Below are 113515 nucleotides of genomic sequence, written 5' to 3'. Positions count from 1 at the left end.
GCCAACGCACGGCGGTTCGATCCGGTTGTGGGCACGGCCGTTCGAGGTCGCGGGCGAGCCGAGCAGCCGGATGGTCGACGTGCTGGCGCGGGAAAAGGCCGCGGGGCTGCACGAGCTGAGCGGCTACACGGCGTTCGCGGCCGAGGTCGACCGCGTGCGGCTGGACCTGCTGCGGTTTCTCACCGACGCGGCGGCCAGCGGCAAGACCGTGGTGGGCTACGGAGCGCCCGGCAAGGGCAACACGCTGCTGAACCACTGCGGCATCCGGCCGGACCTGCTCGCCTACACGGTGGATCGCAACCCCTACAAGCACGGCCGGTACACGCCGGGCACGCGGATTCCCATCGTGGCCCCCGAGCAGATCGCGCTCGACCGGCCCGACTACGTGCTCGTGCTCCCGTGGAACCTCAGGGCCGAGCTCACCGAGCAGTTGTCCTATGTAGACGAGTGGGGCGGGCGGCTGGTGTTCCCGATCCCACGGCTGGAAATCGTCGAGGTGGCGTCGTGAAGGTCGTTCTGTTCTGTGGCGGTTACGGAATGCGGATGCGCAACGGCACGGCCTCGGACGTGCCCAAGCCCATGCAGATGGTCGGACCGCGCCCGCTGATCTGGCACGTGATGCGCTATTACGCGCATTTCGGGCACACCGAGTTCATTCTCTGCCTCGGCTACGGCGCTCACCACATCAAGGACTTCTTCCTGAACTACGCCGAGACGACGTCCAACGACTTCGTGCTGAAAGGTGGCAGGGCCGAGCTGCTCTCCACCGACATCTCGGACTGGTCGATCACGTTCGTGCAGACGGGCATCGAGTCGCCGATCGGCGAGCGGCTGCGCAGAGTGCGCCCCCACCTCGACGGCGACGAGATGTTCCTCGCCAACTACGCCGACGTGCTCACCGACGCCCCGCTGCCCGACATCATCGAGCGCTTCTCGGCCTCCGAGGCGGGCGCGTCGATGATGGTGGTGCCGCCGCAGTCGTCGTTCCACTGCGTGGAGCTGGACGAGGTCGGGATGGTCGGCTCCATCACGGCGGTGAGCGAGATGCCGCTGTGGGAGAACGGCGGCTACTTCGTGCTGCGGCAGGAGGTCTTCGACCACATCCCCGAGAACGGCGACCTCGTGGCCGACGGCTGCGGTGAGCTCGCCAAGCGCGGCAGGCTGCTGGCCTACCCGTACCGCGGGTTCTGGAAGCCGACCGACACGGTGAAGGAACGCGCGGCGCTGGACGAGGCCTACGCGCACGGTCAACGGCCGTGGGCGCTGTGGGAGAACGAGCGAGAGGCCGCGTGGACCGCGTGATCCGACTGCTCGCCGACGGGCTCACCAGTGTCGTCGCGCTCGGCGCACACTGCGACGACATCGCGATCGGTGCCGGGGGAACGCTGCTGACCCTGGCCTCGGCGTGGCCGGGTCTGCGCGTGGACGCGCTCGTGCTCTCCGGTGGCGGCACCGAGCGCGAGGACGAGGAGCGGGCCGCGCTCGAGGCGTTCTGTCCCGGCGCGGACGTGCGGCTGACGGTGCTGAAGCTGCCGGACGGCAGGTTTCCCGCGCACTGGGACGAGGCGAAGTGCGCGCTCGAGGACCTGCGCGGGCGCGCGGACCCCGAGCTGGTGCTCGCGCCGAGGACCGGCGACGCGCACCAGGACCACCGTGGGCTCGCGCGGCTGGTGCCCACCGTGTTCCGCGACCATCTCGCGCTGGGCTACGAGATCGTGAAGTCCGACGGAGACCTCGGCACGCCCTCGGCCTACCAGCCGCTGTCGCGCGGTCTCGCCGAGGAGAAAGTGCGGCTTCTGCAACAGCACTACCCCTCGCAGCGACATCGTCCTTGGTACGACCGGGAGGCCTTCCTCGGGCTCGCCCGGATCCGCGGCATCGAGTGCGGCCAGCACTACGCGGAGGGCTTCTACGCCCACAAGTTCACTCTTGCCCTGGAGGGCTGAGCAATGCGCGTGCTGCTGACCGGGCACAAGGGCTACCTGGGCACCGTGATGGCCCCCGTGCTCGAATCCGAGGGCCACGAGGTGGTCGGCCTCGACTCGGGTCTGTTCGAGGGGTGCGTGCTGGGCCCGGTGCCCGACGACCCGCCCGGCCACGTCGTGGACCTGCGCGACGTGCGGCTCGAGCACCTGTTCGGAGTGGACGCCGTGATCCACCTGGCTGCGTTGTCGAACGACCCGCTGGGCGCGCTGGCCCCCGCGCTGACCTACGACATCAACCACCACGCCGCCGTGCGGCTCGCGGAGCTCGCGAAGGCCGCCGGGGTGCGGCGGTTCCTCTACGCCTCGACGTGCTCGGTCTACGGCGCCTCCGGCGGGTCGGGGCTGGTCGACGAGGACGCGCCGCTGCGGCCCGCGACGCCCTACGCCGAGTCGAAGGTCAAGGTGGAGGCCGACGTCGCCGCGCTGGCCGACGACGACTTCAGCCCCGTGTACCTGCGCAACGCCACCGCGTTCGGCTACTCGCCGCGGCTGCGCGCCGACATCGTGCTCAACAACCTCGTCGGCCACGCCGTGCTGACCCGCGAGGTGCTGGTGCTCTCCGACGGCACGCCGTGGCGGCCGCTGGTGCACGCCGCCGACATCGCCCGCGCGTTCGCGGGCGCGCTCGTGGCGCCGCAGGCGGCCGTGCACAACCAGGCCTTCAACATCGGCACCGAGCGCAACAACGTGACCGTCGCGGAGATCGCCGAGCAGGTGGTGGAGGCCGTGCCCGGCGCGACGCTGCGCATCACCGGCGAGGCGGGGGCCGACCCGCGTTCCTACCGCGTCGACTTCTCCCGCTTCCGCGAGGCGGTTCCCGGCTTCGACTGCGCGTGGAGCCTCAAGGACGGAGCGGTGGAGCTGGTGGAGGCCTACCAGCGGCACCGGCTGAGCACGGCCGACTTCGAGCGGCGGTTCACGCGCCTGGCGTGGCTGCGCGACCGGATGGACGACGGCACCGTCGACGGCACCTTGCGCGCGCAGAACGGGCAGAGCGAGCAGAACGGGAACTGATGAGCACGGGCGAGGACATGCACGCGCTGGTGGAGCGGCTGTACCCGCTCTGCCGCAGCATCACGGGCGACGGCGTGCGCCGCACGCTCGGGATCGTCGCCGAGTACCTGCCGCTGCGGGTGCACGAGGTGCCCACGGGTTCCAAGGTTCTCGACTGGACCGTGCCTCGGGAGTGGAACATCTCCGAGGCCTACGTGGCCGACGCCGAGGGCAAGCGCGTGGTGGACTTCGCCGAGTCGAGCCTGCACGTGGTGAGCTACAGCGTCCCGGTCTCGGCCACGATGAGCCTCGCCGAGCTGCGCGAACACCTGCACACGCTGCCAGAGCAGCCCTCGCTCGTGCCGTACCGCACCAGCTACTACGCGCCGGACTGGGGATTCTGCCTCTCGCAGGACACCCTCGACGCGCTGCCAGAAGGCGACTACGAGGTCCGCATCGACTCGACGCTGACCGACGGGCACCTGACCTACGCCGAGCACGTGGTGGCGGGCGAGGTCACCGACGAGGTGATCGTGTCGTGCCACGTGTGCCACCCGTCGCTGGCCAACGACAACCTCGCAGGCATCGCGGTGGCGACGTTCCTGGCGAGGGAGCTGGCCGCGCGCGACCCGTACTACACGTACCGGTTCCTGTTCGTGCCGGGAACGATCGGCTCCATCACGTGGCTTGCCCGCAACGCCGAGCGCATCGGCAAGGTCGCCCACGGGCTGGTGCTCGCGTGTGCGGGTGATCCGGGATCGTTGACGTACAAGAAGAGCAGGCGCGGCGACGCCGGGATCGACCGCGCCGCGCAGCACGTGCTGGCCGGGCGCGAGCACACGGTCCTGGACTTCTCGCCCTACGGCTACGACGAGCGCCAGTACTGCTCGCCGGGCTTCGACCTGGGAGTCGGCTCGCTCACCAGGACGCCCTACGCGGGCTACCCGGAGTACCACACCTCGGCCGACAACCCGGACTTCGTCACGGCGGAGGCGATGGCCGACACCCTGGCCGTGTGCCGGGAGATCTTCTCGGTGCTCGACCGCGACCGCCGCTACGTCAACCTCAGCCCCTACGGCGAGCCGCAGCTCGGCAGGCGCGGGCTCTACGACTCGCTCGGCGGGCGCAGCGACGCCAAGCAGGCCCAGCTGGCGATGCTGTGGGTGCTCAACCTCTCCGACGGCGAGCACACGCTGCTCGACATCGCGCGGCGCTCCGGCATCGGCTTCGGCGCGGTGGTGGCCGCCGCCGACGCTCTGAGCGCGGTGGGCCTGCTGGCCCCGGCAACGGGGGCGTGAGCATGTCTCGCCGGTACCAGCCTCGCCACGCGATGCCCCCGAAGGGCCTGCGCGCGATGGTGGGACGGCTCAGCTGGGGCCTCGGTGACCAGGCGATCTCGAGCCTCACCAACTTCGCCGTCGGCATCGTGGTGGCCCGCTCGCTCGGTGCCTCCGGGTTCGGTGTGTTCACGCTCGCGTGGGTCACCTACGGCGTGCTGCTCAACGTCTCGCGCGGGCTGGCCACCGATCCGCTGATGGTGCGGTTCAGCGGCGCGGCCGACGAACGCTGGCGGGCCGCCGTGGCGCGCTCGTCGGGCACGGCGCTGATGATCGGCGTCGTCTCCGGCGCGCTCAGCATCGTCGCGGGACTGGCGGTGGGCGGGGTGATCGGTGGCGCGTTCGTCGGGCTCGGGCTCGTGCTGCCGGGGCTGCTCGTGCAGGACAGCTGGCGGTTCGCATTCTTCGCCGCGGGCTGGGGCCAGAAGGCCGTGGCCAACGACCTCGTCTGGGCCGCCGCGATGGTGCCCACGCTGTGGTTCGCCGCGCAGGCGGACAGCGTCTTCGTGTTCGTGCTCGCCTGGGGCCTTCCCGTCGCACTCGCCGCCGGGTTCGGCGTCGTGCAGGCCGGGGTGCTGCCGAGCGCGGCCGGGGTGCGGGACTGGGTGGACCGGCATCGCGATCTCGGCGTGCGCTACCTCGTCGAGAACGTCAGCAACAGCGGCTCCTCCCAGCTGCGGATGTACGGCCTCGGTGCCATCGGCGGGCTCGCCGACGTCGGCGCGATCCGCGGTGGTGAACTGCTGCTCGCGCCGTTCTTGGCCCTGCTCATGGGTGTGAGCCTGGTGTCGGTGCCCGAGGCCGCACGTGTGCTGAACCGGGCTCCGGGCAAGCTGTTCGCGTTCTGCGCGGTTCTCGGCGGGGGACAGGCCGCGGCGGCGCTGCTGTGGGGCCTCGCGATCCTGCTGTTCCTGCCCGCGTCACTTGGCGTGCTCGTGCTCGGCCCGGTCTGGGAGCCGGCCTCGGAGCTGATCCTGCCCATCACGCTGTCGGTCACCGGGGCCGGCGTGGTCGCGGGGGCCACGGCCGGGCTGCGGGCGCTCGGGGCCGCCCGGCGGAGCCTGCACGCGCAGCTGTTCGCTGCGGCGGGCTACCTCGGCGGAGGACTCGTGGGAGCCGTGCTCGCCGGCGCGCTGGGCGCGAGCTGGGGTTCGACCATCGCCGTGTGGTGCGGCGCGGTGGTGTGGTGGTGGCAGCTGCGTGCGGGTCTTGCCGAACGCTTCGTGCCCGAACCGCTCCGTAAGGAGGAGGTGAGGACGGCATGGCAAGGACCACGGCACCGCGCGTCGGTCTCTTCGGACTACTCGGGTCCGGCAACGTCGGCAACGACGGCTCGCTCGAGGTGATCCTCGACTACCTGCGGCGCGAACAACCCGGCGCGGTGCTCGACGGCTTCTGTAGCGGCACGACGACGGTGCGACGGCGCTACGGCCTTCCCGCCAGGGCACTGCACTGGTGCGACACGCTGCCCCGGCCACGCACGCGGGCGGGCCTGATGACGGCCAAGGCGTTCGGCAAGCTGCTCGACCCCGTCCGGATCCTGCTCTGGGTCCGCGCGCACGACGTGGTGATCGTGCCGGGCGCGGGAGTGCTCGAGACGACGCTTCCGTTGCACGCGTGGGGTTTTCCGCTGTCGCTGTTCCTGCTCACCCTCACCGGCAGGCTCACGGGCACGCAGGTGGCACTGGTCAACGTCGGCGGCAACGTGATCAAACAGCGCACCACCCGGCTGCTCATCAGCTGGGCCGCGCGGCTGGCCCACTACCGCTCGTTTCGCGACATCCGCTCCCGCGACGCGCTGCGGAAGATGGGCGTGGACACGGCGGGCGACGACATCTACCCGGACCTGGTGTTCGCCCACCCCGAGCCGGAGTCCTCGGCCGGAACCGGGACGCCCGTGGTCGGGCTGGGCCTGATGGACTTCTCCGGCTCGAACGACGAGCGGCGCCACGCCGACGCGATCCGCGACACCTACGTCGCCGCGATGAAGGACTTCGCCGTCCGGCTCGTCGACAAGGGCTACCGGCTGCGGCTGCTGACCGGCGACGAGCTCGACCGGGTGGTGGTGGACGAGGTGCGGGCCCACCTGCGCGAGCAGCGTCCCGCGCTGCCCGAGGATGCCGTGGTCGCCGAGGCCAGCGCCACGCTCGGCGAGCTGATGCAGCAGATCGCGAGCGTCGACGTCGTGGTGGGCACGCGCTACCACAACGTGCTGTGCGGGCTGAAGCTCGCGAAACCGACGATCTCGGTCAGCTACTCCACCAAGAGCGACGACCTGATGGCCGAACTGGGCATGGCGGAGTTCTGCCAGTCGGCGAGGGCCGTCGACGTCGACCGGCTCCTCGCCCAGCTCGCCGACCTGGAACGGCGCGCCGGAGAGCTTCGGCCCGTGCTCGCCGAGCGCAGCCGTTCGCGTCGCGAGCGGATCGAGCAGCAGTACGCGGTGTTGTCCAAGATGCTCTTTCCCGATGGAGGGCCACGATGAAGGCCATCCCCGTGCCCGCCATCGCGGGCGCCTACCTGTTCGAACCCGCCCCGCACCGCGACGCGCGCGGCTTCTTCTCCCGCACCTTCGACCGCGACGTCGTGCGTTCGGTGGGCATCGACCCCGACGGCTTCGCCCAGGACAGCCTGTCGCGCTCGGCGAGGGGCGTGGTCAGAGGACTGCACCTGCGTTCGGGCCGCGGCGAGGCGAAGCTCGTGCGCTGTTCGTACGGGGAGGTGTTCGACGTCGTGGTGGACCTGCGGCCGGACTCGCCGACGTTTCGCAACACCGAGTTCTTCGCGCTCTCCGGTGAGTCGCAGGTGAGCGTGTACGTGCCCGCGGGGTGCGCGCACGGGTTCCAGGCGCTCACCGAACCCGCGGACGTGGCCTACCGCATCGACCGACCCCACGATCCGGCCGAGGACGTCGCGATCGCCCACGACGACCCGGAACTGGCCATCCCGTGGCCGCTGCCGCCCGCCCTGCTCTCGGAACGGGACCTGCGGGCGCCCTCACTCGCCGACGCGCTCAGGAGGCCGAGGTGACCGTCATGGACTCCCGGGCCCGTTCCCAGTCCGCCAACGAACGCCTGCACGCGCTGATCCCCGGCGGTGCGCACACCTACGCCAAGGGCGACGACCAGTACCCCGAGGGGCTCGCGCCGGTGATCTCGCACGGGCTCGGCGCCCACGTCTGGGACGTCGACGGCAACCGCTACGTCGAGTACGGCTCCGGCCTGCGCGCGGTGAGCCTCGGGCACGCCCACCCTCGGGTCACCGAGGCGGCACGGCGCGAGCTCGATCGCGGCGCCAACTTCGTGCGGCCCGGCATTGTCGAGCTCGAGGCCGCGGAGCGGTTCCTCGCCACCGTGCCGACCGCGGACATGGTGAAGTTCGCCAAGAACGGCTCCGACGTCACCACCGCCGCGGTGCGCCTGGCGCGCGCCGCCACCGGTCGCCCGCTGGTCGCGATCTGTGGTGACCAGCCGTTCTTCTCGACCGACGACTGGTTCATCGGCACCACCGCGATGGACGCGGGCATCCCGGACAGCACTACGGATCTGACCGTGACGTTCCCGTACGGCGACCTCGCCGCCACCGAGGAGATGCTGCGTGTGCACGACGGCCAGGTCGCGTGCCTGATGCTCGAGGCCGCGTCCGGGCAGCTCGAACCGCCGCCCGGTTACCTAAAGGGACTGCGCGCGCTCGCCGACCGGCACGGCTGCGTGTTGATCTTCGACGAGATGATCACGGGGCTGCGCTGGTCCGAGGCGGGCGCGCAGGGTCTCTACGGCGTCGCTCCCGACCTGTCGACCTTCGGCAAGGCGCTGGGCAACGGCTTCGCCGTGTCGGCGCTGGCGGGCAGGCGCGAGCTGATGGAGCTCGGCGGGCTGCGCGGTGGGCGCGACCGCGTCTTCCTGCTCTCCACCACCCACGGCGCGGAGACGCACTCGCTCGCCGCGGCGATGGCGGTGCTCGAGACCTACACCGAGGAGGGCATCACCGCGCGGCTGCACGAGCTCGGCGACCGGCTGGCCGCCGGGGTGCGCCAGGTCGCCGAGGGCATGGGCGTCGGCGAGCACGTGGTGGTGCGCGGCAGGGCGAGCAACCTGGTGTTCGCCACGCTCGACGAGAACCTCAGGCCCTCGCAGCGGTACCGGACGCTGTTCCTGCGCCAGCTCGTCGGCGGTGGAGTGCTCGGGCCGTCGTTCGTGGTGTCGAGCGCGCTGACCGACGACGACATCGACCGCACCGTCGAGGTCGTCGCGCAGGCGTGCGCGGTGTACCGCAAGGCACTCGACGCGCAGGACCCGTCCGCGTGGATGGGCGGGCGTCCGGTCAAACCGGTGTTCCGCCGCCGCGCCTGAGCCCGTCCGCCGCGGTGTCGATCACCAGCGCCAGCGCGGGCACCAGTGCGATGGCCGTGGCGAAGCCGCCGAGCGTGTCGGTGGCGTAGTGGGTGTCGAGCGTGAGCTGCGCCCACGCCATCTCCGCTCCGCAGGCCAGCGCCAGGCCGGTGATCACGAGCAACGCGGTGGCGCGGCGCAGGGCGAACAGGTCGGCCACCAGCAGCCCGAGCACCACCGCGATAGCCGTCGCGAACGCGGTGTGCCCGCTGGGATACGACAGGTACCCGCCGTTGATCGTGCGGCCGAAGAAGTCCTTGAGCACCATCGTGGCGAACGCGGGCACCAGGCACGCGACGGTGAGCACCGCGAGCCGGACTCTCCCGAGCGCCCAGCACAGACCGCTCACCAACGCCACGACGATCGCGGCTCCGACGGGCTCGGCCGCGAAGTCGACCAGCACCGCCATCTCGAAGCGTCCTGCGTCGGGAAAGGCGGCCGCTCGCTCGGCCCACGCGTCGAACCCGCTCGCCGCCGACTCGCCCGCATGCGCCAGTCCCACGAGGAGCACCACGAGCGCGCCGAGTACCGACGCGACCACGAACGGCCGCTGGAATCCGGCGGGCACGGCGGGCCGCGCCCGCGCGAGGTCATAGGTCCGCTGGGCGCTCACACTGGTGAGTCGGCGCGCGGGCGGACTTCGTTTCGGCTCCACAGTGGAACGGTGCGCGCCACGCCCGGTCAGCGGTACGCGGCCGACTGGAGTTTGAACAGTTCCGCGTACTGGCCGGCGCGCGCCATCAGCTCGTCGTGGGTGCCGCACTCCACCACCCGGCCCGCGTCGAGCACGTAGATGCGGTCGGCGAGGCGGGTGCTGGAGAACCGGTGCGAGATCAGCAGCGCGGCGCGGCCCCCGAGCATCGCCCGCACGTCGGCGAACAGCTCGTACTCGGAGCGCGGATCGAGTGACGCGGCCGGTTCGTCCAGCACCAGCAGTCCGGTGTCCCGGTACAGCGCCCTCGCCAGCACCACCCGCTGCCACTGGCCCGCGGAGAGGTCGACGCCCTCGCGCCCGAGCTGGCCGTCGAGCATCGTCTCGAGTCCCTCCGGCAGCTCCCGCGTGACGCCCGACAGGCCCGCGCGTTTGGCCGCCTCCTCCACGTCGTGGTCCTCGTCCGCGCCGCGATGTCCGTCGCTGATCACGATGTTGTCGCGCAACGTCAGCCGGTACCGGACGAAGTCCTGGAAGATCACGGTCACCGAGGCGCGCACGTCCGCCGCCGGCACCACGCTGCCGTCCCAGCGCCGCGATCCCGTGTCCGGCGCGTAGAGCCCGGCCGCGATCTTGGCCAGCGTGGTCTTGCCCGCGCCGTTCTCGCCGACCAGCGCCACCACCTCACCCGCGCCGACGCGGATGTCGACGCCGTCCACCGCGGGCCGGTCCTGGCCGGGATAGCTGAAGGTGACGTCGCTGAGTGCGATGCCCTCGGTGAGCGTGCGTTTGCGCCCGGTCGGCGTCGTGGCGGGCACCGAGGCCACGAACCGGTCCAGCTCGGCGAACAACGGCGCCGACTCGACGAGTCCGCCGATTCCGGTGACCAGCGTGTCGAGCCTGCCCACGAGCAGCCGCGCCGCGATCACCGCCGCACCGGCCTCAGGCAGCCCGATCCGGCCGCGCCGCAGGAGCTCCACGATCGACAGCAGTGCGCCGCCGAGCGCCACGGTGACGCCGACGGTGGTGATTGCCGCGACGAGCCTGCGGTGCCGGAACTCGCCGAACAGGCCGGTGTTGATGTCGTCGTTGAGGTCCTCCTGCTTGTCGCCGAGCCTGCCGGTGGAGTCGAACGCGCGCAGCTCTGCGGCGTAGGGCCGCTCGGTGAGCAGCTGCCGCAGGTAGTCGCGCCGCCGGGCGAGCGGGGTGAGCCGGTGGGTGAACGGGAACTCCTGTCGGCCAGCCCAGCGCGACAGCAGGACGGCGGGCAGCCCCGCCGCGAGCACGATCGGCAGCAGCAGTGGCTCGACGCTCACGAGCACGGCCGACAGCGTGGCGACACCGAGCAGCCCGCCGGTGAGCCCGAGCAGCGAGGCGGTGGCGGTGAACGGCATCCTCAGCGCGTGCTGCCGCACCCGCTCGAGCGAGCTCGCGAACCCCGTCGACTCGAAGGTCACCAGATCGGCCCTCGCGGCGGTGTCGAGCAGCCGGTCCCACACCCGCTGGGAGACGCGTTCGCCGAGCAGCCGGTCCTGCTGCGTCTGGAGTGGACCCAGCGCGCAGCACACCGCGATCGTCAGCGCGAGCAGCAGCAGCGAGAGGGTGCTGCCGAACGTCGCCCGCTCGGGCCGCAGCAGGGCGTCGAGGGTCAGCTTGCCCGTCGCCACCACGCCGAGCGTGGCGGTGGCACCGACGAGCAGGTAGACCCAGGCGATCACCGTCCCCAGTGGATCGGCGCGCCGCACCTCCCGCGCGGCCGCGGCGATGAGTCGGGGCGTGCTCGCCGAGGCCTTGGCCTTCCTGAGCAGACGCACCCATGAATTTTATCCGCCGACCAGCGGAAATTCGAGGCTCCTGAAATACCTCGCCGGTGTCGATCGCGTTGCCGGCCGGACACATTGTTCGGCTGCTCGTAACACATGCCGGGAATGGTGAATCTCCTGCTGGAAGCCGTCCTCGGCCCTCGTCATCGGTGTCGAAGGCCTGGTCGATTCGTCCCGGTCCGGCGATTATCGCCCGCGATTTCCGCCTGAATTGCGCACGCGTGGTCCGTTGCCCTATCACCACGGTTCGGAATTGACCGAAACAAAACTTCGTCGCGGGCAGCCTGGACACAATGGACGAGTCGCGGACCGTCCTCCTCAGGGCGCCAGCGAGTACGTACTGCCCTCGTCCTGGCCGAACGTGGCAGGCCGGTTGTCGTCGGTGTAGGTCCGGGGCACGTCGGGCGCGGGCGAGGTCCACTCCTCCCACGTCACGCGGTCGCCGTCCGGCTTGCTGGGCTGGAAGCCCGCGAACTGCCAGTCGCCGTAGTACTGGTTGTTCCGGAAGACGTTGCCCTGCTCGAACGTCACGCGCCACGGCACCTCGTAGCCGGGGAAGGCGGGGTAGGTGCCGTACCCGCCGAAGACCCCGCTGATCCCGCAGAAGTCGCCGTTCGCGCAGCCCTGGCCGATGGCCTGCTTGTCGATGCGGAAGACGTTGTTCTCCACCACGTTGTTCTCCGTCGACCACCGGCAGCGGTACTTGTCGCCGATGCTGCGCGGGATCACGTCCTCGGCCCCGGCCTCGCATTTCGCGTCGTCGTAGAGGTCCACCTTGACGGTGCAGTACGGCGGATGCGTGTGCGCTGTGGATCCGCAGTAGCGGTCGGGGTTCTCCCACATCGCGACGCCGCCCCAGTTGTTCTCGAAGTTGTTGTCGCTGATCACCGTGGGCGTGTTCTCGAGCCCGAAGCCGCGCGGGCTGCCGTTCTCGGAGATGTAGATCGCCGGGACCGGGAACGCGTCGCCGCGGCGCTGGAACTCCTTGCCGGCGACGATCGCGTTGCGCTGGATGTTGTTGTAGCGCACCCGCGCGTCGTAGCCCGCCTCGAGGAAGACGGCGTTCCCGTCGTTGTCGGCGATCACGTTGTGCTCGATCACGACGCCGGTGTTGTTGTTGTCGAACCACAGTCCGGTGCCGCGGTTGCGGTGCACCCAGTTGTTGGTGACCTGGACGTCGTCGTTGATCCAGAACTTCACCCCGCCGGTGCAGCCGCAGCCCTCGACCCGGTTCTCCCAGTCGCCGGTGTTGTTGCCGGTGATCTCGTTGTGGTCGAGCACGAGTCCGGTGACGGGTTCGGCGTCGGTGCCGCAGCACGCGTTGATGCCGTACTGGCCGTTGTCCTTGATGCAGTTGTAGCGGTAGGTGTTGCCGGGAGCACCGGCCATCAGCCCGGCGCCCTCGTTGCCGGTGATCGTGCTGTACTCGACGACCCAGTTGGAACCGTCGTTCTGGTTCACCACGCCCTCGTTCATGGGGGCCACGAAGTTGCGCACGGTCAGGTACCGGATCGTCACGCCGTCGGCCTCGCCGGTGAAGGCGTAGCGGTTGATCCGCTTGCCGTCCAGGATCGCGCCGGGCGCGCCGACGAACGTGCTGCCGTCGCCGGGGATGATCTGGCCGAACTCGTCGGGCGAGAGCGTGTGCACGCCTGGTGCGAACCAGAACGTGGTGTCCTCGGCCCGCAGGTCGAGCTCGATCGCGCTGTTGTCACCCTCGGGCACCACGACGGCGCCGTCGGGCGGTTCGGCAGGTCCCTTGCCCAGCACGTCCTGGTTGCCGCAGATCCGGGCCGGTGGTTCGGCTGGCCAGCCGCCCGCGGATCCCTCGGAGCCGGTCGCCTTGCCGCCGGAGCCGTTCTCGCTCTCGCCGGCGTCGCGGCCGACGACCACGAGCACGCCGACGGTGACGAGAACGAGGACGCTGAGCACCGCGAGCGCCGCGTGTCTGCGAGGGATGGCGCTGAGCCGCCGCATGACCATGTGCCTGCCTCCTCGGGGGCCGGTGCCGTTCATGCTCGGTCGAAGCTGTGCAGTGACCGTTGTTCACTCGCCGCGGGGACGAGCAGTGCCGCGGCCAGGACGAAGTGCAGCAGGTAGCCGGTCACATCGCCGAGCGCGACCTGGGTGTAGGACGCGATGACGCCGTAGACGACGAGGAAGACCGCGCACGCGCGGGCGGGCGACGGGGGCCGGGCCGCCATCGCGAACACGAGCGCCAGCAGCATCAGCGCCACGATGCTGACGCCGAGGATGCCCTGCTCGTGGAAGACGGCGAGCCAGGTGCTGTCGATGGGGTCGCCGCCGAAGGACTTGTCCGTGAGCCCCACGCCGAAGAGCTGTTCGCGCACGGTCCGTTCCTGCGCGAGCAAGGCGTCCCACACGTACTGCCTGCCGGTGAGGTTGGAGAACAGCTCGGCGTCCTGACCGCGCTGGAACCATGCCGTCAGCGCCGTGGAGAACGCGATCGCGAGCACGGCCGCGCCCACGGTGATCGTCGCGATCGTCTTGCGGGCCCTGGCGTTGGTGAGCGCGAGCGTCAGCCCGGCGACCGGGATGGCCGCGAGCATGGCGATGGTGGCGGTGCGGGTGTGGGTGAGCAGCAGCATCACCAGCGCGGGCCCGGCGATCAGCACCACGCTCCTGGTGGTGGTGGCGCGCGCCAGCCACAGCACCAGAGTGAGCCCGGCGACCACAGCGGCGTAGTCGGCCACCTGGGTCGCCGTGATCGGCCAGATGATGCCGACGAGCCTGCTGTCGAAGTCGGCGGGCATCGCCATGCTCGGGGAGATCACGAGTCCGATCGCCACGGTCGCCAGCACGGCGCTCAGCGCTCGGATGTGGTGGCGCACGAACGAGATCCCGCCGTCCCACCATCGCGTCAGCAGCCACAGGGTCGCGACGAACACGGCGAGCCGGGCGCACCGCAGCAGCGCACCGAACCCGGATTCCATGAACGAGCTCGACAGGATGCTGGCCACCACGAGCAGGCTCAGCAGCAACAGGAACGCGTTGGGCCGGATCCGCAGTCGGCGATTCAGCAACAGTGCGAGTACGAACGCGACGGCCAGCGAGCCCATGGTGATGACCTGCAGGACCCGGCGGGGGATCGGGACGATCGTGTCCACCGCCAGCGAGCCGAGGGTGTTGACCACCAGCAGGCCCCAGATCAGCCCGACGATCCACGAAACGCCGCGCTGCCCGTGGATTTCGGGCTCGGCCAGCGGGCGGGCGGTGCGGGAAGTGACTGTCACGGCCGGCCTTCTTCTGTGACGCTGTCGAGGCTTGTCCTAGGGAAAGTCGTGTGTTCGCGGCGCCCGTTACAGGGCGCGTAACGGTGTGCGAACCCCTTCCGACTGTGCCTATGACACCCCGTCAGGGAATCTCTCCCCGGTGCCAAGGGAAGGATCTGAGGACTCGTGAGTGCTGTTCCGCGGTTGAGCATCGGCCTACCTGTCTACAACGGCGAGCGTTACCTCGCCGAGTCCCTCGACGCGTTGCTGGGACAGACTTTCGGGGACTTCGAGCTCGTCATCTCCGACAACGACTCCACCGACCGCACCGCCGAGATCTGCCGTGCCTACGCGCAGCGCGACGAGCGGATCCGGTACTTCCGTCAGCCCCGCAACATCGGCGCCTGCCCGAACCACAACTTCACCGTTCACCAGGCGCGGGGCGAGCTGTTCAAGTGGGCCTCCTACGACGATCTCTACGGCAGGCAACTGCTGGAGCGGTGCGTCGAGGCGCTCGACGAACACCCGGAACTGGTGCTGGCCCACGCCCACGAGGCGTTCATCGACGGCAGTGGCGCGGTGACGCTGCCGGTCGACTACACCCTCGCCACGGACTCGCCCAGCGCGCCCGAACGGTTCCGGAGTGTCCTCTTCGGAGTCGGCGGGGACGACTTCTACGGCGTGATCCGCACCGACGTGCTGCGCAGGACCCCGCTCAACGGCAGCTACCACCACTCCGACCGCACGATCATGGCCGAGCTCGCGTTGCTCGGCCCGTTCCACCAGGTGCCGGAGCTGTTGTTCTTCCGGCGCGACCACCCCGAGCGCGCCGAACGCGCCAAGCCGACCATCCGGTCGCGCTGCGCCAACATGGACCCGATCCGCGCCGACAAGCTGCGGCACCCGACCGTGCGGCTGCTCGGCGAGTACGTGTGGGGCTTCGTGGACGCGATCCGCCGGACTCCGTTGTCGCAGAACGACCGGTGGAAGTGCTACGCGTATCTCGCGCAGTGGGCCGCGAGCCGGGCGCGGGTCGGCAGCGGGCAGCGCGTGGAGGACAGTGAGCCCGTCGAGCTGGACGTGCCGATCTCGGTCGAGACCATCGTCGCCGGCCAGCGGTCTCGCAGGGCGCAGCCCGAGCCGCTGGGCTGAGCCAGGCGGCGGCCTCATGCCGGCTCGCGCGATCGCGCCGCGATCGCCGCCCGGTAGCCCTCGAGCAGGCCCGAGAGCCCGGCCGCGGGGGAGAAGTCCTGTTCGTAGCGGCGGCGCGCGGCCTCGCCCATGCTCGCGCTGTGCGTGACGATGCGGCGCAGGCCCTCGGCCAGCGACTCCGCATCGCCGGGCCGGTGCAGCAGGCCGCTCACGCCGTCGTCGACCAGCTCGGGGAACGCGCCGTGGCCCGCGGCCACCGACGGCACACCGGCCGCCATCGCCTCCACGACCACGAGCCCGAAGCCCTCCAGCCACTGCGACGGCGCCACGAGCGCGGCCGCCCTCGCCGTCAGCTCCGCGCACTCCTCGCGGGTGCGCAGGCCGAGGAAGCGCACGTCGTCGCGCTCGCGTGCCCACTCGGCCACCTCGGGCTCGAGCGGTCCCGAGCCCGCCACCACAAGCGGCAGGCCGAGGCCGCCTCTCGCGCGGAGCAGGTCCCACGCCGCCAGCAGCAGCGGCACGCCCTTCTCCTCGGTGAGCCGCCCGAGGTAGAGCACGTACTCGCCCTCACCGGTGCGGCGCAGGGCGGGCTCTTCGACGAAGTTGTACTTCACGGCCAGCCGCTCGCCCGGCATCCCGGCGTCGGCGAGCACGCGGCGCAGTGCCCAGGAGATGCAGAAGAACCGCGACACCCCCGACCACCAGCGACGCCGGTTGAGCGCGAGGCTCAGCGCGAGCGGTGCCGTCGCCAGCGGCGAGCCGCGGTAGCAGCCGTGCCGCACGGCGGGCAGCGGACTGCCGCCCACGCAGTCGGTGCAGACGCGGCCCTCGCGGTACAGCGTTCCCGGCGCGCACACCTGCTGGTAGTTGTGCAGCGTCGCCACACATGGCACCCCGGCGTCGGTGCACGCGGCCACCACCGAGGGGCTCAGCAACGGGAACGTGCTGTGGATGTGCACGACGTCGGGCCGGACCTCGCGCAGCCGGTCCGCCAGCTCCGTGCGCGCAGCCGGGTTCCACGGCACCAGCAGTGGCACGGACGCCTTGCGGGGCAACGACATCCCGGCGATGTCGTCGCTGCGGCGTTCGTGCACCAGTACCTCGTGGCCCGCCGAGGTGAGCAGCTCGGTCTCCTGGTCCACCACGCGGTCCTCGCCGCTCGGGTGCTCCGAGCGGTACCTGTTGTGCACCACGACGACTCTCATCGCGGCTCCCCGTCGAAGCGCAGGATCGTGGCCAGTCCGGTGGCGGGTTCGGTGGTGCCCGTGCCGAGCAGCGTGACCGCGGGCTCGCGCACGCCGAAGCCCGGTGAGTACCAGCCCAGCGGCGGGTTCGTCTCGCCGCGGTGGGCGGTCCACGTCAGCTCGGGTGGCAGCTCCAGCTCCGCCGTGCGCTCGCCGGAGTGGCCGTCCCAGTTCAGCCAGGCCGTGCTGCCGTCGAGTTCGACGGCGACGGCGGGTCCGAGGTGGAACGCGAGGTGGCACGGATGCCGCTCGGAGCCGAGCACCTCGTCGAACACCCGCAGCTCGTGGGCGTCGAGCTCGACGGAGCGCCGGTGCGTCGCCGGACTGTTGCCGCGCGTGTAGCCGTCGTGCTCGCCGCACCACCTGGCCACGCCCGTGCGCGGGGTGTGCACCACGAGCACCTGGCTGCTCGCGTGCCTGGTCCACAGGAACGGCCCGCCCGAGGTGGACTGGTCCCTGCCGTCGAGTTCGAGGGTGTTGTGGGCGAGCGTGGAGCGGAAATACGTTCGCCACTCTCCTTCGCCGTGGTAGCAGTACGTTCCGGGGTCGGCGAGGATGTCCACACCGTCGTGGCGGACCTCCAGCGACAGCGCGTCGGCGTGTGCGTGCGCGGCGATGGAGAGGAACCCGTGCGGGCCCCCGTCGCAGCGGCACCAGATCTCACCGTCGGGGCTCTCGCCGGGTGTGCGCAGGATCGTCATTCCCGCGTCGGCGAAGTGCGCGGGACGGCGGGCGGGGCGCTCGCCGGTCAGCTCCGGTGCGGCAGCGAGCGTGCCGACCAGCGCGGTGAAGACGTCGGCGTCGGCGATCTTGGGCCACCAGTCGAGCCTGCCGAACAGCACCTCGCCGGTGGTGAGCAGCGATGCCCAGCGGTCGCGGCCCTCGCCGTCGAGCACCAGGCCGTAGCCGTCGTCGGCGTCGCCCTGCCTCGGGGGCCGGAGCCTGCTGTCCACAATGGCCGCGAGCGCGTCGGTCATGCTTCGCAGCGTCCGCCACGTCGAGGGCGGCACGGCCAGCCCGGCGAGGCTGGCCTCCGTGGCGCCCGCGAGGCCCAGCTCCAGCACCAGCCCGTGGTACTCGGTGGCCAGTTCCCGGTTGAGTCCTGAGCCGAACGTGTTGCGCCGCAGCTGCTCGTCGAGCGAGCGCAGCGAGTCGGCCCGCCAGCGCGCCGACTCGGGGAACCAGCCGAACGCGCACGCGGCCGCCAGCCTGCCCGCGTCCTCGGCGAGCACGTGGTTGTTAGCCGACGAGCCCCTGCTGCGAAACGTCGCGAGCCAGCGCTGGTGCCAGTAGATCTGGTGCAGCGCGACGGGGTTGTGCTCGAACAACTCCGCCGCGCCCTGCCACCCGTCGAGCAGCCTGCGCACCCACACCCACGACAACAGGCGGATGCCGAGCTCGATGCCACTGACCCAGTGCACGCCGTACATCGGCGGATTCGCGGCCCACCACGACTTGAGGTGGTCGGCGACGCGCTCGGCGTAGCGGTCCCTGCCCGTGCACGCGTAGGCCGCGGCGAGCACGGTGAGGTGCTGGTGGCGCGACGGTTCCCAGAGCTGTTTGACGTCCCCGATCGCCTCCTCGTCGCGGTAGGGCACGTCGAAGGCGTAGGCGTCGGCCGGCGCGCGGCGGCCCGTCTTCGGGTCGAGCGACCAGTCGGGACACACCAGGTCGTCGCGGGTGAGGCCGAAGTAGTCCGCGTAACCGTCCATGATCCGCTCGGCGCTGTCGGCGAGCCGCCGGGCCGCCGGGACGGGCACCGAGGCCGTCGCCGCGGCGGGCAGGGTGGCGCTGAACCGGCGCTGTGGCAGCCACACGGTGGTGACCTGCGCCTGGAGCACCCGTCGCCAGCGACGCCTGCGCGCGGTGTCACCGACCCGGCTCACCAGCTCGGCCGGTCCCATCCGCGAGAGCCTGCGCAGGTACCAGCCCGCGCCCGTCATCCGCGTGGCTCGATCCGTACCGGGGCGCCCGTGGCCAGGCTCGTGTGCACGGCCAGCGTCGCGAGCGTCGTCGACACGAGCGAGCTCAGCGGCACCGGCATCGGCCCCGCCGTGCGCACGGCGTCGACGAACGCGGCCAGCTCCGCCTCCTGACCCTTGTCCCTGCCCTGCGGCAGTTTCGGGCTCGTCGAGCGTTTGCGGCCGAACAGCGACGCGCGCTGGAAGTCGTCGAAGCTCAGCACCTTGCCGTCGGCGGTGAGGTCGAGAGTCTCCTTCGGAAAGCTCGACGCACCCGAGGTGGTGTAGCCGATGGTGGCCGTCGAGCCGTCGGGGTAGCGCAGCAGGATCTGCAGGTCGGCCTGCCCCGGCGTGGCGCACGCGTAGACCGAGGCCGGGTCGGCGCCGAGCAGCCAGCTCACCGTGTCGATGAAGTGCCCGCCCTCGCCCGCGAAGCGCGAGCCCTCGGTGTCCTGCCGGGCGTACCAGCTGCCCTGGTCGAGCCTGCCCGCGTTGACGAGGTAGCGCACCGAGGCCGGTCCCACGCGGGTGCCGAAGCGGTTGCGCGCCTGGCGCAGCAGCGGCGCGAAGCGGCGGTTGAAGCCGACCTGCAAGCGGTCGTTGCCCGACTCGGCCACGGCCGCGAGCACCTTCTCCAGCTCGGCCTCGCTCAGTGCCAGTGGTTTCTCGACGAACACGGCCTTGCCCGCGAGCAGCGCGCGCCGCGTCAGCTCGGCGTGGGAGCTGTGCCGGGTCACCACGAACACGGCGTCGATCGACGGGTCGGCCAGCAGTGTCTCGATGTCGGTGCCCGCGTGCTCGAAGCCGAACCTGCGCTGCGCGTTGGCTCCCGACAGCGCCGAGGTGGTGGCCACGCGGTGCAGCTCCACGTCGGCGCGCTCGGCCAGGTGCGGCAGCAGCATCGACGACGCGTAGTTGCCCGCCCCGACGAATCCGGCGCGGATGCGGTTCTTCGGCGCCACGCGCGCGGGGGAGACGCGCGGGAGTGTCACCGACGTGACGGACTCGGGCGCGGGGTTGGCCGCGCCGGGGTAGCGGAACAACACGGCGACGGCGTCGAGCGCTCCTTCGGAGAGCCTGCGGTAGGTCTGCACGGCCACCGAGAAGTCGGCGACGTGCGACACCAGCGGTTCCACGTCGATCCGGCGGCGGGCGAGCAGGTCGACGAAGCACTCCAGGTTGCGGCGCTCGGTCCAGCGCACGTAGCCGATGGGGTAGTCGCGGCCCTCCAGCTCGTAGCCGGGGTCGTAGCGGCCCGGTCCGTACGAGCGCGAGAAGCGGACGTCGAGTTCCTTCTCGTAGTAGGCGTTCCACGGCAGGTTGAGACTGCACTTGCCGATGTCCACCACCGTGGCGCGGTCGCGCGCGAGCCTGGCCGCCAGCTCCACCGGCTCGTTGCTGCTGCCGCCCGCGGCCAGGTACACCTGGTCGACACCGTGGCCCGAGGTCAGCTCGGCGATGGCGTTCTCCACCACGTCCGAACCCGGCTCACCGCACACGAGCGCGCCCAGCCGTTCGGCGAGCCCGCAGCGGGCGGGTGCGGGATCGACTCCCACCACGCGCACGCCCGAGGCGGTCAGCAGCTGCACCACGAGCTGCCCGATGAGCCCGAGTCCGATCACCAGCGCGACGTCGCCGAGCCGCGGCTCGCCCCTGCGCACGCCCTGCAGCGCGATGGAGCCGACGGTGCCGAACGCGGCGTGCCGGGGCTCGACTCCCTCCGGCACGCGGCTGTAGAGGTTCTTCGGTACCCAGTTCAGCTCCGAGTGCAGCGCGTGCTCGTTGCCGGCGCACGCGACGACGTCGCCCACCGCCACGTCGTCGACCCCGGCGCCGACCTCCTCGACCACGCCGCAGAGCGAGTAGCCCAGCGGCGTGTAGGAGTCGAGCTTGGTCGTCACCTTGCGGTAGGTCGCCGAGACGCCGTTGGCGGCGACGCTCTGCATCACCTTGGCCACCTGGTCCGGTCGTGCCTTCGCCTTGCCCAGCAACGACATCCCTGCCTCGGAGACCTTCATCAGCTCGGTGCCGGTGGAGATCAGCGAGTACGCCGTGCGCACGAGGACGCCGCCCGGTTTGCAGGCGGGGGCTGGCACGTCCAGCAGTGCCAGTTCCCCGCTCTTGTAGTTCTGCACGACCTGCTTCACGAAGACGCTCCTTCTGTGGCTCCGCGATACCAGTACTCGAGGGTCAAGATGTGCCAGAGGTGCTTCGCGCGGTCCTGCGCTCCCGCGGCGTCCTCGGCGACGAGCCGCCGCAGCGCGTCCCGGTTCAGCAGCCCGGAGCGCACGAGCACGCCGTCGTTCACGACCTCCCGCACCAGCGGCGCGAGGTCGCGGCTCATCCACGCGCGCAGCGGTGCGCTGAACAGGCCCTTGGGCCGGTACACGATCTCGGGCGGCAGGATCGACTCCGCGGCCTCCTTCAGCGCGACCTTGCCCTGGCGGCCCCGGATCTTGTCGCGGCCCGCGACGGCGAACGCGGCCTCCACCACCTCGACGTCCACGAACGGCGTGCGGACCTCGGTGGAGGCGGCCATGCTCGACCGGTCGGTGTAGGTGAGGTTGAGTCCCGGCAGGAACAGCCGCGCGTCGGCGAGGCACATGCGGTTGACGAAGTCGCCGAGCGCGTTGTCGCGGTAGGTGTCGGCGTGCTCGGTGAGCACCTCGTCCACGGCGGGAGCCAGGTCGGGGTTGACCAGGTCGAGCAGCTCGGCGCGGTCGTACATCGTGTAGCTGCGCCGAAACGCCGTCTCCTCGTCCAGTTCGGCGAAGGACAGGAACCGCTTGGCGAAGCGCACCGAGCGCAGTCCGCGCTTCGCCGTCGCCACCGGCAGCCGGTCCACAACGGACCGGATCGGCGCGCGCACCGCGCCGGGGACGCGCTGGTAGCGCAGGGCGAGCAGGTTGGCGAGGTGCTTGCGGTAGCCGGCGAACAGCTCGTCGGCGCCCATCCCGGACAGCAGCACCTTCACGCCGGCGTCGCGCGCGGCCGTGCAGATCAGGTAGGTGTTGATGGCCGCGGGATCGCCGATCGGCTCGTCGAGGTGGTAGGTCATGCGCGGCAGCAGTTCCAGCACGCGGGGCGCGATCTCGATCTCGTGCAGGTCCACGCCGAAGCGCCGCGCCACCTGCCGTGCGTAGCGCAGGTCGTCGGGCATGGCCTCGAACTTCGCGTCCTCGGCGCGGAAACCGATGGTGTAGGCCGAGATCCCCGGCCGTTGTCTCGCCGCGAGCGCGGTCAGGTAGCTGGAGTCGAGCCCGCCGGAGAGGAACGTCGCGACCGGAACGTCGGAGAGCAGGTGCTTGCGGGTGGAGTCCGCCACCACGTCGGCCAGGTCGGGCTCGGGCGCGTGCTGGGCGCGTTCGGCGACCTCGCGGATCGAGTAGTAGCGCCCCCGCGCCACGCTGCCGTCGGGCCCGCACCGCAGCCAGGTGCCGGGCGGCAGCTTCTCGGCCTCGCGGTAGGCGCACCTGCCGTCGGGCACCCAGTAGTAGAGCAGCGACGCCACGAGCGAGGTCTCGTCCACCTCCAGCGAGCCGCCCAGCTCCGTCGCCAGCGCCTTGAGCTCGGAGGAGAACACCACGCCGCCGCCCCTGCGCACCAGGAACAGCGGCTTGATGCCCAGCTGGTCGCGCACCAGCACCAGCTCGCCGGTCCGCTCGTCGAACACGCCGAACGCGAACATGCCGCGCAGGCGGGGCAGGCAGTCGACGCCCCAGCGCCGCCACGCCTGCAGCACCACCTCGGTGTCGGACGTGCCGCGGAAACCCACGCCCGCACGTCGCAGCTCGGCCCGCAGCTCGGGCGCGTTGTAGAGCTCGCCGTTGTAGGTCAGCGCGAGACCGTCGAGCACCATCGGCTGCGCACCGGTCTCGGAGAGGTCCACGATCGAGAGCCTGCGGTGGCCCAGCTGTACCTCGCCGTCGCCCGCCGCGCCCGTGTACCGGCCGGAGCCGTCGGGGCCGCGGTGCGCGAGCCGCTTGGTGAGGCGGTCGGTGAGCGGGCCGCCGTCCGGCCAGTGGTAGGTCCCCGCGATGCCGCACATGGCTACCGAACCTCCACGTCGGTCTGGCGCACCGGGGCGAACCGCGTGGTCGGCAGGTCCTCGGTGTGGTTCAGGCCGTTCTCGGGCCGTACCGGGGCGAACACCTCGGTCGCCTGGTCGCTCGCGGGCTGTTCCTCGCGCGCTGAGGGCAGTTGCCTGCCCGCGCGGCCGCGCAGTGCGGTGTGCAGGCCGTCCCACAGCGTGCCGTCGGAGCGGTCCTTCGGGTCCGGCTCGACGAGCACCACTCCGATGATCGGGATCCCCGCGTCGGCGAGCTGCCTGGCCACGGTGTGCAGCCAGAGCGTGCTGGCGTGGCCTGCCCGCACCACGAGCACGGTCTCCGTGCCGAGCCTGCCGAGGTCGGTCCAGGCCGTGCCCGGCGAGACGGAGCCGACACCGATGTGCTGCTCCTCCGGCCACACGGGCAGCGGGAGGCTGTCCGCCTCGACGATCCGGATGGGCCGCTCCGCCGCATCGGCGAGCCTGCCGAGGCGTCTGCCGGGCAGATCGTCGACCAGCACCACCTTGCCGTCGATGGCCAGTTCCTCGGCCAGGTTCAGCGCCAGTTCGGCCGCGGCCTCGGGACAGCCGAGCTCCAGCACCGACACCGCCGTGCCGTCCTCCCGAACGAGCCGCGCGAGCGTGACGGCCACGCGCCTGCGCTCCCGCAGCGTGCGCGAGCGCCGCCACAGCCTCGCCACACCCCGGCCGGGCAGCGGCAGCTGCGCGATCACCGACGCGCCGAGGTCGGCGGAGATCTCCCTGCGCAGCACCGGCCGGTCGCGCACGACGCTGAACACCGCCGTCAGGCCGAGGCCGACCGCGAGCCCGAGCGCGAGACCGATCACCGCGTTGGTGCCCGCCGTGGTGAGCAGTGAGCCGGGCACCGGCTGGGCGGCGTCCACGACCTGCGTGCCCGCGACGACGCCGGGCGTGCCCAGCCTGGCCTGCTCGGCCTGGTCGTTGAGGTCGGAGATCTTCGACTCCAGCTCCGCGCGCCGTGCGTAGAGGTTCTCCAGCTGCGGCGCCGAGGCCGACGCGCCGCCGAGCGAGAGGTCGGTGATCGTGCCGTTCACCGCGTCGAGGTCGCTCTGCGCGCGGTCGCGCTGGTCGACCAGGCCCTGCGCCTCGGCGTCGGCCGCGGTCTGCAGCCTGGCGCGGTAATCGGCGATGAACGTGTCGGCCAGCGCCTGTGCCTTCGCCACCGCCTCGCCGTCGCTGGGCGCGCCGACGCTGATCTCCATGATGTTGTTGGTGAGCGGCGTGCCCTGGTAGGTCTTCAGGAACTCCTCCGGCGACTCGTCGGAGCCGAGCCGCTGCAGCGTCGCCGTCGCGACCCGCGTGGTCTGCAGCAGCGCCACATCGGTCGCCACGAGCGTGCCGCTGTCCGAGGGCGTGTCGCCCTCGTGCACCACCAGCACCCTGGTCACCGCCGTGGGCGGCGAGGGCATGAGCACCGCAAGCAGTGCGCCGCACACCAGGCCGAGCAGTCCCAGCGACAGCCACAGCCGCTTGCGTCTGCGGATCGTCATCCCCAGCCGCTGCAGGTCGAGCAGCGGCTGGGCCGGTTCGGTGTTCTCGGTCGCGGTCACGCTGAACCTGCCATCGCGTCGTCGGTGGTGGCCTCGCGCTGAGCCCGGGCGCGGTAGGTGACCACCGCGCCCACCACGCGGTGGCCCGCGTCGGCGCACGCCTCGGCGATGCCGACCAGCTCCCAGCCCGTCCTGCTGCCCGCGGTGAGCATCACGAGCACGCCGTCGGCCTCGCTCGGGTCCGGCACCGTCGGCCTGCCCGCAGAGACGTCGACGACGCGCACCGTCGCGCGCGGGCCGCCCGGCCCCCGCTCGGCGGTGGTGACGAGCCGCGCGGCGGCCGCCTGCGCGCCGGCGTCGTCGTCGGCGGCGAGCACCAGCACACGCTCGTGCTCCGGCAGCTTCGCGAGGATGCGCCTGACCCGGAGGTTGCGGCTCTGTTCGTCGCCGGTGAGCAGCACGGGCGCGAGGTCGAGCGGCTGGTCGTCCCACACCAGCCCGCGCAGCCGCGTCCAGCCCGTGGCGTCCCGGTGGGTCGCGGTGCCAACGGGCTCGTCGAGCATGCCCAGCACCGGTGCGCCGAGCGCGCCCGCGATGTCGTCCTCGGTGCGCAGGCGCTTGTCGGAGCGGATCGCGAGCAGCTGCCCGAAGACCCCGAGCAGCAGGAACACGAGCACACCACCGCCGATGAACTGCGGCATCGTGGGGCTCGCCAGGCTGACCGGCACGGGCGCGGGTCCCATCACCACCATGTTCGAGCGGCTCGTGGTCTGCTCGGACTCGTTGAGCGAGGTGACGGCCTCGGCGAGCGAGGTCCGCAGCGCCTCGAGGTTCGTGCGCATCTGCACGCTCTCGACGGTGAGATCGGCCGCGGCGGCGTGCAGTTCGGTGATGCTCCGGTTGGTCTCGTCCACCTGCCTGCGCAGCGCCTCCTGCTGCTCGCGCATGGCCCTGCCCGCCGCGTCGGGCGAGTTGCTCGCCAACTGGCTGGAGTAGCGGACGAACTCCTCGGCGACGGTGTCGGCGAGGCGTGCCGCGTACGCGGGATCCTCGCTGCTGCCGGTGATCCGGATGACGCCGCCATCCACCACCTCGGCCGAGACCGAGTCGCGCAGCTCGCTCGCCTGGCCCTCCCTGCCGAGCGCGACGGCGGAGCGGTCGAGCACCGCCGAGCTCATCGCCACCTGTTCCTGGGTCAGCAGCTCGTTCTCCTCGCGCGGGCCCTGCAGCAGCACGCTCGTGGTGGTCTCGTAGCCGGGGGAGAACACGAGTGACGCGCCGGCCCCGACGAGCCCGCCGAGCACGGCGAGCACCGCCAGCTGCCGCCAGCGCCTGCGCAGCACCTGACCGACCATCGACAACCGCACCGGTTCGTCACTCAATTCCGGAGCCTCCCCTCTCGCCAGTCGAGTGTCGTTTCGGACTGGTATTCACCCACCGAGTCGCCGCGATTAGGTCATTGGTTACAACCGGCACTCCAGTCTTGTTCAAAACGCGACCTCGGAATTCGCTCGAAAATGATCTATTCCATCGCGGCGGCATAGGCGGCGAGCAGAGCCTCGGCCGAGTTCCGCCACGAGAGCGGACCGTTGACGCGCGTGCGACCGAGTTCGCCCATGCGCTTGCGCTCGGCGGGATCGTCGAGCAGCCTCGCGGTGAGCTTCGCGAACTCGCGGACGTCGTTGGCGGGCGCGTACACCGCGGCATCGCCTGCCGAGACCCGGGCTTCGGTGAGGTCGAACGAGACGATGGGCTTGCCCACGGCCATGTACTCCATGACCTTGTTCATGGTGGACACGTCGTTGAGCGGGTTCAGCGGGTCCGGCGAGAGGCACACCTCGGCGGTGGAGAGATAACGAACAAGGTCGGCATCCGGAATGCGGCCCGTGAACTGCACCTGTTCGGCGAGGCCGAGTTCGTGCGAGAGCGCCACCATCGCGTCGAACGTGTCGCCCGCGCCGACGAACACCGCGTGCCAGTCGGTGCGGCCCAGGTCGTCGCGCAGCGAGGCCAGCGCCCGCAACGCGTAGTCGACGCCGTCCTGCGGGCCCATCACACCGAGGTAGCAGAGCAGGTGCGGCTTGCCGCGCTTGAGCTCCGGCTCGGCCGGCACCTGCTGGAACCGCTCGACCGCGGGCGCGCTGCGCACCACGAACACGTCCGATTGAGACTTGCGGCCCCTGGTGAGCGCCACGTCGCGGTAGCTCTCGTTGGTGGCCAGCACGACGTCGGCGGCGCGGTAGGTCGCCCGCTCCAGCGCGCACACGCCGCGGTAGAGCAGGTCCTCGCCCCGGTCGAACCGGGACAGGTACAGCTCGGGCACCAGGTCGTGCTGGTCGAACACGAACCGCGCGCCGCGCAGCTTGAGCAGGCGCGCCACGAGGAACAGCAGGTCCGGCGGGTTGCACGCGTGCACGACGTCGATCCGGCCGCCCCTGGCGACGCGCCGGGCGAGCCGGAGCGTGTGCCACAGTGCCGATCCGTACTCCAGCACGTAGCCGGCAGGCCCGCCGGTGGCCGCCCGCAGCGGGTAGCGGTGGACGTGCACGTCGTCGACGACCGTTTCGCGCTCGGTGTCGCGTTTCATCCCTTGTGGACAGATGACGTGCACCTCCCAGCCCGCGTCGCGCAGCGTGGTGCACTCCTGCCACACCCGCCGGTCGAACGGAACGGAGAGGTTCTCGACGAGGATCAGCGCTCTACCAGGCAAGACCGACATACCCCTCTTCGGCTCGTCGCGTATCGGCATCGGGCACGCGGACCAGATCGATGAGCACGTGCCGCTCGTCGTGCGGCAACGCGGCCACCACCGCCGCGTCGGTGCTGCCGACCAGGTACACCTCGGCGTGCTCGAGTACTTCGTCGACGGACGCGGCGAGCAGCTGCCCCAGGTGCGGCAGCCTGCTCTCGATGTACTCGCGGTTGGCGCCGAGCAGCCGGGACAGGCTCACGTTGGCGTCGTAGATCTTGAGGTCGTAGCCCTTGCCGAGCAGCCGCTCCGCGAGCTCGACCAGCGGGCTCTCGCGCAGGTCGTCGGTGCCGGGTTTGAACGAGAGTCCGAACAGGCCGACCCGGCGCTTTCCCGTGCGCACCACCAGTTCCACCGCACGGCGCAGGTGCTCCTCGTTGGAGGGCAGCACGTGCGACAGGATCGGCACCGACACGTCGGCGCGGTGCGCTGCGTGGACCAGACCGCGCAGGTCCTTGGGCAGGCACGAGCCGCCGAACGCGAACCCGGGCCGCAGGTAGGCGGGGCTGACGTTGAGCTTGCGGTCGGCCAGGAAGACGTCCATCACGCGGTGCGAGTCGAGCCCGAGCGCCCTGCAGATCGCGCCGAGCTCGTTGGCGAAGCCGATCTTGAGCCCGTGGAAGGCGTTGTCGGCGTACTTCGTCATCTCGGCGACCGGCACCGGGACGCGGAACACGTCGCCGGGCAGGCCTTCGTAGAGCTCGGCCACGGCGTCGCCGCTGGCGGTGTCGATCTCGCCGATCACGGTCTTCGGCGGGTCGAAGAAGTCCTTGACGCTGCTGCCTTCGCGCAGGAACTCGGGGTTCACGGCCACGCCGAAGTCGACACCGGCCGTGCGGCCCGATGCCTTCTCGAGGATGGGCACCAGCAGTTCGAGGCACGTGCCAGGCAGCATCGTGCTGCGAAAGACCACGGTGTGCCGCGTGCCCTTGCGGGCCAGTGCCTCGCCGATCTCCTCGGTGACGCGCTCGAGGAACGCGGTCGAGAGGCTGCCGTTCGAGGCGGACGGCGTGCCCACGCAGATCAGGGAGATCTCGCTGTTCGCGATCGCGTCGGCGACGTCGGTGGTGGCGCGCAGCGCGCCGGAGGCCACGACCTCCGCGGTCAGCTCACCGATCCGGTCCTCGACTACCGGCGCCTTTCCGTTGCGGACGAGCTCGATCTTGGTCGGGTTCACATCGACGCCGATGACCTGGTTTCCGCGGCCTGCGAGGCACGCGGCGGACACACAGCCCACGTAGCCGAGCCCGAAGACACTGATCTTCATGTGGCTCTCCTCCCGCGACCGCCCCGGCGGTCACGACTCTCCTGCTGATTCGCTGGGAGAGTGGAGGTCGTTACGCGCTTTTACCGACTGGTGACATCTGCGGGGCCAGGTAAAAAAGAATCGGGCGAGTGCGCTTGTCGGTGAACAACGCACTCGCCCGATCAATGGTGATCAGTCCGTAGTGGACTGACAGTTCTACAATTCCGCGACGGCGGGAATGATCTCCTTGCGGAAAACGTCGATCAACGCCGGGTCCGGGACACCGGGAACCATGCCGATGACGTCGTCGATGCCCTGCGCCGCCAGCCCGCGCAGCTGGCCGATCAGCTCGCCGGCCTTCTCGCCCTGCTTGCCCGCGTCGAGCACCAGGTACGACGTCTTGGTGATGTCGTCGTAGTCGCGGCCCTCGGCCTCGCAGTGCTCGCGCAGCACCTTGAGCTTGCGCTCCAGCTCGGGCCCGGCGAAGAGGTTGCACAGCTGGGCGTAGCGGGCCACCAGCCGCAGGGTCTTCTTCTCCCCGCCACCGCCGATCATGATGGGCGGGTGCGGCGACGACAGCGCCTGCGGCACGTTGAGCAGCCGCTCGGCGCTCACGTGCGTGCCCTCGAACGGGCCGTCGCCGGGCGCCCACATGTCGAGGCAGTACCGCAGGTTGTCCTCGAGCTGTTCGAAGCGTTCCTTGAGCGGCGGGAAGCGGAAGCCGAGCCCGCGTGACTCCTCCTCGTTCCAGCCCGCGCCGATTCCGAGGATCGCGCGCCCGCCCGAGAGCACGTCGAGCGTGGTCACGCTCTTCGCGAGCAGCCCGGGATGGCGGTAGAAGGCGCCCGTGACCACGGTGAGCAGCTTGGCGTTGCTGGTGTGCGCGGCGAGGTAGCCGAGCGTCGTGTAGGCCTCGAGCATGTCGTTCTCGCTGGGCCCGACGCCGTCGATCTGGAAGAAGTGGTCCATCACGGCGAGGTAGGCGAAGCCCGCCTCGTCGGCCGCGTGGGCGAGTTCGCCGAGTTCGGAGCCGAGCTTCGTCGGTCCGTTCGGCCACGTGAAGTCGGGAATTTGCAGTCCGAGTCGCATGTCTTCGACGGTAGCCCCGGACCAACTCCAGGTCGGTACTCAGAAATCGCGCACCAGGTGGACGGCGTCGTGCACCGGGTCTGCCGCGTAGACCACACGCGTGCGCTGGTCCACGGCCACCGCGCCGGGGTTGATGCCGAGGCCCAGCTCGCCCGACGGCTCGCCGCGCGCGCCGTCGATGCGCAGCAGCCCGTTGGCGCCGCCGTTGACGTAGACGGTCCTGGTGCCCTGGTGCACGGCCACCGACGAGGCCGCGCTGCCCAGCAGAATCGTCGCGGTCTCCTTCCTCGTCGCGCCGTCGATGACCGAGAGGTGGTGGATGCCCGCGTTGGCGGTGTAGATCGTGTCGCTCGCGCCGTGCACGGCCACGCCCTTCGGCGACTTGCCGACCGCGATCGAGCCGACGAACTCCTGCGTGGCCAGGTCGAGCACCTCGACTCGCGTGGCGCCGATGCTCGTGCAGTAGGCCAGCCGCCGCCCGCTGTCCACTGCCACGCCCGCGAGCGCGTCCGACTCACCCGGCACGAGCCCGGCGAAGGACCCGGAGGCTCCGTCGAGCACGGCGACGGAGCCGGTGGCGTCACTGCCCACGTACACGGTGTCGGTCTCGGAGTCCACGTCGATCGGCCCCGAGCCGGGCCCCGCCGCGATCGTGGACGACACGGTGCCGGTGGCCTCCTCCAGCACGGCGACCGTGCCTGCCAGGCTGCTGCTGACGTAGGCGCGCCCGGTCACCGGGTTCACGGCGATGCCGGTGACGGTCCCGCCGACCTCCACCACGGTTCGCACGGAGCCGGACCGGTCGAGCAGCCACACCGTGCCGTCGTCCTCGCAGCCGACGTAGACAGTGCCGGTGAGGGAGTTCACAGCGAGGCTCGAGGGCGAGGAACCCACGCCGATCCGGGTGACCTGTGTCGCTCTCGCGCTGCCGGTGGGGAGCGCGACCGCCAGCGCGGCGGCTGCGGCTGTCCCGAGCGCCGTCCGGCGCGTCCACCTCGGATCGGCCACGATGACCTCCTGTTTTTCCTCCACATTTCTGCGCTGTTGTTGGTGGGACCGTAGCCTGGGATCGGGTGCCGTGTCGGGCGAATCGGTATTCCGCCTGGTGCTTCGCCCCTGCCGAGTGACGTTCACCAGGAACTTCGGGGCTATCGACCGCGTTCGATCTAGTGAGCCGGCGCGCCAGCGGCCGGCACTCGAGAGGAGGCGTGAGCACGTGCACAAGCACCGCAACGGGCTGAAGACGGCGCTGCTGCTCGGCCTGCTGAGTGCCATCATCATCGGGATCAGCGGGATCTTCGGCCGCGGAGCTCTGTTCATCGGGCTCGCGATCGCCCTCGGCATGAACGCCTACGCGTACTTCCAGTCCGACAAGCTCGCGCTGCGCGCCATGCGCGCGCGGCCGGTGTCGGAGGCCGAGCAGCCCGCGATGTACCGGATCGTGCGCGAGCTAGCCACGCAGGCGCGCCAGCCCATGCCCAGGCTCTACATCAGTCCCACCCAGGCGCCCAACGCCTTCGCGACGGGCCGCAACCCGCGCAACGCGGCGGTGTGCTGCACCACCGGAATCCTGGAACTGCTCGACGAGCGCGAGCTGCGCGCCGTGCTCGGCCACGAGCTGTCGCACGTCTACAACCGCGACATCCTCATCTCCTGCGTCGCCGGCGCGCTGGCCAGCGTGGTGAGCGTCCTGGCCAACCTGGCGATGTTCGCCGGCATGTTCGGCGGCAACAACCGCGGCGGGGTCAACCCGCTGGTGTCGCTGCTGCTGATCTTCCTCGGCCCCATCGCCGCCGGCATCATCAAGATGAGCGTCAGCCGCTCCCGCGAGTACCAGGCCGACGCCTCGGGTGCGGAGCTCACCGGCGACCCGCTCGCGCTCGCCTCGGCGCTGCGCAAGCTGCAGCGCGGCACCGCCTCGCTCCCGCTCGCTCCCGAGCCCAAGGTCGTCTCGCAGTCGCACCTGATGATCGCCAACCCGTTCCGGTCGGGCGAGAAGCTCTCGAACCTGTTCTCGACCCACCCACCGATCGAGGACCGGGTGCGCAGGCTCGAGGAGATGGCCCGCAGGCAGCAGTACTGAGGCGCGGTACTGAGGCTCAGCCGGTCGCGCCCGCCAACCTCGCCACGTCCATCACGTAGTCGCCGTAGCCGCTCTTGGCGAGCTTGGCGCCCAGCCGGAAGCACTCGTCCGGGCTGATGAAACCCATGCGCAGCGCGATCTCCTCGAGACACGCGATGCGTACACCGGTGCGGTGTTCGAGCACCTGCACGAACTGGGCGGCCTCCAGCAGCGAGTCGTGGGTGCCGGTGTCGAGCCACGCGAACCCGCGGCTGAGCTCGACCAGCCGGGCGCGATGCTGGTGCAGGTAGGTCATGTTCACGTCGGTGATCTCGAGCTCGCCCCGCTTCGACGGCTTGAGGTTCCTCGCGATGTCCACGACGTGGTTGTCGTAGAGGTACAGACCGGTGATGGCCCGGTTGGAGCGCGGGTGCTCGGGCTTCTCCTCGATGGAGAGCAGCCTGCCGGTGCCGTCGGTCTCGCCGACCCCGTAGCGCCGGGCGTCCTTCACCGCGTACCCGAACAGCACGCAGCCGTCCATGGTGGACACTTCCTGCTCGAGCGTCTTCGAGAAGCCCTGGCCGTAGAAGATGTTGTCGCCGAGGATCAGCGCCACGTCGTCGTCGCCGATGAAGTCGGCGCCGATCACGAACGCCTCGGCCAGCCCGTTGGGCGCGGCCTGTTCGGCGTAGCTCAGCTCGAGGCCGAACTGGTTGCCGTCGCCGAGCAAGCGCCGGAAGTTCGGCAGGTCCGTCGGCGTGGAGATGATCAGCACCTCGCGGATCCCGGCCAGCATGAGCACCGAGAGCGGGTAGTAGATCATCGGCTTGTCGTAGACGGGTAGCAGTTGTTTGGAGATCGCCTGGGTGATGGGGTGCAGCCGGGTGCCGCTGCCACCGGCCAGCACGATGCCCTTCATCCGTGTACTCCCGCCCTCGCTCGCCTCGTGAACGGCCAGGGTATCGCGAGGCTCAGCCTGCCGGGCCCTTACCAAAGTAGGCCTTGCACACACCGCCGGTGTAGTCGGCCGCGACCTGCAGCACGTTCTGGCCGTCGTCCACGGGCAGGAGCGTGGAGCTGTAGTTCGGGCACCAGTTGTCGTAGGGGTCGTTCACGTGGACGGGTGCGGGCACCTCGTACCAGTCGCCGGAGCCCAGGTGGTCGTTGGCGAGCAGCGTGCGGCCGTTGCCGGGCAGCTTCTTGCCGTTCCGGTCCACGTAGATCTGGCCGACCATGAGGATGCGGGTGCCCGTCGGACCGCCGGGGAACAGGCTGATCGTCTGAGCGTGCTGGAAGTGCTTGCCGTTCGCGGCCTGCACGCGGGTGCCGGGCGCGGCGGGGTCGCCGAAGTTGGCGCCGTCGGGGGAGATCTTGAAGTACGGGTCGCAGAAGCGGTCGCCGTAGTTGCAGATCTCGTACGCGAAGTAGTACCGCCCGTCGGGCAGCCTGCGCACGATCGGCATGCCGGGGCGCACGCGGTCGGGCGGGATGGCCATGGTGCGCTGCTTGGTGCCCCAGTTGGTGCCGTCGACGCTGGCGACACGGTTGAGCACCTGGGCGTAGCGCGGGGCCTCGGTCTCGTCGGCGTAGTGCATCCACAGGGTGCCGCCGGCGTCGACGGTGAACTCGGGCTCCCACACGCCGTCGTAGTTGTGGGAGCGCACTGGCTCGGCGAGGAACGACCAGGTGCGGCCCATGTCGCGGCTGGCCCACACGCGGATGCCGATCTGCCGGTCGTCGCCGCCCTGCTGCCGGTAGCTCGCCGCCCACAGCAGCGTGCCCGCACGCATGCGCCCGACGCGTTCGGGCAGCTCGTAGAGGGTGCCGCAGCACATGCCCTCGGCCCCGGCCGGATCGCGCACGGTGCCGACGCGCGAGAACGAGCTTCCCTCGTCGGTGCTCTCGTAGATCGGCGTGTAGTGCCCGTTCGCGTCCTTGCTTGTCATCGCCGCCAGGATGCGCCCGTCGCTGAGCGGCCCGCCGTGCTCCAGCCGGATCAGGCGGGGATAGGCGCCGAGGCCCTCGTGCAACAGCGTCCGCTCGGCCGCCGAGACGGGCGAGGCGAGCCCGCTGACGACGAGCACGCTGAGCAACAGGACGAAGACCTTGCGCATGAAATCCCCCTTCGCGCCGTGACCGGGGGATTACACCATGTTTGGATCTTCCGTCGCGAGACTCTCGCGCACATGCCGGGGGCGATCTCCGACTTTCGGAGGGCCCGGCTCGATAGCCTGCCGCGGGGGCCTGATCGAAGGGCCGCGCAGGCCATCGGGAGGGTTCGTGGACGAGCTGTCTTTGATCGGGATCGCCGGGCTCTGCCTCCTCGTGGCCGGGATCGGCCTGCTGGCCAGGGCCCGGCTGTTCCGTGCTCGCGCGGCTCGCGCCTCGGGCCGGATCGTCAAGGTCGACGTGACGGCGGTGGAGAACGGCAGCAACGTCCGGACCGCGACCGTCGAGTTCGTCACCGAGGACGGGCGCGAGATCACGACCAAGGGCGGCGACATCGGGTCGCGGCGCCTGCGCGAGGGCAGCCGGGTCACGGTGCTGTACAGCCGAGGGAACCCGGACGTCGCCTACATCGAGGGCACGTCGATGCGCGGCGGCTGGATCGGCTGGCTGCTCATCTCGTTCGGGCTGTGCGCCGTGCTCGTCTTCGTGCTGGGCCTGCTGGTCGGTCCCGAGGCGGGGTGAGCCTGCGCACGACCTGCGGCGCGAGTGGCCGCAGGTCAGCGCAGGTGTGTCACCGGTAGTTGGTGAACTGGAGCGCGATCTCGAAGTCCTTCTCCTTGAGCAGCGAGATCACGTCCTGCAGGTGGTCCTTCTTCTTGCCGGACACCCGCAGCTGCTCGCCCTGGATCTGCGCCTGCACACCCTTGGGGCCCTCGTCGCGGATGTACTTCGCGATCTGCTTGGCCTTGTCGGTGGCGATGCCCTCGATGATCTTGCCGTTGATCTTGTAGGTCTTGCCGGAGATGGCGGGCTCGCCAGCGTCGAACGCCTTGAGCGAGATGCCGCGCTTGATCAGCTTCTCCTTGAACACCTCGACCGCCGCGAGCGCCCGCTCCTCGGTCTCGGCCTCCACGACCACGGCCTCGGAGCCCGACCACTCGATCTTGGCGCCCGTGCCGCGGAAGTCGAACCGGGTGGACAGCTCCTTGCCGGCCTGGTTCAGCGCGTTGTCCACCTCCTGGTGATCAACCTTGCTCACCACGTCGAACGATGGATCGGCCACGTCACACACCTCGTAGTCTGCTGGTTGGGATGGGTCCACCCTAGTCACGGCGAACCCCCGCGGCAGGCAGGACAGGGGCATTGGGTACTCTATTGCTCGGCCGGGCACGCCCCGGCTCCGGCGGGTTGCCCGAGCGGCCAAAGGGATCTGACTGTAAATCAGACGGCACTGCCTTCGGGGGTTCGAATCCCTCACCCGCCACACCAGCCAGATCGGCCCCGTGACCATACGGTCACGGGGCCGATCTCGTTCTGTCAGTCGTCCAGCATCAGTCCGCCTGGCAGACCTGGTCCTTCGGCAGCTCACCGTCGACCAGGTAGCTCGTGCCGATGTTCAGCGCGCACGAGTTGTCGCTGAGCAGGTAGGTGCCGTGTCCGGACTCGTCGGCGCTCACCAGCCGTGACCGGTCCTCGAACTTCTCCCTCATCAGCTCGCCGTTGCGGTGAGGGGTCACCGGGTCACGCTTGTTCTGCATGATCAGGATGTTGGCCGGGCCCTCGTCGTTGATCGCCACCGGCGGCTCGGTCCGCTCGTGTGCCCAGAAGGCGCAGGGCTGGATGTTCGCCGCGGCCGCTCCGTACATCGGGTACTTCTCGCGGTCCTCCGCGACCGCGCTGCGGTAGGTGTCGACGTCCTCCGCCCACTCGACGTCGTTGCAGGTCACCGCGAGCAGCACCGACCACGCGTTGTCGCTCGGCGACGGGGCCGCGTCCGCGGCGGCGTCCGGCTCCGGCGGGGCCGCGCCCTCCTCCGCGTCGAGCACGTACTGCCACGTCTGCGCGAGCTCGCCGTACTGCATCCGCTGGTAGAGCAGTCCCAGGGTGGCGGACCGGAACTGGGCGCCGTCGATGCCGGGCATGGGGTGTTCGTCGAGGCGCTCGGCCAGTTCGAAGTAGGTCTCGCGCACCTGCTCGGGGGTGCTGCCGAGGCCGTAGGTCTCGTGTCGCGCCGCCGCCCACATCGCGAAGTCGGGGAACGTGTCCTCCATGCCCAGCGCGTAGCGGCGCAGGCCGTCCCGGCCCAGGTGGGTGTCGCCGAGGTTGCTGTCGAGCACCACGCGGTCGGTGCGTTCGGGGAACAACGACGCGTAGGTGGCGCCCAGCGCCGTGCCGTAGGAGTAGCCGAGGTAGCTGGTCTTCTCCTCGCCGAGCGCGGCGCGGATCCGGTCGAGATCACGGGCCGTGTTCTCGGTCGACAGGTGCTTCAGGCGGTCGTCGTTCTTCGCGCACTGCTCGGCCACGTCCTTGGCGATCCTCGCCTGTTCGGTGACCGCGGCGTCGTCCGGTGCGTACACCGGGAGGTTGCCGCCGTACTCGGTGTCGACGGTGAAGCCGCACCCCATCTTGGTCGAATGCCCGACGCCGCGGGTGTCCATGCCGATCACGTCGTAGCTGTCCATGACGCTGTTGGGCAGTCCCCTGGACACCAGGAACGCGGGCTGCGTCAGCCCGGACCCGCCCGGGCCGCCCGGGTTGAGCATCAGCACACCGCGCCGCTTGTCCGGTTTCGTGCTGGCGAGCCGAGAGATCGTGAGCTCGATCTGCTCACCGTCCGGTGTGGAGTAGTCCAACGGCACCGTGACCGTGCCGCACTCCAGCTGCGTCGGGGCGGCTCCGGCCACGACGTCCTCGGGGCACGGCCCCCACTTCACCCGCGTTGCGGGCTCGTCGGCCACGGCTGGTGCCGCGAACATCGAGCCGCTGAAGCCGATCGCGGCCAGTAAAGCCAGTCCGCGGCTCGCGCGACGTTTTCGGTTCATGCCAGTCTCCCCGGGGTACTGGTGTGTGGTCCTTCTTGGTCGAGACCACTCCACCGTGTGCCCCGAGGGCAGGGTCAAGCGCCGTTGTTCCATAGAACTTTCTGGTGGGGTGCACCTGTGCTTGTGGGCGATGTCCCCGCGCGTCCCGATCTCTAGTTTCGGTTGTGCCAGCGAAGTTCGAGAACGAGAAGGGTGAGGCATGTTCGACAGGGAGCGGACCGAGCGAGGCCGTGATCACCGGATGGCGCGCATGGGAGCGGTGCTGGCCGGCACGCTCCTGGCGGCGACCGCCTTGGCCCCACCGGCGGGCGCGATCATCGGCGGAGACGACGCGAGCGAGCGGTACGACTTCATCACGGCCGTGTACGACGGTCAGGGCATGCACCTCTGCGGTGGCGCGCTGGTGTCAGAGCAATGGGTGCTCACGGCAGGACATTGTCTCGGGCCCGAGCAGCTCACCGTGCGCGTGGGCAGCACCGACCAGAACCAGGGCGGCAGCGAGCGCACCGTCACCGAGGTGGTCGAGCACCCGGACTACGAGATGATCGACGTCAGCGACGATCCTGCCTACCCCAACTCGCAGTACCTGCTGCGCAACGACCTCGCGCTGCTGAAGCTGGACGCGCCCGTCGAGCAGGACCCCGTCGAGTTCTCCGACGGCCCGGCCACCCCGGGCACGGACGTGCGCGCGCTGGGCTGGGGGATGCTCGACGAGTTCGGCGAGAAGGGCAAGCCGGACGTCCTCCAGCAGTTGGACACTGAGATCGTGGCGCCCGAGCGGTGCGCGGAGCTGGACGACGACCTGTGTTCCCAGCACCCCACCGAGGAGGCTCAGGTCTGCACGGGCGATTCCGGCGGCCCGATGCTCGTCGGGAGGGACGGCGAGTGGGAGCTGGCCGGGGTCACGAGCCGCGACGGCGACTTCGACGTCAGCCCGCTGTGCGTGGGTCCGACGGTCTTCACCGACGCCGTGGCGCACGCGGACTGGGTCACCACAACGGTGCGGTGACCGAGCACGACGCTGCAGGGGGACCAGGCCGTTCGGCGGCTGGCCGTGTTCCGGCGCCGTGCCAGGCTGATCATCATGAGGCGGAAGCGGTCGCGCGAGGACGAGCCCCTCGCCGGGTGCATCGCGGTGACGGGCACGGTCGCCGCTCTGATGTGGACGACCGCCTTCGTGTTCTCCCACACGTGGTACCACGGCGTTATCGCTGCGACGTGGGTTCTCATCGCGGCAGGCTGGTGGGTCAAGTCCGCTCGGCAGCGCAAACACGAGTCGGCGCCGGTTCGGGACCCGAACGGTGAGACGACGAAGGGCGGGACGGCCGAGGCCGCCCCGCCCTTCACTGATTGATCGTCAGCCTGCTCGGCAGAACTTGTCCCACTTCGGCATCTCGCCGTCCACCAGGAAGTTCGTGGTGACGTCCAGCGCGCACGAGTTGCCGCTGAGGAGGTAGGCGCCGTGCCCGGTGGCGTCGACGCTCACCAGGCGCGAACGGTCCTCGAACTTCTCCCGCATCAACTCGCCACCGCTGTGCGGCGTGGCAGGGTCGCGCAGGTTCTGCGTGATGAGGATGTTCTCCGGACCCTCGTCGTTGACCGCCACCGGCGGCTCGACGGGCTCGTGCTCCCAGAAGGCGCAGGGCAGGATGTTGGCCGTCGCGGCGCCGAACAGCGGGTACTTCACCCGGTCCTCCTCCACGCCCTTCCGGTAGGTGTCGACGTCCTCGGGCCACTCGACGTCGTTGCACGTGACGGTGAGGAAGACCGACAGCGAGTTGTCCATGTCGGGTGCCTCGGCGTCCTCGCCGGCCGCGGGCTGGGGCTCCTGCCCGTCGGGGTCACGCATCGACTGCCAGCTCTGCGCGAGCTGGGGGTATGCCTGTTCCGAGAAGAGCGAGCCGAAGACCGACATCCGGAACAGGGCGCCGTCCATGCCCTCCACCGGCGTCTCGTCGAGCTTCTCGGCGAGCTCGAAGTAGGTCTGGCGGACCTCCTCGGCGGTGCTGCCGAGGCCGTAGCTGTCGTCGCGCTCGGCGGCCCACTTCGCGAACGTGGGGAACGAGTCCTCCATGCCCTGTGCGTAGCGGCGCAGGCCATCGCGGTCGAGGTGGGTGTCGCCCAGGTTGCTGTCGAGCACGATCCGGTCGGAACGCTCGGGGAACATCGACGCGTACGCCGCACCCAGCGCCGAGCCGTAGGAGTAGCCGAGGAAGCTCGTCTTCTCCTCACCGAGCGCTGCCCGGATCCGGTCCATGTCGCGGGCCGTGTTCGCCGTGGTGAAGTGCTTGAGGGTGCCGTCCTCGTCGTTCGCGGCGCACTGCTCTGCCACCGACTTGACGACCTCGGCCTGCTCCAGCACGGCCGCGTCGTCGGGCGCGTACGGCGGCACGTTCATGGTGTACGGGCTGTCAGGCGTGAAGCCGCAGCTCACCGGCGCCGAGCGCGCGATTCCGCGGGAGTCCATGCCGATCACGTCGTAGCTGTCGGAGACGCTGGTCGGCAGTCCCTGCTGCACCAGGAACCCTGGCTGCGACAGCCCGGAGCTGGTCGGGCCGCCCGGGTGGAGCATCAGCACGCCGCGGCGCTTCTCCGGGTTCTGGCTCGCCAGCCGGGAGATGGCGATGTCGATCCGCGGACCGTCCGGATTGGAGTAGTCCATCGGCACCGGCACCGTGCCGCACTCCAGTACGGACGGAGCGGCCTCGGCCGCGACGTCCTCCGGGCACGGTCCCCACTTCACCGTCGATCCGGGATTCTCCTTGGGTGCGGCTTCGTCCGCCGCCACGGCCGGTACCGCGAACATCGAGCCACTGAGCCCGATCATGGTCAGCAGGGCCAAACTTCGGCCCGCACGACGCTGTTGACGCATGTCCCATCTCCCCGGCTTGCTGATCCTGTGGTTGCTCTGGTCGAGACCACTCCACCGCCTGCCCTTGGGGCAGGGTCAAGCGCGCCGCACGGGAGATCACCCGGCTACCGGGTGAGAGTCGCGGCCACCCAGCTCATCGCCCGGTCCACAGCGGCCCGTCCGTCGGCGTGCGGGCCCTGGGTCTCGAAGCCGTGTGGCGCCTTGCCGACCTCGAGCACCTCCAGGTCGGCGTCGACGGCGCGGGCGGCCGCGGTGAACGCGTCCTGGGTCTCGGACAGGAACTCGAGTTCCCCGTCGACCCTGGTCAGCAGCTTCGGCAGCGCCGGGTGTTTCGACACCGCCGACACGGCGTCGAAGCGGGGTGCGTCGCCGGGCCAGTTCGGTGGCGCGGCCAGCGCCGGGTAGGTCAGTGCGATGCCCCGGAGCCAGTCCGGCGGCTCCCGCAACCAGGCCGCTGACAGCGCGCCGCCCGCCGAGAAGTGCCACAGCAGGATCCGGCCGGGATCCACCGTGTCGAGGCCGCGCACCCGCTCGACGGCCGCCGCCAGGTTGTCGGCCGCCTGCGGGAAGTGGGCGTCGGAGTGCAGGCCGTGGTTGAAGGTGACGCCGACCAGACCCGACCTCGCCGCCAGCGAGCCGTAGCCGCGGTACATCTCGGAATCCTTCGGGCTGCTGCCCTCGGGGACGGGCCCACCGTGCACGAAGATCACCGCGGGCAGGCGGACACTCGTCAGCGAGTGGACGTCGAGGCCGGAGTGGGACACCGGCTCCACGGGCAGGACATCGTCGAAGAACCGCGGTTCGATCATGCCTCCAGAGAACCAGCGCGCGGTGACCTTCGCTAGCAGCGCCGAAGCACCGAGTTGATCGCCTCCGACTCGGCCTGGTCCACGGTGAGGTCGTACTTCGCCTTGGTCTCGACCCAGCGGATCACGTAGCCGCAGCGATCCTCCTCCGGCAGCCACGTCGCCGGGTCCTGGTCGCCCTTCTGCCGGTTGCTGCGCGCCGTCACCGCGACCAGCACCTCCGGGTCGTTCGCGTAAGCCTCGCGCTCGGCCTCGCTCCAGTCGCGGGAACCCGAGCGGGCCACCTCCGCCAACGGGACGATGTGGTCGATGTCCAACTCGCCCGCGTCCGTGACCACCACGCCGTCGTAGACGCTGGTCCACTCGCCGGTCACCGTGCAGTCGTCGCCCACGCTGACCGAGCGGCCCTGCTCCTGCAGGATCTCGTCGCGCACGTCGCAGCCGTCGCCGATGTAGTCCCAGTGCGGCCAGTCGTCGCGGTCGTAGCGGGCGCCGGTGTCCTCGGGTGCCTCACGCAGTTCCGGCAGTTGCTCCGGCGAGGAGGTGTCGGCGGGGGCTTCGGGCAGCTCGCACGCCGTGAGCGTGAACGTGGCGGCGATGGCGACGAGAACGGGAGCGACGGTCTTCACCCGGAGATCATCTCTGGTCGCCGCCCGTGTTCGGTGCAGCGACAGGGCAGGACGGGGGAGGACAGGAGAGGACAACGTCACACTCACCCCGTCACGGGCACGCCGTTTTCGCACAGTGCGAGCTCGTCCCGCTGCGCGGCGCGGACGGCGGCGCGCACTCTGGCGAGGAGCCGTGGTCCCGTCCTCGCCGCCACCTCGTCCAGCGTGCACAGTGCCACCGAGACGATCTCGGGGTCGGTCAGGGGCAACGATCGGACCTCGGCCTCGGTCACCACACCGCCGTCGAAGACGAAGCCGATGCCCTCGGGCAGCGGTCCGTTCGCGGTCACGTGGTCCACCACGAGTATCCGGCCCGTCGCGCCGTCGAAACCCAGCTCCTCGCGGACCTCGCGACGCGCCGCCGTCCACGGCGCCTCGCCCGAGTCGACCGCACCACCCGGGAGGTCCCAGAACGGTTTGTACGAGGGTTCGACCAGCAACACCCTGCCGCCGTGGTCACGGAAGAGCACGCCCGCGGACATCCGTTTGCGGTCGAGCGAGCGTACGTATGCGTCGAACGGGAGAAGCTCCACTCACGCCGTCTCGTCGAAGCCCGCGAACAGGTCGCACTCCTCGCGGGGATGGGACTCGTGCTCGCGGCACAGTTCCGCTCCGTACGCGGTCACCTCGCCGCGGTCGCGCCATTCGGTCGCGGCCTGAAGCGCTTCCTCGCGGCTGTAGATGCCGACCACGAGACAGCCGCTCTGCAGGGAGAACACGCCGTACTCGACCTCGTCGCCTTCCGGCGGAACTGACCACTCGCTCAGGGAAGGGGTTCGCTCGAGTGTCTCGCGTTCGTTCATCCCGGAGACCTCCAGCAGTCGGTCGCGCCACCCGGATGGTTGCGGAACCGTTGCCGAACACGATGAACGATGCGAAGGAGCCGGGCAAGTCAGTCACCCGGCTGCCGCACGACTTGTGAAGAAATCCAACTTTCCGTAGAGCGAAACCGGGGTGCGGGCGAATCCGCACCCCGGCCACGCCTCAGCCTGTGAAATGAAACGCTTGGTTCCATGACTGGATCGTGCTCGCCGAGCGCTGGGCCGCGTCCTCCGGCGTGAAGAGGTGGAACTGCTCCGAGTCGGCGGGAGGCAGCTGGTACTCACCCGTCGGCGTCGGTTCCAGGCCCGGGCGGGCCGGCACGAAGCCCTGTGCCGCGGCGAACTTCTGGCCCGCCTGCGACATCGTCCAGTTGATGAAGACCTTCGCGGCCGCGCTCTTCTCTCCGGCCGGGGTGAGGCCCATCAGGTTGAACGAACCCGAGATGCCGTCCTCCGGCACCACCAGTTTCAGCGGCGCGCCGGCCACCTCGGCGCCGTAGGTGCTGTTGAAGCCCAGCGTCGCGACCGTGATCTCGCCTCGGGCCAGTGCCTCCAGCTGCACCGACGTGGTGTCGAAGATCCGTGGCTGCTGCGCGCCGAGCTTGCTGACGTAGTCCTCGCCGAACGCGTCGAGCTGGAACGCGGCCAGCGCTGTCACCGTGCCGCCCGCACCCGCGTGCACGACGCCCAGCTTGCCCTTCCACTTCGGGTCGAGCAGGTCCGCCCACTTCTTGGGCACGTCCTCGCCCTGCACCGCGGCCGAGTTGTAGCCGAACGCGTAGGCCGAGTAGTAGGCCGTCAGGTACTGGCCGTCGTTGAAGACGACGTTGTCGCCCTTCTTCAGCTCGTCGTACGACGGCGGCTTGTACGGCACGTACACGCCGCGCTCGGCGAACTGCTCGGCCACCAGCGGGTCGGTGACGCGCACGACGCCCGCGCCGAGCTGGTTCGCGCCGTGCTCACTGAGCACGCGCTCCGACAGCTTGTTGGTGGGCATCCGCGTCAGTTCGATGTCGATGCCCGTCTCGGCCTTGAACCGCGCGATGGTGAGGTCCTCGCTCTCCTTGCCGGAGCCCGAGTACAGCACCACCTTGTCCTTCTTGGCCTCCTCGAGGAGCTGCTTGTCGGCGATCTTCTCGCCGTCGATCACGAGGCCGTTCGAGGTGTCGATCTGGGCGGGCATCGGCAGCACCTCGTTGCGGGCGGCCTCGCTCGCCGGTGACTGGCCTGAGCCGCCCCCGCACGCCGTTGTCGCCACGAGCAATGCGGTGGCCGCGGCCGCCAGCGTCAGTTTTCTCCGCATCGGATTCAACTCCTTTGTCGTCCTGATGTCGTCTGAGTCAGGGGTTCATGCCGCCGGAGCCGAGCCGGCGGGGCAGGTACGAGAGCACGAACATGATCAGGCAGTAGATGACACTCATCGCCGCGGCCTGTTGCAGCGCCCCGCCGTTCTCGAACTGGTCGAAGATGGTGATCGACAGGATGTGGGTGTCCGATGTGTACAGGAACAGCGGAACGGTGAGCTCTCGCATCGAGAGCATCAGCAGCATCAGAAACGTCGACGCGATGCCCACGCGCATCAGTGGCACGGTGATCGAGAGGACCGCCCTGGATCGCCGCGCACCGTGCAGCACGGCGTTGTCCTCCAGGTCGCGCTCCGTGGACTGGATGGACGACGCGATCCCTCGCAGACCCTGCGGCATCTGCACCGCGACGAACGCGATCATCAGCACGGCCAGCGTCCCGTAGAGCGGCACCGGCATCACCAGCCACGTCCACAGCAGGCCCATGCCGAGCACGATCGCGGGGATCGCCAACGGCACCATCGACACGCCTTCCAGTGCACCGCGCGCCTTGGCCTTGGTGCGGTAGACCGTGTAGCCGACCAGGAACGCCAGCAGCGTGCCCGCCGCGGCGGAGACCACGGCCACGATCACGCTGTTGCCCGCCGAGTCCAGGAACAGGTCCGACTGCAGGACGCGGCCGAACGAGCCGAAGTCGATCGCGCCCGGCACGGCCAGGTCGCTGAACGACTGCATGTAGGGCGAGGTCCGCACCGCCGTGAGGATCAGCGCGGCCAGCGGCAGGACGATCGCCAGCAGCAGGTACACCAGCGCGATCGCGAACAACGGCCAGCGCCAGCGGCCCAGCGAGATGCGCCGCGCCTTGAGGCCCTTGCCCGACACCGTGGTGTAGGAGCGGCGGGCCAGGATCCGGCGCTGGCCCAGTGTCACCAGCAGCACCACGATCACCAGCACCACGGCCATCACCGCGGCCTCGTTGCCCCGCGAGGGCGAGGCGTTCATGAGGCGGTAGATGAACGTCGGCAGCGTGTCGATCTGGCCGGGTGTCGCCAGGACCTGCGAGACGGGGAAGTTCTCGAAGATGTGGGTGAACACCAGCAGCGCCGAGCCAAGGATCGCGGGCATCGCGAGCGGGAAGGTGACGCTGCGCAGCATCTGCCACGTCGACCCGCCGTGGACGCCCGCCGCGTCCTCCAGGTCGGGGTTCATCAGCGACATCGAGCTGTGCATCAGCAGGAAGGCGTACGGGGCGTAGAACATGCCCATCACGAGCACGACGCCGAACATGCTGTAGATGTTCACGGTGAAGTCGATGCCGAGGTCGCGCATGCCGATGTTGAGCAGCCCGGCCACGGGACTGCCGAGCTGCGACCACGCGAGCGCGCCGACGTAGGACGGCAGGAACAGCGGCATCAGCCCGATCAGGAACACGAAGCCGCGCATCGGGATGTTCGTCCTGGCCGTCGCGAACGCGAGGAAACCGCCGATCAGCAGCGCCAGCAGCGTGGCCGAGACGCCGATGATCAGCGAGTTGACCGTCGCGCGCAGCACGCCCGGCTCGATGAAGACCGCCAGGTGCTGCAGCGTCAGGTCGAAGTTGATGCTGCCGGGGCGCGGGATGTCCACGCTGAACGCGGCGAGCAGCACGAAACCGGCGGGGACCAGGATCAGGAACGACACCACGAACAGCAGGGGAAGGCTCCCGAGGCCCTTTGGCCTGCGCCTGCGCCTGCGCCCGGACGGAGCCGGTAACGGCGCCTCCTGTGGCGCCGCGGGGCGGGTCTGCACGGTCGTCATGCGGCCACCTCGTCCTGCGCGGGAGTGTCGGTGACCTCGTCGGGCAGCACCAGCAGGGACTCGGGGGCGATCTCGACGCTCGCGCGCTCACCCCTGGCCAGCGCACCGGGACCGGCCGGGCACACGGCGTCGACCGTGGGGCCGCCGTCGAGCGCCACCTGGTAGCGCACCGACGAACCCTGGTAGACGCACACCTCGACGGTGCCGGCGAAGCCGTCGGAGCCCTCCGTGCGCACCACGACGTCCTCGGGTCGCACAGCCACGCTCGCGGCACCGTCCGGAGCCGCGACGGCCGTGCGCAGGGACAGCGCGTGGTCGGCGAGGTGCACCTCGTTGCCCGAGGCCTCGCCGACGGCGAACACGTTGGTGACGCCCATGAACTTGGCGATCGACGCGCTCGCCGGGCTCGCGTAGACCTCCTCCGGCGTGCCGAGCTGGGTGATGCGCCCGCCCTGCATGATCGCGATGCGGTCGGCCAGCGCGAGCGCCTCCTGCTGGTCGTGCGTCACGTACATGCTCGTGAGCCCGCGCTCCTGCTGGATGTGGCGCAGCTCCACGCGCAGGTCCTCGCGCAGCCGAGCATCCAGATTGGACAGTGGCTCGTCGAGCAGTAGCACGCTGGGCTCCATCGCCATACTCCTGGCCAGCGCCACCCGCTGCATCTGACCGCCGGAGAGCTGGCTGGCACCACGCTCGGCGAGGTGGTCGAGCCCGACCAGCGTCAGCACCTCCATCGCCTTCTCCCGCGCGGCGGTTCGCCGGACCTTCTTCATGCGCAGCGGGAACATCACGTTCTCCACCACCGTCTTGTGCGGCCACACGGCGTAGGACTGGAACACCATGCCGACGTTGCGCCGGAACGAGGGCACCGAGCGGCCGGTCTCGTGGTCGAACACCACGGTGTCGCCGATCGAGATCCGGCCTCCGGTGGGTTCCTCGAGCCCGGCTATGCAGCGCATGGTGCTGGTCTTGCCGCAACCGGACTGTCCGAGCAGGACGATCGACTCGCCGTCGCCGATCGTGAGGTCGAGCCCTTTGACGGCGGCGAAACCGCCGTAGGCGAGGCTGAGATTGGTGATCGTCACCTGCATGACGGTCTCCTTCCTTGGGCTGGGGATCAGGGTCGGTCCGCGAGGCGCACGAGTGCGTCGAGCGCGACCGCGCCGTCGCCCGCCGCGCCCACGGAGAGCGGGTTGACCTCGGCCTCGACGACGTCGGGCCGGTCCGCGGCGAGGTTGGACACCGCGACGATCGTGTCGACGAGCGCGTCGACGTCCCCGCCCTCGGCGCCGCGGAAGCCGGCCAGCGTGCCGAGTCCGCGCACGTCGCCGATCATCTCCCGCGCGGTGGCCGCGTCCACGGGTGCGAGCCGCACCGTGGAGTCGGAGTACAGCTCGGCGTAGATGCCGCCCGCGGCGAGCACCACCAGCGGACCGGCCGACGGGCTGACCCGGTAGCCGACGAGCGCCTCGGCGACGCCCTTCGCCGCCATCCGCTGCACCAGCACCCTGTCGATCTCGATCGAGTCGTCGTAGGCGGCCACGCTCGCCTTGATGCGCGCCACCGCCTCGCGCACGCCCGCCGCGTCGGCGACGTCGAGCACCACCGCGCCGGCCTCGGTCTTGTGCGGCAGCCGGTCGGAGAGGGCCTTGACCACCACGGGGTAGTCGAACGGCAGGGTGAGGTCCTCGCCGAGCTCCGCGGTGTCGAGCACCGCCGACGGCACCCTCGCGACACCCTGGGCGCCCAGCAGTTCGGCCGAGCCCTGCTCGTCCAGCACCCGCGTGGCGCTCGGCGCGGGACCGCCGAGCGCGGCACCCGTGCGCACGCTGGGCACGGTCCGGTTCAGCGCGGTGTCGATCGCGTCGGCGCACGCCTCGGGCGTGCGGAACGCGGCGACGCCCGCCTCGTCGAGCAGTCGCAAGGTCGTCATCGCGTCGGGCAGGGCGAACGCGACCAGCGGCACCTTGCCGTTCGCGCACTCGGCGATGGCCTTCACGGCCAGCTCCGGGTTGTTGCGCGCCGACGAGCCGATCACGAAGCACACGAGGTCGAACTCCCCGCTGTCCTGCATGATCTCGATGGCCGAGCGCACCAGCTCGTGCTTGGCTCCCGCGAGAGTGAGGTCGGCGATCAGGTTGGGCGCCACGGGTGCGTTGGCCGCCGCGAAGCGCTCCAGCACCTGCTCGCTGGGCGCCACCACCTGCACGCCGCGCGTCGCGAGCTGGTCGACCATGATCGCCGCGCCACCGCCGGTCGTGGTGATCACGCCGACCCTGGCGGGCTTGCGGTCCTCGGCCGGCGGCAGCTTGCGCAGCAGCGACGGCGCCTCGAACAGCGCCTCAAGGTGGTCGACGCGGGCGAACCCGCAGGCCCGGAAGAACGCGTCCGACTCACTGTCCTCACCGGCGAGCGCCCCGGTGTGCGACACCGAGAGCTGCGCGGCCTCCTCGGAGCGGCCCAGCTTGTAGACCACCACCGGTTTGCCCGCGCGGTGCGCGGCGTGGGCGAAGGACGCCAGCTCCTCGGTGTGCTGCAACGACTCCATGAACAGCGCGTAGGCGCCGATGCCCGGGTCGTCGACGGTGGCCTCGCACAGCGCGCCGATGGACACGTCGGCCTCGCCGCCGACCGAGACGAGGCCAGCGAAACCGATGCCGCGCGCCTTGCCCCTGGTCACCAGCGCCCCGATCATCGAGCCCGACTGCGAGGCGACGAACAGCTCGCCCTGCAGCAGCTCCTCGTCGAACGCCGCGTTGGCGGTGAGCAGCAGGTGGTTGCGCGGGTTGACCACGCCGAGGCTGCTCGGCCCGATCAGCCGCACGCCGCCCTCGCGGGCCGCCGCGCGCAACCGCTCCTGCCGCTCCAGGCCTTCCGCGCCCTCCTCGCCGAACCCGCTGGCGAGGATCGTCGCCACCGGCACACCCAGCGCGGCGCACTCGCGCACCGTCTCGATCGCCGGTTCGGCGTTGGTGAGCACGAAGACGTGGTCGGGCACCTCGGGCAGCGCGGTCAGGCTCGGGTGGCAGCGCTCGCCGAGCACCTCCTCGCGACCGGGGTTGACCAGGTAGACGGAGCCCGTGAAGCCCGCCTGGCGCAGGAAGCGCTGCGGCCGGGACGTGGTCTTGGCCGGATCACCCGACGCACCGACCACCGCGACGGCGCGGGGCCGTAGCAGCGCCTCGGCGAAACCGGACTGGTTGTCAGCACCCATCGTTCGTTTTCCGTTCCTCTCAGAGGGCCTGGCGCAGCAGCTGGTCGGCACGGTCGAGGAAGCCGAGGTCCTCCAGCGCCCACACGGCGTGCACGAGCTCGGTGGCCGCCTGCTCGCCGAGCACCGGGTCCACCAGCGCGTGGAACTTGGCGGCCAGCGACTCGTCGCTCATCGGGTTGGACGGCTCGCCGTACGGCTGCTCGACGGTCTCGGCCAGCGTCCGGCCGTCGCGCAGCGTCAGCGTGAGCGTGGCCGGGCGGGCCTTCGGGTAGACGTCCTGCGCGGCCTGGTCCACCTCGACCGCGACGGCCTGGGTGAGCCGGGTGATCTCGGCGTCGGCGCGGGCCTCGTCCCCGAACTCCGCGAGCGCGACGTGTCCGCGCGAGATCGCGGCGGCCACGGCGTACGGGATGCTCATCTGCGCGTCGAGGAAGCCGCCGACCTCGGTGTGCGAGTGGTGCGTGGCGACCGTGTAGGTGCCCACGTGCGCCGATTCGACGTCGCCGATGGTGAGGCCGTGCCGCTCGCGCAGCGCGAGCGCCGCGTCGATCGGCCCGTGCAGGTGCCTGCAGCTCGGGTAGGGCTTGACGTAGGTGTCCAGCAGAGTCCAGCGCGAGCCGAGTCCGTCGCGGACCGTCTCCGGCGACCACTCGTCGCGGGCGAACGCGGCGAAGTAGCCGTGCGTGCCCTCCAGCACCGTGTGCGGCCCGGTCACCCCGGCCGCGGCGAGCTGCGCGCTCGCGATGCCGTCACGCGCCGCCTTGCCCGGGTGGACCCGCTTGACCTCGGCCGACTGCCCGAGAAACTCGAACAGCCCGCCCGCGTGCGAGCCCGCGATGCCCAGCGCGTCCTGCACCCGCTCGGTGTCGAGCCCGAGCAGCCCCGCCACGCCCGCCGCCGAGGCGACGACCCCGGTGAGCGGCGTGTTGTGGAAGTGGTTGCGCCACGTGGCCGGGTGGCCAGCGGCGGCGAGGCGGCACACGAGCTCCAGCGCGATGGCCGACGCCGAGAGCGTCCTGGCCGGGTCGGTGCCCGCCTGCTGCGCCGCGGCGAGCACGGCGGGCAGCGCGACCGAACTCGGGTGCACGCTGCCCGGCGTGTAGCCGTCGTCCACCTCCAGTCCGTGCGCTGCGGTGCCGTTGACCAGCGCCGCGCCCAGCGCGGAGAGCCTGCCCGCGCCGATACCGGTGGCGCCGTCGCCGCCGTAGGACTCGCGGGCGTGCGCGGCCACGGCCTTCGACACCGGCGTGGTCGAGCTGGCGATCACGCCGCCCAGGTAGTCCAGGATCAGGCGCTTGACGTGGTGCTCGACGCCGGGGTCCAGCGGCTTGTCGGCCTGCTCACTCACCCAGTCCGCGACCTGCGCGGTCAGTCCCCGCGCGCTCACTTGGCGGCCTCCACGGGACGCTGGCTGAAGCGCTGGCCGAGCACGTCCTGCGAGATCGTGTTGCGCAGCACCTCGACCGAGCCGCCCGCGATCATCCAGCCGCGCGTGCGGCGCACGATGTACTCCAATGGGAACTCGGTGGAGTAGCCGCTGGCGCCGAACATCTGCAGCGCGTCGTTGGCGACCTTGAACGCCGTCTCGTTGCAGTGCAGCTTGGCGATGGCCGCCTCGGTGGGGTCGGGCGTGCCCGTCTCCGCGCCCGAGACCGCGCGCATCAGCAGCAGCTTCGCGGCGTCGAGCTGCACCCGCATGTCGGCGAACTTCCACTGCAGGCCCTGGAACTCCGAGATCGTGCGGCCGAACGCCTTGCGCGTCTTGGCGTGTTCGACGGCGCGCTCGTAGGCCGACTCGGCCAGCGCGAGCGAGCGCGAGGCGTTACCCATGCGCTCGACCCCGAAGACCGACAGCATCTTCTTGATCGCACCCGAGTCGGCGAGCACGTACTCCTTCGGCACCCGCGCGCCGTCGAAGTAGAGCTGGCAGTGCTTCTCGCCCGACATGTAGGTCTCGGACTTGCCGCGCGAGAAACCAGGCGCGTCCACGGGCACCACGACGGCGCCGATGTCGCGGCTGCGCGGACCGAACCGGCACCACACCACCGAATGCGTGATGTCGGGGCCGTGGGAGTTCCAGCACTTCTGGCCGTTGAGCACCACGTCGTCGCCGTCGTACTCGGCGCGCGTGGTCAGGTCGGTGAGCGCGGTGCCGGCCTCCGGCTCGCTCATGCCCGCGCTGACCAGGCCCTCACCGCGCAGCAGTGGCGCCAGCACCTCGTCCCGCACGCGCTCCGAGCCGAAGTGCGCGATCTGCCGGATGGCGCCGAAGTTGCTGGCCTGGAAGGCATCCGCGCTGTGCGGGCACACCTTGGTCAGCGCCATCATCACGAGCACGGCGTCGAGCAGGCCCGCGCCCTGACCGCCCAGCTCGACGGGCAACGTCAGGCCGGTCAGCTCGTTGGCGGCCAGCGTCTTCAAGCTGTCCCACGCGAAGCCGTCGCGCTGGAACGCCTGTGCGGCGAACTCACGTTCGGCGAGCTTGGTGACGGAGTCGACGAGAGCAACCTGTTCGTCGGTCAGCTGGAAGTCCATGGTCTCCACTTCTCTTTTCGGAGCGCGACAGCGCGGAGGGAAATCAGGAGCCGAGTGCGGCGAGCGCGGGGCCGACCTCGGCGGGGGAGAGGTCGGCGAAGCGCTCGGCGAGCGCGGCGATGTCGGCCACGGTGGCGCCGGGCTCGTGCCCGCCGACCTGGGCGCACGCGGCGGTCTTGGCCGCGAGCTGGGCCTCGGTGAGGGGATGTTCGGGGGAGCCGGTCATCGGCGAGGTGGCCTCGTGGCGCTGGCCGTCGTCGGTGCGCAGCACCACCGTGGCCGGGGCCATCGTGGCGGTGCCCTCGGCGTCCTGGTGCACCGTGACGCGGGCGGCGAAGGCCTCCACGTGGGCGTCGAGCAGCGTCGGCCCGGCGATGGTGGTGAGGTCGACGGCGCCGGTCACCAGCTGCGCGGCGACGAGCCACGGGATGGAGAACTGCGCGTCGATCACGGGCCTGCCCCTGCGCTCGAACGGGCGCGACACCAGCAGGTAGGCCGCGCCGTCGGGCACGTGCACGTCGACCGAGGAGATCCGTTCGCTCGCGATACCGGTGCTCGCCTCGGCGGCGGCCGTGATCGCGGCGTGGGTGTAGCGGCACGCGGGGTAGGGCTTGAGGGACAGCTCGGCGCCCTCCCAGCCGGGGGCGAACAGCGTGCTCGCGGCGTCGTCGACTCCTGCGAGCAGTCCGTAGGTCCCGTCGGCCCAGCCCGCGGGCCCTTCAACGCCCGCCCGAGCGAAGGCCGCGGCGGTGAGCCCTGCCTGCACGGCGAGTCCCGGCTGCAGCCGCTTGTTGACGGCGCTGTCCTCCACGACCTGCCTGCTGTGCGGAGAACCGGCGGCGGGCAGCGCGAGTGCCATCGCGTTGCCGATGCCCTCGAGCCCGAGGCCCAGCGTGCGGGCGGCGGCCGCGGCGGCGGCGACGGAGCCGAGCCCCGCCGTGCGCACCATGCCGTGCCGTGCACCGAGCGCGAGTGAGAGCCTGCTCAGCACCTGCACGCCCACCACGACGCCGTCCAGGATGTCGGCGCCGCTGCGCCCCGCGTGAGTCCCTGCCGCCAGCGCGGCGGGCAGTGCGACGGCCATGGTGTGCACCACGGCGTCGTCGTGGGTGTCGTCGAAGTCCCACGCGTGCACGAGCGCGGAGAGGGCGAGCCCGGCCTGCGCGGGTGGCAGTCGCAGGTCCGTCCAGGGCACCGCGACGTCACCGGAACCCAGCGCGCGCAGGGCGTCCAACGTGGGTTCCAGCCCGGTCGCGCGGGTGCCGGCCGAGGCGATGCCGAGGGTGTCGCGGAGCAGGATCGTGCCTGCTCGCCGTTCGGTGGGGGAGAGTCCTGACCAGCTCATGCCCGCCAGTTCGGCGGGCCACTTCGTCGTGGTTTCCATGGTGCTCCAGGGATTCGAGAGTTGCGTCTCACTCATCGACTACCGGGAAGGTACATAGTCTATAGAGTGTTGTCTATAACCAATCGAGCAGCGAGGATGGTGCGCAGAGTGTTGGTCCCGAGCCGCTCCGGCGTGACTTCACGACATACTGTGTCGAGTTCCTGGCGTGGCGGTCGCTGGAGGAGAGGGTCCCCATGACGTCGGAGGTCGAGCCGATGCGGCCACCGCAGAGCCGCGTGGCCTATGTGGTCGAGAGACTGAAGGACGACCTGGCCAGTGGTCTGATCCAACCTGGCGAGCTGATCAAGCAGACGGTGCTCGCCAAGCGCTACGGCGTCAGCCCGACGCCGGTGCGCGAGGCGCTGCGCGTGCTGGAGGCCGACGGCGCCATCACCTACCAGCCGCACCGCGGCGCGTCGGTGCGCGAGATGGCCCCCGAGGCCGCCGTCGACCTCTACCGGATGCGCGCGAGCGCCGAGGGCACCGCGACGGAGATGGCCGTCGAGCGGATGACGCCCGCCGGACTGCGTCTCATCGAGGCCAAGCACGCCGAGCTCAACCGGCTGCGGGCCGAGGGCGCGACCTCCGCGAAGCTCTCGCAGCTCAACCGCGAACTCCACTTCACGATCTACGCCCAGAGCTCACCGCTGGTGGTGGAGTACCTCGAACTGCTGTGGACCCGGTTCACGCCCAACAGCACGATCTGGACCGGCGAGCACTCCGACGAGCTCACCGACGACCACGAGGCGATCATGGAGGCCGTCCGGGAGGGCGACGCCAGGCGGGCCGCCGCGTTGATGTCCGAGCACATCCTGCGCGCATCGCGGATCAGGGCCGGTGACCCGACGGCGCGCGCCGAGGGGCACCAGACCGAGATGGACTCCTGACCCGGCGCCGCGGGTCGTCGCGGTCGTCCGCGGGCGGCTCGCCGCGCCCGGACGGCCGCGTCCGGCAGAGGCACGCATGAAGCACTGGTACTCGCACCTGTGGGTCGTCACGGCGCTGACCCAGGCCGCCTTCAACGCGGCCAGGATGCTCGTGTCGTACCGGGCGCTCGGCCTCGGCGGCGACGGCGTGGCGCTCGGGATCATCACGGCGCTGTTCTCGCTGCTGCCACTCGTGGTGGCGGTGCACGTCGGCAGGGCCGTCGACAACGGCCACCCGGCGGGGATGCTGCGCTCCGGCGTGCTGCTCACCGTGGGCGCGCTGCTCGTCATCGCGCTCAGCGGGGACCTCGTGTGGCTCGGCGTGGGCAACGCGCTGTTCGGCTTCGGCCAGATCCTCGTGGTGGTGGCCTCGCAGGGGTTCGTGCCGATGCTGTCGAAACCCGAGGAGCTCGACCGCAAGTTCGCGGGCTGGACCCTGGCCGTCTCGATCGGACAGACGGCGGGGCTTCCCGTCGCCGGGATCGTCTCCTCGGCCAGCAGCACCAGTGGCGAGGGCGTCTCCACGACCGCGGCGGTGCTCGCGCTCGCCGCACTGGTCGCACTCGCCCTGCCCTCGGCGTTCCTGATGCCCGCGGTGGGCGCGACGACGGGCGGCGCCGCCAGTGAGGGCACGGCGCAGTCCGTGGGGACGATGCTCGGCATCCCCGGCATGCGACCCGCCGTGTTCAGCAGTCTCGTCGTGCTGACGTCGATCGACGTGCTGTCGGCATTTCTGCCGGTGCTCGGCGAGGAGTACGGCTTCAGCGTGCTGCTGGTGACCGTGCTGCTCATGATCCGCACCGGCTCCTCGGTGGTGTCGCGCGCCTTCCTGCCCACGCTGCTGCGGGTGGTGTCACGACGCTGGCTGCTGCTGTCGGCCACGCTGTGCTCCGCGCTGCCGATGGCGTTGCTTCCCCTTGCGCACCAACCGGTTCTGATGGCCGTGCTGCTGGTGATCGTCGGCTTCTTCTGGGGAATCGGGCAGCCGTTGACGATGACGTGGGTGGTGACGCTGGTGTCGCAGCGCAGCCGCGCATCGGCGTTGTCGTTGCGGCTCACCGGAAACCGGCTCGGCCAGGTGCTCGTTCCGCTCGGCGCGGGGGCCATCGCCGGTGTGACCGGGGTCGGGTCGGTCTTCGTGGTCACGGGCGCGCTGCTGTGGGCGTCGAGCGGGTTCACCTGGCGGGCGGTGCGCGGGCAGCGCGAACGATGATCGGCGAGGCTCGCTGGTCGGTGTTTCAATCGGATTCGCCGCCGGCTCGCTCGCCGGACCTTGTCCCGCGTCAAGGAGGTTCGTCATGGGAGACCTGCTCGGTTCCGCCGCACCGAGGGCCAGGCTGCGGGAACTGCTGACCGCCGGGAGGCCGCTCGTGGCGCCCGGCGCCTACGACGCGCTCTCGGCGAGGCTCGTCGAGCAGGCGGGCTTCGACGTCGTGTACATGACCGGATTCGGCACCACGGCCTCGCTCATCGGCAGACCCGACGTCGGACTGCTCTCCGGCGCCGAGATGATCGACAACGCCACGCGCATCCGCGGCGCCGTCGACGTGCCCGTGCTCGCCGACGCCGACACCGGCTACGGCAACGCGCTCAACGTGCTGCGCACCGTCCGCGCCTACGAGCAGGCCGGTGTCGCGGCCATCCACCTGGAGGACCAGGTGTCGCCGAAGAAATGCGGGCACCTCAGCGGCAAGGACGTGATCCCGCGCGAGGAGATGGTGGGCAAGCTCCGCGCCGCCGTCGCCGCCAGGCAGGACCCGGACTTCCTGCTGATCGCCCGAACCGATGCCGCCGCGGTGCACGGCCTCGACGACGCCATCGACCGCGCCAGGGCCTACGCCGACGCGGGCGCCGACGCGCTGTTCGTCGAGGCGCCCACGAGCGAGGCCGACATCGAACGCGTCGCCACGGAACTGCGCGACGTCGCGCCGCTGGTGTTCAACTGGGCGGAAGGGGGCCGAACACCCGCGATGTCGTTGCGGCGTATCGGAGAAATCGGATTCTCGCTCGTGCTCTTTCCCATCGGCACACTGCTCGCCGCCACCGCGGGAATCCGAACGCTGCTCGGTGTGCTGCGCGCGGAGGGCACCCCGGAATCGGCACTGCCCGGCCTCCCGTCGTTCTCGGAGTTCACCGATCTCGTGGGACTTCCCGAAATCCAGGACCTTGAACAGCGCTTCTCCGGTGAATGAGTGGCCTCGTCGGATCGCTGGAAATACCACGACGTAAGGGCTACGTTCGCAGAACGCCCATGAACTGAACCGGCGATCAGACAAAGGGGTTTGGACATGCCGGGAAACCATGTTGTCGTGTACCAAGGACCGGGTCGAGTTTCCGTCGAGTCGATCGACTACCCGAAGCTCGAACTTCCCACTGACGTCGTCGATGGACTGGGTCTGAAGAAGAGGGCTCCGCACGCGGCGATTCTGAAGATCGTCACCACCAACATCTGCGGCAGCGACCAGCACATGGTGCGCGGCCGCACGACCGCGCCCGTCGGCCAGACCCTCGGGCACGAGATCACCGGGGAGGTGGTCGAAGCCGGCGACGACGTGCTGTTCGTCAAGACCGGCGACATCTGTTCGGTGCCCTTCAACATCGCGTGCGGCCGGTGCCGCATGTGCAACGAGGGCAAGACCGGAATCTGCCTCAACGTCAACCCCGCCCGGCCAGGCGCGGCCTACGGCTACGTCGACATGGGCGGCTGGGTCGGCGGCCAGGCCGAGTACGTCATGGTGCCGTACGCGGACTTCAACCTGCTGCCGTTCCCCGACCGGGACCGGGCGCTCGAGAAGATCCTCGACCTGACGATGCTCTCGGACATCTTCCCGACCGGATACCACGGCGCGTACACCGCAGGCGTGACGACGGGTTCGACCGTCTACGTCGCGGGCGCCGGACCGGTCGGCCTCGCCGCCGCGCACGCAGCGCAGGTGCTCGGGGCGTCCGTGGTGATCGTCGGCGACATGATCCCCGAGCGGTTGCAGCAGGCCCGCAGCTTCGGCTGCGAGACCGTCGACCTGCGCCAGTCGGGCGAGCTGTCCGAGATGATCGAGCAGATCGTCGGCGAGCCCGAGGTCGACGCCGCAGTGGACGCGGTCGGATTCGAGGCCCGCGGACACGGCCAGGGCGCCGGCGAGCAACCGGCCACGGTGCTCAACGACGTCATGACCATCTCCAGGGCAGGCGCCGCGCTCGGTATCCCCGGTCTGTACGTGACCGGTGACCCCGGCGGCGTCGACGAGAACGCCCAGATCGGTCAGCTCGGGGTGCGCATCGGCCTCGGCTGGGCGAAGTCCCACCGGTTCACCACGGGTCAGTGCCCGGTGAAGCAGTACAACCGGTTGCTGATGAACATGATCCTCAGCGACAAGGCACAGATCGCGAAGGCCGTCAACGCCACGGTGATCCCGTTGTCCGACGCCCCGCAGGGCTACCAGGACTTCGACCACGGTGCGGCCAAGAAGTTCGTGCTCGACCCCCATGGGATGGTCCCTGCCTAGGAGGGACCCCTCGCGCCCCGGTTCGCGCTCTAGCGCAGCCGGGGCGCGATCTCGTTCGCGTCCGGTGGGTCCGGCTCCCCGGCGAGGTCCTGCGCCAGCGCCAGCGCCCACTCGCGCAGCCCGGCGATGTCGATCCCGTGCGGGCGCGGCGCGGTGAACGGTTCGATGTTGTCGGAGCCCCTGGTGAGCAGTGCGCGTGCACCGGCCGAGTTGCCGCGTGCCGCGTGGGTGATGCCCACGGCGAGCTGCGCGAGCCCGCGCCACAGCTCCCGTTCGTCGGCAGGCCCCGACTTCCACGCGTCCTCGAACACCTCGTGGGCGTGGAACGGTTTGCCCTCGTCGAGCAGCCGCTGCGCCTCGGCCAGCGACTCCTCCGGCGCGCGGGTCACGCCCTCCGGCTGGCGTTCGACGCCCTCTGCTCCGTACGGCAGCGGCCTGCCCAGCCCGTCGCGCGGCCTGGCGTTGCGGGCCCTGCCCTCCTCGTCGCGGTCCCGGTCGTTCACCACCCGAGTCTCGCACCGCTCACTCGTCGTCGCCCAGCGCGTCCGAGGCCTGCTTCGACGGAGGCGGTGGCTCGGAGTCGTGCGGCTTGAGCCTGCCGGTGAGCGTGATGTGGCCCTCGGTGTGCAGGCGCTCGACCATGTGCGGGTAGTGCAGTTCGAACGCGGGCCGCTCCGACCGGATCCGCGGCAGTTCGAGGAAGTTGTGCCGGGGCGGCGGACACGACGTCGCCCACTCCAGTGAATTGCCGAAGCCCCACGGGTCGTCGACCTCCACCGGCTCGCCGAAGCGGTAGCTGCGCACCACGTTCCACAGGAACGGCAGTATCGCCAGCCCCAGCACGAACGCGCCGATCGTCGACACGACGTTGAGGTTGGTGAAGCCGTCGGTCGGCAGGTAGTCGGCGTAGCGGCGGGGCATGCCCTCGGCGCCGAGCCAGTGCTGCACCAGGAACGTGATCTGGAAACCCACGAACGTGAGCCAGAAGTGCAGTTTGCCCAGCGGCTCGTCGAGCATTCGGCCCGTGAACTTCGGGAACCAGAAGTAGATTCCCGCGAACGTCGCGAACACGATGGTGCCGAACAGTACGTAGTGGAAGTGCGCCACCACGAAGTAGGTGTCGTGGATGTGGAAGTCCATCGGCGGTGCGGCGAGGATGACCCCGGTCAGGCCGCCGAGCAGGAACGTCACCAGGAACCCCATCGACCACAGCATCGGGGTCTCGAAGCTCAGCTTCCCCTTCCACATCGTGCCGATCCAGTTGAAGAACTTGATGCCCGTCGGCACGGCGATCATGAACGTCAGGAACGAGAAGAACGGCAGCAGCACCGCGCCGGTCGCGAACATGTGATGTGCCCACACGACGAACGACAACGCGGTGATGCCCATCGTCGCGAACACCATCAGCCGGTAGCCGAACAGCGGTTTTCTGCTGAACACCGGGATGATCTCGGTGATGATCCCGAAGAACGGCAACGCGACGATGTAGACCTCGGGATGACCGAAGAACCAGAAGAGGTGCTGCCAGAGGATCGCGCCGCCGGTGGCCGGGTCGAACACCTGGGCGCCGATATGTCGGTCGGCGGCGAGCGCGAACAGCGCCGCGGTGAGGATCGGGAACGCGGCCAGGATCAGGATGCTCGTGAACAGGATGTTCCAGGTGAAGATCGGCATCCGCCACATCGTCATGCCGGGTGCGCGCAGGCAGACGATCGTGGTGATCATGTTGACGGCGCCGAGAATCGTGCCCAGCCCCGAGACGATGAGCCCCATGATCCACAGGTCCCCGCCGAATCCCTGCGAGTACTCGGCGCGCGAGAGCGGTACGTACGCGGTCCAGCCGTAGTCGGCGCCTCCCGCGGGCGTGAGCAACGAGCTCAGCACGATCAGGCCGCCGAACAGGAACAGCCAGTACGAGAAGGCGTTCAGCCTGGGAAAGGCCACGTCCGGCGAGCCGATCTGCAGCGGCAGCACCAGGTTGGCGAACGCGAACAGGATCGGCGTCGCGTAGAGCAGCAACATGATGGTGCCGTGCATGGTGAACAGCTGCGCGTACTGCTCCGGTGACAGGAACTGCATCCCCGGCCACGCGAGCTCGCCCCTCATCAGCAGGGCCATCAGGCCGCCGATCATGAAGAAGCTCATCGACGTGACGAGGTAGAGCATCCCGATCTTCTTGTGATCGGTGGTGCGGACGAAGGCAAGAATGTGCTGGAGCCGCTTCCCCGACCGGGGAGCGGGCTGCCGGATACGCGTCGGCCGCAGGCCGATCGAAGTGTTCACGGGTTGCACCTCCACCGACCGTGGTGGAGCCCCGAGCCCCCCGTCCGTGCAGACTCGAGGCGGTTCCCGATTACGGTAGACCTCGCCGTGCTCCGGCGCATCCATCCGCGCAATCAACGGGACCGTTACTGCTGGTACGACTCCACATCGCGGACCGACCGGGCCGTGGCCTCGTCGGGATCGTCGCCGAACTCGGCCCGCGCGCGGCGCTGCCGCAGCAGATCCCAGCACTGATCCAGCTGCAGCTCGAGCTCGGTCAACCGCCGCTTGCCGTCCTCGTCGAGACCGTTGCCGGTGGCGTGGGAGCGCAGCTCCCGCTCCTCGGCGATCAGCGCGTCGATCCTGGCGATGGTGCTCTCGTCGGCCATGTGCCTTCCTCCCGAAGTCGCGAAAGGTGCGCCGCGGGACACGCTACGCCGCCCGGCGCCCGTCGTCAGGAGCCGAGAAAGCGCAGCACGGCCAGCACCCTGCGGCTGAATCCGGTCGTGTGCGCCAGGTCCAGCTTGTCGAAGATCGCGTTCACGTGCTTCTCGACCGCGCTCTGCGAGATGTGCAGCCCGGCGGCGATTCCCGCGTTGGTGTGACCCTGCGCCATCTTCTCCAGCACCTCACGCTCCCGTGTGGTCAGCCGAGTCAGCGGATCGGTGCGCGACGTGCGGGCCAGCAGCCTGCGCACCACTTCGGGGTCGAACGCGGCCCCTCCAGCCGCCACCCGCTCCAGCGCGTCGAGGAACTCGCCCACCTGCGCCACGCGGTCCTTGAGCAGATAACCGACCTTGCCCGCGTCGTCGGTGACCAGTTCGGTGGCGTAGCGCTTCTCGACGTACTGCGACAGCACGAGCACGCCGACCTCCGGCCAGCGCGACCGGATCTCCAGCGCCGCCCGTAGTCCCTCGTCGGTGTGGGCGGGCGGCATCCGGACGTCGGTGACGACCACGTCGGGCCGGTGCAGGCCGGCGGCCTCCACCAGCGCGGTGCCGTCGCCGACGGCGGCCACCACCTCGTGGCCCTCCTCGGAGAGCAGGCGGATGAGCCCCTCCCGCAACAGGGTCGAGTCCTCGGCGAGGATCACGCGCACGGCAGCTCCGCCTCGATCGTGGTCGGCCCCCCGACCGGACTGTCCACAGTGAACCTTCCGTCCACGGCGGCCACCCTGCGGGCGAGCCCGGACAGCCCGCCCCCGGAGGTACGGGCGCCGCCCACGCCGTCGTCGGTGATCCGCACGCGCACCATGCTGTCACCGCCGGTCACCGTGATGGCGACGCGGGAGGCCCCCGCGTGCTTGATCGCGTTGGTCACCGCCTCGGAGGCCACGAAGTACGCCACGGTCTCCAGCGCGGCCCCCGGCCGGCGGGAGAACGTGCAGTCGAGCGTCACCGGCAGAGCGCTGCGCTCGGCCAGCGACTCCAGCGCCACCTCGAGCCCATCGGTGTCCAGCGCGATCGGGTACACGCGCCACGTCACCTCGCGCAGCTCCGCCAGCGCCCGCTGGGACTCCTCGTGCGCCTGGCGAACGAGCTCGCGCGCATGCTCGGGGTCCTTGCCGCGCAACGCCCTGCCGAGCACCATGCCCAGCGCCACGAGCCGCTGCTGCACGCCGTCGTGCAGGTCCCGCTCGATGCGCCTGCGCTCCTCGTCGACGGCCTCGACCACCTCGGCGCGGCTGGCCGCCAGCTGGGAGACCCTGCGCCGCAACAGGTCCTGCTCGCTCGGGCCGAGGAACCGGTGCGCCACCCGGCGATCCAGCGCTGCGACGCCGAGCAGGCCCTGCACCGCGAGGAAGAGCAGCAGCACGCCGAACAGCGGCACCGCGACGAGGTCGTACCAGTCCTGGTCGGTGCCGCCGCCGATGGGCTCACCCGAGGCGAGCTGCGCGACCATCACGGCGCCCGAGACGGCACCCCAGAGGATCAACAGGAAGATCCCCGCGCCGAGCCCGCCGACCACGCAGCGCACCGCAAGGTACTCCAGTGCCCGCCTGCCGCCGTAGTCTGAGGAGTTCTCGCTGCGCAGATACCGCGCGAGGCGCGCACGCTCCACCTCGGCCAGCTTGCGTGCGCAGGCGAGCGCGCGTGCGCGGGCGGGCGGGAACGCGAGCGCGGGTAGAGTCAGCAGCACGAAGGCCGCTTCGACGAAGGCGAGTACACCGCCGAGCGCGAGTCCGGCCGTCGTCCGGCAGCCTCGGCGCAGGAGTCGATGGGCTGCCCGGGACACCATACGAGGCTAACTGGGGGCTCGACCAGCGGTAATGCGGTTTTCCGCAGGATCGCCCTGTGGTGTCCCTCTGCTCAGGTCGGTGCCCAACCCCATGCCGATGACACTCGCGTGCCCGTAGCGTCGACAATAGTTGCTCAAAACGTCCAAAACGACCACGAAAGGCCGTACATGACCGCGCTGCTGGCCCAGGACGACCCGAGTGAACTCGGTGGTATCGCCGGATGGGCCGTCGACCTCATGGACGCGCTCGGGGGACCGGGCGCCGCCATCGTGGTCGGCCTGGACAACCTGTTCCCGCCGATCCCGAGTGAACTCGTGCTGCCGCTGGCAGGCTTCAGCGCGGCCGTCGGAACCTTCACCCTGGCCGAGGCACTGATCTGGACCACGGTCGGATCGGTGCTCGGCGCGATCATCGTCTTCTACCTCGGCCGCCTGCTCGGCCGCGACCGCACGCGCTGGCTGATCTGCAAGCTACCGCTGGTCAAGCCGGACGACTTCGACAAGGCGGAGGCCTGGTTCGCCAAGCACGGCACCAAGGCGGTGTTCCTCGGCCGAATGGTGCCGCTGGTCCGCAGTTTCATCTCACTACCCGCCGGCATCGAGAAGATGCCGTTCTGGAAGTTCCTCTCGCTGACCACGCTCGGCAGCCTGATCTGGAACACGATCTTCGTCGTGGCCGGTTACGCGCTCGGCGCCAACTGGCACGTTGTCGAGGAGTACGCGGGCGTCTTCCAGATCGTCGTCGTGGTGCTGGTCGTCGTGGCCGTCACCCTCTTCGTGGTCAAGCGCGTGCGTGACCGCTCGAAAACCCCCGCCGCCTGATCCACCGCAGTGAAGGGCACCTTCCCCGCGTTCAACGCGGGGAAGGTGCCCTTCACTGCATCTCGGGGAGCCCGGATCAGGCCGCGCTCGCCAGCGGGGCCGTCGCCGGCTCCAAGGCCAGCTCCAGTACCTCGCGGACGCTGCTCACCGGGTGGACGTCGAGCTGGGCGAGGATCTCGCCGGGCACGTCGTCCAGGTCCGGCTCGTTGCGCTGCGGGATCACCACGGTCGTGATGCCCGCCCGGTGCGCGGCGAGCAGCTTCTGCTTCACCCCGCCGATCGGCAGCACCCGGCCCGTCAGCGACACCTCACCGGTCATCGCCACGTCCGACCGGACCAGCCTGCCCGACAGCAGCGACGCCAGCGCGGTCGTCATCGTCACGCCTGCCGAGGGCCCGTCCTTCGGCACCGCGCCCGCCGGCACGTGGACGTGCACGCCCCGCTCCTTGAGGTCGCCGACCGGCAGCTCCAGTTCGGCGCCCCGCGAGCGCAGGTACGACAGGGCGATCCGCGCCGACTCCTTCATGACGTCACCGAGCTGACCCGTCAGCGTCAGCCCCGTGCCGCCGGTCTCCGCGTCGGCCAGCGACGCCTCGACGTAGAGCACGTCACCGCCCGCGCCCGTCACCGCGAGCCCGGTCGCGACGCCGGGGATCGCCGTGCGCTGCTCACCGGCCGGCAGCGACGACTCCGGCACGTGCCTCGGCCGCCCGAGGTAGCCCTCGAGCTCGGCCTCGCCGATCGTCAGCGGCAGCGTGACCTCGTCCAGCGCCACCTTGGTCGCCACCTTGCGCAGCACCTTCGCCAGCGTGCGGTTCAGGTTCCGCACGCCCGCCTCGCGCGTGTACTCCGCGGCGATCCGGCTCAGCGCGGTGTCGGTGAACGCCACGTCCTCGCCGCCGAGGCCCGCGCGCTCCAGCTCGCGGGGGAGCAGGTGGTCGCGCCCGATGGTCACCTTCTCGTGCTCGGTGTAGCCGTCGAGGGTCACCAGCTCCATGCGGTCCAGCAGCGGCCCCGGGATCGTCTCCAGTGCGTTGGCCGTGGCCAGGAAGACCACGTCGGAGAGGTCCAGCTCCACCTCGAGGTAGTGGTCGCGGAACGTGTGGTTCTGCTCGGGGTCGAGCACCTCCAGCAGCGCGGCCGTCGGGTCGCCCCGGTAGTCGGCGCCGACCTTGTCCACCTCGTCGAGCAGCACCACCGGGTTCATCGACCCGGCCTCCTTGATCGCGCGCACGATCCGGCCGGGCAGCGCGCCGACGTAGGTGCGCCGGTGGCCCCTGATCTCGGCCTCGTCGCGGATGCCGCCCAGCGCGACGCGGACGAACTCGCGCCCCATCGCCTTGGCGACGCTCTCGCCGAGCGAGGTCTTACCGACCCCGGGAGGTCCCGCGAGCGCCAGCACGGCCCCGCCGTGCCTGCCACCCACGGTGGACTCGGCGTTCGCCTCCGCCCGCCGCTGCCGCACGGCCAGGTACTCGATGATCCGTTCCTTCACGTCGTCGAGCCCAGCGTGGTCTGCGTCGAGCACCGCCCGCGCGCCCGCGATGTCGTGCACGTCGGTGGTCCTGCTGTGCCACGGGATGTCGAGCACCGTGTCGAGCCACGTGCGGATCCAGCCGGCCTCCGGCGACTGCTCCGACGTGCGCTCCAGCTTGTCGACCTCGGCGAGCGCGGCCTTGCGGACGTGCTCGGGCAGGTCGGCGGACTCCACCCTGGCGCGGTAGTCGTCGTCCTCGGCGCTGCCGTCGAGCTCGCCGAGCTCCTTGCGGATCGCGTCGAGCTGGCGACGCAGCAGGAACTCCTTCTGCGTCTTCTCCACGTCCTGCTCGACGTCCTTGCGGATGGTGTCGGTCACCTTCAGCTCGGCCAGGTATGCCTTGCCGCTCTCCAGCGCCTGTTCGAGCCTCGCGGTGACGTCGAGCGTGCGCAGCAGCTCCAGCTTCTGCTCCGTGGCCAGGTACGGCGCGTTGCCCGCGAGGTCCGCGATCGCGGACGGGTCGTCGAGCTGCTGGACGGCGTCGAGCATCTGCCACACTCCCCGCTGCTGCAGCAGGGAGACGACGACGGACTTGAACTCCGCCGCCAGCTCGGTGGTGTGCTCGTCGGTCGGCAGCTCGGCGGCTTGTTCGGCGTGCACCCACTGACCGGCGCCGGGGCCGTCGGCCTGAGCGCCGACGAGCGCCCGGCGCGTGCCGCGCACCAGCGCGGCCGTGGAGCCGCCGGGAACCCGGCCGATGCGCTCGACCGTCGCGACCGTGCCGATCTCGGCGAGCTCGCCGTCGATCCTGGGCACGATCAGCACCTGGGCCTTGCCGGTGCCGGTGGACCTGATGCCGGGCAGCGACGCGACGCCCGGCGCCCTCTCCTGAGCCGACTCGACGGCGTTGCGCGTGTCCTGCTCGGCGAGGTCGAAGGGCACGACCATGCCCGGCAACACCACGTCGTCGTCGAGGGGGAGTACAGGGAGGAGCTGTGTCTGGGTCATCAATACGCTCCCAACTTGTTGAGTACATCTGACTCAACTTTGTGGAGCGGGCAGAGATTCCCCTGCCGTGTTCGCCGCGAGCGATCAGCGCCCGATCAACGCCCGATCAACGCCCGATCAACCTTGCACCGCAGGCCGTCGGTACCAGGACGTCCACAGCGGACGATAACCCTGCGCGTACCAGAACGGCGTCGACCGAGGGTTGGCCAACGTGTGGTGCAGCAGCACGGCCTGCATCCCGGCCTCGTCGAACAGCTGGTGCGCGTGGGCCGCGAGCGCGGAACCGACGCCGGAGCTGCGGGCCTCCTCCGCCACGTGCATCGAGGCCAGATAGCCGGCGCTGCCCGCGGCGACGTAGCTGTCCGCCCAGCCCGCCGCGGGCGGTACCTCCACCTGCACGAAGCCCAGCGGCTTGCCGTAGAGCTCCGCGATCCACAGCGACGGCAGCGCCGAGTCCGCGTCGGCGAGCAGCTCCCGGGTGGCCGAGGTGAGCGCGCGCTCCTCGTCGGTGCGCCGGGTCAGCACACCGAACTGCTCGTCGTAGTTCCGCAGCTCCAGTTGCAGGCGCACCAGCGTGTTCAGCTCCGAGGGCTCGGCGTGCCGGATGCGCACGCCGGGCACCTCGGGCGGGCCGCCCGCCAGCCGGTCGGCGGGCCGCACGGCGAGCACGCGCGTCGGCGCGAACCCCCTGCGCAGCAGCTCGCTCGTGCCGACGGTGTCGCGGCTGGGCCTGGTCACCACGGCGGCGCTGTCCCAGTCGCTGGCCTCGGACTCCTCCAGCAGCTGGTCCCATTCGGTCAGCAGGGCACCGAACGCGGCGCCGGGGTCGGCACCGCCGAGACGGACGTTCAGCCGGTACTCGGTGAGCGGCCGCCAGAGCGCCTCGGGTGAGCCGGCGTCGACCCGGGAGCGGGTGGCGAGCGCGACCCCATCGCGCACGCTCAGTTCGGTGCCCGCCGCGGCATCCCAGTTCGGTGGTGTCGGCAACAGCGCGTCGGCGACGCTGAGCCGCTTCGCGTGTGCGGTCGCGATGGCATCGATCTCCATGGCGCCATCCAACCTGACGTGATATGAGGTATGTCACTCAGGGATGCGACTACTGGGGGCGACCATGATCCCGGTGGACTCACCCTCGCCGAGGCCAGCGCATCACCGCGTTGGTGAGTCGTTAACCCTGAGCTGATCTCATGGAGTTCGGAGGGCGCTCTTGATACGCCCTCCGGGGTACAGTAATGCCTCGTTCGCGAGCTGGCCCCCCGCCGGCACACGGGACGAAAGGGAGGTTGCATGCCGGACGCGCGCGACGAGTCCGCCGGATCCAGCACGGCTGCAGCCGAAGAACCTGCCTCCCGCTCCGCGGGTCCCGCCTCCACGGAGGCTCGCGACGACGAACGCAGGTTTCGTTACTACACAGTAGCCGTTCTGCCGCTGAGTTTGCTCGCGGCCGCCGCGGTGTCGATCTGGCTGCCCTTCGAGGGTTCGGTCCACCTGTGGTGGATCGGACCGCTGCTCGCGCTGGCCTTCCTCGGAGCCGAGCAGCTCGGCGTCAACGTGGACGTGCGCAGCGGCATCTCCTGGACCATCTCGTTCACCGAGATCCCGCTCGTCATCGGCTTCTTCGTCGCGCCGTTCGAAGTGGTGCTCGCCGCACACGTCTTCGCAGGGGTGACCACCCTGCTGGCGCGCAAGGTCACCGGCAGAGTGCTCTACAACGCCGGCGCCTTCATCTTCGAGGTCACCAGCGCGTTCGCCGTGGCAGGTCTGGTCAAGCAGGCACTCGGTGGTGGCGACGACATGCCGTGGCTCGCGGCGCTCGCCGGAACGCTCACCGCGCCGCTGGCCAGCACGCTGCTCGCGATGGCCGCCGTGCGGGTGCTGCGCCGCCGCATGCGCGTCGGCACCGCCCTGCGGCTCGCGGGCCGCATCCTCGTCGTCGGCTTCGTCAACGCCTCCGTCGGCCTCACCGGTTATCTGGTCATCTCCAAGACGCCCGAGGCCTGGCCGATCGTGCTCGCCGTGAGCCTCGGCCTTGCCGCGTTGTACTGGGCGTACTCCGACCTGCTCCGCGAGCAGCGCGACATGGAGGCACTGTCCGACGTCAGCCTCATGGTCGCCCGCTCCGGTCAGCAGGCGGCCGCTCGCCCCGCGAGCCTCGCCGACGAGCTCGGCAAGGACGTCGACCTCGGTGAGTGGTCCACCATCGCCGAGCGGATCAAGGACCAGCTCGCGGCCGGCAGGGTCGTGCTGCGGCTGCGGCTCGAACCCGACGAGCCGATGCGCTCGGTCGTCGCGGGCGAGCAGCTGCCCGTCGACTTCGTCCGTCCCGACGACCCGCTGCTACGACTGCCGGGCGCCCACGTGCGCCACTTCCGGATCACCGAGGCCAACCCCGAGGTCAGGGCCGCGCTGCTCGACCGCGGCGCGCAGGAGTCGCTCGTGGTCCCGCTGCGCAGCGCCAACCAGCTGCTCGGCGTGGTCGAGGCGCACGACCGGCTCTCGCGCTGGCGCGGATTCGGCAAGTACGACGTCCAGTTGCTCGGCACGATGGCCAGCCACCTGGCGACCGCGCTCGACAACCGCAGGCTGCTCGCCACGCTGCGCCACGACGCCTACCACGACCCGCTCACCGGCCTGCTCAACCGGCCCGGCTTCCGGCAGGTGGCCCGTGAGCCGCTGCGCGAGCGCGTGCAGTCCGTGGTGCTGCGGGTCGATCTCGACGTCTTCTCCACCGTCAGCGACGCGCTGGGCTACGCCTGGGCCGACCGGATGGTGATGGCCGCGGGCCGCCGCATCCGCGACGTGCTCGGCCCCGAGGTCTCGCTCGCCAGGCTCGAGGGCGCGTCGTTCGCGGCGCTGCTCGTCGGCTGCCTGCCCGAGGAGGCCCACCGCATCGCCGAGCGCCTGCGCGAGGAGCTCTCCGCGCCCTACCCGGTGGACCGGCTCACGGTCGAGGCCAACGTCATGGTCGGCTACGCCTCCACGAGCTCGGAGGAGAACGGCCACCTCGTCGACGTCGACACGCTCCTGCAGCGCGCCGACATGGCCGTGCGGGCCACGCGCGGCGGCGAGGAGGTGCGCGGCTACGTGCCGAGCATGGGCCAGATCTTCCTGCGCCGGTTCCAGATGGTCACCCAGTTCCGCCAGGCGCTGGAGGAGGGCCAGGTCAGCGTCCACTACCAGCCGAAGGTCTCGTTGCCGAGCAAACACGTGCTCGGCGTCGAGGCGCTCGTGCGCTGGCAGCACCCCGAGTTCGGCAGGGTCGACCCCGACGAGTTCGTGCCCGCCGTCGAGGCGGCGGGTCTCGTGGGCGTGCTGACGTCCTTCGTGCTCGACAAGGCGCTCGACCGCGTGCGCCGCTGGCTCGACGAGGGCATGCGGATCTCGGTGGCCGTGAACCTGTCGGTGCGCAACCTCGCCGACGAGGACTTCCCCGCCAAGGTCTCCGCCGCGCTCGAACGGTTCGGGGTTCCCGCGGAGCTGCTGACGTTCGAGCTGACGGAGTCCGGCGTGATGGCCGACCCACAGCGAGCCCTGCCGATCCTGCGTCAGCTGCACGGCCTCGGCATCGTGCTCGCGGTGGACGACTTCGGCACCGGCTACTCGTCGCTGGCCTACTTGCGGCAGCTGCCCGTCGACCAGGTCAAGATCGACAAGAGCTTCGTGCTCGGCATGGGCACCGACCTCGGCGACCTCGCCGTGGTGCGCTCGATCGTCGAGCTGGGCCACTCGCTGGGGCTCACGGTGGTCGCCGAGGGCGTCGAGGAGGACGTGGCCCGCGATCAGCTGGAGGCCATGGGCTGCGACGTGGCGCAGGGCTATCTCATCTCGCGGCCGCTGTCCGAGGAGCGGCTGGAGGCGTGGCTGCAAGCACGGACGGCCCGCTCGCTGGGGCACCAGTCCGAGATCGTTCTGACCCTGCTGACCTGAGGTTCTTTCGTTACGGGCCCCCGCGTTCGGCGCCTTTCGTAGCCTCAGGTACTCTTTTCGAGGCTCGTTGAGCACGCCCCTTTAGCTCAGTCGGCAGAGCGTCTCCATGGTAAGGAGAAGGTCTACGGTTCGATTCCGTAAAGGGGCTCGAAGGTCTGGGCCGCGATGCGCAAGTATTCGCGGCTTGGATCGTGTGAGGCGGTGTAGCTCAGTCGGTAGAGCAAGCGGCTCATAATCGCTGTGTCGCCGGTTCAAGTCCGGCCACCGCTACGCCAGTGGGTCGACCGCGTTTGCCGAGCGCAGACCAGGACGGCTCCGCCAGTACATTGGGGGTTGCAACCCCCAGACCCCCACCCGGAGGGGCTTCCGCCCCCCGGACCCCCCGAACCGGTGGGGACCCGAGACACCTGAAGGAGCCGAAGTGGCTGCCACCGACGTGCGACCGAAGATCACGCTGGCGTGCGAGGAGTGCAAGCACCGCAACTACATCACCAAGAAGAACCGGCGCAACGACCCGGACCGCTTGGAGATGAAGAAGTTCTGCCCGAACTGCGGAACGCACCGCAACCACAAGGAAACTCGCTGAGCTTCACCCAGAAAGCCGCTCCCGATCCGGGGGCGGCTTTTTTTGTTGGAAAGAACCCAACGAAAGGCGCTACCGGCCAACTCGTGAGCACGGTCACTCTAACGAGTGACATCCCTGCTGAAAGTGAGTTGGCGAATGAACACGAAGTTCAGAACCGTGACCACCGTGGCAGCCGGCGCTCTCGCGCTGGGTTTCCTGACACCTTCCATGGCGTCCGCAACGAGTGTCGAGGGCTACTCGAGCGACGTCGCCGACGCGGCGGTCACCTCGATCACCTCCGAACAGGGCATCACCGACGTCGCCGCGCAGCGGCTTCTCGAGGTGCAGCAGACCAGCGCGCAGACGCTGAGCCAGGTCACCGGCACCCTCGGTGCCGACCTGGCAGGCAGCTACCTGGACGCTCAGGGCGGGCCCGTCGTCGCCGTGACGAGCCAGGCGGCAGCGGCCAAGGCCGAGCAGGCCGGGGTCACCGCGAAGCTCGTCGAGCACTCGGCGGCGCAGCTGCAGCAGGCCCGCTCCACGCTCGACGCGCTGCCCACCGTCACCCACACCTCACTCGGTCTCGACCCCGCGAGCAACCAGCTGGTGCTCACGGTGGCCGACGAAGCCGACGACGCGGCCGCCGCGAAGCTCGTCTCGGCGGCCAAGGGGCTCGGTGACGTCGTGCGCGTCGACGAGGTCGCGGGCGGCATGAGCGCGGCCATCTACAACGGCGAGGCCATCACGGGCGGCGGCAGCCGCTGCTCCGCCGGCTTCAACGCCAACAAGGACGGTCAGGACTTCATCGTCGACGCCGGGCACTGCACCGGTGCCGTCGCCGAGTGGAACGTCGGCCCTTCGGTGGAGGCCAGCTTCCCCGAGAACGACTACGGCCTGATCCAGAACACCACCGGCAGCGCGCCCGGTGAGGTCACCCTCTGGGACGGCTCCACGCAGGCGATCAACTCGGCCGCCGACGCGACCGTGGGCCAGGAGATCTGCAAGAGCGGCTCCACGACCAACCTGACCTGCGGCACGGTGCAGGCGGTCGACGTGACCGTCAACTACCCCGAGGGTGCTGTCAACGAGCTGGTTCAGACCTCGGCCGCGGTCAACTCCGGTGACTCCGGTGGCTGCATGTTCGCGGGCGACGTCGGCCTCGGCATCACCTCCGGCATGGGCGGCGGGAGCTCGTTCTTCCAGCCCGTCACCGAGGCGCTCTCCGCCTACGGTGTGACGCTGAACTGACGCTGGAGAACAGTCGGGGGTCGCGAGGGCCGATAGAGGCTCGCGCGACCCCCGACTACTCTGCTTGCGTGCCCCTCGACCCCTCCTTCATCGGCCGGACCTACCCGCCCACCAGTACTTACGAGGTGAGCCGGGAGAAGATCGCCGAGTTCGCCGACGCGATCGGCGACGACAGCCCCCTCTACCGCGACACCGCCGCCGCCGAGGCGGCAGGCTATGCGGACGTCATCGCGCCGCCGACGTTCCTCACGGTCATCAACCTCGCCGCGATCAACTCGATCGTCGCCGACCCCGAGCTCGGCCTCGACTACTCGCGGATGGTCCACGGCGACCAGCGGTTCACCCACCACCGACCGGTGAGGGCGGGCGACCTGCTGCGCCTCACGACCCGGATCGAGGACATCTTCGTGCGCGCCGGCAACGACTTCCTCAGCGTGCGCGCCGACGTCGAGACGACCGACGGTGAGCAGGTCTGCACCACGCACGCCCAGCTCGTGGTCAGGGGGGAATGAGCATGAACGTCGGAGACGAGCTGCCGGGCCTGTCCGTGCACGTCACCAGGGACCAGCTGGTGCGCTACGCGGGAGCCTCGCTGGACTTCAACCCGATCCACTGGAACGAGCGCTTCGCGAAGAGCGTCGGCCTGCCGGACGTGATCGCGCACGGAATGCTCACGATGGCGCTGGGCAGCCGCCTGGTCAGCGACTGGCTCGGCGACCCGGGCCGCATCCTCGAGTACGGGGTGCGGTTCACCCGCCCCGTCGTGGTGCCGGACGACGCCGAGGGCGCGCACGTCGAGCTCACCGGCAAGGTCGCCCAGGTCCGCGACGACGGCACCGCCCGCGTCGACATCACGGCGAAGTTCGACGGCAAGACCGTGCTCGGCAAGGCGCAGTGCGTGGTGCGCGTCAGCTGAGCGCGTCCAGCACCGCGTCGGCCAGCGCGCGTTCGCCGCGCGCCGTCGGGTGCAGCGGGTGTGCGCCGGTCACCGACTCGAGGCCCTCGATCCAGCGCTCGTCCTCCGGCGCGCACACGCCGTGGCCCTCCGTGGCGGCGACCGTGTCGACGTAGGTCACGTCGTGGGCCTTCGCCTGCTGGGACAGCATCGTGTTGAGGGCGTCGAGCGCGTGGCGCAGCGAGTCGATCTCGTCCGCCGAGTGCGGCAGCAGTCCGGCGCACTCGGCGCCGTCCTCGGGCAGGATCGTCGGGTAGCCGACGAGCACCACCTCGGCGTGGGGCGCCCGCTGGGAGATCTCACTGAGCACGGTGCCCACGCGGGCGCCTGCCTCCGCGATCACCGACGCGAGCCATTCCGGGACGCCGGGAGCGCCGGTGTCGAGGCAGACGTCCTCCTCGGGGCACGTGGCGGTGAGCTCGATGAAGTTGACGTCGTTGCCGCCGATCCCGAGTGTCACGAGCGTGGTCTGCGGCGTCAGCGCGTCGAACTGAGGGGGATTGTCGCCCTGCGGCGTTGGCTGCGGCTCGGTCATGTGCTCGGTGCGCGCGCCGCCGCAGCTGACGTCGCTGAGTGTCGCCACGCTCAGCTCGGCGGCGACGAGGCGCGGGTAGTTGTTGTCCGAGCGCAGACATCCGGTGGGCACCCCGGCGGGTTCACCGGTGCCGGGGCCGGACACGTAGGAGTCCCCGAGCGCGACGTAGCGCTGCGGGGCGGGAATGGGCAGCGACGTGTCGTCGGCGTCGGCGCCGGGAGCGCAGGCTCCGGCGACCGCGGAGAGTGCCGCGATCGCCAGAGCCTTCCGCACGATGGCCTTACTTCGCTTCGGCGAGGAGCGAGGCGACCCGGTTGACGCCCTCGACCAGGTCCGACTCGGCGAGCGCGTAGGAGAACCGGAAGTAGCCGGGCGTGCCGAACGCCTCGCCGGGCACGACCGCGACCTCGACCTCACGCAGGATCAGGTCGGCGAGCTCCACCGTGTTCTCGGGACGCTGGCCGCGGATCTCCTTGCCCAGCAATGCCTTCACCGACGGGTACGCGTAGAACGCGCCCTCCGGGGTCGGGCACTCGACGCCCTCGATGGCCGAGAGCAGCGAGACGATCCGCTTGCGCCGGACGTCGAAGGCCTCCCGCATTTGGTGGACCGCGTCGAGCGGGCCCGCGACCGCGGCGAGTGCGGCGCGCTGCGACACGTTGGCGACGTTGCCGCACAGGTGTGACTGGAAGCTCGACGCCGCCTTGATCACGTCCTGCGGGCCGATGATCCAGCCGACGCGCCAGCCCGTCATCGAGTAGGTCTTGGCGACGCCGTTGAGGATCAGCGTCTGGTCGGCCAGCTCGGGCACCACGGCGGGCATCGAGGCCGCGGTGGCGCCGTCGTAGACCAGGTGCTCGTAGATCTCGTCGGTGACGACCCAGATGCCGTGCTCGAGCGCCCAGCGGCCGATCGCCTCGACCTCGTCGCGCGGGTAGACGGCGCCGGTCGGGTTGGACGGCGAGTTGAACAGCAGCACCTTGGTGCGCTCGGTGCGGGCGGCCTCGAGCTGCTCGACGGTGACGCGATATCCGGTCGACTCGTCGGCGGTGACCTGCACGGGAACGCCGCCGGCGAGCGTGATCGACTCGGGGTAGGTCGTCCAGTACGGCGCGAGCAGCAGCACCTCGTCGCCCGGGTCGAGCAGCGTGGCGAACGCGGAGTACACCGCCTGCTTGCCGCCGTTGGTGACGAGGATCTGCGAGGGGTCGCAGGCGAAGTCGGAGTCGCGCAACGTCTTCGCGGCGAGTGCCTCGCGGAGCTCGGGCAGCCCGCCCGCGGCCGTGTAGCCGTGGTTGGCGCGCTCGTGCACCGCGGCGGCGGCGGCCTCGACGATGTAGTCGGGGGTGGGGAAGTCGGGCTGGCCGGCGCCGAAGCCGATCACCGGGCGGCCCTCCGCCTTCAGCGCCTTCGCCTTCGCGTCGACGGCGAGCGTCGCGGACGGCGTGATGCCCGCGATCCGTGCTGACACGCGGGAACGAGGGCTGGTGACGGTACTTTCGGGTGTGGCCATGCTGACATTTTCCACGCTCGTCTGAGCAGGTGGACAGCCGCCCCACAGCCGACAACCGGGCGCGGTTGCGAGGCGCTTCGGGCCTTGCCGTAGACTTCCGAACTTGGAACGCCCGACACTCGGCCCTGCGAGAGCAGCGGGGTGGGTGGAGTGCGTCCAGGCGAGCGGTTGCCCGCTCGAAGGGGTGTAGCTCAAATGGCAGAGCAGCGGTCTCCAAAACCGCAGGTTGCAGGTTCAAGTCCTGTCACCCCTGCGTTGACGTGTCAGGTGGAGCGGAGGTAGTAGCTCGTGAGCGAGGACGGGGAGAAGGACAAGGACCGGACGTCGAAGCGTCCGTCCCGTCCGGTCACCGCCGCGGCTCGGCGTGAGCGCCGCGCCTCCGCGCGCCCTGACGGCACGGGCTCCGGGTCCGACTCCGAAACGGGGTCCGGGAAGGGCGCCGACGCGAAGAAGCGCCCCGCTCCCAAGGGCAAGGCGTCGGACAAGCCCGCAGGCAAGGACCGGCCGACGCCGAAGCGCGAGCGCAAGGAAGGCAAGCGCGGTTCGATCTTCACGCGGCTGATTCGGTTCGTCCGCGAGGTCTGGGCCGAGCTGCGCAAGGTCATCTGGCCCACGCGCAAGCAGATGGTCACCTACACCTCCGTGGTGCTGGTGTTCGTGGCCTTCATGATTGCGCTGGTGTACGGACTGGACTTCGTCTTCCTCAAGGGCGTGGACTTCGTATTCGGCGGCTGAGCGGCCCACCAGGCCCCTGCAGGTGGTCCCGGGCCGTAAGCCGATGCCCGCGCCCACCACACGCGATCAACTGAGAGGACGGAAAGTGACCTCCGAGAACGGCTCAGGAGCCGGTCAGGATCTGACCGGCCTTTCCGACGAGCAGGTGCTCGCGGCCGCCGGTGACGCGGACTCGGCTACCACCGAGGCCGACGCGACGCCGGTCGAGGCCGCCGAGGCCACGGAGGCCGACGCCGCCGGTGAGGACGACGACGCCGCCGACCCCGCGGTCGCCGAGCAGGCCGACGAGCCCGCTGAGGCGGACGCGGCCGATGACGCCGACGACGTGGACCCGGTGACCAAGCTCCGCAACGAGCTCAGGACGCTGCCCGGCGACTGGTACGTCGTGCACTCATACGCCGGCTACGAGAACAAGGTCAAGAACAACCTCGAGACCCGGCGGCAGACGCTGGACGTCGAGGACTTCATCTTCCAGATCGAGGTTCCGACCGAAGAGGTCACCGAGATCAAGAACGGCCAGCGCAAGCAGGTGCAGCGCAAGGTACTGCCCGGCTACATCCTGGTCCGGATGGAGCTCAACGATGCCTCGTGGAGCGCGGTGCGCAACACCCCTGGCGTCACTGGCTTCGTCGGCGCCACGTCCCGTCCGTCGCCGCTTACCCTGGACGACGTACTGAAGTTCCTCGCGCCGCAGGTCGAGAAGGCCGCTCCCGCGAAGGCGGGCAAGGGCGAGGCCGCTGCGGCCGAGGCGCCCGCGGCCGGCCGGTCGGTCGAGGTCGATTTCGAGGTCGGCGAGTCGGTCACCGTCATGGACGGCCCGTTCGCGACGCTGCCCGCGACGATCAGCGAGGTCAACGCGGACGCGCAGAAGCTGAAGGTCCTGGTGTCGATCTTCGGCCGGGAGACTCCGGTCGAGCTGTCGTTCAACCAGGTCTCCAAGATCTGACGGGCGCCCTCTCCGGGCGGCCGGAAGGCCCCCGCGCCACGGCAGGTGCGTGGGGAGAGCACACGCTGAACAGGAAACAGGAATGCCACCCAAGAAGAAGAAGCTTGCAGCGATCATCAAGCTGCAGATCCAGGCGGGTGCCGCGAACCCGGCGCCGCCCGTTGGTCCCGCGCTCGGTCAGCACGGCGTCAACATCATGGAGTTCTGCAAGGCCTACAACGCGGCCACCGAGTCGCAGCGCGGCAATGTCGTGCCGGTCGAGATCTCCGTGTTCGAGGACCGCTCGTTCGACTTCAAGCTCAAGACCCCGCCGGCCGCGAAGCTGCTGCTGAAGGCCGCCGGGATCGAGAAGGGCTCCGGCGAGCCGCACAAGACCAAGGTCGGCAAGGTGACCATGGACCAGGTGCGCGAGATCGCCGAGACGAAGAAGAGCGACCTCAACGCCCACGACACGGACCAGGCCGCCAAGATCATCGCCGGCACCGCCCGGTCGATGGGCCTCACCGTCGTCGACTGAGCCGAGCGCTCCACGTGTGGAAGGGCCAGGCGCTGGCCCGCACCACGACTGATCCACTCCAAGATTCGAAGGACAGAGCATGACCAAGCGCAGCAAGGCCTACCGCGAGGCCTCCGAGCTGATCGACAAGAGCAGGCTGTACGCGCCGCTCGAGGCCGCGAAGCTCGCCAAGGAGACCTCCAAGATCAAGATGGACGCCACCGTCGAGGTCGCCATGCGACTCGGTGTCGACCCTCGCAAGGCCGACCAGATGGTCCGCGGCACCGTGAACCTGCCGCACGGAACGGGTAAGACCGTCCGCGTCATTGTTTTCGCCATCGGCGACAAGGCCGCTGAGGCCGAGGCCGCAGGCGCTGACGCGGTTGGCTCCGACGACTTGATCGAGCGCATCCAGGGTGGCTGGCTCGACTTCGATGCCGCGATCGCGACACCGGACCAGATGGCGAAGGTCGGCCGAGTGGCCCGCATCCTCGGCCCGCGTGGCCTGATGCCGAACCCGAAGACCGGCACGGTGACCCCCGCGGTCGCCAAGGCCGTCGCCGACATCAAGGGCGGCAAGGTCAGCTTCCGCGTCGACAAGCAGGCCAACCTGCACATGGTGATCGGCAAGGCCTCGTTCGACACCGAGAAGCTGGTGGAGAACTACGCCGCCGCCCTCGACGAGGTGCTGCGGTCGAAGCCGTCGGCCGCGAAGGGCCGCTACGTCCAGAAGATCACCTTCAGCACCACGATGGGCCCGGGCATCCCGGTGGACCCGGCGCGCACGCGTGACCTCCTGTCGGAGGACACCAACGCGTAAGGCTCGCGACGAGCTACAAAGGGGCGGTCACCCGATTCGGGTGGCCGCCCCTTTTGTCGTGCAGCTTTCGTTGCAGACGCTCAATTCGACGTCGGCGGGGAGCAGGTGACGGGACCGCGTTCGTGGCCGGTGATGAGCCACTGGTCGGCGTAGTCCTGTTTGGTCACGATGAAGGTTCCGAGCGCAGGTCCGCCCTTGATGGCGAAGTCGCACGAGTCGATTCGGACGGTTGTCGCGCCCCCGCCGTAGGGCTGCGGGTAGATCGACTCGGCGTAGTCGTTGACGTGCGTGACCTCCTTGTTCAGTGCCAGTACCGCCTGTCGGCAGTCGCGGTAGCCGAGGTGCTCGCCGAACGACTGCTGGACGGGCTCGTCGAACCGGCCGCAGGCCTCGGCCACCAGGGGTTCGTCGGTGGTCGGGTCGACCTGGGCGATGGCGTCGTAGACCTGGCGCACCGCCTCGTACGGTTCGTCGGACAGCAGTTCGTTGGTGCGGTAGGTCCCGCCACCCATCTTCGCCGCGGACTCGGTGCTGTCTCCCTCGTCGGAGCCGAAGAAGTGGTTGTACGCCCACGTCAGGGCCAGTGCGAGGAGCAGGAAGAAGATCAGCCAGCCGATGATCTTCTTGCCGAGCCAGCGCAGCCAGCCGGGGACCTTGGGTCGTTGGGGAGGCTGCGGCGGCTGCTGGACGAGTTGCTGTGTTGCGGCGGGTGCCGGGTGGTGCTGGGTGTGGGGCACGGGTTGCTGCTGCTGTCCGGGGACCAGTTCGCCGCCCTGCTGCTGGCTCTGCTGGAACTTCAGGAACTCCTGGAACTGTTGGAACTGCTGGAACTGGCGCAGCTGTTCCGGATCGGGCTCCTGAGGCTGCTGTGGTGGTTGCACGGGTTCGACGGGATGCGCCGGCTGTACCGGCTGGAGGTCCGATCCGGGCGCGGGTTCGGCGGCCCTGCCCTCGTCGGGGCCGGGCTGTCCGTCAGGTCGCTGCTCCACCACGTGACCCATGATGCCTGCTTGCGCACGGTATGTGGTCCCTGGCCGCGACACCGGGCTGCGCGCCCGGTCGGAGGGGGTGCTGGTCACGGCGCGTGGGCGCTGTCGTATATTGGTCGACGGTTCTACCGAAGACCGCTGGTCTTTCCGGGCACTCGCTCTGGAAACGAAGGTCCGCAACATGGCGGACGGCCTGCGCAGGAGGACGAGGAATCGCCGCACACGAGTGTGTATCGACGCCCCGCGCCTGCTGCGCCGGGGCGTTTTGTCGTGTTGGGGGTCCGGGCTCCCGCCAGTGGTCACCTAGCCCAGAGAGGAGGCGACCATGGCGAAGCCCGACAAGGTGGCGGCCGTCGCCGAGATCGCGGACAGGTTCCGCAACAGCTCGGCAACCGTTGTCACCGAGTACACCGGCCTCTCCGTGTCCCAGCTCAGTGAGCTGCGCCGCGCTCTCGGCGACACCGCCAAGTACCGGGTCGCGAAGAACACCCTCGTCAAGCGTGCCGCCGAGGACGCTGGCATCGAGGGTCTCGACGAGCTGTTCGTCGGTCCGACCGCTATCGCCTTCGTCGAGGGTGAAGCGGTCGACGCCGCGAAGGCACTGAAGAACTTCGCAAAGGACCACAGCGCCCTCGTCATCAAGGGCGGCTACATGGATGGCCGCCCGCTCACGGTCTCCGAGATCGAGCAGCTCGCCGATCTCGACAGCCGTGAGGTGCTCCTCGCGAAGGCGGCGGGCGCGTTCAAGGCGAAGCTGTCCCAGGCCGCCGCGCTGTTCCAGGCGCCGGCGTCCCAGGTCGCCCGCCTGGCCGTCGCGCTCGAGGAGAAGCGCAAGTCCGAGTCCGAGTCCGGCGATGGCGCTGCCGAAGCTGCCGAGAGCTGACCGACAACCACCCCCGACCAGCGAGTCGTAACAAGGAAGGAACGCCACCATGGCGAAGCTGAGCACCGACGAACTGCTCGACGCTTTCAAGGAGCTCACGCTCCTCGAGCTCTCGGAGTTCGTGAAGCAGTTCGAGGAGACCTTCGACGTCACCGCGGCCGCCCCGGCTGCCGTCGTCGCCGCCCCGGGTGCCGCTGCCGCTGCCCCCGCCGAGGAGGAGAAGGACGAGTTCGACGTCATCCTCGAGGGTGCCGGTGACAAGAAGATCCAGGTCATCAAGGTCGTCCGCGAGATCGTTTCGGGCCTGGGCCTGAAGGAGGCCAAGGAGCTCGTCGAGGGCGCCCCGAAGCCGCTGCTCGAGAAGGTCGACAAGGAGGCCGCCGACGCCGCCAAGGAGAAGCTCGAGGCCGCCGGCGCCAAGATCTCCGTCAAGTGATCTTGTAGCTCCACGGAGCTGAAAAAGGGCGGGCATCCGGTCACCGGGTGCCCGCCCTTTTCGTGCATCTACAACGACCGTGCGCTACCTTGCTCCCACTCTTGCCGGTCGCGGTCGTGTCTCGCCGACCAGAACTGGTGAGTAACCTGTGTGCTCCCAACTCGTTGCATGTGGGTGACGCAAGTTTCGGGGCGTGCTGCCGCGAATGGGCTCCGGGAGGTGCGATGGGTGCCGAGGTGGTCATCGAGGGCTTGACCAAGTCCTTCGGTAAGCAGGCCATCTGGCGGGATGTGACGCTGAACCTGCCGCCCGGCGAGGTGTCGGTGATGCTGGGACCGTCGGGTACCGGCAAGTCCGTGTTCCTCAAGTCGATGATCGGCCTGCTCAAGCCCGACCGCGGCAAGTGCGTGATCAACGGCGTGGACATCGTCAGGTGCTCGGAGAGCAAGCTCTACGAGACCCGCAAGCTCTTCGGCGTGCTGTTCCAGGACGGTGCGCTGTTCGGTTCGATGAACCTCTACGACAACGTGGCGTTCCCGCTGCGGGAGCACACGAAGAAGTCGGAGACCGAGATCCGGCGCATCGTGCTGGAGAAGCTCGAGATGACCGGTCTAGCCGGTGCGGAGAAGAAGCTCCCCGGTGAGATCTCCGGTGGTATGCGCAAGCGGGCCGGGCTGGCCAGGGCGCTGGTGCTGGACCCCGAGATCATCCTGTGCGACGAGCCGGACTCCGGTCTGGACCCCGTGCGCACGGCCTACCTCTCGCAGCTGTTGATCGACCTCAACGCGCAGATCGACGCCACGATCCTGATCGTCACCCACAACATCAACGTCGCGCGCACTGTGCCCGACAACATCGGAATGCTCTTTCGCAAGGAGCTCGTGATGTTCGGCCCGCGCGAGGTGCTGCTGACCAGTGACGAGCCCGTCGTCGAGCAGTTCCTCAACGGCCGCAGGCTCGGTCCGATCGGCATGTCCGAGGAGAAGGACCAGGCGCAGATGGCGCTCGAGCAGGCGCAGGCCGACGCCGGGCACCACGACGGTTCCACCGACGACGTCCGCGGCGTCGTCCCGCAGCTCCAGCCCACTCCCGGGCTGCCGGAGCGCACCGGCGTGCGCCGCCGCAAGGACCGCGTGATGCGGATCCTGCACACCCTGCCGCCCGCCGCGCAGGAGGGGATCATCGAGTCGCTCACGCCGGAGGAGCGCGTGCACTACGGCGTCGGCGGCCACTCGGTGACGACGTCGCAGCGCGGTCAGCTGCCCGTCGACGACGTCGCCACGGTGCCCGGTTCGGGCTGGCGTGAGCCGCAGTCGAACCAGAGTTCCGACGCCCAGCGGATGCCCCCACCACCGCAGCAAGGACGTTCATGAGTTCTCGGGCCTCCTCGGCCAAGATTCCCGGCGCGGGGATGCTGCGGGAGACCGGGAAGTTGTTCGCGCTCGGCCTCGATGTGGCCCGCGGCATCTTCCAGCGGCCTTTCCAGCTGCGGGAGTTCATCCAGCAGTCGTGGTTCATCGCGAGCGTCACGATCCTGCCGACGGCGCTGGTCGCGATCCCGTTCGGCGCCGTCATCTCGCTGCAGTTCGGGTCGCTGGCCAAGCAGCTGGGTGCGCAGTCCTACACCGGCGCGGGCAGCGTGCTCGCCACGGTGCAACAGGCGAGTCCGCTGGTCACCGCGCTACTTGTGGCGGGGGCGGGAGGTTCGGCGATCTGCGCCGACATCGGTGCCCGCACCATCCGCGAGGAGATCGACGCGATGGAAGTGCTGGGCGTGTCCGCGATCCAGCGGCTCGTCGTGCCGAGGGTGCTCGCCTGCATGCTCGTGGCGGTACTGCTCAACGGCATGGTCAGCGTCATCGGCGTGCTCGGCGGCTACTTCTTCAACGTCGTGCTCCAGGACGGCACACCCGGCGCCTACCTCGCGAGTTTCTCCGCGCTCGCCCAGCTACCCGATCTGTGGGTGGGTGAGCTGAAAGCACTGATCTTCGGCTTCATCGCTGCGGTGGTCGCCGCCTACCGGGGGCTGAACCCGCCACCGGGGCCGAAGGGCGTCGGGGACGCCGTCAACCAGTCCGTCGTCATCACGTTCCTGCTCCTGTTCGTGGTCAACTTCGTGATCACGCTGATCTATCTGCAGGTCGTTCCTGCGAAGTTGGACTAGCCGATGCCCTTCTCCCAGAACGCGAAGAAGCTCGCGAACCGTCCACTCGAGACGCTCGACACGCTCGGCGACCAGATGTCGTTCTACCTGCGCGCGCTCGCGTGGGCACCGAGGACGATCCGGCGCTACACCAAGGAAGTCCTGCGCCTGCTCGCCGAGGTGAGCTTCGGCTCGGGCTCGCTCGCCGTCATCGGCGGCACGGTGGGCGTGATGGTCGGCCTCACGTTGTTCACCGGTGTGCTCGTGGGCCTGCAGGGCTTCTCGGCGCTGAACTCCATCGGCACGTCGGCGTTCACCGGGTTCCTCACGTCGTTCTTCAACACCCGTGAGATCGCGCCGCTGGTGGCCGGGCTCGCGCTGTCGGCGACGGTCGGTGCCGGGTTCACCGCGCAGCTGGGCGCCATGCGGATCTCCGAGGAGATCGACGCGCTCGAGGTGATGGGCGTGCCGAGCCTGCCGTACCTGGTGACCACGCGGATCATCGCCGGGTTCGTCGCGGTGATCCCGCTGTACGTGATCGGGCTGCTGAGTTCCTACCTCGCGTCGCGGCTGGTCGTCATCTACATCTACGACCAATCGGCGGGTACCTACGACCACTACTTCGACATGTTCCTACCACCGCAGGACGTCTTCTACTCGTTCCTGAAGGTGCTGATCTTCAGCGTGCTGATCATCCTGACGCACTGCTACTACGGCTACCGGGCCTCCGGCGGCCCCGCCGGCGTCGGTGTCGCGGTGGGCCGGGCCGTGCGGCTGTCGATCGTCACCGTCGCCGTGGTGAACTTCTTCATCGGCTTCGCCATCTGGGGCACCGACACGACGGTGAGGATCGCGGGATGAGGGGCGCCGCCATGGTCACGTTGCGCCGCAGGCTGCTGGGTCTGCTGCTCATCGCCGTGCTCGTCGGTGGGGTCTACCTGAGCATCGCGATCTACAACAAGAGCTTCACCAAGTTCGTGAGCGTGACGCTCGAGGCCGAGACCATCGGCAACCAGCTCGCGGAGAACTCCGACGTCAAGGTGCGCGGGCTGATCGTCGGCAGCGTCGCCGACATCTCGCCGACCGAGTCGGGCTCCCAGCTGACGCTGCACCTCGACCCGCAGCAGGCGCCGCTCGTGCCGAGCAACGTCTCCGCGAGGTTCCTGCCCAAGACGTTGTTCGGCGAGCGGTTCGTGTCGTTGGAGATCCCGCAGCAGGCCTCGCCGCAGGCGCTGCGCGACGGCGACGTCATCCCGCAGGACCGCACGTCCAGTGCCATCGAGCTGGAGCAGGCGCTCGAGAACCTGATGCCGGTGCTGCAGGCGGTGCAGCCGCAGAAGCTCTCGAGCACGCTCACCGCGATCTCGACAGCGTTGCAGGGCAGGGGAGAACAACTGGGCGCGACGCTGTCCGAGTTGGGCGCCTACGTCGGCGAGCTCAACCCGCACCTGCCCGCGTTGCAGCAGAACCTGCGTGAGCTCGCGGAGTTCTCGGACAACCTCAACGTGGCGGCGCCGGATCTGGTGCGCACGCTCGACAACCTGCGGACCACGAGCCGCACCGTGGTGGACCAGGAACAGAACCTGCAGACCCTCTACGGAACGCTCACCACCGCCTCCACGGACCTGCGGTCGTTCCTGGAGGCCAACTCCGCGAACCTCATCAGCCTCGGCGAGACCGCGCGGCCCACGGCCGAACTGCTCGCCGAGTACTCGCCGGAGTACCCGTGCTTCATCGGGCAGATGGCCGACCTGCTGCCGCGCATCGACGAGGCGCTCGGCAAGGGCACCGATCAGCCCGGCCTGCACGCGACCATCGAGATCACCACCAACCGCGGTCCCTACGAGCCGGGCCAGGACGAGCCGGTCTACGGCGACAAGCGCGGGCCGCGCTGCTACGCGATGGACGAGTACCCGGAGCCGTTCCCGCAGTACCCGCCGGACGGGCCGCTCGTGGACGGCACTGAGGCTCCGCCGCCCGCGCGCACGCAGAACGACGGGCTGAACCCGGCCAACAACGCGGCCAACGCGGGCGGCTACAACGGCAACGGCACCACCGCGGGTGGCAACCCGGCCAACACGCCCGGCGAGTACGCGCTGCTGTCGAAGCTCATCGGGCCGGAGCTCGGGATGGAGGCGAGCGACGTGCCGGGCTGGGGCTCGCTCCTCGTCGCGCCCGCGTACCGGGGCGCGGAGGTGACCGTCGAATGAGGGGACTGGCAGCTCCGCTGACGAAGCTGATCATCTTCATCGTGGTCACCGTGGTCTTCACCGCGGTCCTCGGCATCAGCATCGCGAACGTGAACCTGACCAAGACCAACGCCTACACGGCGCGCTTCACCGACGCCGCGATGCTGCTGGCAGGCGACGACGTGCGCATCGCGGGCGTGCGGGTCGGCCAGGTCAGCGACGTCCGGATCGTCGACCGCAGGCAGGCGGAGGTGGAGTTCGAGGTCGACTCGGGCCGCACGCTGCCCGCGGGTGTCACGGCGACGATCAAGTTCCGCAACCTCGTCGGCCAGCGCTACGTCTCGCTCGACCAGGGCAACGGTGAGCCGGGAGGGAAGCTCGCGCCCGGCGACAACATCCCGGTGGAACGCACCAGGCCCGCGCTGGACCTGACCGAGCTGTTCAACGGCTTCAAGCCGCTGTTCCGTGCGCTGTCGCCCGAGGACACCAACAAGCTCTCGTTCGAGATCATCCAGGTCCTGCAGGGCGAGGGCGGCACCGTCGAGAGCCTGCTCGCGCACACGGCGTCGCTCACCACGACGCTCGCCGAGAAGGACCAGGTGATCGGTGAGGTCATCGACAACCTCAACAGCGTGCTGACCACCGTCAACGAGCGCACCCCTCAGCTGTCGGACCTCATCGTGCGGCTGCAGCAGTTCGTGTCGGGACTGGCCGGCGACCGCGAGCCCATCGGCGACGCGATCGAGTCGCTGGGCGAGCTCACCGAGACCACGTCGGGTCTGCTGGACGAGGCGAGGGCGCCGTTGAAGGCCGATATCGAGGCGCTCGGCGCGCTCGCGGGGAACCTGAACGACAGCGAACCCATCGTGGAGCACTTCATCCGTTTCCTGCCCGAGAAGGTCACCAGGCTGTCCGCGACCGCGGACTACGGCTCGTGGTTCAACTTCTTCCTCTGCTCGGCCGAGGGCAGCGTGCAGATCCCGGGTCTGATGTCCGCGCCGGTCGACGTGCCGGTCGCGCCCGTGAGCAGGGAGCGGTGCATCTCGCCATGAAGAGCTTCCAGAAGCGCAACCCGATCCCCATCGCGATCGTCGGCATCGTGCTCATGGTGCTGGGCACTGTGGCGGCGCTGAACTCCGACGACCTGCCGATCATCGGCGGGGGCACCACCTACACCGCCGACTTCAGCGAGGCCGCGGGTCTGCAGGCCGACGACGAGGTCCGCGTCGCCGGGGTCAAGGTCGGCAAGGTCACCGACGTCGAGCTGGCAGGCGACCGGGTGCGGGTGTCGTTCAAGGTCAAGGACGCGTGGCTGGGCGATCGCACCAGTGCGGCGATCAAGATCAAGACCCTGCTCGGCCAGAAGTACGTGGCGCTCGACCCGCTCGGCGAGAACACGCTCGACCCGGCGCAGACCATCCCGCGCGAGCGCACGGTCGCGCCGTACGACGTGCTCGAGGCCTTCCGCGGGCTCTCACAGACCGTGGACGAGATCGACACCGACCAGCTCGCGCAGAGCTTCGACGTGCTGTCGGAAACGTTTGCGGACACCCCGGACGACGTGCGCGGCGCGCTCAACGGGCTCTCGCAGCTCTCCGACACCATCGCCTCGCGCGACCAGCAGCTGTCGACCCTGCTGTCCAACACCCGGCAGGTGAGTCAGACGCTGGCCGACCGCGACGCCGAGCTGACGAGGCTCATCGAGGACGGCAACCTGCTGCTCGACGAGCTGTCCAGGCGGCAGCAGGCGATCTCGTCGCTGCTGCAGGGCAGCCAGGCACTGGCCACCGAACTGCAGGGCCTCGTCGACGACAACCGCGGCCAGCTCGATCCCGTGCTGACCCAGCTCGACCAGCTCACGGCGATGCTGCAGCGCAACCAGGACTCGCTGTCCGAAGGCATCCGCCGGTTCGCGCCCTTCATCCGGGTCTTCAACAACACGATCGGCAACGGCCGCTGGTTCGACAACTACATCTGCGGACTGCTGCTGCCGTCGGTCGGCCCGCTGAACGAAGAGGGGTGCAACGCGCAATGACCGACACCCGCTTCGGACAGAGCCTCGTGCGTGGCCTCACGATCGCGTGCGTCCTCGGACTCGTGGTGGCCGGCGCCCTGTGGTGGACGCTCAAGGACGCGGGCCAGAAGCACGCGACGGCGTACTTCTCGAGTTCGGTCGGCCTCTACGTCGGCAACAGCGTGCGCGTGCTCGGCGTCGAGATGGGCGAGGTCACCGGCGTCGAACCGCAGGGAGAGCGCGTCAAGGTCGAGATGACCTACGACCGCGCCGTGTCGATCCCCGCCGACGCGCAGGCCGTGATCGTCGCGCCGTCGCTGGTGTCCGACCGCTACGTCCAGTTCGGGCCGGCCTACACCGGCGGCCCCACGCTCGACGACGGCGACACGATCCCGCTCAACCGCACCGCCGTGCCGCTCGAGGTCGACGAGCTCAACGAGAGCCTGAGCCGCGTCTCGGAATCGCTCGGCCCGAACGGCGCCAACGCCGACGGCTCGCTGTCGAACCTGCTCGACACGCTCTCCGACAACCTGGACGGCAACGGCAAGGCGCTCGGCGACACGATCAACAGGCTCAGCCAGGCGGCAGGCACGCTCTCCGGCAACTCGGGCGACCTGTTCCAGACCGTCGAGAACCTGGCCAAGCTCTCCAGGACGCTGGCCGACAGTGACGGCCAGGTGCGCGAGTTCGAGACGCAGCTCGCCGACGTCAGCTCGTTCCTCGAGGGGGAGAAGGACAACCTCGCGGCCACCGTGCAGCAGCTCGGCACCACGCTCTACACCGTCCGCGACTTCGTCGAGGACAACCGCGACCGCGTGAAGTCCAACGTCGACAAGCTCGCCAGCGTCACCAGGGTGCTCGTGGACCAGCGGGCCGCACTCGCGGAGACGCTGGACATCGCGCCGCTGGCGCTGAGCAACCTGACCAACACCTACAACGCCTCGTCGGGAACGCTCGACGCGCGCGCCAACCTCAACGAGCTGACACAGCCGCCGATCGCGATGATCTGTGGCTTCCTCAAGCAGACGCCGGACGCGCTGGACGCGCTCGGCGACCTGTGCGGGGAGGTCGCCCCGCTGCTCGACGGCACGCTGCCGGTGCCCTCGCTCGCGCAGTCGGTGAACGCGCTGAACCAGGGACAGCTGCCGCCGTTGCCGGTGCCGCTGACCGACCAGCTGCTGAGCTCGGGAGGTGGGCAGTGATGCGCTGGCGCAAGAGCCTGACCGCCGTGTCGGCGGCGGCGCTGCTCGCCGTGTCGGGCTGCGGGTTCAGCGGCATCTACGACGTGCCGCTGCCCGGCGGCGCCGACCTCGGGGACAACCCGTACCGCGTCAAGGTGCAGTTCCGCGACGTGCTCGACCTCGTGCCGCAGTCGGGCGTGCGGGTCAACGAGGTGGCGGTGGGCCAGGTCGAGAACGTCGGCCTCGCCGAGAACGGCTGGACCGCCGAGGTCACCGTGCTCGTCAACGGCGACGTCGAGCTGCCGGCCAACGCGATCGCGAACCTGCGCCAGTCCAGCCTGCTCGGCGAGAAGTACGTCGAGCTCACCACGCCCACCGAGGCGCCCGCGCAGGCCTCGCTCGCCGACGGCGACCTGATCCCGGTGTCGCGCACCAACCGCAACGTCGAGGTCGAGGAGGTGCTCGGTGCGCTGTCGATGCTGCTCAACGGCGGCGGCGTCGAGCAGCTCAACGTCATCACCAAGGAGCTCAACAACACCCTCGAGGGCAACTCTCCCAACCTCCGCGCGCTGCTGAACAACGCGGAGGAACTGGTCCGCACGCTCGACGCGCAGTCGGGCGACATCACGCGCGCGCTCGACGGGCTCAACCGCCTGTCCTCCACGCTGAACTCGCAGAAGGACCAGATCGCGGGCGCGATCGAGGACCTCGGCCCGGGCCTGCAGGTGCTCGAGCAGCAGCGGGGCCAGCTCGTGACGATGTTGCAGGCGCTCGACGGGCTCTCCGGCGTCGCGGTGGACACCGTGAACGCGAGCCAGGAGGACCTGGTGGCGAACCTGCAGGCGCTGCAGCCGACGTTGCAGAAGCTCGGTGAGGCGGGCTCCGACCTGCCGAAGGCGCTCGAGCTGCTGCTCACCTACCCGTTCAGCGACGCGGCCGTCGACGGCGCCAAGGGCGACTACTTCAACCTCTACGCCACCATCGACCTCAACCTCGGCGAGGTGCTCGCCAACCTGGGCCGCAGCAGGCAGAACCCGCTGCAGGACATCCCGATCGTCGGTGACCTGACCAGCGGGCGCGAGGGCACGCCGGAGAACGCGCCACCACCGCTGCCCGTGCCCGGTTCGGAGCCGATGAGCACCCCGCAGCAGGCGCCTGGCGAGCAGCCGCCGCAGCAGCGCACCGGCGTGCAGGGGATCTTCGACGTGCTCTCGGGAGGTGCGGGCTGATGCTGGTACGCAGGACGAGGATCCAGCTCATCGCCTTCGGGATCATCTCGGTGCTGGCGATCGGCTACGCGCTCGTGCGCTTCACCGACGTCGAGAAGGTCTTCGGCGAGGGCGGCTACACCGTGAAGCTGCAGCTCGACGAGTCCGGCGGCATCTTCACCGGCGCCGAGGTGACCTACCGCGGCTACAACATCGGCAGGGTCGGCCAGCTCAGCCTCACCGAGACCGGCCTGCAGGCGAACCTGGAGATCGAGCCGGAGGCGCCGCAGGTGCCGAGCCAGCTGCACGCGCTGGTCGCCAACCGCTCGGCGGTCGGTGAGCAGTACGTGGACCTGCAGCCGGTCAACGAGCACGGCCCGTTCCTCGAGGACGGTGCCGTGATCCCGGCCGACAAGGCGCGCACCCCGGTGCCGACGGAGAAGGTGATCGGCGACCTGAACAGCCTCGCCTCCTCGGTGCCCACCGACTCGCTGCGCACCGTGGTGGACGAGTCCTACGACGCCTTCAACGGCACCGGCCAGGACCTGCAGGTGCTGATGGACACCACGCGCGACTTCACGAAGGTCGCCAGGGAGTACCTGCCGCAGACGGTGGAGCTGCTGGAACAGGGCGGCATCGTGCTGAACACCCAGAACGAGATGTCGGGCTCGCTGCGCTCGTTCAGCAGCGATCTCGCGTCACTGTCGGAGACGCTCAAGAATTCCGACGGCGACATCCGCAAGCTGATCGACATCACGCCCCAGGTGTCCACGCAGGTCAGCGAGGTACTGGCCGAGACGGGTCCTGGCCTGAGCACACTCGTGGCCAACCTGCTGACGACGTCGAACATCCTCGTCACCCGGCTCGACGGGATCGAGCAGGCGCTGGTGTCCTATCCCATGGTGTCCACCGGCGCGTTCACCGTGGCGCCCGGCGACGGCACGGCTCACCTCGGCCTCGCGCTGAACCTGTTCAATCCGCCGTCGTGCACCAAGGGTTACCTGCCGCCGGAGGAGTACCGGCCCGGCAACGAGACGAGCGAGCGCCCGCCCAAGGACGACGCGTACTGCGCCGAGCCCGCAGGCAGTCCGATCAGCGTGCGTGGCTCGCAGAACGCGCCGTTCAACGGCGTTCCCGTGGCCCCGAGCGAGGAGCAGGTGCAGCAGAACTCCACCCGCGACGAGGAGGAGCTGGCCTCGCTGCGCGGCGTTCCCGGCGTCGCGGGCAGCCCCGGACTGAGCATCACCAGCCTCGGACAGCTGGTCGGCCTGCCGGGTTGATCCAGACCACACACCCCCGACCTACCCTGGAGCGCTATGACTTCGGACGAGCCGGAACAGACACGGGTCGACGCCGAGGCGCCTGAGCAGGAGCCCGACGAGAAGGCCACGAACCCCTGGGCGGTCGCGTCCGACGATCCGACGTCGGCGCGCCCGCCGAGGTGGCTGGTGTTCGGCAGTGCCGCGTTCGCCGCGGCCGCGTTCGTCGTGGCCGTTGTCTTCGGGATCATGTGGTGGGCAGCCTCGTCCGGCGACAACGCAGACATCGCGTCCTCGCGCGAGGACGCCGTGCGCGTGGCGGGCCAGGCGGTCACCGCCTTCACCGAGGTGGACCACGAGAACCTCGACGAGTACTTCAACCGGCAGAAGTCGATGGCCACCGAGGACTTCAAGGCGCAGATCACCGAAGCCGAGCAGACCTACCGCAAGGCGATCGCGGACGCCGGCACCAAGGTGGTCTCCACGGTGCAGGACGTCGCCGTCGACGAGCTCAACGAACGCGAGGGCAAGGCCACCGCGCTCGCCACGGTGAGCACCCAGGTGACGCGTGGTGAGGAGCAGGGCACCAAGACGCTGCGCCTCGAGGTTCAGCTGATCCGGGTCGACGACAACGGCGAGCAGGTCTGGAAGGTCGCGCAGGTCGGCGACGTGCCGGTCGCGGCCACCAGCCAGTAAGCGCAACAGCAGGATCGGAGTCAGTCGTGTCAGGTTCCCGCCGTCTTCCCCGCTCGGCGCAGCCTTCCCGGCGGCCGCGCGTCGCCGGTCTGCGCAAGCCGGGGGCACCGTCGCCCGGCCCGAGGCCGCACGGCGAGCCCGAGACCACCGAGCCGGAAGGCCCGGACGCCACCGAGGCCGCGGAGGCCACCGAGGCTGTCGCCGAGCCGGAGAGCCCCGAGGCCGAGGACGCCGCCGTCGCCGACCCGGAGCGCGAGTCGGCCGAATCGGAGGGCACTGAGGTCGAGGACACCGGTGCCGCCGAACCGGAGGCAACGGACCAGGACACCGCGCTCGCCGAGCCCGAGGCGTCCGAGCGCACCGAGGGCGCTACGGACACCAAGGACGCCGCCGCTGCCGCTCCTGAGGCCGCTGAGTCGGCTGAGACGGCCCCGGAGCGGCTCGACGACGAGGAACAGACTGAGAGCGCGCGACCTGGACCGCGCCGCAAGGCCCGGGACACGGGCGCGCCGAAGCCCGTCTCCGAAGACGACGTGACGCCGGACCCCGAGGCCCCGGCCGACCAGGAACAGGACTCCAAGCGCGAGGGCCGCTTCCGCAACTCCTACGCGCTGGTGGGCGTGCTGCTGGTGGTCGGTCTGCTGTTCGCGGCGCTCGCGGTGTTCTTCCAGCTGCGGCAGAGCGACGCGTCCGCGCAGACCGAGAACGTCGCGTTGATCGACGTCGCGGGCACCGGGCAGGTCAAGCAGGCGATGAGCTCGGCGGCCGAACGGCTGTTCTCCGTCGACTACAACGACATCCCCAAGAACGAGAAGGCCGCGGACGAGCTGCTGGTCAACGACGAGGTCCGGCAGCAGTACGAGAAGTTCATGGGCGAGCTCAAGCGGCTGGCCCCCGAGCAGCAGCTGGTGGTCACGGTGAACGCCACGCGCAGCGCCGTCGTGATGCTCGACGACGACCGCGCGAAGGTCATGGTCTACATCGACCAGACCGCGGTGCGCGCGGCGGACAACCAGAACTCCACCGGCGGCGCCGCGCTGTGGCTCACCACGGAGAAGCGCGACGGGGAGTGGAAGGTGACCGACATGAACACCTACACGTCCGGTCAGCCGACCCCGGCGCCGCAGGGTGAGCAGGGCCAGCAGGGCGAGCAGCAGGGCGGCGAGGGACAGCCGCCGGAGGGGAACTGACACCGCCCAGCGGTGCGTTCAGGTCCGTCTCACCCGGTGCCCCGGTGATCTTCGGGGCGCCGACGGAGGTGTCGCGGCCGGTCGCCTCGACGGCCGGGACAACCGCCGCTCGACCAGGCAACGAGCTGAGCAGGTGTGCGGACAACCCTTGCTGCGCCAACCGATGGCAAGAGTGCGTGGGCGCTTGACTCAGAGTCCCCGGGGGTTCACGCTTACTGGCAACGGCGAGCCTTGCGGGAGGCGAGCCAGGAGACGGCCAATGAGGCTGGGCCCCGTCGGGCGCGCCCCCTCGACAAGAGTCGTCTTCGGGGCTAAACTGCTTCTTTGCGCTGCCCACTTTCAGGCTGCCCGGCTGCGGTGGCTAGGATGGTCGGCAACACCGCACCCTTGACAGTACGTGTTGCTAGTTGCTAACGCGGCTGCTCATACCGCTATGTCCCCGGAAGGACGCATCTTGGCAGTCTCTCCCGCGAACCAGGCCACTGCTGCGACCAACGCGACTCGGGAGTCAACCGGAATTCCAGGAGCACCCAAGCGAGTCTCTTTCGCGAAGATCCGCGAGCCGCTGAGTACTCCGAACCTGCTCGACGTGCAGATCCGGTCTTTCGAATGGTTTACCGGCTCGGAGGCGTGGTTCGAACGCGCCGTCGAAGAGGGCGAGGAGAACCCCGCCGGTGGTCTCGAGGAGGTCCTCAACGAGATCTCCCCGATCGAGGACTTCTCCGGTTCGATGTCCCTGTCCTTCTCCGACCCTCGCTTCGACGAGGTGAAGGCCTCCGTCGAGGAGTGCAAGGACAAGGACATGACCTACGCGGCGCCGTTGTTCGTCACCGCGGAGTTCGTCAACAACAACACCGGTGAGATCAAGAGCCAGACGGTCTTCATGGGCGACTTCCCCGTGATGACCGACAAGGGCACTTTCGTCATCAACGGCACCGAGCGCGTCGTGGTCTCGCAGCTCGTCCGTTCGCCGGGTGTGTACTTCGACCAGACCATCGACAAGACGACCGACAAGGACGTCTTCAGCGTCAAGATCATCCCGAGCCGTGGTGCGTGGCTCGAGTTCGACGTCGACAAGCGCGACACGGTCGGGGTCCGGATCGACCGCAAGCGTCGTCAGCCGGTCACCGTGCTGCTGAAGGCGCTCGGCTGGACCACCGAGGCGATCCGGGAGCGCTTCTCCTTCTCGGAGACGCTGCTCGCGACCCTCGAGAAGGACCACACGGCCGGCACCGACGAGGCGCTGCTCGACATCTACCGCAAGCTGCGTCCGGGTGAGCCGCCGACGAAGGAGAGCGCTCAGACCCTCCTGGAGAACCTGTTCTTCAAGGACAAGCGCTACGACCTCGCCAAGGTCGGCCGGTACAAGATCAACAAGAAGCTCGGCCTCGACCTGCCGTACGACAGCGGCACCCTCACCGAAGAGGACATCGTCACCACCATCGAGTACCTCGTCCGCCTGCACGCGGGCGAGGAGGAGATGAAGCCGGGCGAGACCGAGGTGCCGGTCGAGACCGACGACATCGACCACTTCGGCAACCGCCGCCTGCGCACCGTGGGTGAGCTGATCCAGAACCAGATCCGGGTCGGCCTCTCCCGCATGGAGCGCGTGGTCCGCGAGCGGATGACGACCCAGGACGTCGAGGCGATCACGCCGCAGACCCTGATCAACATCCGCCCGGTCGTCGCCGCGATCAAGGAGTTCTTCGGAACCTCCCAGCTGTCGCAGTTCATGGACCAGAACAACCCGCTGTCGGGCCTGACCCACAAGCGCCGTCTCTCGGCGCTGGGCCCCGGCGGTCTGTCCCGTGAGCGTGCCGGCATGGACGTCCGCGACGTGCACCCCAGCCACTACGGCCGCATGTGCCCGATCGAGACGCCGGAAGGCCCGAACATCGGTCTGATCGGCTCGCTGTGCTCCTACGCGCGGGTCAACCCGTTCGGCTTCATCGAGACGCCGTACCGGAAGGTCGTCGAGGGCCGGGTCACCGACCAGGTCGACTACCTGACCGCCGACGAGGAGGACCGCTTCGTCAAGGCGCAGGCCAACGCGCCGCTGACCGACGACGGTCACTTCGTCGAGGAGTCGGTGCTGGGTCGTCGCAAGGGCGGCGAGGTCGAGCTGATCGACCCGCTCGAGATCGACTACATGGACGTCTCGCCGCGGCAGATGGTGTCGGTCGCCACCGGCATGATCCCGTTCCTCGAGCACGACGACGCCAACCGCGCTCTGATGGGCGCGAACATGCAGCGTCAGGCTGTGCCGCTGCTGCGCAACGAGTCGCCGCTGGTCGGTACGGGCGTCGAGCTGACCGCCGCCGTCGACGCCGGTGACGTGCTCGTCGCCGAGCAGGCCGGTGTGGTCGAGGAGCTCTCGGCCGACATGGTCACCGTCATGCACGACGACGGCACGCGGAAGAGCTACGGCCTCTACAAGTTCCGTCGCACCAACGCCGGCACCTGCTTCAACCACCGTCCGGTGGTCAGCGAGGGCGACCGGGTCGAGAAGGGCCAGGTCATCGCCGACGGCCCGTCCACCGACGACGGTGAGATGGCGCTCGGCAAGAACCTGCTCGTGGCGGTCATGCCGTGGGAGGGCCACAACTACGAGGACGCCATCGTCATCTCGCAGCGGCTCGTCCAGGACGACGTGCTCACCTCGATCCACATCGAGGAGCACGAGATCGACGCCCGCGACACCAAGCTGGGTGCCGAGGAGATCACGCGGGACATCCCGAACGTCTCCGAGGACGTGCTGGCCGACCTCGACGAGCGCGGCATCATCCGCATCGGTGCCGAGGTCCGCGACGGCGACATCCTGGTCGGCAAGGTCACGCCGAAGGGCGAGACCGAGCTGACCCCGGAGGAGCGTCTGCTCCGCGCGATCTTCGGTGAGAAGGCGCGCGAGGTCCGCGACACCTCGCTCAAGGTGCCGCACGGTGAGACCGGCAAGGTCATCGGCATCCGCGTGTTCTCCCGCGAGGACGACGACGAGCTGCCCCCGGGCGTCAACGAGCTCGTTCGCGTCTACGTGGCGAAGAAGAGCAAGGTGCAGGACGGCGACAAGCTCGCGGGCCGGCACGGCAACAAGGGCGTCATCGGCAAGATCCTGCCGGTCGAGGACATGCCGTTCCTCGAGGACGGGACCCCGGTCGACGTCGTGCTGAACACGCACGGTGTGCCGCGTCGTATGAACATCGGCCAGATCCTCGAGCTGCACCTCGGCTGGCTGGCCTCGCAGGGCTGGCAGGTCGAGGGGAGCCCCGACTGGGCGGCGAACCTCTCCGAGGAGCTGCGGGACGTCGACCCCGGCACGAACACCGCCACCCCGGTGTTCGACGGTGCCAAGGAGCAGGAGCTCATGGGCCTGCTCTCCTGCACCAAGCCGAACCGTGACGGCGACCGCATGGTCGGCCCGGAGGGCAAGGCGACACTGCTGGACGGCCGTTCCGGCGAGCCGTTCCCGTACCCGGTGTCGGTCGGCTACATGTACATCCTGAAGCTGCACCACATGGTGGACGACAAGATCCACGCCCGTTCGACGGGTCCGTACTCCATGATCACGCAGCAGCCGCTGGGTGGTAAGGCGCAGTTCGGTGGCCAGCGCTTCGGTGAGATGGAGTGCTGGGCGATGCAGGCCTACGGCGCGGCGTACACGCTGCAGGAGCTGCTCACCATCAAGTCCGACGACGTGCTCGGCCGCGTGAAGGTCTACGAGGCGATCGTCAAGGGCGAGAACATGCCGTCGCCGGGTATCCCGGAGTCCTTCAAGGTGCTGTTGAAGGAACTGCAGTCGCTGTGCCTCAACGTCGAGGTGCTCTCCAGCGACGGGGCCGCCATCGAGATGCGCGACTCCGACGACGAGGACCTCGAGCGCGCAGCTGCGAACCTCGGCATCAACCTGTCCCGCAACGAGTCGCCTTCCGTGGACGACGTCGTGCAATGACCCAGCCGCCCGGGCGGGGGCACACCTCCCGCGTGCCCCCGCCCCGGGTAGCCGACTCCTCTAGCCGAATCAACCCCAAGGGGATGCAAGGACGTGCTGGACGTCAATTTCTTCGATGAGCTCCGGATCGGGCTGGCCACCGCCGACGACATCCGTCAGTGGTCCTTCGGTGAGGTCAAGAAGCCGGAGACCATCAACTACCGCACCCTGAAGCCGGAGAAGGACGGGCTCTTCTGCGAGAAGATCTTCGGTCCGACCCGCGACTGGGAATGCTACTGCGGCAAGTACAAGCGGGTCCGCTTCAAGGGCATCATCTGTGAGCGCTGTGGTGTCGAGGTCACTCGCGCCAAGGTGCGTCGTGAGCGGATGGGCCACATCGAGCTGGCCGCCCCGGTCACCCACATCTGGTACTTCAAGGGTGTTCCCTCGCGCCTCGGCTACCTGCTGGACCTGGCGCCGAAGGACCTCGAGAAGATCATCTACTTCGCGGCCTACGTGATCACGGGCGTGAACACCGAGCTGCGGCACAACGACCAGCCGACGCTCGAGAACGAGATCAGCGTCGAGCGCAAGAACGTCGAGGCCAAGCGCGACTCCGACATCGAGGCGCGGGCGCAGAAGCTCGAGGCCGACCTCGCCGAGCTGGAGGGCGAGGGCGCGAAGGCCGACGTCCGCCGCAAGGTCAAGGAGGGCGGCGAGCGCGAGATGCGCCAGCTCCGCGACCGGGCCCAGCGTGAGCTGGACCGCCTCGAGGAGGTCTGGTCCACGTTCACCAAGCTCGAGCCGCGTCAGCTGATCGTCGACGAGCTGCTCTACCGCGAGCTGATCGACCGCTACGGCGAGTACTTCACCGGCGGCATGGGCGCGGAGGCCATCCAGAAGCTGGCCACCGAGTTCGACGTCGACGCCGAGGCCGAGTCGCTGCGCGAGACCATCCGCAGCGGCAAGGGGCAGAAGAAGCTCCGCGCCCTCAAGCGGCTCAAGGTCGTCGCGGCCTTCCAGGCCACGGGCAACGACCCGCGTGGCATGGTGCTCGACGCCGTCCCGGTGATCCCGCCGGAGCTGCGGCCGATGGTGCAGCTCGACGGTGGCCGCTTCGCCACGTCGGACCTCAACGACCTGTACCGCCGCGTCATCAACCGCAACAACCGCCTCAAGCGACTGATCGACCTCGGCGCTCCCGAGATCATCGTCAACAACGAGAAGCGGATGCTGCAGGAGGCCGTCGACGCGCTGTTCGACAACGGCCGCCGCGGCCGCCCGGTGACCGGTCCCGGTAACCGCCCGCTCAAGTCGCTGTCCGACCTGCTCAAGGGCAAGCAGGGCCGGTTCCGTCAGAACCTGCTCGGTAAGCGTGTCGACTACTCGGGCCGTTCGGTCATCATCGTCGGTCCGCAGCTGAAGCTGCACCAGTGCGGTCTGCCGAAGGACATGGCGCTCGAGCTGTTCAAGCCGTTCGTCATGAAGCGGCTGGTCGACCTCAACCACGCGCAGAACATCAAGTCCGCGAAGCGCATGGTGGAGCGGGCCAAGCCGCAGGTGTGGGACGTGCTGGAAGAGGTCATCAACGGCCACCCGGTGCTGCTCAACCGTGCTCCGACGCTGCACCGCCTCGGTATCCAGGCCTTCGAGCCGCAGCTGGTGGAAGGCAAGGCCATCCAGCTGCACCCGCTGGTCTGCGAGGCGTTCAACGCCGACTTCGACGGTGACCAGATGGCCGTGCACCTCCCGCTGTCCGCGGAGGCGCAGGCCGAGGCCCGCATCCTGATGCTCTCGGCCAACAACATCCTGTCGCCCGCGTCGGGTCGTCCGCTGGCCATGCCGCGTCTGGACATGGTCACCGGCCTGTTCCACCTGACCAGGCTGGACGAGAACGCCAAGGGCACCGGCCAGGCGTACTCCTCGGTGGCCGAGGCCATCATGGCGTTCGACATGAAGCAGGTCGGTCTGCACGCGCCGGTGAAGATCCGCGTCAAGGACCGCCAGCCGCCGAAGGCCGACGAGGCCACGCTGCGCGAGAACGGTTGGGAGCCCGGTCAGACCTGGCTCGCCGAGACCACTCTCGGCCGCGTGCTCTTCAACGAGCTGCTGCCCGCCGACTACCCGTTCGTCAACGAGCCCCTGCCCAAGAAGCGGCAGGCGGTCATCGTGAACGACCTCGCCGAGCGGTACTCGATGACGCAGGTCGCGCAGACCCTGGACCGGCTCAAGGACGCCGGTTTCCACTGGGCCACGCGTTCCGGTGTCACGGTCGCCATCTCCGACGTGCTCGTGCCGCCGGAGAAGAAGGAGATCCTGGACCAGTACGAGGCCAGGGCGTCGCAGGTGGAGAAGCGCTACCAGCGTGGCCAGCTCTCGCACGCCGAGCGCAACAACGAGCTCGTCAAGGTGTGGGGCCAGGCGACGGAAGACGTCGCCAAGGTCATGGAGGAGCACTTCCCCGACGACAACCCGATCTCGATGATCGTGAAGTCCGGTGCGGCGGGCAACATGACCCAGGTCCGGTCGCTGGCCGGAATGCGTGGTCTGGTGTCCAACCCGAAGGGTGAGTACATCCCGCGCCCGATCAAGTCGAACTTCCGTGAGGGCCTGTCGGTGGCGGAGTACTTCATCGCCACGCACGGTGCCAGGAAGGGTCTGGCCGACACCGCGCTGAGGACCGCCGACTCGGGTTACCTGACCCGTCGTCTGGTGGACGTGTCGCAGGACGTCATCGTTCGCGAGACCAACTGCACCACCAGCCGCGGCATCAACATGGTGATCGGCGAGGACCTCGGCGACGGCAGGGTTGTGCGGTCCCAGCACGTCGAGACCAGCGCCTACGCCCGTTGCCTCGCGACCGACGCCGTCGATGCGCAGGGCAACGTGGTGCTCAACGCGGGCGACGACATGGGTGACCCGGCGATCGAGAAGCTGATCTCGAGCAGCATCACCAAGGTCAAGGTGCGCAGCGTGCTCACCTGCGAGTCGGCTCAGGGTGTGTGTGCGACCTGCTACGGCCGCTCGATGGCGACCGGCAAGCTGGTCGACGTCGGCGAGGCCGTGGGTATCGTCGCCGCGCAGTCGATCGGTGAGCCCGGTACGCAGCTGACGATGCGTACGTTCCACCAGGGTGGTGTCGCCGGTGACGACATCACGACCGGTCTGCCCCGTGTGACCGAGCTCTTCGAGGCCCGTGTCCCGAAGGGCAAGGCGCCGATCGCCGACGTCGATGGCCGCGTGCGCATCGAGGAGAGCGAGCGGTTCTGGAAGATCACGCTGATCCCGGACGACGGCAGCGAAGAGATCATCTTCGACAAGCTGTCCAAGCGGCAGCGGCTCGCGGTCGGCCCGAACGGCCCGCTGGCGGATGGTGACCACGTCGCCGTCGGCCAGCTGCTGCTCGAGGGCACGCCGGACCCGCACGAGGTGCTGCGTGTGATGGGCCCGCGCGAGGCCCAGATGCACCTGGTGGACGAGGTCCAGAAGGTGTACCGGGCGCAGGGTGTGTCGATCCACGACAAGCACATCGAGGTCATCGTGCGGCAGATGCTGCGCCGCGTGACGATCATCGACTCCGGTGCCACCGAGTTCCTGCCCGGCGAGCTGCCCGAGCGCACGCGCTTCGAGCAGGTCAACCGGCACGCGGTGGCCGAGGGCGGCGACCCGGCTTCGGGACGTCCGGTGCTGATGGGTATCACGAAGGCCTCGCTGACCACGGACTCGTGGCTGTCGGCGGCGTCGTTCCAGGAGACCACGCGTGTCCTGACCGACGCGGCGATCAACGGCCGCAGCGACAAGCTCGTGGGCCTCAAGGAGAACGTGATCATCGGTAAGCTGATCCCGGCCGGTACGGGCATCAACCGCTACCGCAACATCCAGGTGCAGCCGACCGAGGAGGCCAGGGTCGCCGCGTACGCGATCCCGTCCTACGACGACGGCTATTACACCCCGGACGTGTTCGGTACGGGTACCGGTGCCGCTGTGCCGCTGGACGACTACGACTTCGGTCGCGACTTCCGTTAAGGCACGACGGACAGGGCCCCGCAGCTTGAAGCTGCGGGGCCCTTTCGCGTTTCCGGTCGGTGTGCGGGAACTACCGGGATCGCGCGAGCGCGGCCAGCCGGTCGAGGTCGGCGAGCAACTGCTTCTTGGAGAGCCTGTGGCCGCGCCTGCCGGTCGAGAACATCCCGTCGCCGTTGCGTACCCAGCCCGAACGTGGTCGCATGCCGCTGTTGAGCTCGTCGAAGATGCCCTGCTCCCACTGCTGGATCGCCGGGTATACCGCCAGCAGCTGTCCCTGCCCCGACGCCGGGGTGGCCGCGACGGTGATCACGTAGTCGTGCCGCCAGTACCGGCGGGGCTCGCCGGGAGTCCCGGCGCTGGTGGTCGTCCGGATGCGGCGCTCGCCGGCATGCATGACCAGCCCCTGGTGTTCGCCGAGGAACTCGAGGTAGGTCCCGGGCACCGTGCCCGCGTCCCAGCCCGAGCCGCCCGCTCCCGCACCGGGAGAGATCTTCACGAGCCAGCCGCGTTGGGTCGCGAGACGCTTTGCCGCCGTGAGTCCGAACATCCTGCCCGGCAGCTTCCGAGCGGCCAACCAGCCGAGGGCCGCCACGAGCGCGGCCAGCACGATCCATCCCGCCGGGCCGTCCGGCATCCACATTCCGAGGTCCATTCTCAGATGTCCAGGTAACCCTGGGTCTCGCCCTTCGTGTAGTCGGTGCCGATCTCGTCAGCCTCGTCCGCGGCCTGCATCGAGCCCTGGTTGCGCGCGGCCTTGTCGATGCCGGCGTTGGCTCCGGTGCCCGCGCCGACCTGCGCCGCGGCCGTGTCGGAAAGCACCCCTCCCATCGACGATCCGAAGCCGCCCTGCAGCCGGTCGCCGAGCATGCCGTCCTTGCTCCACATCCGGTCCACGGACTGCGTGAGCGGGTTCCGGCCCGCGCCGGACAGCGCCGCGTCGGCGGCATGGCTGCGCGTCAGCTTGCTGTCCATGGCGCGCTGGAAGCCGGTCTTGAGGTCGCCGAGCCTGCCCCGCAGGCTGCGCAGGAAGTCCATGATCTTGTCGAGTAGCCTGCGCAGCTTGGCGATGGTCTGCGCCACGCGGCCGCCGGTGGTGGCGGCGCGGGTCGCCGTGGCCGTGCCCGCGGCGGCGGTCGACGCGCCCGCGGTGGGGACCGCGGCGGCCAGAGCCGGGATCCAGATCATGATCAGCCACGTGATCAGCTCGGTGAGCAGGGCCTTGATGAAGTCCTCGACCACCGACATGATCATCGCCGACGTCGACAGCATCTCGGCGACCTCGCCCGCCTGGCCCGCGACACCGTCGATGCCCTTGGCGAATTCGCCGAGCTTGGTGCCCGCGGCCTCCGACGCGTCGCCGCCCCAGCCCTGCAGCGAAGTCTTGAGCTCCTCGTCGAACTTCTGCCGCAGCTCGACGACACCCTGGCCAATGGCGGTGAAGTTCTCGGCGGCCTGCGTGAGCGCGGGGCCGTCGCCGCTGACGAAGTGGATCGCGTCCTCGAGCGGCTGGCACACCGAGATGAGGAAGTCGAGGCCCTGCCCCACGAGCCAGCCGATGGGGTCGGTCGCGATGCCGAGCGCGGCGCCGCCGAGCCCCTGGACGAACCCGGAACTCTCCGACACCAGGCCCGAGATCTCCGATCCGGTCGCTCCGTCGGTCAGCTTTCCGGCGGCGTCGAAGGCCTTGATCGCACCGCCCGCGAGCGGGATGGCCTCCTTCGCCTTGTCGCCCCAGTCCTTCTCGCCGGTCGTGATCGTGACGCCGCCGGCCTCGGTCTCCGTCTCAGCCATGTCCTAGCTCCTGTTGTCCGCGCTCACTTGCCGAGTTCGACGTTCATGCCGTTGAGGAGCTCCTTCACGGCGTCCTCGTGCTGCCGGTAGCCGTCCGCGGCGGCTTTGAACTTGTCGGAACCGGACTGCAGGCCGGCTTCCATGCTGGCGAACATGTCCTTGAGGTCAGCGAGCATCTCGGTGTAGTCGCCCTTCACGAACAGGCCCACGACGCCCCAGGACTCGTCGCCGACGTCGGCCGTGTCGACGAGTCCCGAGATCTGGCTCGCGGTGTCCTTCTGGCCGCTGAGCTTGTCGGCGTAGGAGCGCAGTTCGTCCTCGTCGACATTGAATCCGGTCATGGCCGGCCCTCCCTGGTTGCCGAGTGCGCGCTCATCGTGCCTCATGTGCCACGAGCTCCGCAGGCGGTCCTTTCAGTAACCCTTAACCATTTGTCAGAAAATGTCGCTGGTGCCCTGATCTCGGGGCCCGCACCATGGGTTCGTGATCACCCCGGATGACAAGGACTGGACGTGGGTGCTGCTGCGGCGGTGCCCCGAGTGCGGCTTCGAGGCCGGTGCGGTGGACAAGGGCGCCGTGCCCGCGCTGCTGCGCGCGAACGCGCTGGCCTGGCGGGACGTGCTCGCCGCGGACGACGTGCGCGTGCGTCCCCGGGCCGACAGGTGGTCGGCGCTGGAGTACGCGTGCCACGTCCGGGACTGCTGCCGGATCTACGACCGCAGGCTCGCCCTGATGCTCGCTCACGAGGGCCCGGAGTTCCCGAACTGGGACCAGGACGTCACGGCCGTCGAGGCCGCCTACGGGGAGCAGGACCCCGCCGTGGTCGCCGACGAACTCGTCGAGGCCGCCGAGGTACTGGCGACGAGTTTCGAACGCGTCTCGGGGGAGCAGTGGCAGCGCACCGGTCACCGCTCCGACGGCGCCGACTTCACGGTGGACACCTTCGCGCGCTACTTCATCCACGACCCGGTGCACCACCTGCACGACGTCACCGGGCAGGACTAGCTGCCTCGAAAAGCCTGCTGCGGAAGGCGTTCCACGACATCGATCAGCAGGTCGAGATTGGACAGCAGCACCTTTTCTTCGAGTGGCCCGAAGAACTCGGAGCGGAGCACGCCCGATTCGAACTCGAGGAACTTGTCCCGGTACCTGGCGCCGTAGAGCAGCAGGTCGACCATCGGACCGGTCAGCACCGTTCTGGCGAAGCCCTCGTCCGCCGCCGCGACCTCGAAGGCGTCATCGAACCTCGGCACACCGAGCGGAAAAACCCTCAGTGCGTCGCCCCGGTAGGTGAGCCCCGCCGGAGTGCGTCCCGCGATGCGCAGGTGCGGGGTCGGCGGAATGCGCACCTGGGCGATGTTGTGCTGTACGCGAATGTAGCGCCTGTTGTGTCCGGGCGTTCGGTGGTTGAACGTGTAGTCGACGCCCAGTGCCTGGTGGCCGCGGTAGGAGAACTCGACGGCCTGGTCGAACTGATCCAAGGGGCCGGTCAACGGCTTCGGGCTGAGGATGTCCCGGGGTCCGGGCAGCACTCCGAACGAGGGCCGGGTGCCGGTCCGTGTCGTGTGGACTGTCCCATTGAGACGTTGAGCCAGCCCGGCGATGCCGACGACTCGGTCGACCTTGTTCCTGTGTCTGCGAGGCATGACGACGAAGAGGTGATGCAACCCGAAGACGATCAGCGCCACCACGAGGACGACGCCGATAGCGGGGCCGATGTACTCAGACATCGAGGTCTCGCCTGGTCTCCGCGTCCGACTGCTCCGTACCGATCTCGTCGTAGTCCGCGATCTTGTCCGCGTTCGCGGACTGGTCGAGCTGGTGCTTCACATAGCCCTGCGCGAGCTCGCCCCCCTCCTTGCTCGGGTCGAGGCCCGTCACCTGGTTGACGGCTTCCTTGGCGCCCGACGTGAGGCTCTCCTTGCCCGCGATCGCGATCTTGCGGCCCATGCTCTGCCCGGCGTGCATGCCTGCGTCACCTGCCGCGTCGGTGACGGACTTGCGGGCGGCCTCCATGATGCCGCCCTTGGCGAAGGTCTGCTGGAGCTCGGCGAACCAGGCCTTGATCTTGTTGAGCAGCTCGGTGAGCTTGTTGACCTTCTGCGTGGTGCTGCTGACCGTGGTGGTCGCCTGCGTCGTGGTGGCGGTTCCGGCGGCCGCGGTCGAGGCGCCCGCGGTCGGGATCGCGGCGGCGAGCGCGGGCACCCAGATCATGATCAGCCACTTGACGAACTCGGTGATGATCGCCTTGAGGACCTCCTCGACGACGGTCATCAACATGCTGGAGGCCTGGAGGATCTCCGCGACGTTGCCGGACTTGGCGGCCACGCCGCTGACGCCGTCGGCGAAGTTCGCGAGCGCGGCCTTGGCGGCCTCCGACGCCTCGCCGCTCCACCCGGACAGCGCCTCGTCGGCGACGCGGACGAAGTCGTCGCTCATCGCCTGGAAACCATCGCCGATGCTGCCGAAGTTGCCGGCGGCCTCCTCCAGCGCGGGACCGTCGCCGGTCACGGCGTGCAGCGCATCCTGCAGCGGCTGGATCACGGCGAGGAGGAAGTCGAGGCCCTGTCCGATCAGCCAGCCGAGCGGATCGGAGGCGATCTCCATCGCCGTGCCGCCGATCGACTGGACGAACCCGACGGTGTCGTTGAGCAGCGACGCCGCGTGGTTGGCGACGTCACCCACGTCGGGGTCCTTGCCGGGGCCCTCGACCAGGCTGCTGACGAGTCCCACGCCGCCGCTGATCGGGCCCGGCAGGGCGCCGGGGATGTTGCCGGTGTTGATGAAGCCCGAGTCGTCCGAGACCTCGACCTCGACGCCCTTGGTGGCGTCCCGCACGTCAGCCACGAGGCCTACCTCCGCCAGAGGTCTCAAGCTGGGTCAGCACGTTCTTCAGCAGGCGGATCACCTCGTCGTCCATCGCCCGGTACTGATCGGCGGCGGCGCCGATCTTGTCCGAGGCGGACTGGAGTCCCTCCGCCATGCTCGTCAGGTGTCGCTTGAGTTCGCCGAGGGTCTCGGTGTACTGGCTCTTCGTGAACAGCCCGACGACTCCCCAGGACTGGTCGCCGACGTCGGCCTTGGCGACGAGGTCGGCGAACTTGCCGGCCTGGCCCTGGTAACTACCCAGGTTCTCCCGGTACTTCCGCAGCGCCGGGAGGTCGACGTCGTAGCCGCCGCTCATCGCCGGTCGTCGTTGTCGAAGAGGTTCTGCAGGAACGCGTCGCCCGCGGAGCTGCCGGAGGCCGGAGGCGGGGGAGCCTGCTTGCCGCGGTCGTCGGCGTCGTCGAACACGCTCTGCTCGGAGTAGTCGTCGTGGTGCTCCTCCTCGGCCGAGCGCGTACGCGGCTGCCCCTCCGCGACCTCGGCCCGGAATTGCTCGGGGTCCTTGCCGAACAGCTGTGCCTGGCTCTCGACAACCCGGTCGCTCAGGCCGAGGCCCGAGCCCATGTGCTCCTCGACGATCGCGGCCTGCTTGCGCGCCGCGTCGGCGACGGCCTGCTGGACCGTGGAGAGCAGGGCCGCGGCGAGCGCCTTCGGCTGCTGTTCCATGGCCTTGTCGGTCAGCTGGATGTCCTTGAGCGCTCCGCCGGGGCCCGCGACGACGGTGACGGAGCGGTCGGCCGAGACGGCCATTCCCTCGAGCTCGGCGACGGCATTCTGCATCTGGCCGAGATCGGCGAGCTGGTCGTCGACCTTCTTGATCTTCGACTGGAACTTCTCGAACTCCGCGACGAGTTGCTCGAACTCCGCTGACACGGTGGCCTCCCCGGACTATGGTTGCTGGAACCGACCCAGCACGACGCGGCCTCATGATGAACTATCGGACCCCGTTTCCGGATGGTCATCCGGTAAACTGGTGGGTGCAAGTCACCCGTCCGTATCGCGTCGTCGGTCGTAACCGACCCCCGATGTGGTCGCTTTGAACTCGGGCGGGTATCTTTGACGACCGTGCCCGGCAGCTGTCGGGCCACTCCGTGTGCCTGTTGGCTCATGTGCCGGTGCCTCGTGCCCGGCTCGCGACCCCCGGGCCAGACGGAGTTCCACGGCAATCCCGGTGGGAAGTTAGCGGATCGAAAGATCCTGACGCGGGCCGACACGCCCGACCTCGGGGACCGGGGAGACAACGTAGAGCTACAGGACGCGACAGAAAGCTGGTCCATTGCCCACGATCCAGCAGCTGGTCCGCAAGGGCCGCCAGGACAAGGCTGCCAAGCAGAAGACTGCGGCCCTCAAGGGGAGCCCGCAGCGGCGCGGCGTGTGCACCCGCGTGTACACCACGACGCCCAAGAAGCCGAACTCGGCGCTGCGCAAGGTCGCGCGTGTAAAGCTGACCAGCGGCATCGAGGTCACCGCCTACATTCCCGGTGAGGGCCACAACCTCCAGGAGCACTCGATGGTGCTCGTGCGTGGCGGCCGTGTGAAGGACCTGCCGGGTGTTCGATACAAGATCATCCGCGGTTCGCTCGACACGCAGGGCGTGAAGAACCGCAAGCAGGCGCGCAGCCGGTATGGCGCGAAGAAGGAGAAGAGCTAATGCCCCGCAAGGGTCCGGCCCCGAAGCGGCCGTTGATCGCTGACCCGGTCTACGCCTCGCCGCTCGTCACGCAGCTGGTGAACAAGGTGCTGACGGACGGCAAGCGCTCGCTGGCCGAGCGCATCGTCTACGGCGCACTGGAAGGCGCTCGCGAGAAGACGGGCACGGACCCGGTCGTCACGCTGAAGCGCGCGCTGGACAACGTGAAGCCCACCCTCGAGGTGAAGAGCCGGCGCGTCGGTGGTGCCACCTACCAGGTGCCCATCGAGGTCAAGCCCGGTCGGTCGACCACCCTTGCGCTGCGCTGGATCGTCTCCTTCGCGCGGGCCCGCCGCGAGAAGACCATGATCGAACGTCTGCAGAACGAGCTGCTCGACGCGAGCAACGGCCTCGGGGCAAGCGTGAAGCGCCGCGAGGACACGCACAAGATGGCCGAGTCCAACAAGGCATTCGCCCACTACCGCTGGTGATTGCCGCCCGGCAGCCGACCCAAGCCAATGCCGGGCCCCACGCTTGAGACAGGGGAACACTGAAGTGGCACGTGACGTGCTGACAGACCTGAACAAGGTCCGCAACATCGGCATCATGGCCCACATCGACGCCGGTAAGACCACCACCACCGAGCGGATCCTGTTCTACACCGGGATCAACTACAAGATCGGCGAGGTGCACGACGGCGCCGCGACGATGGACTGGATGGAGGAGGAGCAGAAGCGGGGTATCACCATCACCTCGGCTGCTACCACCACCTTCTGGGCCGACCATCAGATCAACCTGATCGACACTCCGGGTCACGTCGACTTCACCGTCGAGGTGGAACGCAACCTGCGAGTGCTCGACGGTGCCGTCGCGGTCTTCGATGGCAAGGAAGGCGTCGAGCCCCAGTCCGAGCAGGTGTGGCGTCAGGCCGACAAGTACGACGTCCCCCGGATCTGCTTCGTCAACAAGATGGACAAGCTCGGTGCGGACTTCTACTTCACCGTGAGGACCATCGAGGAGCGCCTCGGTGCGCGCCCGCTGGTGATTCAGCTGCCGATCGGTGCCGAGAGCGACTTCCAGGGCGTCATCGACCTGGTCCGTATGAAGGCGCTGACCTGGCGCGGTGACGTCAAGAAGGGCGAGGACTACGCGGTCGAGGACATTCCGGCCGACCTCGCCGACAAGGCCGCCGAGTACCGCGAGAAGCTGGTCGAGGCCGTCGCGGAGACCGACGACGCCCTGATGGAGAAGTTCTTCGGCGGCGACGAGCTGTCCGAGGCCGAGATCAAGGGCGCCATCCGCAAGATGGTCATCGAGCGGTCCTCCTTCCCGGTGCTGGCCGGCTCGGCGTTCAAGAACAAGGGCGTGCAGCCCATGCTCGACGCCGTTCTGGACTACCTGCCTTCGCCGCTCGACGTCCCGCCGGTCGAGGGCACGCTGACCGACGGCGAGACTCCGGCCACGCGCAAGGCCTCGGTCGACGAGCCGTTCTCGGCGCTGGCGTTCAAGATCGCCGCGCACCCGTTCTTCGGCAAGCTGACCTACATCCGGGTCTACTCGGGCAAGGTCGCCTCCGGCGCTCAGGTCATGAACTCGACCAAGGAGCGCAAGGAGCGCATCGGGAAGATCTTCCAGATGCACTCCAACAAGGAGAACCCGGTCGACGAGGCCCAGGTCGGTCACATCTACGCGGTGATCGGTCTGAAGGACACGACGACCGGTGAGACCCTGTCGGACTCGCAGAACCCGATCGTCCTGGAGTCGATGACCTTCCCGGAGCCGGTCATCAAGGTTGCCATCGAGCCGAAGACCAAGGCCGACCAGGAGAAGCTCTCCACCGCGATCCAGAAGCTCGCCGAGGAGGACCCGACGTTCCGGGTCAGCCAGGACGAGGAGACCGGTCAGACGATCATCGAAGGTATGGGCGAGCTGCACCTCGAGGTGCTCGTCAACCGGATGAAGTCCGACTACAAGGTCGAGGCGAACATCGGTAAGCCGCAGGTCGCGTACCGCGAGACCGTCCGCAACACGGTCGAGAAGCTCGACTTCACCCACAAGAAGCAGACCGGTGGTTCTGGTCAGTTCGCGAAGGTGATCGTCAAGCTCGAGCCGCTGCAGACGGCCGACGGCGCGATGTACGAGTTCGACAACAAGGTGACCGGTGGTCGCATCCCGCGGGAGTACATCCCGTCGGTCGACGCCGGTGCGCAGGACGCCATGCAGTACGGCGTGCTCGCGGGCTACCCGCTCGTCGGGTTGAAGTTCACCCTGTTGGACGGTGCGTACCACGAGGTCGACTCCTCGGAAATGGCCTTCAAGATCGCCGGTTCGATGGCGATGAAGGAAGCCGCGAGGAAGGCGAACCCGGTACTGCTCGAGCCGATGATGGCCGTCGAGGTCACCACCCCTGAGGACTACATGGGTGACGTCATCGGTGACCTGAACTCCCGCCGTGGCCAGATCCAGGCCATGGAGGAGCGGTCTGGCACGCGCGTCGTCAAGGCGCTCGTGCCGCTGTCGGAGATGTTCGGCTACGTGGGCGACCTGCGGTCGCGCACCCAGGGTCGTGCGAACTACTCCATGCAGTTCGACTCCTACGCCGAGGTTCCGTCGAACGTCGCTAAGGAAATCATCGCCAAGGCGACGGGGGAGTAACTCTCCACCAGCACCCAACGCGGGCGCGAAAGGGGCTCCCCCTAAGGTCCGCACAACCGACCAGATCGAGTCGCAGTCCGGCTGCCACGCCGGTCGCGAGTAAGTAAGTCCAGGAGGACATTCCAGTGGCGAAGGCGAAGTTCGAGCGGAGCAAGCCGCACGTCAACATCGGAACCATCGGTCACGTCGACCACGGCAAGACCACTCTGACCGCGGCGATCACCAAGGTTCTCCACGACAAGTTCCCGGAGCTCAACCAGTCGCGTGCGTTCGACCAGATCGACAACGCGCCTGAGGAGAAGCAGCGCGGGATCACGATCAACATCTCGCACGTCGAGTACCAGACCGACAAGCGTCACTACGCGCACGTCGACGCCCCGGGTCACGCCGACTACATCAAGAACATGATCACCGGTGCGGCCCAGATGGACGGCGCGATCCTCGTGGTCGCGGCGACCGACGGCCCGATGCCGCAGACCCGTGAGCACGTGCTGCTCGCGCGTCAGGTCGGTGTGCCCTACATCGTCGTTGCGCTGAACAAGGCCGACATGGTCGACGACGAGGAGATCCTCGAGCTCGTCGAGATGGAGGTCCGTGAGCTGCTGTCCTCGCAGGAGTTCCCCGGCGACGACGCCCCCGTGGTGCGCGTCTCCGGCCTCAAGGCTCTCGAGGGTGACGAGCAGTGGGCGCAGAGCGTGCTCGAGCTCATGGAGGCCGTCGACGGCAGCATCCCCGAGCCGGAGCGTGAGGTCGACAAGCCGTTCCTCATGCCCGTCGAGGACGTCTTCACGATCACCGGTCGCGGTACGGTCGTCACCGGCCGCATCGAGCGTGGCGAGATCAAGCTGAACGAAGAGGTCGAGATCGTCGGCATCCGTCCCGACGCTCGCAAGACCACGGTCACCAGCATCGAGATGTTCAACAAGCTGCTCGACTACGGCCAGGCCGGCGACAACGCCGCCCTGCTGCTCCGTGGCATCAAGCGCGAGGACGTCGAGCGTGGCCAGGTCGTCGTGAAGCCCGGCACCACGACTCCGCACACGGAGTTCGAGGGTTCGGTCTACATCCTCTCCAAGGACGAGGGTGGCCGTCACACGCCGTTCTTCAACAACTACCGCCCGCAGTTCTACTTCCGTACCACGGACGTGACCGGTGTGGTGACTCTCGAAGAGGGCACCGAGATGGTCATGCCGGGCGACAACACCAACATCTCGGTCAAGCTGATCCAGCCGATCGCGATGGACGAGGGTCTGCGGTTCGCCATCCGTGAGGGTGGCCGTACCGTTGGTGCCGGTCAGGTCACCAAGATCAACAAGTAAGGCACCCCCCGGGTGCGGATGCCTGATTTAGATATGGCATCCTATTAAGGTTGCTCGACGCAGGGCGGCCGATTCTGATGAATCACCAAGAATCGGCCGCCCTGGCGCGAGTGTCCTGGGCTTGCGGCTTCCGTGAGTCAGGAGCGGCCGACCTCGCGTCGGTACTCCATGAGGTACAGACCTAGGCACGACAACGATCCTGAGGGATCAGTCTGCGCAGTGGGCGCGACACGCCCGACCGCGTGGACCGGATACCAGGCCGTTGACGTGCGAGAACCGGCGCCGAGCGTTGGTTTGAGATAGCGGCACGAGACGAAGGAACGAGCTGCCACCATGGCGGGACAGAAGATCCGCATCCGGCTCAAGGCCTACGACCACGAGGCGATCGACGCCAGCGCACGCAAGATCGTCGAGACGGTCACGCGCACCGGCGCTTCCGTGGTTGGGCCGGTGCCGCTGCCCACCGAAAAGAACGTTTACTGCGTCATCCGCTCGCCGCACAAGTACAAGGACTCGCGCGAGCACTTCGAGATGCGCACGCACAAGCGTCTGATCGACATCCTCGACCCGACGCCGAAGACGGTCGACGCGCTCATGCGCATCGACCTGCCGGCCAGTGTCGACGTGAACATCCAGTAAGCGTTGGGCGAGCGGCGGAGATAAGAGACTCATGTCTGACAGGCAAGTGAAGGGCATTCTGGGCACCAAGCTCGGCATGACGCAGGTCTTCGACGAGAACAACCGGATCATTCCGGTGACCGTCGTGCAGGCCGGGCCGAACGTGGTGACCCAGGTGCGCAACCAGGAGAATGACGGCTATTCGGCCGTGCAGCTGGCCTTCGGCGCGGTCGACCCGCGCCGGGTCAACAAGCCGAAGACCGGTCACTTCGACAAGGCGGGCGTGACGCCCCGGCGGTTCGTCGCCGAGCTGCGCACCATCGACGCGGACTCGTACGAGGTCGGCCAGGAGATCACGGCCGAGCTGTTCGAGACCGGCGCGGTGGTCGACGTGACCGGCACGAGCAAGGGCAAGGGCTACGCCGGTGTCATGAAGCGGCACGGCTTCAAGGGCCAGGGCGCGAGCCACGGTAACCAGGCCAAGCACCGCGCTCCCGGTTCGATCGGCGGCTGCGCCACGCCGGGTCGCGTGTTCAAGGGCGTCCGCATGGCCGGCCGGATGGGTAACGCCAAGGTCACCACGCAGGGTCTCACCGTGCACTCGGTGCGCGCTGAGGACGGCCTGCTGCTGATCAAGGGTGCCGTCCCCGGCCCCAACGGCGGCCTGATCTTCGTCCGCAGCGCCGCGAAGGGTGGTGTGACGGCATGACCTCCACGGTCGAGCTGAAGACCCCGGCCGGCACGGCCGACGGCACGGTGGAACTGCCCGCCGAGGTCTTCGACGTGCAGGCGAACATCCCGCTGATGCACCAGGTCGTCGTGGCCCAGCTGGCCGCGGCCCGCCAGGGCACGCACGACACGAAGACCCGCGGCGAGGTTCGCGGCGGTGGCCGCAAGCCGTACCGCCAGAAGGGCACCGGCCGCGCCCGTCAGGGTTCGGTCCGCGCGCCGCAGTTCGCAGGCGGTGGCACCGTGCACGGCCCCACGCCGCGCGACTACTCGCAGCGCACCCCGAAGAAGATGAAGGTCGCCGCTCTGCGTGGCGCCCTCTCGGACCGGGCCCGCTCGGGTCAGCTGCACGTGGTGACCGAGCTGGTGGGCGGCGAGAAGCCGTCGACCAAGGACGCCAAGAAGGTGCTCGGTGGCCTCTCGCAGGCCAAGCGTGTGCTGCTGGTGCTCCACCGGGACGACGAGCGCAGCTGGCTGTCGGCGCGCAACCTGCCGCACGTCCACCTGATCACGCCGGACCAGCTCAACACCTACGACGTGTTGGTCAACGACGACGTGGTGTTCACCAAGGCGGCGCTCGACGTCTTCCTCGCCGGCCCCGCCAAGGGCAAGGGCGCGAAGGCCTCCGCGACGTCGAGCGAGGTCTCGGAAGGGAGTGACGAGCAGTGAGCTCCGTGGCGATCCCCGACCCGCGCGACATCCTGGTCGCGCCGGTGATCTCCGAGAAGTCCTACGGGCTGCTCGAGGACCACAAGTACACGTTCCTGGTTCGCCCGGACGCCAACAAGACCCAGATCAAGATCGCGGTCGAGAAGGTGTTCGGCGTGAAGGTCATCAGCGTGAACACGCTCAACCGGCCGGGCAAGCGTAAGCGCACCCGGCAGGGTTTCGGCACGCGCAAGGACACCAAGCGCGCCATCGTGACGCTGTCGGCCGAGAGCAAGCCGATTGAGATCTTCGGCGGACCAGCCGCGTAAGGGACTGAGAAGACATGGGCATCCGCAAGTACAAGCCGACTACGCCGGGACGGCGTGGCTCGAGCGTCTCCGACTTCGCCGAGATCACCCGGTCGACGCCGGAGAAGTCGCTCCTGGCCCCGCTGAGCAAGTCCGGTGGCCGCAACTCGTCGGGCAAGATCACGACCCGGCACAAGGGCGGCGGCCACAAGCGTGCGTACCGGATCATCGACTTCCGGCGCAACGACAAGGACGGCGTTCCCGCCAAGGTCGCGCACATCGAGTACGACCCCAACCGCTCTGCTCGCATCGCGCTGCTGCACTTCGCCGACGGCGAGAAGCGCTACATCATCGCGCCGGAGAAGCTCAAGCAGGGTGACCGGGTGGAGAGCGGCCCTCGCGCCGACATCAAGCCCGGCAACAACCTGCCGCTGCGCAACATCCCGGTCGGCACCGTGATCCACGCGATCGAGCTCCGCCCCGGCGGCGGCGCGAAGATCGCCCGGTCGGCGGGTGCTCGTGTGCAGCTCGTCGCCAAGGACGGGCCGTACGCCCAGCTGCGGATGCCTTCGGGCGAGATCCGCAACGTGGACGTGCGCAACCGGGCCACTGTCGGCGAGGTCGGCAACTCCGAGCACTCCAACATCAACTGGGGCAAGGCGGGCCGCAACCGCTGGCGGGGCAAGCGCCCCACCGTCCGCGGTGTCGTCATGAACCCGGTCGACCACCCGCACGGTGGTGGTGAGGGCAAGACCTCCGGTGGTCGCCACCCGGTGAACCCGAACGGTAAGCCGGAGGGCCGCACCCGCCGCCGCAAGCCGAGCGACCAGTTGATCGTCCGCCGCCGGCGTACCGGCAAGAAGCGCTGAGCAGGGAGGTAGAAGAACATGCCGCGCAGCCTGAAGAAGGGCCCGTTCGTGGACGACCACCTGCTCAAGAAGGTGGACGTGCTCAACGAGTCGGGCAAGAAGACCGTGATCAAGACCTGGTCCCGCAGGTCCACGATCATCCCGGACATGCTCGGTCACACCATCGCGGTCCACGACGGCCGCAAGCACGTCCCGGTGTTCGTCACCGAGGCCATGGTGGGGCACAAGCTGGGCGAGTTCGCCCCGACGAGGACCTTCAAAGGTCACGTCAAGGATGACCGCAAGTCGCGTCGCCGCTGAGCGCGCACCTGAGAGAAGGAAGTAACGATGAACGCGCGTAATGGTGCGGAAGCCGAGGCAGTGGAGACCCTGCCGACGGCTTTCGCTCGCGCTCGGTTCGTCCGGGACTCGCCGACCAAGGTGCGCCGGGTGATCGAGCTGATCAAGGGTCGCAACGCCAACGAGGCGCTGTCCGTGCTCCGGTTCGCCCCGCAGGCGGCCAGCGAGCCGGTGGCGAAGGTGCTCGCCAGCGCCATGGCCAACGCCGAGAACAACCTCGACCTTGACCCGGACACGCTCTGGATCAAGAACGCCTACGCCGATGAGGGCCCGACGCTGAAGCGCATCCGGCCGCGTGCCCAGGGGCGCGCCTTCCGGATCCGCAAGCGGACCAGCCACATCACGGTGGAGGTCGAGTCGCGGCCGGAAGCCAAGACCAAGAGCAAGAAGAAGGCAGGTGGCCGGTAGTGGGCCAGAAAATCAACCCGCACGGCTTCCGGCTCGGGATCACCACGGACTGGAAGTCGCGCTGGTACGCCGACAAGCAGTACTCGGAGTACGTCGCCGAGGACGTGAAGATCCGCAAGCTCCTGTCCACCGGTATGGAGCGGGCCGGCATCTCCAAGGTCGAGATCGAGCGCACCCGTGACCGCGTCCGGGTCGACATCCACACCGCCCGGCCGGGCATCGTCATCGGCCGCCGCGGCGCGGAGGCCGACCGGATCCGTGGCGCTCTGGAGAAGCTCACCGGCAAGCAGGTGCAGCTGAACATCCTCGAGGTCAAGAACACCGAGGCCGACGCCCAGCTCGTTGCTCAGGGTGTCGCGGAGCAGCTGTCCAACCGTGTCGCCTTCCGGCGCGCGATGCGCAAGGCGCTTCAGACGTCCATGCGCTCGCCGCAGGTCAAGGGCATCCGCGTGCAGTGCAGCGGTCGTCTCGGCGGCGCCGAGATGTCCCGCTCGGAGCACTACCGCGACGGCCGGGTTCCGCTGCACACGCTGCGCGCCGACATCGACTACGGCTTCTTCGAGGCTCGTACGACGTTCGGTCGCATCGGCGTGAAGGTGTGGATCTACAAGGGCGACATCGTGGGTGGCCTCAAGGGCAAGCAGGAGCGTGACGCCGCCGCGGCGGCCGAGCGCGCCCCGCGCCGCGAGCGCCCGTCCCGTCGCCGCTCGGGCTCGTCCGGCACCACGCCGACGTCGACCGAGGCCGGCCGGGCGGCTGCCGCCAAGGCCGACACAGACGTCGCGGCCAGCCAGGCCCCCGAGGTGGCCTCGCCGGACGCAGCAGAGAAGACGGAGGGCTGACGCGTGCTCATCCCACGCAAGGTCAAGCACCGTAAGCAGCACTCGCCGAAGCGCGCAGGCGCCGCCAAGGGTGGCACCAAGGTCAACTTCGGTGAGTTCGGCATCCAGGCGCTTGAGCACAGCTACGTGACCAACCGGCAGATCGAGTCCGCTCGTATCGCCATGACTCGTCACATCAAGCGTGGCGGGAAGATCTGGATCAACATCTTCCCGGACCGCCCCCTCACCAAGAAGCCGGCCGAAACCCGCATGGGTTCCGGTAAGGGTTCGCCCGAGTGGTGGGTGGCCAACGTCAAGCCCGGCCGCGTGATGTTCGAGATGAGCTTCCCGAACGAGACCGTGGCTCGCGAGGCACTGCGCCGCGCGATCCACAAGCTGCCGATGAAGTGCAGGATCGTGACCCGCGAAGGTGGTGAGTTCTGATGGCGACGGCAGGAGTTGCTTCGTCAGAACTTCGTGAGCTCACTGC

At 69.4% G+C, this 113515-nt stretch carries 105 protein-coding genes and 4 tRNA genes (2 of these 109 cut by a window edge); 62 read left to right on the top strand and 47 right to left on the bottom strand.

Going from position 1 to position 113515, the window contains the following annotated elements; translation table 11 throughout:
* The 9 genes in view from JHE00_RS07330 to JHE00_RS07290 are tightly spaced (at most 32 nt apart) and all read left to right on the top strand, a layout consistent with a single transcriptional unit that may run on beyond the window.
* On the top strand, window positions 1–508 hold the end of the coding sequence (locus tag JHE00_RS07330) for a class I SAM-dependent methyltransferase (RefSeq protein ID WP_200316137.1). It extends 728 nt beyond the left edge of the window; 508 of the gene's 1236 nt are visible here — the last part of the coding sequence; its start codon lies beyond the left edge, outside the window; it ends in the stop codon at window positions 506–508.
* Window positions 505–1302 carry a glycosyltransferase family protein gene (locus tag JHE00_RS07325; protein ID WP_200316135.1) on the top strand — a complete coding sequence of 266 codons (798 nt, stop codon included), beginning with the start codon at window positions 505–507 and terminating at the stop codon, window positions 1300–1302. The genes JHE00_RS07330 and JHE00_RS07325 overlap by 4 nt, the downstream gene beginning before the upstream one ends.
* Window positions 1299–1946, top strand: coding sequence for a PIG-L deacetylase family protein (locus tag JHE00_RS07320; RefSeq protein WP_200318236.1), 648 nt, complete (start codon window positions 1299–1301; stop codon window positions 1944–1946). Before JHE00_RS07325 ends, JHE00_RS07320 begins: the two co-directional genes overlap by 4 nt.
* A gap of 3 nt (window positions 1947–1949) precedes the next feature.
* Complete coding sequence (locus tag JHE00_RS07315) at window positions 1950–2999, top strand: NAD-dependent epimerase/dehydratase family protein (RefSeq protein WP_200316133.1); 1050 nt, start codon at window positions 1950–1952, stop codon at window positions 2997–2999.
* Entirely contained in the window at window positions 2999–4276 is a 1278-nt protein-coding gene (locus tag JHE00_RS07310) for a DUF4910 domain-containing protein (RefSeq protein WP_200316131.1), read from the top strand. The genes JHE00_RS07315 and JHE00_RS07310 overlap by 1 nt, the downstream gene beginning before the upstream one ends.
* 32 nt (window positions 4277–4308) lie before the next feature.
* Window positions 4309–5661, top strand: a complete 1353-nt coding sequence (locus JHE00_RS07305) for an MATE family efflux transporter (RefSeq protein WP_230423156.1) — start codon at window positions 4309–4311, stop codon at window positions 5659–5661.
* Entirely contained in the window at window positions 5577–6800 is a 1224-nt protein-coding gene (locus JHE00_RS07300) for a polysaccharide pyruvyl transferase family protein (protein ID WP_200316129.1), read from the top strand. Before JHE00_RS07305 ends, JHE00_RS07300 begins: the two co-directional genes overlap by 85 nt.
* On the top strand, window positions 6797–7345 hold the full coding sequence (locus tag JHE00_RS07295; protein WP_200316127.1) for a dTDP-4-dehydrorhamnose 3,5-epimerase family protein: 549 nt from the start codon (window positions 6797–6799) through the stop codon (window positions 7343–7345). Before JHE00_RS07300 ends, JHE00_RS07295 begins: the two co-directional genes overlap by 4 nt.
* 5 nt (window positions 7346–7350) lie before the next feature.
* The gene (locus tag JHE00_RS07290) at window positions 7351–8667 is read left to right on the top strand and encodes a glutamate-1-semialdehyde 2,1-aminomutase (RefSeq protein WP_200316125.1); all 1317 of its coding nucleotides are present in this window, start codon (window positions 7351–7353) and stop codon (window positions 8665–8667) included.
* Here JHE00_RS07290 and JHE00_RS35810 read toward each other — a convergent pair.
* The 4 genes from JHE00_RS35810 to JHE00_RS07270 form a co-directional block, all read right to left on the bottom strand.
* Window positions 8639–9319: a phosphatase PAP2 family protein gene (locus JHE00_RS35810; RefSeq protein ID WP_200316123.1), complete on the bottom strand. Its 681-nt coding sequence runs from the start codon at window positions 9317–9319 to the stop codon at window positions 8639–8641. The two genes, JHE00_RS07290 and JHE00_RS35810, sit on opposite strands and share 29 nt — an antisense overlap.
* Before the next feature lie 68 nt (window positions 9320–9387).
* Entirely contained in the window at window positions 9388–11172 is a 1785-nt protein-coding gene (locus JHE00_RS07280) for an ABC transporter ATP-binding protein (protein ID WP_200316121.1), read from the bottom strand.
* Window positions 11173–11499: 327 nt separating this feature from the next.
* Window positions 11500–13164, bottom strand: a complete 1665-nt coding sequence (locus JHE00_RS07275; protein WP_200316119.1) for a right-handed parallel beta-helix repeat-containing protein — start codon at window positions 13162–13164, stop codon at window positions 11500–11502.
* A gap of 29 nt (window positions 13165–13193) precedes the next feature.
* Window positions 13194–14435 (bottom strand): O-antigen ligase family protein, encoded by a 1242-nt coding sequence (locus tag JHE00_RS07270; RefSeq protein ID WP_307831848.1) that lies wholly within the window; start codon window positions 14433–14435, stop codon window positions 13194–13196.
* 165 nt (window positions 14436–14600) lie between these two features.
* On the opposite strand from JHE00_RS07270, the gene JHE00_RS07265 reads away from it, so the two are divergent.
* The gene (locus JHE00_RS07265; protein WP_200316117.1) at window positions 14601–15566 is read left to right on the top strand and encodes a glycosyltransferase family 2 protein; all 966 of its coding nucleotides are present in this window, start codon (window positions 14601–14603) and stop codon (window positions 15564–15566) included.
* Window positions 15567–15580: 14 nt separating this feature from the next.
* On the opposite strand, the gene JHE00_RS07260 is transcribed toward JHE00_RS07265, so the two are convergent.
* The 10 genes from JHE00_RS07260 to JHE00_RS07215 all read right to left on the bottom strand — a co-directional run bounded on the left by JHE00_RS07260 (window position 15581) and on the right by JHE00_RS07215 (window position 30443).
* A complete protein-coding gene (locus JHE00_RS07260; RefSeq protein ID WP_200316115.1) occupies window positions 15581–16771 on the bottom strand; it encodes a glycosyltransferase in 1191 nt (396 codons plus the stop codon).
* Window positions 16768–18753: a heparinase II/III family protein gene (locus tag JHE00_RS07255; protein WP_200316113.1), complete on the bottom strand. Its 1986-nt coding sequence runs from the start codon at window positions 18751–18753 to the stop codon at window positions 16768–16770. The genes JHE00_RS07260 and JHE00_RS07255 overlap by 4 nt, the downstream gene beginning before the upstream one ends.
* A complete protein-coding gene (locus tag JHE00_RS07250; RefSeq protein ID WP_200316111.1) occupies window positions 18750–20918 on the bottom strand; it encodes a bi-domain-containing oxidoreductase in 2169 nt (722 codons plus the stop codon). Before JHE00_RS07250 ends, JHE00_RS07255 begins: the two co-directional genes overlap by 4 nt.
* Window positions 20915–22819, bottom strand: a complete 1905-nt coding sequence (asnB, locus tag JHE00_RS07245; RefSeq protein WP_200316109.1) for an asparagine synthase (glutamine-hydrolyzing) — start codon at window positions 22817–22819, stop codon at window positions 20915–20917. The genes JHE00_RS07250 and asnB overlap by 4 nt, the downstream gene beginning before the upstream one ends.
* A gap of 2 nt (window positions 22820–22821) precedes the next feature.
* The gene (locus tag JHE00_RS07240; protein ID WP_200316107.1) at window positions 22822–24411 is read right to left on the bottom strand and encodes a Wzz/FepE/Etk N-terminal domain-containing protein; all 1590 of its coding nucleotides are present in this window, start codon (window positions 24409–24411) and stop codon (window positions 22822–22824) included.
* Window positions 24408–25733, bottom strand: coding sequence for a GumC domain-containing protein (locus JHE00_RS07235; protein WP_200316105.1), 1326 nt, complete (start codon window positions 25731–25733; stop codon window positions 24408–24410). Before JHE00_RS07235 ends, JHE00_RS07240 begins: the two co-directional genes overlap by 4 nt.
* 140 nt (window positions 25734–25873) lie before the next feature.
* On the bottom strand, window positions 25874–27070 hold the full coding sequence (locus JHE00_RS07230) for a glycosyltransferase family 4 protein (protein ID WP_200316104.1): 1197 nt from the start codon (window positions 27068–27070) through the stop codon (window positions 25874–25876).
* Window positions 27051–28367 carry a nucleotide sugar dehydrogenase gene (locus JHE00_RS07225; RefSeq protein WP_200316103.1) on the bottom strand — a complete coding sequence of 439 codons (1317 nt, stop codon included), beginning with the start codon at window positions 28365–28367 and terminating at the stop codon, window positions 27051–27053. Before JHE00_RS07225 ends, JHE00_RS07230 begins: the two co-directional genes overlap by 20 nt.
* Before the next feature lie 195 nt (window positions 28368–28562).
* Window positions 28563–29435: an LLM class F420-dependent oxidoreductase gene (locus JHE00_RS07220; RefSeq protein ID WP_200316102.1), complete on the bottom strand. Its 873-nt coding sequence runs from the start codon at window positions 29433–29435 to the stop codon at window positions 28563–28565.
* A gap of 39 nt (window positions 29436–29474) precedes the next feature.
* Entirely contained in the window at window positions 29475–30443 is a 969-nt protein-coding gene (locus tag JHE00_RS07215; RefSeq protein ID WP_200316101.1) for a YncE family protein, read from the bottom strand.
* Between the two features lie 208 nt (window positions 30444–30651).
* On the opposite strand from JHE00_RS07215, the gene htpX reads away from it, so the two are divergent.
* Window positions 30652–31518 (top strand): zinc metalloprotease HtpX, encoded by an 867-nt coding sequence (gene htpX, locus JHE00_RS07210; RefSeq protein WP_200316100.1) that lies wholly within the window; start codon window positions 30652–30654, stop codon window positions 31516–31518.
* A 16-nt stretch (window positions 31519–31534) separates the two neighbouring features.
* Here htpX and rfbA read toward each other — a convergent pair whose 3' ends face one another.
* The gene (rfbA, locus tag JHE00_RS07205; RefSeq protein WP_200316099.1) at window positions 31535–32416 is read right to left on the bottom strand and encodes a glucose-1-phosphate thymidylyltransferase RfbA; all 882 of its coding nucleotides are present in this window, start codon (window positions 32414–32416) and stop codon (window positions 31535–31537) included.
* A gap of 52 nt (window positions 32417–32468) precedes the next feature.
* A complete protein-coding gene (locus JHE00_RS07200; RefSeq protein WP_200316098.1) occupies window positions 32469–33611 on the bottom strand; it encodes a sialidase family protein in 1143 nt (380 codons plus the stop codon).
* 166 nt (window positions 33612–33777) lie between these two features.
* Between JHE00_RS07200 and JHE00_RS07195 the strand changes: the two genes are divergently transcribed.
* Entirely contained in the window at window positions 33778–34188 is a 411-nt protein-coding gene (locus tag JHE00_RS07195; protein ID WP_200316096.1) for a DUF3592 domain-containing protein, read from the top strand.
* A gap of 49 nt (window positions 34189–34237) precedes the next feature.
* On the opposite strand, the gene JHE00_RS07190 is transcribed toward JHE00_RS07195, so the two are convergent.
* On the bottom strand, window positions 34238–34729 hold the full coding sequence (locus JHE00_RS07190; protein WP_200316094.1) for a YajQ family cyclic di-GMP-binding protein: 492 nt from the start codon (window positions 34727–34729) through the stop codon (window positions 34238–34240).
* Window positions 34730–34848: 119 nt separating this feature from the next.
* Between JHE00_RS07190 and JHE00_RS07185 the strand changes: the two genes are divergently transcribed.
* Window positions 34849–34930, top strand: a tRNA-Tyr gene (locus JHE00_RS07185).
* A 67-nt stretch (window positions 34931–34997) separates the two neighbouring features.
* Here JHE00_RS07185 and JHE00_RS07180 read toward each other — a convergent pair.
* A complete protein-coding gene (locus JHE00_RS07180) occupies window positions 34998–36488 on the bottom strand; it encodes an alpha/beta hydrolase (RefSeq protein ID WP_230423155.1) in 1491 nt (496 codons plus the stop codon).
* Between the two features lie 199 nt (window positions 36489–36687).
* Here JHE00_RS07180 and JHE00_RS07175 point away from each other — a divergent pair, with 199 nt between their 5' ends.
* Complete coding sequence (locus JHE00_RS07175; RefSeq protein WP_230423154.1) at window positions 36688–37497, top strand: S1 family peptidase; 810 nt, start codon at window positions 36688–36690, stop codon at window positions 37495–37497.
* A gap of 75 nt (window positions 37498–37572) precedes the next feature.
* Window positions 37573–37842 carry a hypothetical protein gene (locus tag JHE00_RS07170; RefSeq protein WP_200316093.1) on the top strand — a complete coding sequence of 90 codons (270 nt, stop codon included), beginning with the start codon at window positions 37573–37575 and terminating at the stop codon, window positions 37840–37842.
* A 3-nt stretch (window positions 37843–37845) separates the two neighbouring features.
* Here JHE00_RS07170 and JHE00_RS07165 read toward each other — a convergent pair whose 3' ends face one another.
* The 12 genes from JHE00_RS07165 to JHE00_RS07110 form a co-directional block, all read right to left on the bottom strand.
* Window positions 37846–39360, bottom strand: coding sequence for an alpha/beta hydrolase (locus JHE00_RS07165; RefSeq protein ID WP_230423153.1), 1515 nt, complete (start codon window positions 39358–39360; stop codon window positions 37846–37848).
* A 104-nt stretch (window positions 39361–39464) separates the two neighbouring features.
* The gene (locus tag JHE00_RS07160; protein WP_200316092.1) at window positions 39465–40169 is read right to left on the bottom strand and encodes an alpha/beta hydrolase; all 705 of its coding nucleotides are present in this window, start codon (window positions 40167–40169) and stop codon (window positions 39465–39467) included.
* A 32-nt stretch (window positions 40170–40201) separates the two neighbouring features.
* The gene (locus JHE00_RS07155) at window positions 40202–40795 is read right to left on the bottom strand and encodes an HNH endonuclease family protein (protein WP_200316091.1); all 594 of its coding nucleotides are present in this window, start codon (window positions 40793–40795) and stop codon (window positions 40202–40204) included.
* Window positions 40796–40878: 83 nt separating this feature from the next.
* The gene (locus tag JHE00_RS07150; protein ID WP_200316090.1) at window positions 40879–41367 is read right to left on the bottom strand and encodes an NUDIX domain-containing protein; all 489 of its coding nucleotides are present in this window, start codon (window positions 41365–41367) and stop codon (window positions 40879–40881) included.
* Window positions 41368–41637 carry a hypothetical protein gene (locus tag JHE00_RS07145; protein ID WP_200316089.1) on the bottom strand — a complete coding sequence of 90 codons (270 nt, stop codon included), beginning with the start codon at window positions 41635–41637 and terminating at the stop codon, window positions 41368–41370.
* Between the two features lie 181 nt (window positions 41638–41818).
* The gene (locus JHE00_RS07140) at window positions 41819–42958 is read right to left on the bottom strand and encodes an ABC transporter substrate-binding protein (protein WP_200316088.1); all 1140 of its coding nucleotides are present in this window, start codon (window positions 42956–42958) and stop codon (window positions 41819–41821) included.
* A 37-nt stretch (window positions 42959–42995) separates the two neighbouring features.
* Window positions 42996–44756 carry an ABC transporter permease gene (locus JHE00_RS07135; protein WP_200316086.1) on the bottom strand — a complete coding sequence of 587 codons (1761 nt, stop codon included), beginning with the start codon at window positions 44754–44756 and terminating at the stop codon, window positions 42996–42998.
* Complete coding sequence (locus tag JHE00_RS07130; RefSeq protein WP_200316084.1) at window positions 44753–45847, bottom strand: ABC transporter ATP-binding protein; 1095 nt, start codon at window positions 45845–45847, stop codon at window positions 44753–44755. The genes JHE00_RS07135 and JHE00_RS07130 overlap by 4 nt, the downstream gene beginning before the upstream one ends.
* A gap of 26 nt (window positions 45848–45873) precedes the next feature.
* A complete protein-coding gene (locus JHE00_RS07125) occupies window positions 45874–47970 on the bottom strand; it encodes an acetate--CoA ligase family protein (protein ID WP_200316082.1) in 2097 nt (698 codons plus the stop codon).
* Between the two features lie 19 nt (window positions 47971–47989).
* The gene (locus tag JHE00_RS07120; RefSeq protein ID WP_200316081.1) at window positions 47990–49357 is read right to left on the bottom strand and encodes an MmgE/PrpD family protein; all 1368 of its coding nucleotides are present in this window, start codon (window positions 49355–49357) and stop codon (window positions 47990–47992) included.
* Window positions 49354–50505 carry an acyl-CoA dehydrogenase family protein gene (locus tag JHE00_RS07115; RefSeq protein ID WP_200316080.1) on the bottom strand — a complete coding sequence of 384 codons (1152 nt, stop codon included), beginning with the start codon at window positions 50503–50505 and terminating at the stop codon, window positions 49354–49356. The genes JHE00_RS07120 and JHE00_RS07115 overlap by 4 nt, the downstream gene beginning before the upstream one ends.
* A gap of 43 nt (window positions 50506–50548) precedes the next feature.
* On the bottom strand, window positions 50549–51889 hold the full coding sequence (locus tag JHE00_RS07110; protein ID WP_200316079.1) for an MmgE/PrpD family protein: 1341 nt from the start codon (window positions 51887–51889) through the stop codon (window positions 50549–50551).
* A 194-nt stretch (window positions 51890–52083) separates the two neighbouring features.
* Here JHE00_RS07110 and JHE00_RS07105 point away from each other — a divergent pair, with 194 nt between their 5' ends.
* From JHE00_RS07105 to fdhA, 4 genes are all read left to right on the top strand, one after another.
* Window positions 52084–52776 (top strand): GntR family transcriptional regulator, encoded by a 693-nt coding sequence (locus JHE00_RS07105; RefSeq protein WP_200316078.1) that lies wholly within the window; start codon window positions 52084–52086, stop codon window positions 52774–52776.
* A 76-nt stretch (window positions 52777–52852) separates the two neighbouring features.
* Window positions 52853–54028, top strand: coding sequence for an MFS transporter (locus JHE00_RS07100; RefSeq protein ID WP_200316077.1), 1176 nt, complete (start codon window positions 52853–52855; stop codon window positions 54026–54028).
* A gap of 85 nt (window positions 54029–54113) precedes the next feature.
* On the top strand, window positions 54114–55007 hold the full coding sequence (locus JHE00_RS07095; protein ID WP_200316075.1) for an isocitrate lyase/PEP mutase family protein: 894 nt from the start codon (window positions 54114–54116) through the stop codon (window positions 55005–55007).
* A 96-nt stretch (window positions 55008–55103) separates the two neighbouring features.
* On the top strand, window positions 55104–56318 hold the full coding sequence (gene fdhA, locus JHE00_RS07090; RefSeq protein ID WP_200316073.1) for a formaldehyde dehydrogenase, glutathione-independent: 1215 nt from the start codon (window positions 55104–55106) through the stop codon (window positions 56316–56318).
* 29 nt (window positions 56319–56347) lie between these two features.
* On the opposite strand, the gene JHE00_RS07085 is transcribed toward fdhA, so the two are convergent.
* From JHE00_RS07085 to JHE00_RS07065, 5 genes are all read right to left on the bottom strand, one after another.
* Entirely contained in the window at window positions 56348–56821 is a 474-nt protein-coding gene (locus tag JHE00_RS07085) for a DUF309 domain-containing protein (protein WP_200316071.1), read from the bottom strand.
* A 19-nt stretch (window positions 56822–56840) separates the two neighbouring features.
* Window positions 56841–58601, bottom strand: coding sequence for an aa3-type cytochrome oxidase subunit I (gene ctaD, locus JHE00_RS07080; RefSeq protein ID WP_200316070.1), 1761 nt, complete (start codon window positions 58599–58601; stop codon window positions 56841–56843).
* Between the two features lie 125 nt (window positions 58602–58726).
* A complete protein-coding gene (locus tag JHE00_RS07075; RefSeq protein WP_200316069.1) occupies window positions 58727–58969 on the bottom strand; it encodes a DUF2630 family protein in 243 nt (80 codons plus the stop codon).
* A gap of 65 nt (window positions 58970–59034) precedes the next feature.
* Window positions 59035–59679 carry a response regulator gene (locus JHE00_RS07070; RefSeq protein WP_200316068.1) on the bottom strand — a complete coding sequence of 215 codons (645 nt, stop codon included), beginning with the start codon at window positions 59677–59679 and terminating at the stop codon, window positions 59035–59037.
* Entirely contained in the window at window positions 59670–60818 is a 1149-nt protein-coding gene (locus tag JHE00_RS07065; RefSeq protein WP_200316067.1) for a sensor histidine kinase, read from the bottom strand. The genes JHE00_RS07070 and JHE00_RS07065 overlap by 10 nt, the downstream gene beginning before the upstream one ends.
* 168 nt (window positions 60819–60986) lie before the next feature.
* Here JHE00_RS07065 and JHE00_RS07060 point away from each other — a divergent pair, with 168 nt between their 5' ends.
* Window positions 60987–61640, top strand: a complete 654-nt coding sequence (locus tag JHE00_RS07060; protein ID WP_200316066.1) for a DedA family protein — start codon at window positions 60987–60989, stop codon at window positions 61638–61640.
* A 76-nt stretch (window positions 61641–61716) separates the two neighbouring features.
* Here JHE00_RS07060 and lon read toward each other — a convergent pair whose 3' ends face one another.
* Both lon and JHE00_RS07050 read right to left on the bottom strand, forming a co-directional pair.
* Complete coding sequence (gene lon / locus JHE00_RS07055) at window positions 61717–64125, bottom strand: endopeptidase La (RefSeq protein ID WP_200316065.1); 2409 nt, start codon at window positions 64123–64125, stop codon at window positions 61717–61719.
* A gap of 117 nt (window positions 64126–64242) precedes the next feature.
* A complete protein-coding gene (locus tag JHE00_RS07050) occupies window positions 64243–65172 on the bottom strand; it encodes a GNAT family N-acetyltransferase (protein ID WP_200316064.1) in 930 nt (309 codons plus the stop codon).
* 240 nt (window positions 65173–65412) lie between these two features.
* Here JHE00_RS07050 and JHE00_RS07045 point away from each other — a divergent pair, with 240 nt between their 5' ends.
* From JHE00_RS07045 to JHE00_RS07015, 7 genes are all read left to right on the top strand, one after another.
* The gene (locus JHE00_RS07045; protein ID WP_200316063.1) at window positions 65413–68052 is read left to right on the top strand and encodes a putative bifunctional diguanylate cyclase/phosphodiesterase; all 2640 of its coding nucleotides are present in this window, start codon (window positions 65413–65415) and stop codon (window positions 68050–68052) included.
* A 75-nt stretch (window positions 68053–68127) separates the two neighbouring features.
* A tRNA-Thr gene (locus JHE00_RS07040) sits at window positions 68128–68200 on the top strand.
* Between the two features lie 49 nt (window positions 68201–68249).
* Window positions 68250–68322 (top strand) — tRNA-Met (locus JHE00_RS07035).
* Window positions 68323–68473: 151 nt separating this feature from the next.
* Window positions 68474–68638, top strand: coding sequence for a 50S ribosomal protein L33 (rpmG, locus tag JHE00_RS07030; RefSeq protein WP_200316062.1), 165 nt, complete (start codon window positions 68474–68476; stop codon window positions 68636–68638).
* A 135-nt stretch (window positions 68639–68773) separates the two neighbouring features.
* Window positions 68774–69865, top strand: coding sequence for a S1 family peptidase (locus JHE00_RS07025; protein ID WP_200316060.1), 1092 nt, complete (start codon window positions 68774–68776; stop codon window positions 69863–69865).
* A gap of 68 nt (window positions 69866–69933) precedes the next feature.
* Complete coding sequence (locus tag JHE00_RS07020; protein ID WP_200316058.1) at window positions 69934–70377, top strand: FAS1-like dehydratase domain-containing protein; 444 nt, start codon at window positions 69934–69936, stop codon at window positions 70375–70377.
* A gap of 2 nt (window positions 70378–70379) precedes the next feature.
* Complete coding sequence (locus JHE00_RS07015) at window positions 70380–70781, top strand: MaoC family dehydratase (protein ID WP_200316056.1); 402 nt, start codon at window positions 70380–70382, stop codon at window positions 70779–70781.
* Here JHE00_RS07015 and JHE00_RS07010 read toward each other — a convergent pair.
* Both JHE00_RS07010 and JHE00_RS07005 read right to left on the bottom strand, forming a co-directional pair.
* Entirely contained in the window at window positions 70774–71628 is an 855-nt protein-coding gene (locus JHE00_RS07010; protein ID WP_307831847.1) for an SGNH/GDSL hydrolase family protein, read from the bottom strand. The genes JHE00_RS07015 and JHE00_RS07010 overlap by 8 nt on opposite strands.
* Before the next feature lie 7 nt (window positions 71629–71635).
* The gene (locus tag JHE00_RS07005; protein ID WP_200316054.1) at window positions 71636–72868 is read right to left on the bottom strand and encodes a pyridoxal phosphate-dependent aminotransferase; all 1233 of its coding nucleotides are present in this window, start codon (window positions 72866–72868) and stop codon (window positions 71636–71638) included.
* A 180-nt stretch (window positions 72869–73048) separates the two neighbouring features.
* Here JHE00_RS07005 and JHE00_RS07000 point away from each other — a divergent pair.
* From JHE00_RS07000 to rplA, 5 genes are all read left to right on the top strand, one after another.
* Window positions 73049–73121 (top strand) — tRNA-Trp (locus JHE00_RS07000).
* Window positions 73122–73156: 35 nt separating this feature from the next.
* Window positions 73157–73603, top strand: a complete 447-nt coding sequence (gene secE / locus JHE00_RS06995; RefSeq protein WP_200316052.1) for a preprotein translocase subunit SecE — start codon at window positions 73157–73159, stop codon at window positions 73601–73603.
* Between the two features lie 85 nt (window positions 73604–73688).
* Window positions 73689–74549 carry a transcription termination/antitermination protein NusG gene (nusG, locus tag JHE00_RS06990; RefSeq protein WP_200316050.1) on the top strand — a complete coding sequence of 287 codons (861 nt, stop codon included), beginning with the start codon at window positions 73689–73691 and terminating at the stop codon, window positions 74547–74549.
* A gap of 82 nt (window positions 74550–74631) precedes the next feature.
* A complete protein-coding gene (gene rplK / locus JHE00_RS06985; protein WP_200316048.1) occupies window positions 74632–75066 on the top strand; it encodes a 50S ribosomal protein L11 in 435 nt (144 codons plus the stop codon).
* Window positions 75067–75145: 79 nt separating this feature from the next.
* Entirely contained in the window at window positions 75146–75865 is a 720-nt protein-coding gene (gene rplA, locus JHE00_RS06980) for a 50S ribosomal protein L1 (RefSeq protein ID WP_200316046.1), read from the top strand.
* Between the two features lie 80 nt (window positions 75866–75945).
* Here rplA and JHE00_RS06975 read toward each other — a convergent pair whose 3' ends face one another.
* Complete coding sequence (locus tag JHE00_RS06975) at window positions 75946–76866, bottom strand: hypothetical protein (protein ID WP_200316044.1); 921 nt, start codon at window positions 76864–76866, stop codon at window positions 75946–75948.
* A gap of 313 nt (window positions 76867–77179) precedes the next feature.
* Between JHE00_RS06975 and rplJ the strand changes: the two genes are divergently transcribed.
* From rplJ to JHE00_RS06900, 15 genes are all read left to right on the top strand, one after another.
* Window positions 77180–77737 carry a 50S ribosomal protein L10 gene (gene rplJ, locus JHE00_RS06970; RefSeq protein ID WP_200316042.1) on the top strand — a complete coding sequence of 186 codons (558 nt, stop codon included), beginning with the start codon at window positions 77180–77182 and terminating at the stop codon, window positions 77735–77737.
* A gap of 49 nt (window positions 77738–77786) precedes the next feature.
* The gene (rplL, locus tag JHE00_RS06965; RefSeq protein WP_200316040.1) at window positions 77787–78173 is read left to right on the top strand and encodes a 50S ribosomal protein L7/L12; all 387 of its coding nucleotides are present in this window, start codon (window positions 77787–77789) and stop codon (window positions 78171–78173) included.
* Between the two features lie 224 nt (window positions 78174–78397).
* On the top strand, window positions 78398–79546 hold the full coding sequence (locus tag JHE00_RS06960; RefSeq protein WP_200316038.1) for an ABC transporter ATP-binding protein: 1149 nt from the start codon (window positions 78398–78400) through the stop codon (window positions 79544–79546).
* The gene (locus JHE00_RS06955) at window positions 79543–80337 is read left to right on the top strand and encodes an MlaE family ABC transporter permease (RefSeq protein WP_200316036.1); all 795 of its coding nucleotides are present in this window, start codon (window positions 79543–79545) and stop codon (window positions 80335–80337) included. Before JHE00_RS06960 ends, JHE00_RS06955 begins: the two co-directional genes overlap by 4 nt.
* A gap of 3 nt (window positions 80338–80340) precedes the next feature.
* A complete protein-coding gene (locus JHE00_RS06950) occupies window positions 80341–81177 on the top strand; it encodes an MlaE family ABC transporter permease (protein ID WP_200316034.1) in 837 nt (278 codons plus the stop codon).
* Window positions 81174–82526, top strand: a complete 1353-nt coding sequence (locus JHE00_RS06945; RefSeq protein ID WP_200316032.1) for an MCE family protein — start codon at window positions 81174–81176, stop codon at window positions 82524–82526. The genes JHE00_RS06950 and JHE00_RS06945 overlap by 4 nt, the downstream gene beginning before the upstream one ends.
* Window positions 82523–83557: an MCE family protein gene (locus JHE00_RS06940; RefSeq protein ID WP_200316030.1), complete on the top strand. Its 1035-nt coding sequence runs from the start codon at window positions 82523–82525 to the stop codon at window positions 83555–83557. The genes JHE00_RS06945 and JHE00_RS06940 overlap by 4 nt, the downstream gene beginning before the upstream one ends.
* Window positions 83554–84540: an MCE family protein gene (locus JHE00_RS06935; protein WP_200316028.1), complete on the top strand. Its 987-nt coding sequence runs from the start codon at window positions 83554–83556 to the stop codon at window positions 84538–84540. Before JHE00_RS06940 ends, JHE00_RS06935 begins: the two co-directional genes overlap by 4 nt.
* The gene (locus JHE00_RS06930; protein WP_200316026.1) at window positions 84537–85721 is read left to right on the top strand and encodes an MCE family protein; all 1185 of its coding nucleotides are present in this window, start codon (window positions 84537–84539) and stop codon (window positions 85719–85721) included. The genes JHE00_RS06935 and JHE00_RS06930 overlap by 4 nt, the downstream gene beginning before the upstream one ends.
* A complete protein-coding gene (locus JHE00_RS06925) occupies window positions 85721–86929 on the top strand; it encodes an MCE family protein (protein WP_200316024.1) in 1209 nt (402 codons plus the stop codon). Before JHE00_RS06930 ends, JHE00_RS06925 begins: the two co-directional genes overlap by 1 nt.
* Window positions 86929–88188 (top strand): MCE family protein, encoded by a 1260-nt coding sequence (locus JHE00_RS06920; protein WP_200316022.1) that lies wholly within the window; start codon window positions 86929–86931, stop codon window positions 88186–88188. Before JHE00_RS06925 ends, JHE00_RS06920 begins: the two co-directional genes overlap by 1 nt.
* Before the next feature lie 36 nt (window positions 88189–88224).
* Window positions 88225–88863 (top strand): hypothetical protein, encoded by a 639-nt coding sequence (locus tag JHE00_RS06915; protein WP_230423152.1) that lies wholly within the window; start codon window positions 88225–88227, stop codon window positions 88861–88863.
* A 26-nt stretch (window positions 88864–88889) separates the two neighbouring features.
* On the top strand, window positions 88890–90053 hold the full coding sequence (locus JHE00_RS06910; protein ID WP_200316020.1) for a hypothetical protein: 1164 nt from the start codon (window positions 88890–88892) through the stop codon (window positions 90051–90053).
* Window positions 90054–90507: 454 nt separating this feature from the next.
* Window positions 90508–93999 (top strand): DNA-directed RNA polymerase subunit beta, encoded by a 3492-nt coding sequence (rpoB, locus tag JHE00_RS06905; protein ID WP_200316018.1) that lies wholly within the window; start codon window positions 90508–90510, stop codon window positions 93997–93999.
* 93 nt (window positions 94000–94092) lie between these two features.
* The gene (locus JHE00_RS06900; RefSeq protein WP_200316016.1) at window positions 94093–98004 is read left to right on the top strand and encodes a DNA-directed RNA polymerase subunit beta'; all 3912 of its coding nucleotides are present in this window, start codon (window positions 94093–94095) and stop codon (window positions 98002–98004) included.
* A gap of 70 nt (window positions 98005–98074) precedes the next feature.
* Here the strand turns inward: JHE00_RS06900 and JHE00_RS06895 are convergent, their stop codons facing one another.
* From JHE00_RS06895 to JHE00_RS06885, 3 genes are read right to left on the bottom strand one after another with little or no spacing between them, the layout of a single operon-like run.
* Window positions 98075–98656 carry a hypothetical protein gene (locus JHE00_RS06895; RefSeq protein WP_200316014.1) on the bottom strand — a complete coding sequence of 194 codons (582 nt, stop codon included), beginning with the start codon at window positions 98654–98656 and terminating at the stop codon, window positions 98075–98077.
* 2 nt (window positions 98657–98658) lie between these two features.
* Window positions 98659–99795, bottom strand: a complete 1137-nt coding sequence (locus tag JHE00_RS06890; protein ID WP_200316012.1) for a WXG100 family type VII secretion target — start codon at window positions 99793–99795, stop codon at window positions 98659–98661.
* Window positions 99796–99818: 23 nt separating this feature from the next.
* Window positions 99819–100136 (bottom strand): WXG100 family type VII secretion target, encoded by a 318-nt coding sequence (locus tag JHE00_RS06885; RefSeq protein ID WP_200316009.1) that lies wholly within the window; start codon window positions 100134–100136, stop codon window positions 99819–99821.
* A gap of 142 nt (window positions 100137–100278) precedes the next feature.
* On the opposite strand from JHE00_RS06885, the gene JHE00_RS06880 reads away from it, so the two are divergent.
* Window positions 100279–100800: a DinB family protein gene (locus tag JHE00_RS06880; RefSeq protein WP_200316007.1), complete on the top strand. Its 522-nt coding sequence runs from the start codon at window positions 100279–100281 to the stop codon at window positions 100798–100800.
* Here the strand turns inward: JHE00_RS06880 and JHE00_RS06875 are convergent.
* From JHE00_RS06875 to JHE00_RS06860, 4 genes are read right to left on the bottom strand one after another with little or no spacing between them, the layout of a single operon-like run.
* The gene (locus JHE00_RS06875; RefSeq protein WP_200316005.1) at window positions 100797–101525 is read right to left on the bottom strand and encodes a hypothetical protein; all 729 of its coding nucleotides are present in this window, start codon (window positions 101523–101525) and stop codon (window positions 100797–100799) included. The genes JHE00_RS06880 and JHE00_RS06875 overlap by 4 nt on opposite strands.
* Entirely contained in the window at window positions 101518–102642 is a 1125-nt protein-coding gene (locus tag JHE00_RS06870) for a hypothetical protein (protein WP_200316003.1), read from the bottom strand. Before JHE00_RS06870 ends, JHE00_RS06875 begins: the two co-directional genes overlap by 8 nt.
* Entirely contained in the window at window positions 102635–102979 is a 345-nt protein-coding gene (locus tag JHE00_RS06865) for an ESX-1 secretion-associated protein (RefSeq protein ID WP_200316002.1), read from the bottom strand. Before JHE00_RS06865 ends, JHE00_RS06870 begins: the two co-directional genes overlap by 8 nt.
* Entirely contained in the window at window positions 102976–103554 is a 579-nt protein-coding gene (locus tag JHE00_RS06860) for a YbaB/EbfC family nucleoid-associated protein (protein WP_200316001.1), read from the bottom strand. Before JHE00_RS06860 ends, JHE00_RS06865 begins: the two co-directional genes overlap by 4 nt.
* Before the next feature lie 403 nt (window positions 103555–103957).
* Between JHE00_RS06860 and rpsL the strand changes: the two genes are divergently transcribed.
* From rpsL to rpmC, 14 genes are all read left to right on the top strand, one after another.
* Window positions 103958–104332: a 30S ribosomal protein S12 gene (gene rpsL, locus JHE00_RS06855; protein WP_003102113.1), complete on the top strand. Its 375-nt coding sequence runs from the start codon at window positions 103958–103960 to the stop codon at window positions 104330–104332.
* Window positions 104332–104802, top strand: a complete 471-nt coding sequence (gene rpsG / locus JHE00_RS06850) for a 30S ribosomal protein S7 (protein WP_200316000.1) — start codon at window positions 104332–104334, stop codon at window positions 104800–104802. The genes rpsL and rpsG overlap by 1 nt, the downstream gene beginning before the upstream one ends.
* A 64-nt stretch (window positions 104803–104866) precedes the next feature.
* Window positions 104867–106966: an elongation factor G gene (gene fusA / locus JHE00_RS06845; RefSeq protein WP_200315999.1), complete on the top strand. Its 2100-nt coding sequence runs from the start codon at window positions 104867–104869 to the stop codon at window positions 106964–106966.
* Window positions 106967–107091: 125 nt separating this feature from the next.
* Window positions 107092–108285 carry an elongation factor Tu gene (tuf, locus tag JHE00_RS06840; protein WP_200315998.1) on the top strand — a complete coding sequence of 398 codons (1194 nt, stop codon included), beginning with the start codon at window positions 107092–107094 and terminating at the stop codon, window positions 108283–108285.
* Between the two features lie 333 nt (window positions 108286–108618).
* Entirely contained in the window at window positions 108619–108924 is a 306-nt protein-coding gene (rpsJ, locus tag JHE00_RS06835) for a 30S ribosomal protein S10 (protein ID WP_003883485.1), read from the top strand.
* 31 nt (window positions 108925–108955) lie between these two features.
* Complete coding sequence (gene rplC / locus JHE00_RS06830) at window positions 108956–109612, top strand: 50S ribosomal protein L3 (protein ID WP_200315997.1); 657 nt, start codon at window positions 108956–108958, stop codon at window positions 109610–109612.
* Entirely contained in the window at window positions 109609–110301 is a 693-nt protein-coding gene (gene rplD / locus JHE00_RS06825; RefSeq protein WP_200315996.1) for a 50S ribosomal protein L4, read from the top strand. The genes rplC and rplD overlap by 4 nt, the downstream gene beginning before the upstream one ends.
* A complete protein-coding gene (rplW, locus tag JHE00_RS06820) occupies window positions 110298–110609 on the top strand; it encodes a 50S ribosomal protein L23 (RefSeq protein ID WP_200315994.1) in 312 nt (103 codons plus the stop codon). Before rplD ends, rplW begins: the two co-directional genes overlap by 4 nt.
* A 14-nt stretch (window positions 110610–110623) precedes the next feature.
* Window positions 110624–111457: a 50S ribosomal protein L2 gene (gene rplB / locus JHE00_RS06815; protein WP_200315992.1), complete on the top strand. Its 834-nt coding sequence runs from the start codon at window positions 110624–110626 to the stop codon at window positions 111455–111457.
* An 18-nt stretch (window positions 111458–111475) separates the two neighbouring features.
* Window positions 111476–111757: a 30S ribosomal protein S19 gene (gene rpsS / locus JHE00_RS06810; protein ID WP_200315990.1), complete on the top strand. Its 282-nt coding sequence runs from the start codon at window positions 111476–111478 to the stop codon at window positions 111755–111757.
* 27 nt (window positions 111758–111784) lie between these two features.
* Window positions 111785–112204, top strand: a complete 420-nt coding sequence (rplV, locus tag JHE00_RS06805) for a 50S ribosomal protein L22 (protein WP_200315988.1) — start codon at window positions 111785–111787, stop codon at window positions 112202–112204.
* The gene (gene rpsC / locus JHE00_RS06800; protein ID WP_200315986.1) at window positions 112204–113046 is read left to right on the top strand and encodes a 30S ribosomal protein S3; all 843 of its coding nucleotides are present in this window, start codon (window positions 112204–112206) and stop codon (window positions 113044–113046) included. The genes rplV and rpsC overlap by 1 nt, the downstream gene beginning before the upstream one ends.
* A 3-nt stretch (window positions 113047–113049) precedes the next feature.
* Window positions 113050–113469: a 50S ribosomal protein L16 gene (gene rplP / locus JHE00_RS06795; RefSeq protein ID WP_200315984.1), complete on the top strand. Its 420-nt coding sequence runs from the start codon at window positions 113050–113052 to the stop codon at window positions 113467–113469.
* Window positions 113469–113515: the 5' portion of a 50S ribosomal protein L29 gene (rpmC, locus tag JHE00_RS06790; protein WP_200315982.1), read on the top strand. The gene runs 205 nt beyond the window's last position; only the first 47 of its 252 coding nucleotides appear in the window; the start codon lies at window positions 113469–113471; its stop codon lies off the right edge, out of view. Before rplP ends, rpmC begins: the two co-directional genes overlap by 1 nt.

Source organism: Prauserella cavernicola (genome assembly GCF_016595675.1).
GTDB classification, from domain to species: domain Bacteria; phylum Actinomycetota; class Actinomycetes; order Mycobacteriales; family Pseudonocardiaceae; genus Prauserella_A; species Prauserella_A cavernicola.
The sequence above is the reverse complement of the archived record's forward strand: the minus strand, read 5'-3'. Positions and strand labels throughout refer to the sequence as shown.

What these genes read in the sequence shown, in the direction of transcription:
- JHE00_RS07315 (WP_200316133.1), top strand. Translation starts at nt 1,950, where the DNA reads ATGCGCGTGCTGCTGACCGGGCACAAGGGCTACCTGGGCACCGTGATG.
- JHE00_RS07310 (WP_200316131.1), top strand. Translation starts at nt 2,999, where the DNA reads ATGAGCACGGGCGAGGACATGCACGCGCTGGTGGAGCGGCTGTACCCG.
- JHE00_RS07305 (WP_230423156.1), top strand. Translation starts at nt 4,309, where the DNA reads ATGCCCCCGAAGGGCCTGCGCGCGATGGTGGGACGGCTCAGCTGGGGC.
- JHE00_RS07300 (WP_200316129.1), top strand. Translation starts at nt 5,577, where the DNA reads ATGGCAAGGACCACGGCACCGCGCGTCGGTCTCTTCGGACTACTCGGG.
- JHE00_RS07295 (WP_200316127.1), top strand. Translation starts at nt 6,797, where the DNA reads ATGAAGGCCATCCCCGTGCCCGCCATCGCGGGCGCCTACCTGTTCGAA.
- JHE00_RS07290 (WP_200316125.1), top strand. Translation starts at nt 7,351, where the DNA reads ATGGACTCCCGGGCCCGTTCCCAGTCCGCCAACGAACGCCTGCACGCG.
- JHE00_RS07275 (WP_200316119.1), bottom strand. Translation starts at nt 13,164, where the DNA reads ATGGTCATGCGGCGGCTCAGCGCCATCCCTCGCAGACACGCGGCGCTC.
- JHE00_RS07260 (WP_200316115.1), bottom strand. Translation starts at nt 16,771, where the DNA reads ATGAGAGTCGTCGTGGTGCACAACAGGTACCGCTCGGAGCACCCGAGC.
- JHE00_RS07255 (WP_200316113.1), bottom strand. Translation starts at nt 18,753, where the DNA reads ATGACGGGCGCGGGCTGGTACCTGCGCAGGCTCTCGCGGATGGGACCG.
- asnB (WP_200316109.1), bottom strand. Translation starts at nt 22,819, where the DNA reads ATGTGCGGCATCGCGGGGACCTACCACTGGCCGGACGGCGGCCCGCTC.
- JHE00_RS07230 (WP_200316104.1), bottom strand. Translation starts at nt 27,070, where the DNA reads ATGTCGGTCTTGCCTGGTAGAGCGCTGATCCTCGTCGAGAACCTCTCC.
- JHE00_RS07225 (WP_200316103.1), bottom strand. Translation starts at nt 28,367, where the DNA reads ATGAAGATCAGTGTCTTCGGGCTCGGCTACGTGGGCTGTGTGTCCGCC.
- JHE00_RS07220 (WP_200316102.1), bottom strand. Translation starts at nt 29,435, where the DNA reads ATGCGACTCGGACTGCAAATTCCCGACTTCACGTGGCCGAACGGACCG.
- rfbA (WP_200316099.1), bottom strand. Translation starts at nt 32,416, where the DNA reads ATGAAGGGCATCGTGCTGGCCGGTGGCAGCGGCACCCGGCTGCACCCC.
- JHE00_RS07200 (WP_200316098.1), bottom strand. Translation starts at nt 33,611, where the DNA reads ATGCGCAAGGTCTTCGTCCTGTTGCTCAGCGTGCTCGTCGTCAGCGGG.
- JHE00_RS07180 (WP_230423155.1), bottom strand. Translation starts at nt 36,488, where the DNA reads ATGAACCGAAAACGTCGCGCGAGCCGCGGACTGGCTTTACTGGCCGCG.
- JHE00_RS07175 (WP_230423154.1), top strand. Translation starts at nt 36,688, where the DNA reads ATGTTCGACAGGGAGCGGACCGAGCGAGGCCGTGATCACCGGATGGCG.
- JHE00_RS07170 (WP_200316093.1), top strand. Translation starts at nt 37,573, where the DNA reads ATGAGGCGGAAGCGGTCGCGCGAGGACGAGCCCCTCGCCGGGTGCATC.
- JHE00_RS07165 (WP_230423153.1), bottom strand. Translation starts at nt 39,360, where the DNA reads ATGCGTCAACAGCGTCGTGCGGGCCGAAGTTTGGCCCTGCTGACCATG.
- JHE00_RS07160 (WP_200316092.1), bottom strand. Translation starts at nt 40,169, where the DNA reads ATGATCGAACCGCGGTTCTTCGACGATGTCCTGCCCGTGGAGCCGGTG.
- JHE00_RS07145 (WP_200316089.1), bottom strand. Translation starts at nt 41,637, where the DNA reads ATGAACGAACGCGAGACACTCGAGCGAACCCCTTCCCTGAGCGAGTGG.
- JHE00_RS07140 (WP_200316088.1), bottom strand. Translation starts at nt 42,958, where the DNA reads ATGCGGAGAAAACTGACGCTGGCGGCCGCGGCCACCGCATTGCTCGTG.
- JHE00_RS07135 (WP_200316086.1), bottom strand. Translation starts at nt 44,756, where the DNA reads ATGACGACCGTGCAGACCCGCCCCGCGGCGCCACAGGAGGCGCCGTTA.
- JHE00_RS07130 (WP_200316084.1), bottom strand. Translation starts at nt 45,847, where the DNA reads ATGCAGGTGACGATCACCAATCTCAGCCTCGCCTACGGCGGTTTCGCC.
- JHE00_RS07125 (WP_200316082.1), bottom strand. Translation starts at nt 47,970, where the DNA reads ATGGGTGCTGACAACCAGTCCGGTTTCGCCGAGGCGCTGCTACGGCCC.
- JHE00_RS07115 (WP_200316080.1), bottom strand. Translation starts at nt 50,505, where the DNA reads ATGGACTTCCAGCTGACCGACGAACAGGTTGCTCTCGTCGACTCCGTC.
- JHE00_RS07110 (WP_200316079.1), bottom strand. Translation starts at nt 51,889, where the DNA reads ATGGAAACCACGACGAAGTGGCCCGCCGAACTGGCGGGCATGAGCTGG.
- JHE00_RS07105 (WP_200316078.1), top strand. Translation starts at nt 52,084, where the DNA reads ATGACGTCGGAGGTCGAGCCGATGCGGCCACCGCAGAGCCGCGTGGCC.
- JHE00_RS07100 (WP_200316077.1), top strand. Translation starts at nt 52,853, where the DNA reads ATGAAGCACTGGTACTCGCACCTGTGGGTCGTCACGGCGCTGACCCAG.
- JHE00_RS07095 (WP_200316075.1), top strand. Translation starts at nt 54,114, where the DNA reads ATGGGAGACCTGCTCGGTTCCGCCGCACCGAGGGCCAGGCTGCGGGAA.
- fdhA (WP_200316073.1), top strand. Translation starts at nt 55,104, where the DNA reads ATGCCGGGAAACCATGTTGTCGTGTACCAAGGACCGGGTCGAGTTTCC.
- JHE00_RS07075 (WP_200316069.1), bottom strand. Translation starts at nt 58,969, where the DNA reads ATGGCCGACGAGAGCACCATCGCCAGGATCGACGCGCTGATCGCCGAG.
- JHE00_RS07065 (WP_200316067.1), bottom strand. Translation starts at nt 60,818, where the DNA reads ATGGTGTCCCGGGCAGCCCATCGACTCCTGCGCCGAGGCTGCCGGACG.
- JHE00_RS07060 (WP_200316066.1), top strand. Translation starts at nt 60,987, where the DNA reads ATGACCGCGCTGCTGGCCCAGGACGACCCGAGTGAACTCGGTGGTATC.
- lon (WP_200316065.1), bottom strand. Translation starts at nt 64,125, where the DNA reads ATGACCCAGACACAGCTCCTCCCTGTACTCCCCCTCGACGACGACGTG.
- JHE00_RS07050 (WP_200316064.1), bottom strand. Translation starts at nt 65,172, where the DNA reads ATGGAGATCGATGCCATCGCGACCGCACACGCGAAGCGGCTCAGCGTC.
- JHE00_RS07045 (WP_200316063.1), top strand. Translation starts at nt 65,413, where the DNA reads ATGCCGGACGCGCGCGACGAGTCCGCCGGATCCAGCACGGCTGCAGCC.
- JHE00_RS07025 (WP_200316060.1), top strand. Translation starts at nt 68,774, where the DNA reads ATGAACACGAAGTTCAGAACCGTGACCACCGTGGCAGCCGGCGCTCTC.
- JHE00_RS07015 (WP_200316056.1), top strand. Translation starts at nt 70,380, where the DNA reads ATGAACGTCGGAGACGAGCTGCCGGGCCTGTCCGTGCACGTCACCAGG.
- JHE00_RS07005 (WP_200316054.1), bottom strand. Translation starts at nt 72,868, where the DNA reads ATGGCCACACCCGAAAGTACCGTCACCAGCCCTCGTTCCCGCGTGTCA.
- rplK (WP_200316048.1), top strand. Translation starts at nt 74,632, where the DNA reads ATGCCACCCAAGAAGAAGAAGCTTGCAGCGATCATCAAGCTGCAGATC.
- rplA (WP_200316046.1), top strand. Translation starts at nt 75,146, where the DNA reads ATGACCAAGCGCAGCAAGGCCTACCGCGAGGCCTCCGAGCTGATCGAC.
- JHE00_RS06975 (WP_200316044.1), bottom strand. Translation starts at nt 76,866, where the DNA reads ATGGGTCACGTGGTGGAGCAGCGACCTGACGGACAGCCCGGCCCCGAC.
- rplJ (WP_200316042.1), top strand. Translation starts at nt 77,180, where the DNA reads ATGGCGAAGCCCGACAAGGTGGCGGCCGTCGCCGAGATCGCGGACAGG.
- rplL (WP_200316040.1), top strand. Translation starts at nt 77,787, where the DNA reads ATGGCGAAGCTGAGCACCGACGAACTGCTCGACGCTTTCAAGGAGCTC.
- JHE00_RS06960 (WP_200316038.1), top strand. Translation starts at nt 78,398, where the DNA reads ATGGGTGCCGAGGTGGTCATCGAGGGCTTGACCAAGTCCTTCGGTAAG.
- JHE00_RS06955 (WP_200316036.1), top strand. Translation starts at nt 79,543, where the DNA reads ATGAGTTCTCGGGCCTCCTCGGCCAAGATTCCCGGCGCGGGGATGCTG.
- JHE00_RS06950 (WP_200316034.1), top strand. Translation starts at nt 80,341, where the DNA reads ATGCCCTTCTCCCAGAACGCGAAGAAGCTCGCGAACCGTCCACTCGAG.
- JHE00_RS06945 (WP_200316032.1), top strand. Translation starts at nt 81,174, where the DNA reads ATGAGGGGCGCCGCCATGGTCACGTTGCGCCGCAGGCTGCTGGGTCTG.
- JHE00_RS06940 (WP_200316030.1), top strand. Translation starts at nt 82,523, where the DNA reads ATGAGGGGACTGGCAGCTCCGCTGACGAAGCTGATCATCTTCATCGTG.
- JHE00_RS06935 (WP_200316028.1), top strand. Translation starts at nt 83,554, where the DNA reads ATGAAGAGCTTCCAGAAGCGCAACCCGATCCCCATCGCGATCGTCGGC.
- JHE00_RS06930 (WP_200316026.1), top strand. Translation starts at nt 84,537, where the DNA reads ATGACCGACACCCGCTTCGGACAGAGCCTCGTGCGTGGCCTCACGATC.
- JHE00_RS06925 (WP_200316024.1), top strand. Translation starts at nt 85,721, where the DNA reads ATGCGCTGGCGCAAGAGCCTGACCGCCGTGTCGGCGGCGGCGCTGCTC.
- JHE00_RS06920 (WP_200316022.1), top strand. Translation starts at nt 86,929, where the DNA reads ATGCTGGTACGCAGGACGAGGATCCAGCTCATCGCCTTCGGGATCATC.
- JHE00_RS06915 (WP_230423152.1), top strand. Translation starts at nt 88,225, where the DNA reads ATGACTTCGGACGAGCCGGAACAGACACGGGTCGACGCCGAGGCGCCT.
- JHE00_RS06895 (WP_200316014.1), bottom strand. Translation starts at nt 98,656, where the DNA reads ATGGACCTCGGAATGTGGATGCCGGACGGCCCGGCGGGATGGATCGTG.
- JHE00_RS06890 (WP_200316012.1), bottom strand. Translation starts at nt 99,795, where the DNA reads ATGGCTGAGACGGAGACCGAGGCCGGCGGCGTCACGATCACGACCGGC.
- JHE00_RS06885 (WP_200316009.1), bottom strand. Translation starts at nt 100,136, where the DNA reads ATGACCGGATTCAATGTCGACGAGGACGAACTGCGCTCCTACGCCGAC.
- JHE00_RS06875 (WP_200316005.1), bottom strand. Translation starts at nt 101,525, where the DNA reads ATGTCTGAGTACATCGGCCCCGCTATCGGCGTCGTCCTCGTGGTGGCG.
- JHE00_RS06865 (WP_200316002.1), bottom strand. Translation starts at nt 102,979, where the DNA reads ATGAGCGGCGGCTACGACGTCGACCTCCCGGCGCTGCGGAAGTACCGG.
- rpsG (WP_200316000.1), top strand. Translation starts at nt 104,332, where the DNA reads ATGCCCCGCAAGGGTCCGGCCCCGAAGCGGCCGTTGATCGCTGACCCG.
- rpsJ (WP_003883485.1), top strand. Translation starts at nt 108,619, where the DNA reads ATGGCGGGACAGAAGATCCGCATCCGGCTCAAGGCCTACGACCACGAG.
- rplC (WP_200315997.1), top strand. Translation starts at nt 108,956, where the DNA reads ATGTCTGACAGGCAAGTGAAGGGCATTCTGGGCACCAAGCTCGGCATG.
- rplD (WP_200315996.1), top strand. Translation starts at nt 109,609, where the DNA reads ATGACCTCCACGGTCGAGCTGAAGACCCCGGCCGGCACGGCCGACGGC.
- rplB (WP_200315992.1), top strand. Translation starts at nt 110,624, where the DNA reads ATGGGCATCCGCAAGTACAAGCCGACTACGCCGGGACGGCGTGGCTCG.
- rpsS (WP_200315990.1), top strand. Translation starts at nt 111,476, where the DNA reads ATGCCGCGCAGCCTGAAGAAGGGCCCGTTCGTGGACGACCACCTGCTC.
- rplV (WP_200315988.1), top strand. Translation starts at nt 111,785, where the DNA reads ATGAACGCGCGTAATGGTGCGGAAGCCGAGGCAGTGGAGACCCTGCCG.